112 protein-coding genes, 11 tRNA genes and 1 pseudogene (2 of these 124 running past the window's edge) are annotated in these 111333 nt (G+C 66.8%); 35 read left to right on the top strand and 89 right to left on the bottom strand.

Annotated features, from left to right (window positions below; translation table 11 throughout):
- The 5 genes in view from BCL79_RS20500 to BCL79_RS13230 are tightly spaced (at most 56 nt apart) and all read right to left on the bottom strand, a layout consistent with a single transcriptional unit that may run on beyond the window.
- Positions 1–3, bottom strand: the 5' end (the start) of a protein-coding gene (locus tag BCL79_RS20500) for a hypothetical protein (RefSeq protein WP_259462174.1). The gene continues 132 nt to the left of window position 1, outside the view; only the first 3 of its 135 coding nucleotides appear in the window; its start codon is at positions 1–3; the stop codon falls past the left edge of the window.
- A gap of 12 nt (positions 4–15) precedes the next feature.
- Positions 16–1806 carry a succinate dehydrogenase flavoprotein subunit gene (gene sdhA, locus BCL79_RS13245; RefSeq protein ID WP_121041870.1) on the bottom strand — a complete coding sequence of 597 codons (1791 nt, stop codon included), beginning with the start codon at positions 1804–1806 and terminating at the stop codon, positions 16–18.
- Between the two features lie 31 nt (positions 1807–1837).
- Positions 1838–2224: a succinate dehydrogenase, hydrophobic membrane anchor protein gene (gene sdhD, locus BCL79_RS13240; RefSeq protein WP_121041868.1), complete on the bottom strand. Its 387-nt coding sequence runs from the start codon at positions 2222–2224 to the stop codon at positions 1838–1840.
- Positions 2221–2613 carry a succinate dehydrogenase, cytochrome b556 subunit gene (gene sdhC / locus BCL79_RS13235; protein ID WP_046273608.1) on the bottom strand — a complete coding sequence of 131 codons (393 nt, stop codon included), beginning with the start codon at positions 2611–2613 and terminating at the stop codon, positions 2221–2223. The genes sdhD and sdhC overlap by 4 nt, the downstream gene beginning before the upstream one ends.
- Positions 2614–2669: 56 nt before the next feature.
- Positions 2670–2843 (bottom strand): DUF1674 domain-containing protein, encoded by a 174-nt coding sequence (locus BCL79_RS13230; RefSeq protein ID WP_102788321.1) that lies wholly within the window; start codon positions 2841–2843, stop codon positions 2670–2672.
- Positions 2844–2882: 39 nt separating this feature from the next.
- Between BCL79_RS13230 and BCL79_RS13225 the strand changes: the two genes are divergently transcribed.
- Positions 2883–3752 carry a YgfZ/GcvT domain-containing protein gene (locus BCL79_RS13225; RefSeq protein WP_121041866.1) on the top strand — a complete coding sequence of 290 codons (870 nt, stop codon included), beginning with the start codon at positions 2883–2885 and terminating at the stop codon, positions 3750–3752.
- 129 nt (positions 3753–3881) lie between these two features.
- Here BCL79_RS13225 and BCL79_RS13220 read toward each other — a convergent pair whose 3' ends face one another.
- Entirely contained in the window at positions 3882–4973 is a 1092-nt protein-coding gene (locus tag BCL79_RS13220) for an ABC transporter ATP-binding protein (RefSeq protein WP_121041864.1), read from the bottom strand.
- A gap of 354 nt (positions 4974–5327) precedes the next feature.
- Here BCL79_RS13220 and zwf point away from each other — a divergent pair, with 354 nt between their 5' ends.
- From zwf to BCL79_RS13195, 5 genes are all read left to right on the top strand, one after another.
- Positions 5328–6767: a glucose-6-phosphate dehydrogenase gene (gene zwf, locus BCL79_RS13215; protein ID WP_121041862.1), complete on the top strand. Its 1440-nt coding sequence runs from the start codon at positions 5328–5330 to the stop codon at positions 6765–6767.
- Positions 6764–7771 (top strand): glucokinase, encoded by a 1008-nt coding sequence (gene glk, locus BCL79_RS13210; protein WP_121041860.1) that lies wholly within the window; start codon positions 6764–6766, stop codon positions 7769–7771. The genes zwf and glk overlap by 4 nt, the downstream gene beginning before the upstream one ends.
- A complete protein-coding gene (gene pgl, locus BCL79_RS13205) occupies positions 7768–8490 on the top strand; it encodes a 6-phosphogluconolactonase (RefSeq protein ID WP_121041858.1) in 723 nt (240 codons plus the stop codon). The genes glk and pgl overlap by 4 nt, the downstream gene beginning before the upstream one ends.
- Before the next feature lie 45 nt (positions 8491–8535).
- Entirely contained in the window at positions 8536–10452 is a 1917-nt protein-coding gene (gene edd, locus BCL79_RS13200; protein WP_121041856.1) for a phosphogluconate dehydratase, read from the top strand.
- Between the two features lie 200 nt (positions 10453–10652).
- Positions 10653–11312, top strand: coding sequence for a bifunctional 4-hydroxy-2-oxoglutarate aldolase/2-dehydro-3-deoxy-phosphogluconate aldolase (locus BCL79_RS13195; protein ID WP_121041854.1), 660 nt, complete (start codon positions 10653–10655; stop codon positions 11310–11312).
- A gap of 54 nt (positions 11313–11366) precedes the next feature.
- On the opposite strand, the gene BCL79_RS13190 is transcribed toward BCL79_RS13195, so the two are convergent.
- From BCL79_RS13190 to ispG, 3 genes are all read right to left on the bottom strand, one after another.
- Positions 11367–12014, bottom strand: coding sequence for a response regulator (locus tag BCL79_RS13190; RefSeq protein WP_019183265.1), 648 nt, complete (start codon positions 12012–12014; stop codon positions 11367–11369).
- A gap of 222 nt (positions 12015–12236) precedes the next feature.
- Complete coding sequence (locus BCL79_RS13185) at positions 12237–12944, bottom strand: phosphatase PAP2 family protein (protein ID WP_121041851.1); 708 nt, start codon at positions 12942–12944, stop codon at positions 12237–12239.
- Positions 12925–14190: a flavodoxin-dependent (E)-4-hydroxy-3-methylbut-2-enyl-diphosphate synthase gene (ispG, locus tag BCL79_RS13180; RefSeq protein WP_121041849.1), complete on the bottom strand. Its 1266-nt coding sequence runs from the start codon at positions 14188–14190 to the stop codon at positions 12925–12927. The genes BCL79_RS13185 and ispG overlap by 20 nt, the downstream gene beginning before the upstream one ends.
- Positions 14191–14334: 144 nt before the next feature.
- On the opposite strand from ispG, the gene BCL79_RS13175 reads away from it, so the two are divergent.
- On the top strand, positions 14335–15561 hold the full coding sequence (locus BCL79_RS13175; protein ID WP_121041847.1) for an ATP-binding protein: 1227 nt from the start codon (positions 14335–14337) through the stop codon (positions 15559–15561).
- Positions 15558–16142: a response regulator transcription factor gene (locus tag BCL79_RS13170; protein WP_121041845.1), complete on the top strand. Its 585-nt coding sequence runs from the start codon at positions 15558–15560 to the stop codon at positions 16140–16142. The genes BCL79_RS13175 and BCL79_RS13170 overlap by 4 nt, the downstream gene beginning before the upstream one ends.
- Positions 16143–16207: 65 nt before the next feature.
- Here BCL79_RS13170 and pgi read toward each other — a convergent pair whose 3' ends face one another.
- The 6 genes from pgi to pcnB form a co-directional block, all read right to left on the bottom strand.
- Positions 16208–17722, bottom strand: coding sequence for a glucose-6-phosphate isomerase (pgi, locus tag BCL79_RS13165; protein WP_121041843.1), 1515 nt, complete (start codon positions 17720–17722; stop codon positions 16208–16210).
- Entirely contained in the window at positions 17719–18099 is a 381-nt protein-coding gene (panD, locus tag BCL79_RS13160; protein WP_019183273.1) for an aspartate 1-decarboxylase, read from the bottom strand. Before panD ends, pgi begins: the two co-directional genes overlap by 4 nt.
- A gap of 183 nt (positions 18100–18282) precedes the next feature.
- Positions 18283–19125 carry a pantoate--beta-alanine ligase gene (gene panC / locus BCL79_RS13155; RefSeq protein ID WP_121041841.1) on the bottom strand — a complete coding sequence of 281 codons (843 nt, stop codon included), beginning with the start codon at positions 19123–19125 and terminating at the stop codon, positions 18283–18285.
- The gene (panB, locus tag BCL79_RS13150) at positions 19122–19937 is read right to left on the bottom strand and encodes a 3-methyl-2-oxobutanoate hydroxymethyltransferase (RefSeq protein WP_121041839.1); all 816 of its coding nucleotides are present in this window, start codon (positions 19935–19937) and stop codon (positions 19122–19124) included. Before panB ends, panC begins: the two co-directional genes overlap by 4 nt.
- A 31-nt stretch (positions 19938–19968) precedes the next feature.
- On the bottom strand, positions 19969–20457 hold the full coding sequence (folK, locus tag BCL79_RS13145) for a 2-amino-4-hydroxy-6-hydroxymethyldihydropteridine diphosphokinase (protein ID WP_121041837.1): 489 nt from the start codon (positions 20455–20457) through the stop codon (positions 19969–19971).
- Positions 20458–20460: 3 nt separating this feature from the next.
- Positions 20461–21828 (bottom strand): polynucleotide adenylyltransferase PcnB, encoded by a 1368-nt coding sequence (gene pcnB, locus BCL79_RS13140; protein WP_121041835.1) that lies wholly within the window; start codon positions 21826–21828, stop codon positions 20461–20463.
- 50 nt (positions 21829–21878) lie between these two features.
- Between pcnB and BCL79_RS13135 the strand changes: the two genes are divergently transcribed.
- Positions 21879–21953 (top strand) — tRNA-Glu (locus tag BCL79_RS13135).
- Positions 21954–22103: 150 nt separating this feature from the next.
- Here BCL79_RS13135 and BCL79_RS13130 read toward each other — a convergent pair.
- On the bottom strand, positions 22104–23534 hold the full coding sequence (locus BCL79_RS13130) for a sugar porter family MFS transporter (protein WP_121041833.1): 1431 nt from the start codon (positions 23532–23534) through the stop codon (positions 22104–22106).
- Positions 23535–23782: 248 nt separating this feature from the next.
- Here BCL79_RS13130 and BCL79_RS13125 point away from each other — a divergent pair, with 248 nt between their 5' ends.
- The gene (locus tag BCL79_RS13125) at positions 23783–24712 is read left to right on the top strand and encodes an SMP-30/gluconolactonase/LRE family protein (protein WP_121041831.1); all 930 of its coding nucleotides are present in this window, start codon (positions 23783–23785) and stop codon (positions 24710–24712) included.
- 105 nt (positions 24713–24817) lie between these two features.
- The gene (fdxA, locus tag BCL79_RS13120) at positions 24818–25141 is read left to right on the top strand and encodes a ferredoxin FdxA (protein WP_121041829.1); all 324 of its coding nucleotides are present in this window, start codon (positions 24818–24820) and stop codon (positions 25139–25141) included.
- 70 nt (positions 25142–25211) lie between these two features.
- Here the strand turns inward: fdxA and BCL79_RS13115 are convergent, their stop codons facing one another.
- Positions 25212–25736, bottom strand: a complete 525-nt coding sequence (locus tag BCL79_RS13115; RefSeq protein ID WP_121041827.1) for a hypothetical protein — start codon at positions 25734–25736, stop codon at positions 25212–25214.
- A 26-nt stretch (positions 25737–25762) separates the two neighbouring features.
- Positions 25763–26656 (bottom strand): 4-hydroxy-tetrahydrodipicolinate synthase, encoded by an 894-nt coding sequence (gene dapA / locus BCL79_RS13110; RefSeq protein WP_121042213.1) that lies wholly within the window; start codon positions 26654–26656, stop codon positions 25763–25765.
- 163 nt (positions 26657–26819) lie between these two features.
- Here dapA and BCL79_RS13105 point away from each other — a divergent pair, with 163 nt between their 5' ends.
- From BCL79_RS13105 to BCL79_RS13065, 9 genes are all read left to right on the top strand, one after another.
- Complete coding sequence (locus BCL79_RS13105) at positions 26820–27380, top strand: glycine cleavage system protein R (RefSeq protein WP_019183297.1); 561 nt, start codon at positions 26820–26822, stop codon at positions 27378–27380.
- A 78-nt stretch (positions 27381–27458) separates the two neighbouring features.
- A complete protein-coding gene (locus BCL79_RS13100) occupies positions 27459–27938 on the top strand; it encodes a peroxiredoxin (RefSeq protein ID WP_121041825.1) in 480 nt (159 codons plus the stop codon).
- A gap of 81 nt (positions 27939–28019) precedes the next feature.
- Positions 28020–29417 carry a PhoH family protein gene (locus BCL79_RS13095; RefSeq protein WP_121041823.1) on the top strand — a complete coding sequence of 466 codons (1398 nt, stop codon included), beginning with the start codon at positions 28020–28022 and terminating at the stop codon, positions 29415–29417.
- A complete protein-coding gene (locus BCL79_RS13090) occupies positions 29414–29920 on the top strand; it encodes a hypothetical protein (RefSeq protein WP_121041821.1) in 507 nt (168 codons plus the stop codon). The genes BCL79_RS13095 and BCL79_RS13090 overlap by 4 nt, the downstream gene beginning before the upstream one ends.
- A gap of 30 nt (positions 29921–29950) precedes the next feature.
- Positions 29951–30622: a YoaK family protein gene (locus BCL79_RS13085; RefSeq protein ID WP_121041819.1), complete on the top strand. Its 672-nt coding sequence runs from the start codon at positions 29951–29953 to the stop codon at positions 30620–30622.
- Between the two features lie 43 nt (positions 30623–30665).
- On the top strand, positions 30666–31475 hold the full coding sequence (thiD, locus tag BCL79_RS13080) for a bifunctional hydroxymethylpyrimidine kinase/phosphomethylpyrimidine kinase (protein ID WP_121041817.1): 810 nt from the start codon (positions 30666–30668) through the stop codon (positions 31473–31475).
- Positions 31472–32311, top strand: coding sequence for an alpha/beta hydrolase family protein (locus BCL79_RS13075; RefSeq protein ID WP_121041815.1), 840 nt, complete (start codon positions 31472–31474; stop codon positions 32309–32311). The genes thiD and BCL79_RS13075 overlap by 4 nt, the downstream gene beginning before the upstream one ends.
- 62 nt (positions 32312–32373) lie before the next feature.
- Positions 32374–32450, top strand: a tRNA-Arg gene (locus BCL79_RS13070).
- 54 nt (positions 32451–32504) lie between these two features.
- Positions 32505–32581 (top strand) — tRNA-Arg (locus tag BCL79_RS13065).
- 145 nt (positions 32582–32726) lie between these two features.
- Here BCL79_RS13065 and BCL79_RS13060 read toward each other — a convergent pair.
- Together BCL79_RS13060 and BCL79_RS13055 are read right to left on the bottom strand one after the other, a co-directional pair.
- Positions 32727–33875 carry an alpha/beta hydrolase family protein gene (locus BCL79_RS13060; protein WP_121041813.1) on the bottom strand — a complete coding sequence of 383 codons (1149 nt, stop codon included), beginning with the start codon at positions 33873–33875 and terminating at the stop codon, positions 32727–32729.
- 123 nt (positions 33876–33998) lie between these two features.
- Complete coding sequence (locus BCL79_RS13055) at positions 33999–34925, bottom strand: LysR family transcriptional regulator (RefSeq protein ID WP_121041811.1); 927 nt, start codon at positions 34923–34925, stop codon at positions 33999–34001.
- A gap of 140 nt (positions 34926–35065) precedes the next feature.
- Between BCL79_RS13055 and BCL79_RS13050 the strand changes: the two genes are divergently transcribed.
- A complete protein-coding gene (locus tag BCL79_RS13050) occupies positions 35066–35767 on the top strand; it encodes a pirin family protein (protein WP_121041809.1) in 702 nt (233 codons plus the stop codon).
- Positions 35768–35822: 55 nt separating this feature from the next.
- Here BCL79_RS13050 and BCL79_RS13045 read toward each other — a convergent pair whose 3' ends face one another.
- The 3 genes from BCL79_RS13045 to BCL79_RS13035 all read right to left on the bottom strand — a co-directional run bounded on the left by BCL79_RS13045 (position 35823) and on the right by BCL79_RS13035 (position 40203).
- Complete coding sequence (locus tag BCL79_RS13045) at positions 35823–37961, bottom strand: TonB-dependent siderophore receptor (RefSeq protein ID WP_183073787.1); 2139 nt, start codon at positions 37959–37961, stop codon at positions 35823–35825.
- A gap of 295 nt (positions 37962–38256) precedes the next feature.
- The gene (locus BCL79_RS13040; RefSeq protein WP_183073777.1) at positions 38257–39405 is read right to left on the bottom strand and encodes an aldo/keto reductase; all 1149 of its coding nucleotides are present in this window, start codon (positions 39403–39405) and stop codon (positions 38257–38259) included.
- 117 nt (positions 39406–39522) lie between these two features.
- Positions 39523–40203, bottom strand: coding sequence for an ankyrin repeat domain-containing protein (locus tag BCL79_RS13035; RefSeq protein WP_121041805.1), 681 nt, complete (start codon positions 40201–40203; stop codon positions 39523–39525).
- 187 nt (positions 40204–40390) lie between these two features.
- Between BCL79_RS13035 and BCL79_RS13030 the strand changes: the two genes are divergently transcribed.
- On the top strand, positions 40391–40768 hold the full coding sequence (locus BCL79_RS13030) for a VOC family protein (protein ID WP_121041803.1): 378 nt from the start codon (positions 40391–40393) through the stop codon (positions 40766–40768).
- A 58-nt stretch (positions 40769–40826) separates the two neighbouring features.
- Here the strand turns inward: BCL79_RS13030 and BCL79_RS13025 are convergent.
- The 16 genes from BCL79_RS13025 to rlmE form a co-directional block, all read right to left on the bottom strand.
- Positions 40827–40919 (bottom strand) — tRNA-Ser (locus tag BCL79_RS13025).
- 81 nt (positions 40920–41000) lie between these two features.
- Positions 41001–41204, bottom strand: coding sequence for a carbon storage regulator CsrA (csrA, locus tag BCL79_RS13020; protein WP_019183311.1), 204 nt, complete (start codon positions 41202–41204; stop codon positions 41001–41003).
- Positions 41205–41349: 145 nt separating this feature from the next.
- Positions 41350–43998 carry an alanine--tRNA ligase gene (alaS, locus tag BCL79_RS13015; RefSeq protein ID WP_121041801.1) on the bottom strand — a complete coding sequence of 883 codons (2649 nt, stop codon included), beginning with the start codon at positions 43996–43998 and terminating at the stop codon, positions 41350–41352.
- Positions 43999–44105: 107 nt separating this feature from the next.
- The gene (gene recX / locus BCL79_RS13010; protein ID WP_121041799.1) at positions 44106–44597 is read right to left on the bottom strand and encodes a recombination regulator RecX; all 492 of its coding nucleotides are present in this window, start codon (positions 44595–44597) and stop codon (positions 44106–44108) included.
- A 110-nt stretch (positions 44598–44707) separates the two neighbouring features.
- Positions 44708–45748, bottom strand: coding sequence for a recombinase RecA (gene recA / locus BCL79_RS13005; RefSeq protein WP_121041797.1), 1041 nt, complete (start codon positions 45746–45748; stop codon positions 44708–44710).
- A gap of 204 nt (positions 45749–45952) precedes the next feature.
- Complete coding sequence (gene lexA, locus BCL79_RS13000) at positions 45953–46603, bottom strand: transcriptional repressor LexA (RefSeq protein ID WP_121041795.1); 651 nt, start codon at positions 46601–46603, stop codon at positions 45953–45955.
- A gap of 237 nt (positions 46604–46840) precedes the next feature.
- Positions 46841–48520 carry a 2-polyprenylphenol 6-hydroxylase gene (gene ubiB / locus BCL79_RS12995; protein WP_121041793.1) on the bottom strand — a complete coding sequence of 560 codons (1680 nt, stop codon included), beginning with the start codon at positions 48518–48520 and terminating at the stop codon, positions 46841–46843.
- Positions 48521–48556: 36 nt separating this feature from the next.
- Positions 48557–49051 (bottom strand): CinA family protein, encoded by a 495-nt coding sequence (locus tag BCL79_RS12990; RefSeq protein ID WP_019183317.1) that lies wholly within the window; start codon positions 49049–49051, stop codon positions 48557–48559.
- Between the two features lie 82 nt (positions 49052–49133).
- Complete coding sequence (gene hflX, locus BCL79_RS12985) at positions 49134–50444, bottom strand: ribosome rescue GTPase HflX (RefSeq protein ID WP_121041791.1); 1311 nt, start codon at positions 50442–50444, stop codon at positions 49134–49136.
- A 26-nt stretch (positions 50445–50470) separates the two neighbouring features.
- Entirely contained in the window at positions 50471–50752 is a 282-nt protein-coding gene (gene hfq / locus BCL79_RS12980) for an RNA chaperone Hfq (RefSeq protein WP_019183319.1), read from the bottom strand.
- A 107-nt stretch (positions 50753–50859) separates the two neighbouring features.
- Positions 50860–51813 (bottom strand): tRNA (adenosine(37)-N6)-dimethylallyltransferase MiaA, encoded by a 954-nt coding sequence (miaA, locus tag BCL79_RS12975; RefSeq protein ID WP_121042209.1) that lies wholly within the window; start codon positions 51811–51813, stop codon positions 50860–50862.
- Positions 51813–52712 carry a dihydropteroate synthase gene (folP, locus tag BCL79_RS12970; RefSeq protein ID WP_121041789.1) on the bottom strand — a complete coding sequence of 300 codons (900 nt, stop codon included), beginning with the start codon at positions 52710–52712 and terminating at the stop codon, positions 51813–51815. The genes miaA and folP overlap by 1 nt, the downstream gene beginning before the upstream one ends.
- Positions 52713–52769: 57 nt before the next feature.
- Positions 52770–53273, bottom strand: a complete 504-nt coding sequence (locus BCL79_RS12965) for a hypothetical protein (protein ID WP_147433899.1) — start codon at positions 53271–53273, stop codon at positions 52770–52772.
- Positions 53274–53380: 107 nt separating this feature from the next.
- Entirely contained in the window at positions 53381–53566 is a 186-nt protein-coding gene (locus tag BCL79_RS12960; RefSeq protein ID WP_121041784.1) for a hypothetical protein, read from the bottom strand.
- A 100-nt stretch (positions 53567–53666) separates the two neighbouring features.
- Entirely contained in the window at positions 53667–55613 is a 1947-nt protein-coding gene (gene ftsH / locus BCL79_RS12955; protein WP_183073776.1) for an ATP-dependent zinc metalloprotease FtsH, read from the bottom strand.
- A 53-nt stretch (positions 55614–55666) separates the two neighbouring features.
- On the bottom strand, positions 55667–56299 hold the full coding sequence (gene rlmE / locus BCL79_RS12950) for a 23S rRNA (uridine(2552)-2'-O)-methyltransferase RlmE (protein ID WP_121041780.1): 633 nt from the start codon (positions 56297–56299) through the stop codon (positions 55667–55669).
- Positions 56300–56364: 65 nt separating this feature from the next.
- Here rlmE and yhbY point away from each other — a divergent pair, with 65 nt between their 5' ends.
- Both yhbY and BCL79_RS12940 read left to right on the top strand, forming a co-directional pair.
- On the top strand, positions 56365–56670 hold the full coding sequence (gene yhbY / locus BCL79_RS12945) for a ribosome assembly RNA-binding protein YhbY (protein WP_019183325.1): 306 nt from the start codon (positions 56365–56367) through the stop codon (positions 56668–56670).
- Between the two features lie 13 nt (positions 56671–56683).
- On the top strand, positions 56684–57058 hold the full coding sequence (locus tag BCL79_RS12940) for an Mth938-like domain-containing protein (RefSeq protein WP_121041778.1): 375 nt from the start codon (positions 56684–56686) through the stop codon (positions 57056–57058).
- Between the two features lie 52 nt (positions 57059–57110).
- Here BCL79_RS12940 and BCL79_RS12935 read toward each other — a convergent pair whose 3' ends face one another.
- From BCL79_RS12935 to surE, 4 genes are read right to left on the bottom strand one after another with little or no spacing between them, the layout of a single operon-like run.
- Positions 57111–57890: a peptidoglycan DD-metalloendopeptidase family protein gene (locus tag BCL79_RS12935; RefSeq protein ID WP_121041776.1), complete on the bottom strand. Its 780-nt coding sequence runs from the start codon at positions 57888–57890 to the stop codon at positions 57111–57113.
- Positions 57887–58501: a YqaA family protein gene (locus tag BCL79_RS12930; protein WP_121041774.1), complete on the bottom strand. Its 615-nt coding sequence runs from the start codon at positions 58499–58501 to the stop codon at positions 57887–57889. Before BCL79_RS12930 ends, BCL79_RS12935 begins: the two co-directional genes overlap by 4 nt.
- A gap of 19 nt (positions 58502–58520) precedes the next feature.
- Entirely contained in the window at positions 58521–59198 is a 678-nt protein-coding gene (locus BCL79_RS12925) for a protein-L-isoaspartate(D-aspartate) O-methyltransferase (RefSeq protein WP_121041772.1), read from the bottom strand.
- A complete protein-coding gene (gene surE / locus BCL79_RS12920; protein WP_121041770.1) occupies positions 59195–59974 on the bottom strand; it encodes a 5'/3'-nucleotidase SurE in 780 nt (259 codons plus the stop codon). Before surE ends, BCL79_RS12925 begins: the two co-directional genes overlap by 4 nt.
- Positions 59975–60160: 186 nt before the next feature.
- Here surE and BCL79_RS12915 point away from each other — a divergent pair, with 186 nt between their 5' ends.
- Positions 60161–60700 carry a Smr/MutS family protein gene (locus BCL79_RS12915; RefSeq protein ID WP_121041768.1) on the top strand — a complete coding sequence of 180 codons (540 nt, stop codon included), beginning with the start codon at positions 60161–60163 and terminating at the stop codon, positions 60698–60700.
- A gap of 27 nt (positions 60701–60727) precedes the next feature.
- On the opposite strand, the gene truD is transcribed toward BCL79_RS12915, so the two are convergent.
- The 10 genes from truD to BCL79_RS12865 all read right to left on the bottom strand — a co-directional run bounded on the left by truD (position 60728) and on the right by BCL79_RS12865 (position 68481).
- Positions 60728–61771, bottom strand: coding sequence for a tRNA pseudouridine(13) synthase TruD (gene truD / locus BCL79_RS12910; RefSeq protein ID WP_121041766.1), 1044 nt, complete (start codon positions 61769–61771; stop codon positions 60728–60730).
- Positions 61768–62265, bottom strand: a complete 498-nt coding sequence (ispF, locus tag BCL79_RS12905; protein ID WP_121041764.1) for a 2-C-methyl-D-erythritol 2,4-cyclodiphosphate synthase — start codon at positions 62263–62265, stop codon at positions 61768–61770. Before ispF ends, truD begins: the two co-directional genes overlap by 4 nt.
- A 37-nt stretch (positions 62266–62302) precedes the next feature.
- Positions 62303–63001 carry a 2-C-methyl-D-erythritol 4-phosphate cytidylyltransferase gene (ispD, locus tag BCL79_RS12900; protein ID WP_121041761.1) on the bottom strand — a complete coding sequence of 233 codons (699 nt, stop codon included), beginning with the start codon at positions 62999–63001 and terminating at the stop codon, positions 62303–62305.
- Positions 62998–63348: a cell division protein FtsB gene (gene ftsB / locus BCL79_RS12895; RefSeq protein ID WP_121041759.1), complete on the bottom strand. Its 351-nt coding sequence runs from the start codon at positions 63346–63348 to the stop codon at positions 62998–63000. The genes ispD and ftsB overlap by 4 nt, the downstream gene beginning before the upstream one ends.
- 4 nt (positions 63349–63352) lie before the next feature.
- Positions 63353–64639 carry a phosphopyruvate hydratase gene (gene eno, locus BCL79_RS12890; RefSeq protein ID WP_121041757.1) on the bottom strand — a complete coding sequence of 429 codons (1287 nt, stop codon included), beginning with the start codon at positions 64637–64639 and terminating at the stop codon, positions 63353–63355.
- A gap of 70 nt (positions 64640–64709) precedes the next feature.
- Positions 64710–65126: a hypothetical protein gene (locus BCL79_RS12885; protein WP_121041755.1), complete on the bottom strand. Its 417-nt coding sequence runs from the start codon at positions 65124–65126 to the stop codon at positions 64710–64712.
- On the bottom strand, positions 65123–65953 hold the full coding sequence (gene kdsA, locus BCL79_RS12880; protein ID WP_088433181.1) for a 3-deoxy-8-phosphooctulonate synthase: 831 nt from the start codon (positions 65951–65953) through the stop codon (positions 65123–65125). Before kdsA ends, BCL79_RS12885 begins: the two co-directional genes overlap by 4 nt.
- 105 nt (positions 65954–66058) lie before the next feature.
- A complete protein-coding gene (locus tag BCL79_RS12875) occupies positions 66059–67723 on the bottom strand; it encodes a CTP synthase (RefSeq protein ID WP_121041753.1) in 1665 nt (554 codons plus the stop codon).
- Positions 67720–67980, bottom strand: coding sequence for a hypothetical protein (locus BCL79_RS12870; RefSeq protein ID WP_121041751.1), 261 nt, complete (start codon positions 67978–67980; stop codon positions 67720–67722). Before BCL79_RS12870 ends, BCL79_RS12875 begins: the two co-directional genes overlap by 4 nt.
- A gap of 261 nt (positions 67981–68241) precedes the next feature.
- The gene (locus BCL79_RS12865) at positions 68242–68481 is read right to left on the bottom strand and encodes a hypothetical protein (RefSeq protein ID WP_088433184.1); all 240 of its coding nucleotides are present in this window, start codon (positions 68479–68481) and stop codon (positions 68242–68244) included.
- 163 nt (positions 68482–68644) lie between these two features.
- Between BCL79_RS12865 and parE the strand changes: the two genes are divergently transcribed.
- Together parE and BCL79_RS12855 are read left to right on the top strand one after the other, a co-directional pair.
- Positions 68645–70534 carry a DNA topoisomerase IV subunit B gene (gene parE, locus BCL79_RS12860; RefSeq protein WP_121041749.1) on the top strand — a complete coding sequence of 630 codons (1890 nt, stop codon included), beginning with the start codon at positions 68645–68647 and terminating at the stop codon, positions 70532–70534.
- 124 nt (positions 70535–70658) lie between these two features.
- On the top strand, positions 70659–71231 hold the full coding sequence (locus BCL79_RS12855) for a GNAT family N-acetyltransferase (RefSeq protein ID WP_121041747.1): 573 nt from the start codon (positions 70659–70661) through the stop codon (positions 71229–71231).
- 104 nt (positions 71232–71335) lie between these two features.
- Here BCL79_RS12855 and BCL79_RS12850 read toward each other — a convergent pair whose 3' ends face one another.
- Together BCL79_RS12850 and BCL79_RS12845 are read right to left on the bottom strand one after the other, a co-directional pair.
- Entirely contained in the window at positions 71336–72457 is a 1122-nt protein-coding gene (locus tag BCL79_RS12850) for an inorganic phosphate transporter (RefSeq protein ID WP_121041745.1), read from the bottom strand.
- Positions 72458–72470: 13 nt separating this feature from the next.
- Positions 72471–73097 carry a DUF47 domain-containing protein gene (locus BCL79_RS12845; RefSeq protein ID WP_121041743.1) on the bottom strand — a complete coding sequence of 209 codons (627 nt, stop codon included), beginning with the start codon at positions 73095–73097 and terminating at the stop codon, positions 72471–72473.
- Positions 73098–73379: 282 nt separating this feature from the next.
- On the opposite strand from BCL79_RS12845, the gene BCL79_RS12840 reads away from it, so the two are divergent.
- Positions 73380–74690, top strand: a complete 1311-nt coding sequence (locus tag BCL79_RS12840) for a hemolysin family protein (protein WP_121041741.1) — start codon at positions 73380–73382, stop codon at positions 74688–74690.
- On the top strand, positions 74674–75333 hold the full coding sequence (locus BCL79_RS12835; RefSeq protein ID WP_121041739.1) for an exopolysaccharide biosynthesis protein: 660 nt from the start codon (positions 74674–74676) through the stop codon (positions 75331–75333). Before BCL79_RS12840 ends, BCL79_RS12835 begins: the two co-directional genes overlap by 17 nt.
- 101 nt (positions 75334–75434) lie before the next feature.
- Here the strand turns inward: BCL79_RS12835 and BCL79_RS12830 are convergent, their stop codons facing one another.
- The 4 genes from BCL79_RS12830 to BCL79_RS12815 all read right to left on the bottom strand — a co-directional run bounded on the left by BCL79_RS12830 (position 75435) and on the right by BCL79_RS12815 (position 78340).
- The gene (locus tag BCL79_RS12830; RefSeq protein ID WP_121041737.1) at positions 75435–75944 is read right to left on the bottom strand and encodes a pyridoxamine 5'-phosphate oxidase family protein; all 510 of its coding nucleotides are present in this window, start codon (positions 75942–75944) and stop codon (positions 75435–75437) included.
- Positions 75945–76041: 97 nt separating this feature from the next.
- Positions 76042–77034 carry an LLM class flavin-dependent oxidoreductase gene (locus tag BCL79_RS12825; RefSeq protein WP_121041735.1) on the bottom strand — a complete coding sequence of 331 codons (993 nt, stop codon included), beginning with the start codon at positions 77032–77034 and terminating at the stop codon, positions 76042–76044.
- A 138-nt stretch (positions 77035–77172) separates the two neighbouring features.
- Positions 77173–77925, bottom strand: a complete 753-nt coding sequence (locus BCL79_RS12820; protein ID WP_121041733.1) for a sulfurtransferase — start codon at positions 77923–77925, stop codon at positions 77173–77175.
- A 49-nt stretch (positions 77926–77974) separates the two neighbouring features.
- The gene (locus BCL79_RS12815) at positions 77975–78340 is read right to left on the bottom strand and encodes a DUF6164 family protein (protein WP_121041731.1); all 366 of its coding nucleotides are present in this window, start codon (positions 78338–78340) and stop codon (positions 77975–77977) included.
- Positions 78341–78407: 67 nt separating this feature from the next.
- On the opposite strand from BCL79_RS12815, the gene BCL79_RS12810 reads away from it, so the two are divergent.
- Both BCL79_RS12810 and BCL79_RS12805 read left to right on the top strand, forming a co-directional pair.
- The gene (locus tag BCL79_RS12810) at positions 78408–78848 is read left to right on the top strand and encodes an FKBP-type peptidyl-prolyl cis-trans isomerase (protein WP_121041729.1); all 441 of its coding nucleotides are present in this window, start codon (positions 78408–78410) and stop codon (positions 78846–78848) included.
- Positions 78849–78858: 10 nt separating this feature from the next.
- Positions 78859–80106: a TIGR03862 family flavoprotein gene (locus BCL79_RS12805; protein ID WP_121041727.1), complete on the top strand. Its 1248-nt coding sequence runs from the start codon at positions 78859–78861 to the stop codon at positions 80104–80106.
- A gap of 107 nt (positions 80107–80213) precedes the next feature.
- Here the strand turns inward: BCL79_RS12805 and BCL79_RS12800 are convergent, their stop codons facing one another.
- From BCL79_RS12800 to BCL79_RS12765, 8 genes are all read right to left on the bottom strand, one after another.
- A complete protein-coding gene (locus BCL79_RS12800) occupies positions 80214–80693 on the bottom strand; it encodes a GNAT family N-acetyltransferase (RefSeq protein ID WP_121041725.1) in 480 nt (159 codons plus the stop codon).
- Positions 80690–82312 carry an FMN-binding glutamate synthase family protein gene (locus BCL79_RS12795; RefSeq protein WP_121041723.1) on the bottom strand — a complete coding sequence of 541 codons (1623 nt, stop codon included), beginning with the start codon at positions 82310–82312 and terminating at the stop codon, positions 80690–80692. Before BCL79_RS12795 ends, BCL79_RS12800 begins: the two co-directional genes overlap by 4 nt.
- 31 nt (positions 82313–82343) lie before the next feature.
- Positions 82344–83630: a nucleotide sugar dehydrogenase gene (locus BCL79_RS12790; protein WP_121041721.1), complete on the bottom strand. Its 1287-nt coding sequence runs from the start codon at positions 83628–83630 to the stop codon at positions 82344–82346.
- Positions 83631–83933: 303 nt separating this feature from the next.
- A complete protein-coding gene (locus BCL79_RS12785; RefSeq protein ID WP_121041719.1) occupies positions 83934–84389 on the bottom strand; it encodes a BLUF domain-containing protein in 456 nt (151 codons plus the stop codon).
- 107 nt (positions 84390–84496) lie between these two features.
- The gene (locus BCL79_RS12780) at positions 84497–85528 is read right to left on the bottom strand and encodes a TraB/GumN family protein (protein ID WP_183073775.1); all 1032 of its coding nucleotides are present in this window, start codon (positions 85526–85528) and stop codon (positions 84497–84499) included.
- Positions 85529–85624: 96 nt separating this feature from the next.
- Positions 85625–85711: transfer RNA gene (locus BCL79_RS12775), tRNA-Leu, on the bottom strand.
- Positions 85712–85775: 64 nt separating this feature from the next.
- Positions 85776–87185: an oxygen-independent coproporphyrinogen III oxidase gene (gene hemN, locus BCL79_RS12770; RefSeq protein ID WP_121041714.1), complete on the bottom strand. Its 1410-nt coding sequence runs from the start codon at positions 87183–87185 to the stop codon at positions 85776–85778.
- Positions 87186–87229: 44 nt separating this feature from the next.
- Positions 87230–87667: a group III truncated hemoglobin gene (locus BCL79_RS12765; protein WP_121041712.1), complete on the bottom strand. Its 438-nt coding sequence runs from the start codon at positions 87665–87667 to the stop codon at positions 87230–87232.
- Positions 87668–87855: 188 nt separating this feature from the next.
- Between BCL79_RS12765 and BCL79_RS12760 the strand changes: the two genes are divergently transcribed.
- Both BCL79_RS12760 and BCL79_RS12755 read left to right on the top strand, forming a co-directional pair.
- Positions 87856–88149 (top strand): hypothetical protein, encoded by a 294-nt coding sequence (locus BCL79_RS12760; RefSeq protein WP_121041710.1) that lies wholly within the window; start codon positions 87856–87858, stop codon positions 88147–88149.
- A gap of 107 nt (positions 88150–88256) precedes the next feature.
- Positions 88257–89246, top strand: coding sequence for a 4Fe-4S dicluster domain-containing protein (locus tag BCL79_RS12755; RefSeq protein WP_226956594.1), 990 nt, complete (start codon positions 88257–88259; stop codon positions 89244–89246).
- A 55-nt stretch (positions 89247–89301) separates the two neighbouring features.
- Here BCL79_RS12755 and BCL79_RS12750 read toward each other — a convergent pair whose 3' ends face one another.
- The 7 genes from BCL79_RS12750 to BCL79_RS12720 all read right to left on the bottom strand — a co-directional run bounded on the left by BCL79_RS12750 (position 89302) and on the right by BCL79_RS12720 (position 94558).
- Complete coding sequence (locus BCL79_RS12750) at positions 89302–89550, bottom strand: hypothetical protein (protein WP_088433206.1); 249 nt, start codon at positions 89548–89550, stop codon at positions 89302–89304.
- Positions 89551–89821: 271 nt separating this feature from the next.
- Positions 89822–90283, bottom strand: a complete 462-nt coding sequence (locus tag BCL79_RS12745) for a BLUF domain-containing protein (RefSeq protein ID WP_121041706.1) — start codon at positions 90281–90283, stop codon at positions 89822–89824.
- A gap of 150 nt (positions 90284–90433) precedes the next feature.
- A complete protein-coding gene (locus BCL79_RS12740; RefSeq protein WP_259462172.1) occupies positions 90434–92488 on the bottom strand; it encodes a hybrid sensor histidine kinase/response regulator in 2055 nt (684 codons plus the stop codon).
- The gene (locus BCL79_RS12735; protein WP_259462171.1) at positions 92478–94067 is read right to left on the bottom strand and encodes an ATPase domain-containing protein; all 1590 of its coding nucleotides are present in this window, start codon (positions 94065–94067) and stop codon (positions 92478–92480) included. Before BCL79_RS12735 ends, BCL79_RS12740 begins: the two co-directional genes overlap by 11 nt.
- 42 nt (positions 94068–94109) lie before the next feature.
- A tRNA-Cys gene (locus BCL79_RS12730) sits at positions 94110–94183 on the bottom strand.
- 77 nt (positions 94184–94260) lie between these two features.
- Positions 94261–94336, bottom strand: a tRNA-Gly gene (locus BCL79_RS12725).
- A gap of 146 nt (positions 94337–94482) precedes the next feature.
- A tRNA-Gly gene (locus BCL79_RS12720) sits at positions 94483–94558 on the bottom strand.
- 526 nt (positions 94559–95084) lie between these two features.
- On the opposite strand from BCL79_RS12720, the gene BCL79_RS12715 reads away from it, so the two are divergent.
- The gene (locus tag BCL79_RS12715) at positions 95085–95711 is read left to right on the top strand and encodes a hypothetical protein (protein ID WP_183073774.1); all 627 of its coding nucleotides are present in this window, start codon (positions 95085–95087) and stop codon (positions 95709–95711) included.
- A 160-nt stretch (positions 95712–95871) separates the two neighbouring features.
- On the opposite strand, the gene BCL79_RS12710 is transcribed toward BCL79_RS12715, so the two are convergent.
- From BCL79_RS12710 to uvrB, 12 genes and pseudogenes are all read right to left on the bottom strand, one after another.
- Positions 95872–95947: transfer RNA gene (locus BCL79_RS12710), tRNA-Gly, on the bottom strand.
- A gap of 46 nt (positions 95948–95993) precedes the next feature.
- Complete coding sequence (gene pgsA / locus BCL79_RS12705; protein ID WP_121041698.1) at positions 95994–96617, bottom strand: CDP-diacylglycerol--glycerol-3-phosphate 3-phosphatidyltransferase; 624 nt, start codon at positions 96615–96617, stop codon at positions 95994–95996.
- 9 nt (positions 96618–96626) lie between these two features.
- On the bottom strand, positions 96627–98474 hold the full coding sequence (uvrC, locus tag BCL79_RS12700) for an excinuclease ABC subunit UvrC (protein ID WP_121041696.1): 1848 nt from the start codon (positions 98472–98474) through the stop codon (positions 96627–96629).
- The gene (locus BCL79_RS12695) at positions 98471–99886 is read right to left on the bottom strand and encodes a redoxin domain-containing protein (protein ID WP_121041694.1); all 1416 of its coding nucleotides are present in this window, start codon (positions 99884–99886) and stop codon (positions 98471–98473) included. The genes uvrC and BCL79_RS12695 overlap by 4 nt, the downstream gene beginning before the upstream one ends.
- A gap of 46 nt (positions 99887–99932) precedes the next feature.
- A complete protein-coding gene (gene kdsB / locus BCL79_RS12690) occupies positions 99933–100706 on the bottom strand; it encodes a 3-deoxy-manno-octulosonate cytidylyltransferase (RefSeq protein ID WP_121041692.1) in 774 nt (257 codons plus the stop codon).
- A gap of 66 nt (positions 100707–100772) precedes the next feature.
- On the bottom strand, positions 100773–101795 hold the full coding sequence (lpxK, locus tag BCL79_RS12685) for a tetraacyldisaccharide 4'-kinase (RefSeq protein ID WP_121041690.1): 1023 nt from the start codon (positions 101793–101795) through the stop codon (positions 100773–100775).
- Positions 101795–103543, bottom strand: a complete 1749-nt coding sequence (gene msbA / locus BCL79_RS12680) for a lipid A export permease/ATP-binding protein MsbA (RefSeq protein ID WP_121041688.1) — start codon at positions 103541–103543, stop codon at positions 101795–101797. Before msbA ends, lpxK begins: the two co-directional genes overlap by 1 nt.
- Positions 103540–103962 carry an ExbD/TolR family protein gene (locus tag BCL79_RS12675; protein ID WP_019183376.1) on the bottom strand — a complete coding sequence of 141 codons (423 nt, stop codon included), beginning with the start codon at positions 103960–103962 and terminating at the stop codon, positions 103540–103542. The genes msbA and BCL79_RS12675 overlap by 4 nt, the downstream gene beginning before the upstream one ends.
- Before the next feature lie 3 nt (positions 103963–103965).
- Positions 103966–104640 (bottom strand): MotA/TolQ/ExbB proton channel family protein, encoded by a 675-nt coding sequence (locus BCL79_RS12670; protein WP_121041686.1) that lies wholly within the window; start codon positions 104638–104640, stop codon positions 103966–103968.
- Positions 104531–107025 (bottom strand): annotated as a pseudogene (locus tag BCL79_RS12665) (DNA internalization-related competence protein ComEC/Rec2). Before BCL79_RS12665 ends, BCL79_RS12670 begins: the two are co-directional and overlap by 110 nt.
- Positions 107026–107204: 179 nt before the next feature.
- Positions 107205–107279 (bottom strand) — tRNA-Val (locus BCL79_RS12660).
- A 107-nt stretch (positions 107280–107386) separates the two neighbouring features.
- Positions 107387–109417, bottom strand: a complete 2031-nt coding sequence (uvrB, locus tag BCL79_RS12655; protein WP_121041682.1) for an excinuclease ABC subunit UvrB — start codon at positions 109415–109417, stop codon at positions 107387–107389.
- Positions 109418–109572: 155 nt separating this feature from the next.
- Here uvrB and BCL79_RS12650 point away from each other — a divergent pair, with 155 nt between their 5' ends.
- Entirely contained in the window at positions 109573–110205 is a 633-nt protein-coding gene (locus BCL79_RS12650) for a GspH/FimT family pseudopilin (protein WP_121041680.1), read from the top strand.
- Here the strand turns inward: BCL79_RS12650 and BCL79_RS12645 are convergent.
- From BCL79_RS12645 to BCL79_RS12635, 3 genes are all read right to left on the bottom strand, one after another.
- A tRNA-Asn gene (locus BCL79_RS12645) sits at positions 110168–110244 on the bottom strand. The genes BCL79_RS12650 and BCL79_RS12645 overlap by 38 nt on opposite strands.
- A gap of 70 nt (positions 110245–110314) precedes the next feature.
- Positions 110315–110731 (bottom strand): type IV pilin protein, encoded by a 417-nt coding sequence (locus BCL79_RS12640; protein WP_183073773.1) that lies wholly within the window; start codon positions 110729–110731, stop codon positions 110315–110317.
- A 23-nt stretch (positions 110732–110754) separates the two neighbouring features.
- A protein-coding gene (locus BCL79_RS12635) for a pilus assembly protein (protein WP_121041676.1) crosses the window boundary here: on the bottom strand, positions 110755–111333 show its 3' end. It continues 4005 nt past the right edge of the window; the window shows 579 of its 4584 coding nt (coding positions 4006–4584); its start codon lies beyond the right edge, outside the window; its stop codon occupies positions 110755–110757.

Below are 111333 nucleotides of genomic sequence, written 5' to 3'. Positions count from 1 at the left end.
CATGCCGCAGGTCTCTTAGTAAACGCGCGGCTTGGGCGGGACGACGTCCACGTCCTTGCTCAGCGTGTACATGTGGACCGGACGGTAGTCGAACTCGCACTTGCCGTTCTCGTCGACGTTGACCAGCGTGTGCTTCTGCCAGTTGACGTCGTCGCGGTCCGGGAAGTCCTCATGCGCATGCGCGCCGCGGCTTTCCTTGCGCTGTTCGGCCGAGTTGATCGTCGCCACCGCGTTGAGCAGCAGGTTGTTCAGCTCGTAGGTTTCGATCAGGTCCGAGTTCCACACCAGCGAACGGTCGGAGACCTTGACGTCCTGGAAGGAGTCGAAGATCTCGGCCATCTTGGTGCAGCCCTCTTCCAGCGTCTTGCTGGTACGGAACACCGCCGCGTCGTTCTGCATGGTGCGCTGCATGCGATCGCGGATGACCGAGGTCGGGGTGTCGCCGTTGGCGTAACGCAGCTTGTCGAGCAGGCCCAGGGCCTTGTCGCAGGCATCGGACGGCAGGGTCTTGTGCGGTGCGCCGGACTTGATGGTGTCGGCGCAGCGGTTGGCCACCGCACGGCCGAACACGACCAGATCCAGCAGCGAGTTCGAGCCCAGGCGGTTGGCGCCGTGCACGGACACGCAGGCCGCTTCGCCGATGGCGTACAGGCCCGGCACGACCGCATCGGGGTTGTCGCCGACCTTGCGCACGACTTCGCCGTGGTAGTTGGTCGGGATGCCGCCCATGTTGTAGTGCACGGTCGGGATGACCGGGATCGGCTGCTTGTGCACGTCCACGCCGGCGAAGATGCGGGCGCTTTCGGCGATACCCGGCAGCTTGTCGTCGATGACGCCCGGGCCGAGGTGGGTCAGGTCGAGCAGGATGTGATCCTTGTGCTCGCCGACGCCGCGGCCTTCGCGGATCTCGATGGTCATCGAACGCGACACCACGTCGCGCGAGGCCAGATCCTTATAGTGCGGTGCATAGCGCTCCATGAAGCGCTCGCCGTTGCTGTTGCGCAGGATGCCGCCTTCGCCACGCACGCCTTCGGTGATCAGGCAGCCCGCGCCGTAGATACCGGTCGGATGGAACTGCACGAACTCCATGTCCTGCATCGGCAGGCCGGCACGCATGACCAGACCGCCGCCGTCGCCGGTGCAGGTGTGGGCCGAGGTGGCGCTGAAGTAGGCGCGGCCGTAGCCGCCGGTGGCCAGCACCACGCCATGGGCGCGGAACAGGTGCAGCGAGCCGTCGGCCATGTCCAGCGCGAGCACGCCGCGGCAGACGCCTTCATCATCGAAGATCAGGTCGAGGGCGAAGTACTCGATCATGAAGCGTGCGTTGTGCGCCAGCGACTGCTGGTACAGCGTGTGCAGCATGGCGTGGCCGGTACGGTCGGCGGCGGCGCAGGTGCGCTGCGCGGACGGGCCTTCGCCGTACTTGGTGGTCATGCCACCGAACGGGCGCTGGTAGATCTTGCCTTCTTCGGTACGGCTGAACGGCACACCGTAGTGTTCCAGTTCGATGATGGCCGGGATCGCTTCGCGGCACATGTACTCGATGGCGTCCTGGTCACCCAGCCAATCCGAGCCCTTGATGGTGTCGAAGAAATGGTAGCGCCAGTCGTCTTCACCCATGTTGCCCAGCGCGGCGGAAATACCGCCCTGCGCGGCCACGGTGTGCGAACGGGTCGGGAAGACCTTGGTCAGGCAGACCGTCTGCAGGCCCTTGGCGGCAAGACCGAACGTGGCGCGCAGGCCAGCACCGCCGGCGCCGACCACGACCATGTCGTACTTGTGTTCCGTAATCTTGTAAGCGGACATCTAATCTGGATTCCTGTCTTGGTGCCTGGACTCAGGCGACGCCGAGCGTAATGCGGGCGACCGCGAAAACACTGACGATCCCGCCGAGCACGGCGATGAACTTCACCGTGGTCTGCAGCGCCAGGGCCAGCAGCGAATTGTGGATGTAGTCTTCCAGCACGACCTGCAGGCCGAGCTGGGCATGCCAGAACATCGCGACCAGGAAGCCGACCAGCAGCACCGCGTTCCACGGCTTGGACACCGCGTCGGTGGCGGTCACGTAATCGGCGCCGATCAGGCTCAGGACGAACACCAGGAACCAGATGGTCAGGCCGACCAGCGCGGTGGCGGTCAGGCGCTGCATCACGAAGTGCTCGGTGCCGGTCTTGGCAGCGCCCAGGCCACGCACGTTCTTCAGCGGGGTACGGTACTTGTTCATGCGGCCGCTCCCATGAAGACATAGGCCCAGATCAGGGCGGTGATCACCAGGCTGGCGAAGACCGAGACCCAGCTGCTGCGCACGAAGGCGGGAATGGAGAAGCCGATCGCGAAGTCCTGCACGATATGGCGGATGCCATTGCACAGGTGGTAGGCGAAGGACCAGGTCCAGGCGAACAGGAAGAGCTTGCCGTACCAGCTACCGGCGTGGCCGGTGAAGCAGTTCCAGGATTCAGGACCCATCATCAGGGCGAGCAGGCCGCCGGCAATGATCAGGGCTCCAACAGACAGAAAGATGCCGGTCGCTCGATGCAGGATCGAGGTGGCCATCTGAATCTGCCAGCGATACACCTGAAGGTGCGGGGAAAGGGGACGTTCTCTGGCGGCCATTCGCTGGGCTCGTTATCTCGGCTGGGCGGCGCAATGCCGCGTTGGCTCAATGCTGATCAAAAATCGATGCAGCGTCCGTTTTTTTCCCAATCTCCGTACCGCACCGGATCAAGTCCGCCGCGGCCGCCGATTTCCAAAGGCACTGCCGGCGTCGCGGGGAGCGGTTGCTCCTCCGGTACCAGCGTGCCTTCAGCTTCAGAATCTGGAGTGGGGGTTGTTTGGCCTATCATGGGTGTTCTCGCAACGCACAAATTTTAGACCCCGTTCACGTGCCTGACAACCTGCCCTCCGATTTCGCCGGCTTTTCGCGCCTCCCCGGTCACCAGCTGCTCAGTCTCAGCGGTGCCGATGCGGCCGCCTTCGCCCATGCCCAATTCTCCAGCGACGTCACCGCCCTGCCCCTGCGGCATTGGCAGTGGAGCGCCTGGCTGACGGCCAAGGGCCGCACCATTGCTGTGTTCCAGCTGTTGCGGCTGGACGAGGAGCGCATCGTGCTGCTGCTCGCCGACGGCGATGCCGATGCGATTGCGTCGCAGTTGCACCGTTTTGTATTCCGCCGCAAGGTGCGGATCGAGCTGCGAAACGATCTGGCGGTGGTGGCGAGCTTCACCGCGCCCGAAGCGGCCTCCGGGGCCGCGATTGCGCAACTTGCCGGCGAAAACCTCGAACTGGACCTTGGCAGCGACGCACTTCCGCGCAGCCTGCGGATCGGTGCGGCCGATGCCGTGGCCGCTGCGGCCGACAGTGCGGATATCGCGCTGGCCTGGCGCCAGTCCGACCTGCGCTATGGGCTGCCGCGGCTGGATGCCGATCAGCGTGAACACTGGACGCCACAGCAGCTCGGGCTGGACCGCCTGAACGGGTACAGCGTCAAGAAGGGCTGCTACCCGGGCCAGGAAATCGTGGCCCGCACCCATTTCCTCGGCAAGGCCAAGCGCGCCCTGCAGTTGCTGCGGGTCGTGGAGGGCACGACCAGCGGCACGCAGGTGCACCAGAACGCGGCGGCGATCGGCACGGTAGCCTCGGTGGCCGGTGAGCTGGCCCTGGCCGTGCTGCCGCTGGAGATCGCGCCGGAGCCGCTGTCGGTCGGCGGGGTTGAAGCCGCCCACCTGCCGTTGCTGGACGGTCTGGCGCGGTAATAGACATCGACCGGTGGTCGATGCGTCCGCGCCCCGCCCCGGCCGCGGTCACGACCAACGCGTGTGACCTGCCGCGCGGTAGTGCCGGCCGCTGGCCGGCAACCCGTAACCCGATAACCCGTCCGCGCCTTACGCGTCGTTCAAGCGCTCGCCGGTCTCTGCGTCGAAGAAGTGCAGGCCCTGCGGCTGGATCGCCACCCGGATCGGCTCACCGACGGACGGCAACGCCTGCGGCGCCACGCGCATCACCAACGGCTGGCCGCCACTGGTCATGTTGACGAAGATCTCGTTGCCGACCGGCTCGATGCCATCGATCATCGCCTCGAAGGCCGTTGCCTCACCGGCGGCGGCCGGCTGCAGATGCTCCGGGCGCACGCCCACGGCGATCGCCTTGCCGACCCACGCCTGATCGACCCGGGCCTGGCCCAGCGGTGCGGTCAGCCCGGTGTCCTGCACGGCGAAGCCACTGTCGGTGCGCTGCAGAGTGCCGCGCAGCACGTTCATCGCCGGGCTGCCGAGGAAGCCGGCCACGAACAGGTTGGCCGGCCGGTCGTACAGCGCCATCGGGGTATCGATCTGCTGGATCACGCCATCCTTGAGCACCACGATGCGCTGGCCCAGGGTCATCGCTTCCACCTGATCGTGAGTCACGTAGATCATGGTGGTGCCCAGCTTGCGGTGCAGCTGCGCGATTTCCGTGCGCACGCTGTGGCGCAGCTTGGCGTCCAGGTTGGAGAGCGGTTCATCCAGCAGGAACACTGCCGGCTCGCGCACCAGCGCACGACCCAGCGCGACGCGCTGACGCTGGCCACCGGACATCGCCTTGGGCAGCTTGTCGAGCATGTCGGTCAGGCCGAGCGTTTCGGCCGCCTCGCTGACCCGCTTGCTGATCGTCGCCTTGTCGTGGCCGCGCAGCTTCAGGCCGAAGGCCAGGTTCTCGGCCACGGTCATGTGCGGGTACAGCGCGTAGCTCTGGAACACCATCGCGATGTCGCGATCCTTGGGCGCCACGTCGTTGACCACGCGGTCGCCGATCGTCAGCGTGCCGCCACTGATCTCTTCCAGCCCGGCCACCATGCGCAGCAGTGTGGACTTGCCACACCCGGACGGCCCCACCAGCACCATCAATTCACCATCGGCCACTTCGAAGGTCGCGCCCTGCACGGCCACCTGACCGTTGTCGTAGACCTTGCGAACGCCCTGCAACTGCACTTTTGCCATATCACCATTCCAGTCCGCCCGGTCTCCGGGCTGTTATGCGGAACTGCCTTCGGCCCTCCCGATGGCAGGTCGATGGCGTGGTGCCGCATGACGGCGACCACTGCAATCGAATACAGTCTGCGCATTCTGCCATGTAAACGTTTTCACGTGGCACTATCCGATGGTCGGCCGTGATCGGGATGCCGGGGAGGATGCGATATCTCCCACGACACCCGGTCGGCAGGCCATCATGCCGGGCGGAATCCATGGGGCGTGCTGCACCCGCAACAAGCAGACAACGGACCCCGCCCGACCCCCGAGAACATAGACGAGAAGCGATTGACAACGATGTCACCCGGATCTGAAACTCGAGCGATGCACGACACCCTCTTCCTGTTTGGCGCCACAGGTGACCTGGCCCAGCGCTATCTGTTCCCCTCGCTGCTGCGATTGCTGGGCGACGGCCTGCTCCCCGAAGACTTCAAGGTTCGTGCGCTGGCGTTGTCGCCGCACGATACCGAGGCCTTCCGCGAGATCCTGCGCCCGCGCCTGCAGCAGGCCATGCCCATGGCCAGCCAGGACGACATCCACTCGCTGCTGCAGCGCATCGACTACCGTTCGGTGGATCTGCGCAATCCCGAGTCCGTGGCCGAATCGGTCCATGACCTGGTCGACCGCCACTGCGTGAGCTACCTGGCGATCCCGCCGGGCCTGTACATCTCCACCTGCGAAGGCCTGGCCAAGGGGGGCGCACTGGCCGCACCGCACCGGCTGATGCTGGAAAAGCCGATCGGCAGCGACAGCGCCAGCGCCGAGGAGATCATCTCCACCATCGGCCAGTGGATCGACGAAGACCGCGTGTTCCGCCTGGATCACTACCTGGGCAAGGCCGCGGTGCAGAACCTGATCGCGCTGCGCTTCGGCAACACGCTGCTCGAGGCCGTCTGGAACCGCAACTACATCGAATCGGTGCACATCCTGGTCGCCGAGAGCGAGGGCGTGGACGGCCGCGATGCGTATTACGCCCGCTCCGGTGCGCTGCGCGACATGGTCCAGAGCCACATCCTGCAGCTGCTGTGCCTGGTCGCGATGGAGCCGCCGGCCTCGCTTGAGGCCGATCGCATCCGCGATGAGAAGGTCAAAGTCCTGCGCGCCCTGCGCCCGCTGGATGCCAAGCATGCCGCGCGTGACAGCGTGCGTGGCCGCTACACGGCCGGCACCATCAACGGCCAGCCCGCGCAGGCCTACCAGCCGCCGGAAGGCAGCGATGTGGAAACCTTCGCCGGCGTCACCGCGCATATCGACAACTGGCGCTGGTCAGGCGTGCCGTTCCATCTGGTCACCGGCAAGCGCCTGGCCGAGCGCACCACCCGCGTGGTGGTCACGCTCAAGCCGGTCACGCATTGGCTGTTCGAGCGCCCGCACCGCGGTAACGCCACCCCGAACCGGATCACCTTCCAACTGCAGCCGCAGGAAAACATCGAGCTGGGCCTGATGAGCTCGCTGGCCGGCCCGGAATGGGGGGCGCTGGAACTGCACCCGCTGGAACTGGAGCTGTCCGTACCCACCGGCCTGCACCGCCGCATCGCCTACGAGCGCCTGTTCCTGGATGCCTTCAACGGCAACCACGCGCTGTTCGTGCGTGATGACGAAGTGCGCGCGGCCTGGGCCTGGATCGACAGCGTCAGCGACGCATGGAAGGAAGCCAAGCTGCCGCTGCAGCCCTACCCGGCCGGCGAATGGGGTCCGGAACAAGCTGCCGGCTTCCTGCCCGCCGATGCCGACGCCGACGCTGCCCGTGGTGGCCAGGCATGACGGTGTTGTCCCAGCCGGTCCTCGTCGCGGATATCGGCGGTACCAACGCTCGCTTCGCGCTCGCCGACACCTCGCTGGCCGCGCCGCTGCAGCAGGACAGCATCCGCGAATTCGCCGTCGCTGATTTCCCTTCGCTGGGCGAAGCGGCACGGCACTATCTCGAGCAGATCGGCGCGGAAGCCAAGCGCGGCGTGTTCGCCGTGGCCGGCCGCGTGGACGGTGACGAAGCGCGCATCACCAATCACCCGTGGGTGATCTCGCGCATGCGCACCGCGCACATGCTCGGCTTCGATGAGTTGCACCTGATCAACGACTTCGCCGCCCAGGCGATGGCCATCTCGCTGCTGCAGCCGCAGGATGTGATCCAGGTCGGCGGCGCGGCGTGGGTGCCGGGCAAGCCGGGCCAGCCGCGCAACTATGCGGTGATCGGCCCCGGCACCGGGCTGGGCGTGGGCGGGTTGATCCTGCGCCACGGCCGCTGCTATCCGCTGGAAACCGAGGGTGGCCACGTCAGCTTCCCGCCCGGGACGCCGGAAGAGATCCGCATCCTGGAGATCCTCTCCGAGCAGTTCGGCCGTGTCTCCAACGAACGCCTGATCTGCGGCCCGGGTCTGGTCAACATCCATCGCGCCGTGTGCGAGATGGCCGACATCGACCCGGGCCAGCTGCAGCCGGTGGACGTCACCGCGCGTGCGCTGCATGGCGACCCGCAGGCGATGCGGACCGTGGATGTGTTCTGCGCGGTGTTCGGCGCGATCGCCGGTGACCTGGTGCTGATGCAGGGCGCCTGGGATGGCGTGTTCCTGACCGGCGGCCTGGTGCCGAAGATGCTCGATTCGCTGCAGCATTCCGGCTTCCGCCAGCGCTTTGAACACAAGGGCCGCTTCTCTTCGATCATGTCCAAGGTGCCGTCGCTGGCCGTGATGCACCCCAGCCCGGGCCTGCTCGGCGCGGCCGCGTATGCGGCGGATGTGGAACGCGATCTGCCGGGAGGCACCGCATGAATACCCTGGATACGTCCGACCGTTTCACCCTGATCCGCCATGGCGATGCAGATGGCTGGATCGAGGCCGTGGCCGCTGAAATGGCCGCTGAGCTCAACCGCGACATCGCCGAATTCGGCCGGGCGCGCATGCTGCTCTCCGGCGGCACCACGCCGGCGCCGATCTACCAGGCACTGGCCGAGCTGGACGTTCAATGGGACCGGGTGGAAGTGAGCCTGGTCGATGAGCGCTGGCTGTCACCGCAGGATCGCGACAGCAATGCCTGGCTGGTACGCGAGAGTTTCCTCAACCGTGCCGAAGGCGCGCATTTCGATCCGCTGGTGCGGGTCGGCAAACCGCTGCCCGAATGCGTCTACAGCGCCAACCTGCAGGCCCGGCACAGCCAGCGGCCGTGCCTGAGCGTGATCGGCATGGGCAACGACGGCCACACCGCCTCGCTGTTCCCGGGTTCGAAGGATCTGACCCGCGCACTGGAAAGCACCCTGCCCTACGCGGCGCTGGATGCCACCGGCTGCCCCGGTGCCAATCAGTGGCCGCTGCGCATCACCCTCACCCCGCATGGCTTGAAGCAGAGCCGCCAGCGCCTGTTGCTGCTGCGTGGCAAGCAGAAGCTGGAAGTGCTCAAGCACGCGCTGGAAAGCAACAATCCGCAGCTGTATCCCATCCTCAATGCGATCGATCTCGACGGCGCGAAACTGCGCGTCCACTGGTGTGACTGAGTTGCTCCGGTGTTGTTCCGTTCGCCTTCTCATAGCCGGTAGCCAATGAGCCTGCATCCCAAACTCCATGCCATCACCGAGCGCATCGTCCAGCGCAGCGTCGCCTCCCGCGCCGCCTACCTGGCCGGTGTCGACGCGGCGCTGCGCGACGGTCCGTTCCGTTCGCGCCTGAGCTGCGGCAACCTCGCCCACGGGTTCGCCGCGTGCGGCCCGACCGACAAGTCGCGCCTGCGCGGCGGCGTGACGCCCAACCTGGGCATCATCACCGCGTACAACGACATGCTTTCGGCACACCAGCCGTTCGAGCATTACCCGGAGATCCTGCGCGAGACCGCGCGCGAACTCGGTGCGACCGCACAGGTCGCCGGTGGCGTGCCGGCGATGTGCGACGGCGTCACCCAGGGCCGCGGCGGCATGGAACTGTCGCTGTTCTCGCGCGATGTGATCGCCCAGTCGACCGCGATCGGCCTGAGCCATGACATGTTCGACGCCAGCGTCTACCTCGGCGTCTGCGACAAGATCGTGCCCGGCCTGCTGATCGGCGCGCTGGCCTTCGGTCACCTGCCGGCGATCTTCCTGCCGGCCGGCCCGATGACCCCGGGCATCCCGAACAAGCAGAAGGCCGAAGTGCGCGAGCGCTACGCGGCCGGCCAGGCGACCCGCGAGGAACTGCTGGAAGCCGAAGCCGCTTCGTACCATGGCGCCGGCACCTGCACCTTCTACGGCACCGCCAATTCCAACCAGACCCTGCTCGAAGCGATGGGCGTGCAGATGCCGGGCGCCTCGTTCGTCAATCCGGATACACCCCTGCGCGACGCACTGACTCGCCACGCGGCGGTGCGCGCACTGGAAATCAGCGCCCTGGGCGACGACTTCCGGCCGCTCGGCCGCTTGATCGACGAACGCGCGATCGTCAACGCGGTGGTCACCCTGATGGCCACCGGCGGCTCGACCAACCACACCATCCACTGGATCGCCGTGGCGCGTGCGGCCGGCATCGTGCTGACCTGGGACGACATGGACCAGCTCTCGCAGCTGATTCCGTTGCTGGCCCGCGTCTATCCGAACGGCGAAGCCGACGTGAACCGCTTCGCCGCGGCCGGCGGCACCGCGTTCGTGTTCCGCGAGCTGATGGAGGCCGGCCTGATGCATGCCGACCTGCAGACCGTGGCCGAAGGCGGCATGCACCAGTACGGCCAGGAGCCGGCGCTGCGCGACGGCAAGCTGACCTACATCGATGGCGTGCGCGAGAGCGCCGATCCGGATGTGGTGCGTGGCGTGGCCAATCCGTTCGAGTCGCAGGGCGGCCTGCGCCTGCTGCGCGGCAACCTCGGCCGTTCGCTGATCAAGCTGTCGGCGGTGAAGCCGGAGTTCCGCACGATCGAAGCACCGGCGGTGGTGGTCGATGCGCCGCAGGTGCTGAACAAGCTGCACGCGGCCGGTGTGCTGCCGCACGATTTCGTGGCGGTGGTCCGTTACCAGGGCCCGCGCTCCAATGGCATGCCGGAGCTGCATTCGCTGGCGCCGCTGCTGGGCCTGCTGCAGAACCAGGGCCGTCGCGTGGCGCTGGTCACCGATGGTCGTCTGTCCGGTGCCTCGGGCAAGTTCCCGGCGGCGATCCACATGACGCCGGAAGCCTCGCGTGGCGGTCCGCTGGCACGGGTGCGCGAGGGCGACATCATCCGTCTGGATGGTGAAGCCGGCACGCTGGAGCTGTTGGTGGATGCGGCGGAATTCGCGGCACGTGAGCCGGCGCCGAACACCGCACCGGCGGCGCATGATCTGGGCCGCAATCTGTTCGCGATGAGCCGCCGTCTGGTGGGCCCGGCCGATCAGGGCGCGATGTCGATTTCGTGTGGGCCGGCGGCCGATGACGGCAGCATCTGGAATTACGATGCCGAATACGAGCTTGGGCATGATGCCGCGGCGGCGAATGCGCCGCATGAGGGTAAGGACGCGTGAGCTGACGCGGCGGTGGGGTTTCCTGGTTGAGGCAGCGGGATGGCCCCAACCAGGACGCGCCGTGAACCCATCCATGGGGGCTCGTCAGCGCTATCCATGGCGCTGTAACGGTCCTGGTTGGGGCCATCCCGCTGCCTCCCGACACATTCCGGCGCGTCGTTCGCGCTGCAGACATTGATGAAAAGAAGGATTGGAAACGCATGAGCATCGCCGAACATCAGAAGCGCGCTGAAACCCTGTTGAAGGCTGCCGGCATTCTGCCGGTGGTGACCGTGCATACGCTGGATCAGGCCCGTGCGGTCAGTGCGGCGTTGTTGGAGGGCGGGCTGCCGGCGATCGAGCTGACGCTGCGTACGCCGGTGGCGATGGACGCGCTTGCCATGCTCAAGCGCGAGCTGCCGGATGTGGTGGTGGGTGCGGGCACGGTGTTGACCGTGGAGCAGATGCAGCAGTCGATCGATGCGGGTGCGGATTTCCTGGTCACGCCGGGTACGCCGGCGCACATGGCCGATGCGTTGGCGCAGGCACCGCTGCCGGTGGTGCCGGGTGCGGCCTCGCCGACGGAAATGCTGGCGCTGTATGCGCGCGGGTTCCGGGTCTGCAAGTTGTTCCCGGCCTCGGCCGTGGGCGGGCTGGCGATGATCAAGGGCCTGGCCGGTCCGATTCCGGATCTGAAGCTGTGCCCGACCGGTGGCATCACCGAAGACACGGCGGCCGAGTACCTGGAGCAGAAGAACGTGGTCTGCATCGGCGGTTCGTGGATGGTGCCGGGCGGTTGGATCGAGCGCGGCGAGTGGGACAAGGTGCGCGAGAGTGCGGCCCAGGCCGCGAAGATCGTGGCGCGGGTCCGCGCGCACTGAACGAAAACGCCCGGGCATGCCCGGGCGTTTTTTCATCCGCTACCAGAACGCGGATTACATCGGGCGTGCCGGATCCACCAGGCCGTACTGGCTGGCCATGCGCGCGAGCGCGATGTTGTCGTTGATGCCCATCTTCTCGAACAGGCGCGCCTTGTGCGTGTTGACGGTCTTCGCGCTCAGGCTCAGGCGCTTGGCGATGTCTTCCTGGCGCAGGCCCTGGGTGAGCAGCAGCGCCACTTCCAGTTCGCGCGGGGACAGGGTGTCGAACGGCGAATGGTTGCCTTCCACGTTCGACAGCGCCAGGTTCTGCGCGATGCTGTTGCCCAGGTAGCGGCGGCCGAGTGCGGCATCACGCACCGCGCGCAGCAGTTCCTGTGCATCGCAGGCCTTGCCGATGTAGCCGGAGGCACCCGCTTCGAGCAGGCGCTTGGGCATCGGGCCATCTTCAAGGACGGAGACGATCACCACGCGGGTGCCGTGATCGCCACGGACCACGCGCTCGGTGACCTCCATGCCGCTCACGCCCGGCAGGTGCAGATCGCACAGCACGACGTCGGGCCGCAGGCGGCGGATATCCGGCAGCGCATCTTCACCGCTCTCCGCCTCACCGACCACCTCGATGTCGGTCTCGTTGGAGAGGATCATCTTCATGCCCGTACGCACCAGAGCATGATCGTCCACCAGATACACTCGAATTGTCATCCGCCAACCTCGTCAAACACTGTGAACGGGGGCAAGCCTAGCTGCGCTATGTGGCGATCACAAGGAACCGGGTTCCCCATCATCGCGTTCTGGTCCGCGCATCACAGACGTGCTGTCCTGCCCCTCCCCCTGCGCCTCTCATCCTAGCCTGTTCCAAAGGGACAGCCTATCGATGCGGCCGGCCTTCATGCCGTTTTCGGCCAGTTTACCGCCGTAATGCCCTCAGTGGCGGTGCCGCCACGGATGCCGGCGGCGGAACATGACCAGGAAGCAGCCGACCACCCACACCAGGGCGGCACACCAGCCGGCCAGGATGTCGGAGGGGTAATGCACCCCCAGGTACATGCGCGAGATGCTCACCAGGACCGCAAATGTAAGTGCGGCAAGGGCCACCGGCCAGCGCCAGCGGGTGTTCCAGGCCAGCAGCACCAGCGTGACGGCCAAGGTCATCGAGCCCATGGCGTGGCCGCTGGGGAAGCTGAACGTGCTCTCCGGGGCAATGGACTCCCACAGGCTGGGCCGGTCGCGCTGGAAAAAGCGCTTGCTGCCCAGGTTCAACAGCGCCGAGCCGGCGAAGCAGATCGCGACAAAACTGGCCTCGCGCCAGCGTTTGCGCCACGCCAGCAGGCCCACGATCAGCACGTCGGCCGGAATCAGGAACCACTCGTAGCCCAGCTTGGACAGCAGCACGAAGAAGCGGTCCAGGCCCGGCGAATGCAGGGCGTGCAGCTTCCACAACAGCAGGTCGTCGAAGTAGATCGCCTCCAGGGCGTGCACTTCATCGGCCAGGGCCACGAAGCCCGCCAACGGCAGCAGCACGCCCACGAACAGCAGCACGAAGCGCCAGGCGTTGCGGCTCATCCAGTGGCGGACGCCGGCGGCCGGCTCCGGCGCGGCCAGCACCGCCGGCTTATCCAACGCGTCGGACATAGGTGCGTTCGACGTACTCATCGATCAGCATGACGAAGTCCTGGGCGATGTTCTCGCCGCGCAGGGTGACCGTCTTTTCGCCATCCACGAACACCGGCGCGGCCGGCGTTTCACCCGTGCCCGGCAGCGAGATGCCGATGTTGGCGTGGCGCGATTCGCCCGGGCCGTTCACGATGCAGCCCATGACCGCCAGGGTCATGCTCTCCGCACCCGGGTGGCTCACTTTCCAGATCGGCATTTTCTCGCGCACATGGTTCTGCACGACCTTGGCCAGTTCCTGGAAGAATTCCGAGGTGGTCCGGCCGCAGCCGGGGCAGGCCGTGACCAGCGGGGTGAAGGCGCGCTGCCCGGTGGTCTGCAGCAGTTCCTGCGCCACGATCACTTCGGCCGTGCGCGACTGGCCCGGTTCGGGGGTCAGCGAGATACGGATGGTGTCGCCGATGCCTTCCTGCAGCAGCACCGCCAGCGCCGCCGAAGAGGCGACGATGCCCTTGCTGCCGATGCCGGCTTCGGTCAGGCCCAGGTGCAGGGCGAAGTCCGAGCGCTGGGCCAGGTCGCGGTACACCGCAATCAGTTCCTGCACGCCGCTGACCTTGGCCGACAGCACGATGCGATCGCGTGGCAGGCCCAGTTCCACGGCGGTCTGCGCCGAATCCAGCGCCGAGCGGATCAGCGCTTCGCGCAGTACCCGACCGGCATCCCAGGGCTGCGCGCGCTGGCTGTTCTCGTCCATCAGGCGCGCGGCCAGGGACTGGTCCAGCGAGCCCCAGTTGGCACCGATGCGGACCGGCTTGTCGTAGCGGATCGCAAACTCGATCAGCTGCGCGAACTGGGTGTCTTTCTTCTTGCCGAAACCCACGTTGCCCGGATTGATCCGGTACTTGGCCAGCGCTTCGGCGCAGGCCGGCTCCTGGGTCAGCAGCTGATGGCCGTTGTAATGGAAGTCGCCGATGAGCGGGACATCGATCCCCATCATCTGCAGCTTCTCCACGATCCGCGGGATGGCCGCGGCCGACTCGGGATTGTTGACGGTCAACCGCACCATCTCCGAGCCCGCGCGCCACAGTTCGGCCACCTGCTTCACGCTGGAGGCGACATCGGCGGTGTCGGTATTGGTCATCGACTGCACCACCACGGGATGGCCCCCGCCCACGACCACGCCGCCGATATGAACGGGATTGGTCTGGCGGCGGGCCCACACGGCGGAGTCGGCGGGTTGGGTCGGTCGGGTCACGGCGTCATGCATCCGCCTATTTTAGCGCGCCCAGCGCACAGGTAGGTGCCCAGCGTTGGTTGGCACTCATGTTCAGCGCCCGTCGTGCGCCGCCTACCCCGGATGCGGCCTATTGTCGCAGGCAGCTCCTGGCCGGAGCGCATACGATGTGCGCACATGACCGGTCCCGACGCCCCCTTCCTCCGCACCCTGTGCAGCCTGCGCTGGCTGGCCGTGGCCGGCCAGGCCGCCACGATCCTGGTCGCTACCTGGGTACTGGGCCTGGCGCTGCCGCAGCTGCCGCTCTGGGCCGGCGTCGCTGCGCTGACCCTATTCAATCTGTATGCGCAACTGCGCGTACACGATGCCGACACGGCACCGCTGACCGCGTTCTGCCACATCCTGGTGGATGTCACCGTGTTGACCTGGATGGTGGGCTGGAGCGGCGGCATCGCCAATCCCTTCGGCTCGCTGTTCCTGATCCTGATCGCGCTGGCTGCGCTCGCCCTGCCCCTGCGCTGGACCCTCGCCGTGGCCGCGGCCTGCCTGATCGGCTATGCGGCGAGCGGCGTGTTCGGGCTGCCGCTGCCGAGCGGCTATTTCACTGGTGCGCAGATGCAGCAGTGGGGCGTGGTCTGCAACTTCCTGCTGTCGGCCACGGTGGTGCTGGTGTTCGCGACCCGGCTGGCGATCGCCCTGCGCCAGCGCGAACACGAGCTGGCCATGCTGCGCGAACGCTTCGTGCGCAACGAGGGCATCGTCGCGCTGGCCACCCACGCCGCCTCGGTCGCGCATGAGCTCAATACCCCGCTGGCGACCATGACCCTGCTCGCCGACGATATCGCCGACCAGACCGAAAGCAGCGAGGTCCGCGATGACGTGGAAACCCTGCGCGAGCTGCTGGTGCAGTGCCGGGAGCGCGTGCTGGCGCTGGCCCGCCCGGCCGCCGGCGATGCGCCCGGCCGCGATGCGGTGACGTTGCCGCAGGTGCTGGAGCAGTGGCGGCTGGTGCGCCCGACCATCGCGCTGAAGCGTAATGAGGATGCCCCGCTCACCCTGCCGCTGGACCCGGGTATCGGGCACCTGCTGATGGTGCTGCTCAACAATGCCGCCGACGCGGGTGAGAAGGCCGACCGACCGCAGGTGGATCTGTCGCTGCGCATCGAGGGCGATGATCTGATCGGCGAAGTACGCGACTACGGCCATGGCTTCGACGCCCGCCAGGCCGTGCTGCCCGGCACCTTGTTCAACAGCGGCAAGACCGACGGCATGGGCGTCGGCCTGGCCCTGTCCCACGCCACCATCGAACGCCTGGATGGCGAGCTGTGGATGCGCCCGGCCAACGGTGCCGGCACGCGCGTCGGCTTCCGCCTGCCCTTGTCCCCACGGGAGACTTCCGCATGACCGCTTTCACCCCCGCGCCCGGCCAGGCCAGCCATGGCCTGCTGGTCGACGACGACGAACTCTATCTGCGCACGCTGCAGCGCAGCCTGGCCCGTAAAGGGCTGGACACCGTCACCGCCAGCGACACCGCCTCGGCCCTGCTGCTGGCCCGGCAACAACCGCCGGCCTATGCGCTGATCGACCTCAAGCTCGGCACCGAATCCGGCCTGGCGCTGATCCAGCCGCTGCGCGCCCTGCGCGAAGACATGCGGATCCTGCTGGTCACCGGCTATGCCAGCATCGCCACCGCGGTGGAAGCGATCAAGCTCGGCGCAGACGACTACCTGCCCAAGCCGGCCACGGTGCCGATGATCCTGCGCGCACTCGGCGAGGAAGACGATGGTCCGGCCGACGATGGCGACATGGAACCGCCGGATGCGATGACCCCGATCAGCCGGCTGCAGTGGGAGCACATCCAGCAGGCGATGCATGAGACCGGCGGCAACGTGTCTGCCGCGGCGCGCCTGCTGGGCATGCACCGGCGCTCGCTGCAACGCAAGTTGGCCAAGCGGCCGAGCCCGGAGCGCGACCCAAGCCGGTAATGCCGACCGTGGGTCGCCCGCGCAAGAATCGGTAGCGCCGACCAGCGGCCGGCTCTACGTGGCCGTCAGGCGGTCAAGCGCCCCAGCAGCTCCAGCGTCACCGGATCGGTGATCGCATGCGCCTGGCCCTGCAGCGCCGGCAGCAACTGGCTGGCCAGCTGCTTGCCCAGCTCCACGCCGAACTGGTCGAATGCGTTGATGTTCCAGATCAGCGACTGCACGTACACGGCGTGTTCGTACATGGCGATCAGGGCACCCAGCGACTGCGGTGTCAACGCATCGAGCAGGATCAGGGTGCTCGGACGGCCACCGGGGTACTCGCGGTGCGGATCCTCGCTGCCCTGGCCATTGGCCAGCGCCTCGGTCTGCGCCAGCAGGTTGGCCATCAGCGCCTGGTGGTTGACCACGTAGGGATCATCGTTGTGCACGCAGCCGATGAAATCGGCCGGGATCACGCTGGTGCCCTGGTGCAGCGCCTGGAAGAAGCTGTGCTGCACATCGGTGCCGGCCCCGCCCCACCACACCGGTACGGTGTCGCTGGCGACCGGGCTGCCATCGAGCTGCACCCGCTTGCCCAGGCTCTCCATCACCAGCTGCTGCAGGTAGGCCGGCAGCAGCGCCAGGCGCTGGTCGTAGGTCATCACCGCATGCGTGGCATGGCCGAGCAGGTTGCGGTTCCAGATATCGGTCAGCGCATGCAGCACCGGCAGGTTCTGCGCCAGCGGAGCGGTCAGTGCGTGTTCGTCCATCTGCGCCGCACCCTCGAGCAACTGCTCGAAACGCGCAAAGCCGATGGCCAGTGCGATCGGGAAACCGACCGCCGACCACAGCGAATAGCGCCCGCCCACCCAATCCCACATCGGCAGGACGCGGCCGGCGGCGATCGCGAAGGCCTTGGCGGCACGCTCCGGATTGGCGCTGACCGCATACAGCCGCTCGCTGCCGCCCAGCCAGTCATGCAGGATCTGCCCGTTGAGCAGGGTTTCCTGGGTGCCGAAGGTCTTGGAAATCAGGATGCCGGCCGTGGTGGCCGGATCCAGCGTGGCGAGCGTGCGCTGCATCGCAGCGCCGTCCACGTTCGACACGAAATGCACGCGGAAACGTGCGCCGGTGACCGGGCGCAGCGCATCGGCCACCAGCCGTGGCCCAAGGTCCGAGCCGCCGATGCCGACGCTGACGATATCGGTGATGTGGGTCGCTTCCAGTGCGGCGATCAGCTCGCCCATCTGCTGGCGCACCTGGGCCGCCGTGGCGAAGGCCTCACCGGCCACCGGCGCGCCGCTGGCATCACCACGCAGCGCGGTATGCAGCGCGGCGCGGCCTTCGGTGACATTGACCGTTTCACCGCGGAACAGGCGCTGGAAGCCGCCGGCGACATCGCGCTCGGCAGCCAGCTGCAGCAGTGCGTCCAACGCCGCGCGGTCGTACTTCTGCCGCGCGAAATTGACGTACAACGGACCGACCCGCAACCCCAGCGATTGTGCGCGGCCCGGTTCGGCGGCGATCAACGAAGGGATGCTCGCGCCTCGCAGGCGCTGGGCATGGGAATGAAGCGGGTCGAATCCGTTGTGCTGTGTCATGCGGCCTGTGTCGGGATCGTGTCGTTGGTGTGGGAGATCTGGTTCTTGCCGTCCACATATACCAACTTCGGCTTGAAGCTGTCAGCTTCTTCTTCGCTCATGCTGGCGAAGGCGGCGATGATGATGATGTCGCCCACCTGCACGTGGCGCGCGGCGCCACCGTTGAGCGACACCACGCCGCTGCCGGCTTCGGCGCGGATGGCATAGGTGGAGAAACGCGCACCGTTGGTCACATCCCAGATGTGCACCTGCTCGAACTCACGGATGCCGGTCGCAGCCAGCAGGTTGTCATCGATGGCGATGGAACCTTCGTAGTTCAGCTCGGAGTGAGTGACGGTGGCGCGGTGGATCTTGGTCTTCAGCAGGGACAGATGCATGGCAACGGGGAAACGGTAAAGGAAAGGGAAATTCTAGCACCCGGGGGCCCGGCGGCAGGGGGTAGCCCGACCCCGACCCTCCGGCGCTGCCGGCCGTTCAGGCAGGCGGCCGGAAGGCTCTGCCCTGCGCAAACGCACAGGGCCACCCGAAGGTGGCCCTGTGGCGGCACCGCGTTGGCCGGCTCAGAACTCCAGGTTGTCGATCAACCGGGTATTGCCGATCCGCGCGGCGATCAGGGCCACGCGGGTGCCGTCATTGGCATCGGCCGGCTCGGACAGGTCCGGGAGGCGGACCACGGCGTAGTCGACCTGGAACCCGGCCGCCTGCAGCGCCGCCGCGGCTTCGGCTTCGATCAGGCTGCGGCTCTTGCCGGCGATGAAGCCTTCGCGCATGCCCAGCAGCACGTGGTGGATGGTGGTCGAGACCGGGCGTTGCTCGGCGTTGAGGTACTGGTTGCGCGAGCTCATCGCCAGGCCGTCGTCTTCGCGCACGATGTCGCCCCCGACGATCTGGATCGGGAAGGCCAGGTCTTCCACCATCTGGCGGATCACCGCCAGCTGCTGGTAGTCCTTCTTGCCGAAGGCTGCCACATCCGGCTGCACCTGGTTGAACAGGCGCGAGACCACGGTGCAGACGCCATCGAAATGGCCCGGGCGATGCGCGCCTTCGAGCAGCCCACTGATGCCGGGCACATTGACGCTGGCCGCCAGTTCCACACCGAACGGGTACATCGACTCAACCGTGGGCAGCCACAGCACATCGCACCCGGCCTGCTCCAGGCCGGTGGTGTCGGCTTCGGGCGTGCGCGGGTAGCGGGTGAAGTCCTCGTTCGGGCCGAACTGGGTCGGATTGACGAAGACGCTGGAGACCACGCGATCGGCGTACTGCCGGGCCAGCGTGACCAGTGAATAATGCCCTGCGTGCAGGTTGCCCATGGTCGGGACCAGCGCGACGCGCAGGCCCTCGCGCTTCCAGCCGTTGACGACGGCGCGCAGGCGGGACAGTTCGGTGACGGTTTCGATCATGAGGCGTAGGCGTGTTCTGCGTCGGGGAAGGAGCCGTCGCGCACGGCGTCGGCGTAGGCACGGACCGCACCGGCAACCGACCCGCCTTCGGCAAGGAAATCCTTGACGAACTTGGGACGGCGATGGCCGCTGTCCAGACCGAGGAAATCATGCAGCACCAGCACCTGGCCATCGCACTGCGGGCCGGCACCGATGCCGATGGTGGGCACGCTGATGTCCGCGGTGACCTGGGCAGCCACCGGCGTGGGCACGCATTCGAGCACGACCAGGCTGGCGCCGGCGGCTACCGCGGCCTTGGCGTCATCGCGCAGCTGCTGGGCGGCATCGCCACGGCCCTGCACGCGATAGCCGCCCAGCCGCAGCACCGACTGCGGGGTCAGGCCCAGGTGCGAACAGACCGGAATCTCGCGCTCGACCAGGTAACGGATGATGTCCAGCTTGAAGCCGGCACCTTCGATCTTGACCATCTCCGCACCGGCCTGCAGCAGGCGCAGCGAGGCATCCAGCGCGCGCTCGGGGGTGGCGTCGGCGCCGAACGGCAGATCCGCCACCAGCAGCGCGCGTTGCAGTACGCGGGCCACGGCGCGGGTGTGATAGACCATGTCGTCGGTGGTCACCGGCAGGGTCGAGTCATGCCCCTGCACCACCATGCCCAGCGAGTCGCCGATCAGGATCAGGTCCACGCCGTTGGCGTCGAAGCTGCGGGCGAACCCGGCATCGTAGGCGGTCAACATCACCAGCTTCTGTCCGTTGCGCTTGGCCTCGGCCAACGCGGGCACGGTCCAGGGCTTGCTGTCTGCGTGGGTACTCATGAGCTGATAACCGGTGGCGATAAGCCCCGCATTATCCTCCTATTGAAGCGATCCCGCAGGCCTGGACCCGCATCACAGCATCCCGCACGCGGCCGTGTCCGGCAATGATGGCGTCCGGCGCGATCTCGGCCAGCGGCAGCAGCGCGAACGCGCGCTCATGCAGATAGGGGTGCGGTACCTGCAGCTGCGGCAGATCGATGATCTGTTCGCCGTACAGCAGCACGTCCAGATCCAGTGCGCGCGGCCCCCAGTGCACGGCAGGATCACGGACGCGGCCGAAGCGGCGCTCGATCTCCAGCAGGGCAGCCAGCAGATCCGGTGCGGGCAACGTGGTCTCCAGCACGGCGGCGGCATTGACGAACGCCGGCTGGTCTTGGTTGCCCCAGGCCGGCGTGCTGTACAGCTGCGAGCGCGCGCGCAGTGTGGTCTGCGGCAGGGCCGCCAGCGCCGGGAACGCATCGCGCAGGGTCTGCGCGGCGTCCCCGAGATTGGCGCCCAATCCGATACAGGCCAGGGTCACGGCTTACTCGCCTGCCACTCCACCGGGCCGACGGCGGCGGCGACGACGCTTGCGCGGCGCACCGTCTTCGCCCTCGCCGTCGGCCTGGGCGGCATCCAGTGCCGAATCCAGCTCGGTGCCGGACTGCAGCTGGACTTCGCGCCAGAACGCCACATCGGCTTCGTGCTCGCTGGAGGCCACCTGGCGCAGGACCAGGAAGTCGTAGGCGGCGCGGAAGCGCGGATGGGTCAGGGTTCGGATCACGCGCTTGCGCTGACGCGAGCCGAAGCGGCCCTGCAGCAGCCAGATTTCCTGCATCGGCAGCGAGAAGCGGCGCGGCAGGGCGATCGTGGTCAGCTGGTGCAGGGTCACGCGGTCCGCCGCACGGCGCTGCGCTTCTTCCAGCGCGACGCCCTGCTTCTGCAGGCTGGCCAGGGCGCGGCAGAACGCCGGCCACAGCAGCAGCGCGAACAGGAACGACGGCGACACCGGCTCATCATTGGCCACACGCAGATCGGTGTTGTGCAGACCTTCGATGACCATCCGGCGCAGCGCGCCACTGCGGTTGCTGCGCAGCGCAGCGGCGCTTTCCGGGAACATGACGTCAAGCAGACCGTACCGCTCCAGGCCTTCGAAGCTGGCCACGCCGTGCCCGGACAGGAACAGCTTGAGTACTTCCTCGAACAGGCGTGCCGGGGCGGCCTCGGCCAACAGGTTGGCCAGGCGCGGCAGCGGTTCGGCGGTGGCCTCTTCGATCTGGAAGCCCAGCTTGGCGGCCAGGCGCACCGCGCGCAGCATGCGCACCGGGTCTTCCTGGTAGCGCTGCTCGGGATCGCCGATCAGCTTCATCAGGCGGGCCTGCACGTCTTCAAAGCCGCCGGTGTAATCGCGGACCGAGAAATCCTCGATCGCGTAGTACAGGGCGTTGCAGGTGAAGTCGCGGCGGATCGCGTCGTCTTCGATGCTGCCGTACACGTTGTCGCGCACGAGCATGCCGTTTTCCATCTCACGGTCGCCGCTGCCATCGTCGATGTTGGCGCGGAAGGTGGCGACCTCGATGATCTCGCGGCCGAACACCACGTGCGCCAGGCGGAAGCGGCGGCCGATCAGCCGGCAGTTGCGGAACAACTGCTTGACCTGCTCGGGCGTCGCGTCGGTGGCGACGTCGAAATCCTTGGGGTGGCCGTTCACCAGCAGATCGCGGACGGCGCCGCCGACCAGGTAACCGGCAAACCCGGAATCACGCAGCCGGTACAGAACGCGCAGGGCGTTGGGGCTGATGTCCTTGCGGGAGATGTTGTGCTGATCGCGCGGGATCACGCGCAGGCTGAACGGTGATGTAGCAGAGGAATTGATGTTGGCGCTTCCGGTTGAGTTTTCGGGATTGCCCAATGGCATCTAGGTCCATATACTAGCGCGCTGCGCAGTTCGCGACAAAGTCTGCTCCCTTCGTCTAATGGTTAGGACGTGGCCCTCTCAAGGCTAAAACAGGGGTTCGAGTCCCCTAGGGAGCACCAGTCGCGGTGCAGAAAGCCAAAAACCCCGCCACGGCGGGGTTTTTTGCGTTCAGGGCCCAGGGCCTGCGGCGCCTGCCCTGCCAGGCCCGGACCGGGGAGCGCACTCCCCGACCCGGCCCCTACCCTGCGCGCAGGGCCGTCCGGAGCGGCTCAGCCCTCCATCTGCTCCAGTTCCTTGCCCTTGGTCTCCTTGACGAAGCGCAGCACGAAGAACACCGAGATCACCGCCGCCACCGTATAGATGCCGTAGGCACCGGCCAGGCCGATGCTGCCCAGCAGGATCGGGAAGGACACGGTGATGGCGAAGTTGGAGGTCCACTGCGCCGCGCCGGCCACCGCCAGCCCCGAACCGCGGATCTGGTTGGGGAACATCTCGCCCAGCATCACCCACATCACCGGGCCCCAGGACATGTTGAAGAAGATCACGTAGACGTTGGCCGCCACCAGCGCCAGCACGCCCATGTTGTCCGTGAGCTGAAGCTTCCCGGCGGTATCCAGCGAACCACTGGCGAAGGCAATGGTGACCAGCGCCAGTGAGATCGCCATGCCGACCGAGCCGACCCACAGCAGCGGCTTACGGCCGATGCGGTCGATCAGGACCACGGTGATCAGGCAGGCGCCGATGCTCAGCGCACCCGAGAGCACGTTGATCAGCAGCGCGTCGTTCTCCGAGAAGCCCACCGCCTGCCACAGCACCGCGCCGTAATAGAAGACGACGTTGATGCCGACCAGCTGCTGGAACACCGCCAGGCCGATGCCGATCCAGACGATCGGGCGCAGTTTGCCGGTGGTCTTGCTGATCAGATCCGAGAAGGTCGGGCGGTGCTGGTCCTGGGACAGCGAGCCTTCGATCTCGGTGATCTTGGCCTGCGCCTCGACCGGGCCGTACAGCCGGGTCAGCACCGCCAGGGCCTGGTCACGGCGCCCTTTGACCACCAGGAAGCGCGGGCTCTCCGGGATCACCAGCAGCAGGCACAGGAACAGCAGCGAGGGAATGGCCTGCATCCAGAACATCCAGCGCCATGCCGCCTGCCCCAGCCACAGCGCCTGGGTGGAGGCACCGGCCGCCTTGGCCAATAGATAGTTGCTGAGGAAGGCGCAGAACAGGCCGCTGATGATCGCGATCTGCTGCACCGTCGCCAGCCGGCCGCGGTAGCGGGCCGAGGCCACCTCGGCGATGTAGGCCGGCGACATCACGCTGGCCGCACCCACCGCGAAGCCACCGATCACCCGGGCGATGATGAATACCGTGGAGCTGTGTGCCGCCCCTGCCCCCAAGGCGGAGAACAGGAACATCACCGCGGCGATGATCAGCACGCCGCGGCGGCCGAGCCGGTCGCCGAGGCGGCCGGCGAAGAATGCACCGATCGCGCAGCCGAGCAGCATCGAGGCGACCTCGAAGCCGATCCCGGCCGAACTGGACTGGAAGGTGTCCTTCAGACCATCGACGGTGCCGTTGATCACGCCGCTGTCAAACCCGAACAGGAAGCCACCGATGGTGGCCACGCAGCTGATCAGGACGATGAAACCGGTGTTCTCGCCGCTACCGGCGCGGGTACTGCTGAGCGAAGCACTGGACATGGGAACCCCTGGTTGAAGGGACACTGGATGCTGCGGATCAGCGCAGCAGATGGATGGTTGATCAGAACCGTCGTCTGCCGCACCCCCGCGCCTGACTGTCTACCGGTAGTCACCTCCATCTTGGACCGGGGATCGACGGCTCTGCAATCGTGCACTGCGGCATTGTCTCGGCAGTGAGGCGCAGCGCACACGGGATGGATCGACCCGGTGGCAGAATGCAACGCCCGCTGATGTTGTGAGCCTGCCGAATGCGCGACGCCGCCGCCCCGTCTACCGCTGTCGCCGATGTTCCACTGCTGGTCGACAGCCGCTGCACCCATGGCGAAGGCGCCCTGTGGTCGGCCCGCCGGCAATGCCTTTTCTGGGTGGATATCAGTGAGCGCCGCTTGTGGCAGTACCGCAGTGCCGACGGCAGTCACCGGAGCTGGTTGCTGCCGGACCGGCCCGGCTGCCTCGCCGAAGGGGACGACGGCCGCCTGCTGATCGCGCTGGCCGGCTCATTGCAGCGGCTGGATATCGACCGCGACGGCGATGCCCCGGCGCCCGCGCTGGAATGGCTGGCCGATGTGCAGCCCGATGTCGTGGACACGCGCAGCAATGACGGCCGTACCGATCGCGCCGGCAATCTGGTGTTCGGCACCATGAGCGAGGATCCTGCGCGTGCACCGCTCGGCCGCTACTACCAGTTTTCGATGCGCCATGGCCTGCGCGAACTGAACCTGCCGGACGTCGTCATTCCCAATGCGATCTGTTTCAGCGCGGACGGCGCCACGATGTACTTCTGCGATTCGGTACGGCCGGCGCTGTGGTGCTGCGATTACGACGCCGAGCGCGCGCACTGCGGGGCGCCGCGCCTGTTCGCTGCGCTGCCCGATCCGGACTGGGAACCGGATGGGGCCATTGTGGATGCCGATGGCGGCGTCTGGAACGCGCAGTGGCGCGCCTCGCGCGTGGTGCGTTATCGCCCTGACGGACAGGTTGACCGGGTGGTCCTGCTGCCGGTGCGCAACCCGACCTGCGTCGCGCTCGGCGGGCCCTCGCTGCGGCACCTGATGATCACCAGTTCCCGGCTGGACCACACCGACCAGCAACTGGCGGCCAGCCCGCGCGCCGGCGGCGTATTTGCGCTGGAGACCGGCATCCCCGGCCTGCCCGAGAGTCCCTTCCGCTGGGGCTGAGCCTTGCGCCAGCGGCATTTCGGGTTTTCAGGCACGATCCGATCCCGCGCCACGGACCAACCTGTTCTAGAATTGTGCGGCTTACTGTCGGATTCAGATCCAGCCATGCCTTTTGTCGTCACCGAAAACTGCATCAAGTGCAAACACACCGATTGCGTGGAAGTGTGCCCCGTGGATTGCTTCCACGAAGGCCCCAACTTCCTGGTGATCGACCCGGATGAGTGCATCGATTGCACCCTGTGCGAACCGGAGTGCCCGGTCAACGCGATCTTCCCCGAAGACGACGTGCCCGCCGGGCAGGAAGCATTCGTCGCCCTGAACGCCGAGCTGGCCAAGGCCTGGCCGGTGCTGACCGTGCGCAAGGACCCGCCCGCCGATGCCGGCGAATGGGATGGCAAGCCGGACAAGCTGACGCTTCTGGAACGCTGAGCCGTCGGGCGCTGGCGGCAACGAAAAAGGGCGCCGACGGCGCCCTTTTCGTTTCTCTGACCGGTTCCGGTTACGGAGCCAGCTTCGCCTTCAGCTCGCCCAGCAGCTTGGTCGGGGCCGCCGCGGTGGCCGGCAGGCCACGCGGGTCGACGGCCGACACATAAGCACCGGCATCGACGGCGACCACGCGGACCAGGAAGTCGCTGCCTTCGAAGGCCACGTCGTAGGAACCCAGCAACTGGGCCTTGCTGGCGATCTTCACGCCTTCAACGGCCTCCAGCGCGGTGCCGACCTTGGCGAACACCTCGTCCTTGGTGCCCGGCACGGTGAAGCCGGCGTTGTTGGCGGCCGCCGGGTTCGCGGCCGGGGCCGGACGCGCCGCCTGCGAGGCCAGCGAGGAGCTGGTCGCAGCGGTAGCGGCGGCCTGGCCGGCCGGGACGTTCAGATCCGGCGGCACTTCCAGCGGGCGCACTTCCGGGGCCAGGGCGTAGTCGCCCTTGGCGCCGCGCTTGAAGCAACCGGTGGTGCCGACGAGGGTGGCGGTAGCCAGGATCGCGAAGGACAGCACGCGGAAGGCGGAAACGGATTGACGCATGGGAATCTCCTGGGTGACCACTGACATCAGTGGTTGGATAGTGCTTCCAGCGCACCGATATCGGTGGCCAGGTGTTCGGCAGCGGCGTGATGGGCCGCGGACAAGGGCAGCAGCGGCAGGCGCAGGCCGTCACCAATGCCGATCCGGCGCAGCAGGTCCTTCACCGGGATCGGGTTGGACTCCACGCCGCAGAATTCATGGAACGGCTCGAGACGGGCATCCCACGACTCGGTCGCCTCGCGTTCCCCGGCCGTCGCCAGGTCGCACATCCGGCGGTAGGCGCCCGGCAGGGCGTTGGAGCCCACCGAGATCAAGCCATCCACGCCGGACAGGATGGAACGCGCGGCCGTACCGTCGTCACCGCTGAGGATGGCGAAGTCCGGCGTACGCAGGGCCAGCAGGGCATTGACGCGGCCCACATCGCCCACCGCTTCCTTGATGCCGACGATGTTCGGGTGGCGGGCCAGCTCGGCGACGGTTTCGGGCAGCATGTCGCAGCCGGTGCGGCCGGGCACGTTGTACAGGATGACCGGCAGGCCGCCCTGGTCGGCCACCGCGCGGTAATGCGCGATCAGGCCGGCCTGGGTCGGGCGCACGTACGGCGGGGTCACCACCAGCGCATGGGTCGCGCCGTTGGCGGCCGCACGACGGGTCTGCTCGATCGTTTTGGCCGTCCCCGACAGGCCGGTCCCGGCCAGTACCGGGATGCGCCCGGCGACGGTTTTGACCGCACTGCGCAGCAGCTGGTCGTATTCGTCGTCGGACAGGGCAGCGGCTTCACCGGTCGAACCGGCCACCACCACCCCGTGAACACCACCCTCCAGTTGCAGGTGCAGCAGGCGCTGCCAACCGTCGGGATCCAATGCGCCGTTCGCCTGGAAGGGCGTCGCCAGCGCGGTGATGAGACCGGAAAGGGACAAGGACATCGTGCTCGGAAGAAAGGGGGCACCGTGCCTGCGTAAGCGCCGGCCAGATGTACGTTGCATGTTACTTGCGGGTCGAAAGCGCGGGCAAGTATGCTGGACTCCGGCGAACGTGCCGTCGCCGGCCGTTCAGACTCACCTTGTATCACCCGGAACCATCTTGACCGACACCACGCCGCGGCCTGCGCCGACCGAAAACCACCTCCTGATCAACGCCTATACGACGCATCCGGAGTCCCCCCTGCTGCCTGTGACCCGGCGTATCGCCGACAGTGGCTGCAATCTGGTCGATGCCCGCCTGGCCACGGTCGGGCGCGACGTGTCCGTGACCGCCCTGGCCACCGGCTCGTGGGACTCGGTGGCCAAGCTGGAGGCGATGCTGACCCGGCTGGAGCGTGAGGAAGGCCTGAAGCTGGTCTGGTACCGCACCGGTGCCAAGCAGGCGCAGTCCAACCTGCTGCCCTACATCGTGGAAGTGATCGCCGCCGACAAGCCAGGGATCCTGTTCCAGCTGGCCGATTTCTTCGACCGCCAGGGCATCACCATCGAAAACCTGCAGAGCACGCGTTACCGCGCAATGCAGACCGGTGCGGAAATGTTCTCCGCGCAGGTCACGATCGGGGTGCCGGCGAACATGCACATTGCCGCGCTGCGCGATGATTTCCTCGAGTTCTGCGATCACCTCAACCTCGATGCGATCATGGACCCGATGAAGTTCTGATGTTTCGCGCGTTCGTCACGGGCGCGCGGGGTTTCATGCAGTTGTAGTAGATCTACCCCAGGATCCGGAAAGGAACCCATGAACGACGGCGACACCCTGGACAGCACCACCCTCGCGCTTCCGCTGGCCTTGTCCGGCGGCGACACCACCACCCTCGGCGAGCTGGCCGGCCAGTGGCTGGTGCTGTACTTCTACCCCAAGGACAGCACCCCGGGCTGCACCACCGAGGGCATCGATTTCAACGCGCTGCTCCCGCAGTTCACGAAGGCCGGCGCCCGCGTCTTCGGCGTCTCCCGTGATTCGGTCAAGTCCCACGACACCTTCTGCGCCAAGCAGGGCTTCGCCTTCCCGCTGATCAGCGATGGCGACGAAGCGCTGTGCACGGCGTTCGACGTGATCAAGCTGAAGAACATGTACGGCAAGCAGGTGCGTGGCATCGAGCGCAGCACCTTCCTCATTTCGCCGGACAGTCGTATCGTGCAGGTGTGGCGCAAGGTCAAAGTGGCCGGCCACGCAGACACCGTCCTTGAAGCCCTGAAGGCCGCGAAAACCCAGTGATCAACCCGGCACCCCCAATGGCCATCACCCTGCCCCGCAGGTCGTGATGGCTTGTCCCTGTTCTGCCACCAGGAATTGACGATGACCCGAGGCAAGCGCATCTACGTACTGGATACCAACGTGCTGATGCACGATCCGACCGCGCTGTTCAAGTTCGAGGAGCATGATGTCTACCTGCCGATGCAGGTGATCGAAGAGCTGGACAACGGCAAGAAGGGCACCACCGAGGCGAGCCGCAATGCGCGCCAGGTCAGCCGCTTCCTCAATGAGCTGGTGCAGGCCTCGGGCCTGGACAATCTGGCCGATGGCATCCCGCTGCAGCGACCCAACGGGCTGCAGCTGCGTGGCAAGCAGAGCGTGGGCCTGCTGCGCTTCCAGACCAGTCATTTCGATGCGGGCAAGAGCTTCGGCGCGGTGATTCCGGACAACGCCATCCTCGGCGCGATCCTGGCGCTGAAGGAACAGGTGCCGGAGATTCCGGTGGTGTTCGTGTCCAAGGACATCAACCTGCGGATCAAGGCGGCGATTGCCGGCATCGTCTCCGAGGATTACGAGAACGACCGCGCGCTGGACGATTTCAGCCTGCTCTATACCGGCGCCACCGAGCTGCCGGAAGACTTCTGGAAGAAGCACACCGACAACCTGCGCAGCTGGAGTGACAAGGGCCGCACCAGTTACGAAATCATCGCCAGCGAAGACGAGAACTGGCACCCGAACCAGTACGCCTACCTGCCGGGCGACGATGAAGTCGAACTGCGCGTGGCCAAGGTGGACGGCGACAGGATCACGTTGTCGCTGGTCAACGATTTCCGCCACGGCAGCCATGCGGTGTGGGGCATCAGCGCGCGCAACCGCGAGCAGAACTTCGCGCTCAATGCGTTGATGGACCCGGAGATCGATTTCGTCACCCTGCTTGGCACCGCCGGTACCGGCAAGACGCTGCTCGCGCTGGCCGCCGGCCTGGCCCAGACCATGGACCAGCAGCGCTACCGCGAGATCATCATGACCCGCGCCACGGTCAGCGTCGGCGAGGACATCGGCTTCCTGCCCGGTACCGAGGAAGAGAAGATGACGCCATGGATGGGCGCGCTGACCGACAACCTGGAAGTGCTCACGCATACCCAGGAAGGCGGCGCGTGGGGCCGAGCGGCAACCAACGACCTGATCGCCAGCCGGATCAAGATCCGCTCGCTGAACTTCATGCGCGGGCGCACGTTCCTGTCGCGCTATCTGATCCTGGATGAAGCGCAGAACCTCACCCCCAAGCAGATGAAGACCCTGATCACCCGTGCCGGCCCCGGGACCAAGATCGTCTGCCTGGGCAACGTCGAACAGATCGATACCCCCTACCTGACCGAGACCACCTCGGGCCTGACCTACGCGGTGGACCGTTTCAAGAACTGGCCGCACAGCGCGCACGTCACGCTGCGCCGTGGCGAGCGTTCGCGCTTGGCCGATTACGCTTCGGAGGTGTTGTGAGCCGTTCCCTGTCCCGTGCCCTCCTGCCGCTGGCGCTTGCTGCGCTGGCGGCGGCCTGCACGCCCGCCAACACGCGGCCGGGCGCCAGCGTCCCGACCGCAATCAAGACCGGCCAGTCCTGGGTGGTGACGCGACCGATCGTCGCCGCCCAGGTCCTCGATACCTGCTCGCGCGACAGTCCCGGCCGCGAGGCCGGACGGGTCACCGGTTACTGGGCGCCCAGCCGCAAGGATGTCGAGCAGCTCGAAGCCGCCTTGCCGACGCTGGAGGCGCAGGTGCCCAAGGCCGCCGATTTCGATCGCCAGTACGTCGGCATCGAGATGAACGCGCGCAAGCTCATCTACCTCAACGCCTTCCATCTGCCTGACGATGCCGACATCGATCCAGCGCGTGATGCGATCCGGGTCTGCGATGGGGGCGCGCAGTTCTGGGGCGCGGTGTTCGATCCGGGCAGCGGCCGTTTTTCGGATGTGCAGTTCAACGGCCCGCCCGCGGGCCGTTGATCGTGCCGTGACCACCCCCACGCACGCCGGATGAGCATCCGGCTGCCCACCTGGGTCTGGATCGGGGCGATCGCCCTGTCCTGCGTAGCCGGGATGGTCAACGTGGTCGGCTTCCTGGGGTTCGAACACCAGGCCGTCAGCCACATGACCGGCACCACCAGCCAGCTCGGCATGGCGCTGGCCCAACGCGACTGGCGCGTGGTCGGGCATCTGTGGGGGCTGTTGATCGCGTTCTGCGTGGGCGCGACGCTCAGCGGGGTGATCATCCAGGACAGCGGCCTGCAGCTGGGCCGCCGCTATGGCGTCGTGCTGGCGCTGGAATCGCTGTTGCTGCTGGTCGCGATCCCGCTGTTCAAACAGCAGCAGATCTGGGGGGCGCTGGCGGCGGCGATGGCCTGCGGACTGCAGAACGCGATGGCCACCACCTTCAGTGGCGCGGTGGTGCGCACCACCCATCTCAGCGGCATGTTCACCGATCTCGGGATCGGGCTGGGCCACCTGCTGCGCGGCCTGCCACTGCCGATCCGGCGGCTGACCCTGAGCGGGTTGATCGTCAGCGGCTTCTTGGCCGGCGGCGTGATGGGCGCCCTGTTGTTCCTGCGCTTCGGCTACGACGCCCTGCTCGCCCCCGCACTGCTCACCGGCGGCACCGGGCTGGGCTACATGCTGTACCGGCAGTGGGCACTGCTTCGGGCACGCTGAGGGCGCGGCAGCACTGCTGCGACAAACATTGCACAATTGGGGCATGACGCCTTCCAGCCCCGTTTCCGCCCTGACCATCGCCGGCTCCGATTCCGGCGGTGGCGCCGGCATCCAGGCCGATCTGAAGGCCTTCGCCGCCCATCGCGTGCATGGCCTGTCCGCGATCGCCGCACTGACCGCACAGAACACCCGCGGCGTTACCGCCGTACACGTGCCGCCGCTGGACTTCCTGCAGGCGCAGATCGATGCCTGCTTCGCCGATTTCGATATCCATGCGGTGAAGCTGGGCATGCTGGCCAACGCCGAAGTGATCGCACTGGTGGCCGACGCACTGGAAAAGCACCGCCCGCCCCATGTGGTGCTCGATCCGGTGATGGTCGCCACCAGCGGCGCCAAGCTGCTTGAAGACGGCGCACTGGCGGCGATGCGCACGCGCCTGATCCCGCTGGCCACGCTGCTGACGCCCAACACCCCCGAAGCGGAGCTGCTGCTCGGCCGGCGCATCGTCACCGCCGAGGATGCCGAAGATGCCGCCGACGCACTGTTGGATCTAGGCGCCGGCGCGGTGCTGCTCAAGGGCGGCCATCTGGACGAAGGCAGCCGCGTGATCGATCGCTACTTCGACGGTGTGACCCGCGAAGAATTCATCCATACCCGCCTGCCGGTGGATGCGCACGGCACCGGCTGCACCCTGGCCTCGGCCATCGCCGCGCAGCTGTGCCAGGGGCTCTCGTTGCCCAACGCCTGCGAAGCGGCCATCGACTACGTCGCGCGTGGCCTGCAGAGCGGTTATTACCCGGGCCGCAGCGAGGTACTGGTGATCGACCACTTCGGCGCGGCACGTCCGGCATGATCGACGCCTCGCCCCTGCCCGTGCAGACCGGCGATGGCCATCGCGTCGAGTTGCTGGCGCGTGTCCCGGCACAGCCGCGCGCACGTCTGCTGTGGCTGCCGGCGCTGGGCGTGGCCGCGCGCCATTACCTGCCGTTCGCCGAGGCGCTCGCTGCGCGTGGCATCGCGGTGTACCTGCACGAGTGGCGTGGCAACGGCAGCAGCAGCCTGCGCCCGTCGCGCACGCAGGACTGGGGCTACCGCGACATCCTTGAGCAGGACCTGCCGGCGAGCCTGGCAAACGTGCCCGCAGACGCTGAAACACCCTTGATCATCGGCGGCCACAGCCTCGGCGGCCAGCTGGCCTGCTGTTTCGCCGGGCTGCATCCGCCGCGCTTCGCCCGCGTGTGGCTGGTCGCCAGTGGCACCCCGTACTGGCGCACCTTCCCGGCCCCGCGTGGCTGGACCCTGCCGCTGGTGTATCGCTTCCTGCCCTGGTTGGCCCAGCGCCAAGGGGTCCTGCACGGCAGGAAGCTTGGCTTCGGTGGCACCGAGGCGCGCGGGTTGATCCGCGACTGGTCGCGCGTGGGCCTCAACAACCACTACGCAGCCGCTGGCATGGCGACCGATCTGGAGGCCGGGATGCGCGAACTACGCGGCCAGGCGACCGCCGTGGTGATGGACCATGACTGGTTGGCACCGACGGGCTCGATGCAAGGCCTGCTGGCCAAGATGCCGGGCATGCGTGCGCAGCTCAGCGTAGTCAGTGCGCAGATGCTGGGTGCGCGTGCCGATCACTTCGCCTGGATGAAAACGCCCGAAGCCGTGGTGGAGCAGCTTCTTCGTTCATTTGAATGAAGACCTTCACAAAAACCGTTGACGAATGCGACGCCGATCCGCATAATTCCGCTCCTGTTGACGCGCCCGTAGCTCAGTTGGATAGAGTACCTGGCTACGAACCAGGCGGTCGGGAGTTCGAATCTCTCCGGGCGCACCATCAACAGGGTATCGATTTCGCCGTCGGTATCAGCAATGTTACTTCGATGTTAATGCGCCCGTAGCTCAGTTGGATAGAGTACCTGGCTACGAACCAGGCGGTCGGGAGTTCGAATCTCTCCGGGCGCACCATTGCATCGACGAAGACAGCAACCATCGGTTGCTGTTTTTTTTTGCGTGGGTGCCAGCTGTCACCAGGTAGTGCCGGCCGCTGGCCGGCTCTCATGGATGCTGGACGATCGCGTGGAGCCGGCCAGCGGCCGGCACTACCGGGAGGTCATCCCCGCGGCTTGGCGTGCGCCTGGGCTGCCTGCATCGCCATCAGATCCGCTTCGCCCGGCAGTTCCGGCGCCGGGCAGCCACCACCGGCATGGGCGTCGTGCGCCAGCCAGTCATCCACCACGCCGCCCAGCAGATCCACGCGCAGCGGCAGGGTGATGTGGTCTTCGCCACGCATCTCGATGTAATGCACACGCGGGCTGGCGGCAGCCAGACGACGGCCCTGCCCGACCGGCACATGCTGATCATCCTGGCCATGCAGCAGCAGTACGCAGGTACGGCTGTCGGCCAGCGCGCGGGTGACGTCGACGCGATCCAGGTCCAGATCCAGACGCTGGCTGGCGGCGGCGATCACCTGGTCGATATCCTGCCCGCCGTAGCGCCAGCGCCCATAGGCGGCCATGGCCTGCGCCTTCCACGCCGTCGGCTGCAGCGACATCAGGTGCGGGATCATGCTGCGGATCGCATCGCCGGCATTGGCGAAGGATTCCATCGCCACCACGCCGGTGACCTGGTCGCCGAGCTTGTCGGCGGTGAACAGCGCGGTGGCGGCGCCGTAGGAAACGCCGAAAAGATACAGCGGCCCGACCACCTCCCCGCGCGCCCTCAGCGCAGCGATGACATCGACCACATCATCCGATTCGAATGTCCCGTAACCGGATGGGCCGGCGCCGGAATGACCGTGATTGCGCAGGTCGATGGTGACCACGCGGTAGCCCGACTGCGCCAATTGCAGCGACCACGGCAGCATCGCGTCACCGTTCATCATCCAGCCGTGCAGCAGCACCACCGTGCCGCGCGGCGCCTGCGGCTGGAACGGATGCGGCAGGTCCAGCGCCATGCCGGTGCGCAGCGGCTCGCCGTTGTCGTGCGGCTGGGGCAGGTAGTGGTAGCGCACCCCGTACTGGCCCGGGTCGAAGGCCCGCCAGAAGATCGGCACGCCCGCGCGGCCGGTCACCCGCCCATGCCGGTTGGGGACGCTGTCCACCGCGTCGGCGATGCGCGGCATGTCCAGCAGGGTGGACACACCACCGGGCGCGATCAGCCGATCGCTCAACGAGGTCGAGGCAGCCGTGGAGGTCAAGGAGGAGCAGGCCGCCAGCCACAGGCCAGCCCCGGCCAGCAGCAACAGCAGCAAGCGCTTCATGGGCAGAGTCGGAAAAACCAATCGAGTCGGGCAGGTTACCGATCCGCTCCGCGCCGCTCTATCGCATCCGTATGACCATCCGATGACAGCGAGGCCAGGATTCAGGTTGGCCCCGGCGGCTGGCTACCCCAGCCAGCCTTCCATCGTCGGCCACCACCCCGCCAACACCGCCGGCCGCTGCATGCGCTCACGCCACCATTTCAGCGCGGCCCCCTCCTCGCCGGTGCGCCAGGCCAGCCAGAACGTCTCGTCCGGCTTGGGCTCTTCAACCTGCTTGATCACCAGCCGGCCCTGCGCCACCGCCCGCTGTACATACGGCTCGGGCAGGAAACCGAAACCGAGCCCGGCACACTGCAGGCGGAACTTGCTGACCATGTCCGGCACGGTGACGGTCTCCTGCCCCATCAGCAGCCCGACCGTGCGCGGCAGCAGCCGCCGCGCCGAATCGGCCACGGCGATCGCACAGTGGGCAGCCAACGACTCACGGCCCAGCGGCTCGGACGCGGCCGCCAGCGGATGCGAGGGCGCCACCGCGAACACGAAACGCACCACGCCCATCGGCTCGACCACATAGCCCCCGCCACTGGGCCCCTCGCCCGCCGCGCCGACCAGCAGGTCCGCGCGCCGGTCCAGCAGTGCCTCCCAGGTGCCCGACAGCGATTCACTGATCAGCCGCATCCGGGTCTGTTCGGCCACCGCAGTGAACGCGCGCACGTCCTCGGCCAGCAGCGCCGGCACGAACATCGAGTCGACCGCCACGGTCAGTTCGGCCTCCCAGCCGGAGGCTACCCGCCGCACCCGCATCTCCAGCTCCCGCGCCGCCCGCAGCAGATGGCGGCCCTCCTCCAGCAACGCCTCCCCGGCCGGGGTCAGGTGCGCGCGCGGGCCCACCCGATCGAACAGCTGCACGCCCAGGTCCTCTTCCAGCTTGGAGACCGTGTAGGAAATGGTCGAAGGCACCTTGTGCAGGGCCTTGCCGGCCGCGGCGAACGAGCCGCGGCGGTCGATGGCATCCAGGATCTGCAGGGCGTCGAGGCTGAGCTTGAGCATTCGAATTTTTCGATGATGGCTTGCGAAACTATCCGTTTTTCAACGCGCCGGAGCAAGCGGATACTGGCCGCAACAGGAAAGGGAACGGCAGCTGCCGCCCCGGACCGCCATCGAAACCATCGAACACCGAGGAGATTCCCATGCTGCAGATCCGCAAGAGCAACACCCGTGGCAAGGCCGACCATGGCTGGCTGAACTCCATGCACACCTTCTCCTTCGCCAATTACTACGACCCGCGCTATACCAGCTTCGGACCGCTGCGCGTGATCAACGAAGACCGCGTGCAGGGCGGCCAGGGCTTTGGCACGCACAGCCACAGCAACATGGAGATCATCTCCTACGTGCTCGGCGGCGCGCTGGAGCACAAGGACTCGATGGGCACCGGCTCGGTGCTGCGCTACGGCGATGTGCAGCGCATGAGCGCCGGCAGCGGCGTCAGCCACAGCGAGTTCAACCACTCAGCCGACGAGCCGGTGCACTTCCTGCAGATCTGGCTGTTCCCCGATCAGGAGAACATCACCCCAAGCTACCAGGAAACGCATTTCGCGCCGGAAACCAAGCGTGGCCAGCTGCGCCTGATCGCCTCGCGCGATGGCCGTGACGGCTCGCTGCTGATCCACCAGGACGCCAACATCTACGCCACGATCCTGGACGGTGACGACCGCCTCCATCTGCCGCTGGCCCCGCGTCGCGGCGCCTATGTACAGGTGGCCCGCGGGCAGCTGCAGGTCAACGGCATCACGCTGGAGACCGGCGATGCGCTGCAGGTCAGTGACGAGGCGCAGCTGACGCTGGAAAACGCCAACGACGCGGAAGTCATCGTGTTCGAGCTGGCGCTGTAAACACCCGGCCGCAAACGCAGACACCCCGGTTGCCCGGGGTGTCGTTGGTTTTGGATCAGAACCTGTAGTTGAGGGTCAGGCGCACGTTGCGCGGCTCGCCCCAGGTGTAGGTGCTGTACCAGCTGAAGATCGTGTAGTAGTGCTTGTCCAGCAGGTTGTTGACGTTGAGCGTTGCCGAGAGCTGGTCGTTGAACTGGTAACGCGCCATGGCATCGAGCAGCCAGTAGGGCTCGGTGCGGTGGATCTGGCTACCGCCGGTGGCCGGGTTGGTGATGGTGCCGAACGTGCTGCCCTGCCAGCGCGCACCCCCACCGACGCTCCAGCCATCGGCCGCGCCGGTGAGGCGATAGCTGCTGTGCACGCTGAACTGATCTTCCGGCTCCAGCGTGGAGACCTTGGTGGACTGCTGGCGCGCGATCTTGTGCGCGTAGCCCCCCTGGATCTGCCAGCCCGGCGCGAGCTGACCGGACACTTCCAGCTCATAGCCCTTGGTGCGCACCCCCATCAGGCCTTCATAGGCGATCCCGCCGCTCGGCGTCCTGCCGCCGGTCGGCTGCGCGTAGTTGTCCTGCTCCAGCTGGAACACCGCCGCACTGGCATTGAGGCGACCGTCGTAGAACTCCGCCTTCAGGCCCGCTTCGTAGCTGCGCCCTTCCAACGGATCCAGCACCCGGCCCTGTTCGTCCTGGTTGCCCTGCGGCTTGAAGATGGTGCTGTAGCTGGCGAACACGGAGAAGTTGCGGTTGAGGTCGTACACCAGGCCGGCGTATGGCACGACCACGCCGCTCTCGTCGGTATCCGGAGATTTATAGTTGGCGATGCGGCTGCCGACGATCAGCTTGAGCGGATCGGCCAGGTCGAAGCGGCCCACCACATAGGCACCGCTTTCGCGGGTGACCTGGTTGTCACCGTAGCCCCACTGCCAGTCCGGCTCGGGCACATCGCCAGTCCAGGCGTAGTAGTTGGCGACGCTGCTCACGTAGCCCGGCTGCGGCGAGTAGCCGTTGTTGACCCAGCGCTTGCGCGACACGCTGCCACCGACGACCAGCTCATGCTGCCGGCCGAACCACTCGAACTTTCCGCTGACGTACAGATCGGCCGCGTTGCTGGTGGTCTTGCCGATGTACTGGCCCAGCCACATGCTCACGCCTTCCCCGGTGACCGGATCCGGGTTGCCACCGGCCGCCGCGCCCAGCGAGGCGTCATAGCCGTTGACCTGGTGATTGAGCTGCAGCTTGGCGACCCAGTCATTGCCGAAGGTGTGCTCCAGCGTGGCGAAGCCGGTGCGGGCGTACTGGCCCCAGCGGCTCCAGCGCGCGCCGTTGTTGAACGAGCGCGGCATGTCGTTGAAGTTGCCTGCACTGTCCAGCAACGGAATGCCGCCCCAGCTGGAGCCCTTGGGATCGCTGTCCTGGTAATCGGCACCGACGGTCAGCAGCGTGCTCTCGCCGAGGTCGGCTTCCAGGATGCCGTAGAACACCTCATTGCTGCGCTGGTAGTGGTCGACATTGGAATGCTTGTCCTGGTAGGCGCCCACGATGCGGCCGCGCACGCGGCCACTCTCAGTCAACGGCCCGCCGACATCGACTTCGGCGCGGTAGCTGTCCCACGAACCGACGCCCAGCGTGGCGCTGCCGGCCAGCTCGCGGGTAGGCTTTTTGCGCACCAGGTTGATGGTCGCGCCCGGGTCGCCCATGCCGGTCAGCAGGCCGGTGGCGCCCTTGAGCACTTCCACACGATCATAGATGGCCATATCACTGAGCGTGTTGCCCGCCGAGTAGGCCGAATCACGTGCCATCGGGATACCGTCGTACTGGAAATTCTGCACCGCAAAGCCGCGCGCGTAGTACTCGGTGCGCTCGCTGTCGTAGGTGACGATGCTCACGCCGGGCGTGACCTTCATGACGTCATCGATGCCGTTGAGGCCGAAGTCGTTCATTTCCTGCCGGGTGATCACGCTGATCGACTGCGGCGTCTGGCGCGGGCTGAGCACCAGGCGGGTAGCCGTGGCGATCGTGCCGGGCGTATAGGAATCACTGCCTTCGGTCACGGTGCCGAGCTGGTTGGCGGTGACCTGCACGGTCTGCAGGGTCTGTGCGCCGTCCTTGGCAGGTGCGTCACCCGCCGGCGCCTCTTCGGCCTGCACCGCCGAGGCGGACAGCGCAAGGCCCAGCACGCAGGCCATCGCCTGCATCAACGGGGAGAACGCGGGAACAGCACGACGGCGACCCGAATGGATCGGGGCAACACGGAACGGAACGACGGACACGGCAATGCCTCCAGGCAGGAAGGGACTCCTCTGGCGGCGGCTGGAGGGAACGAATGGGCCGCATGATGCCGTATCCGGGTCTATCGCGAAAGACTATGGCGGAAATGACACCGAGCGGGGCCGTCCTGAAGACAGGTGACGCCCCCTCTACAGGCGGGGCGCCATCAGAGCCTCAGGGGGTGCCGATCAGGCCAAGCGATTCCCTGGTCCCGGAGCCGGCTCAGCCGCGCGGCACCGGCGCATCCGAAGCGATCAGCTTTTCCTGCTTCAGCTCGGCCCAGAACGCCGCGGGCACCGCCACGGACAGGGAGGCGACGTTGGCCAACACCTGTTCTGGCGTGCGCGCGCCCGGGATCACGGCCGAGACCACCTCCGGTGCATCGGCGAACTGCAGGGCGGCCGTGCGCATATCCACCCCGTGGCGATCGCAGATGGCCTGCACCCTGGCGCGCTTTTCCGGCGCCCACGACGGCACCTTGCCGTCGTACAGATACCGGTCGCGCCCAGCCAGATAGCCGGCCAGTAGCGGCGAACCCACCACCACCGACGCACCGTGCGCGGCGATCTTCGGGAACGTGTCATGCAGCGCTTGGTCGTGATCCAGCAGCGAGTACTGGCAGGCGAGCAGGAAGATGTCCGGGTCCGCCTCGGCGACCGCACGCAGGGCGGGCTCAGGGCGGTTCACCCCGAAGCCCCAGGCCTTGATCAGCCCCTCTTCGCGCATGCGCGTCAGCGCCGGCATCGCGCCTTTTGCAGCCTCGGCGAAGCGCTGCTCCCACGGCATCCCAAGGTCCTTTTCGTTGTCCGGCGACAGGTCATGGATGAACACCACGTCCAGCTGCGAGACGCCGAGCCGGTTGAGGCTGTCCTCCACCGAGCGCCGTGTGCCGTCGGCGGAGTAGTCGTAGCGGTAATGGAACGGCGAGGGGTCCTTCCACATCACGTCCTGCAGCTCACCGGCGGTGGCCGTCAGGAGGCGGCCGACCTTGGTCGACAGCGTGTACTCACGCGCGGGATGGTTGTGCAGATGGTGGCCGTAACGGCGCTCACTCAGGCCAAGCCCGTACCACGGAGACGTATCGAAATAGCGCACGCCCGCTGCAAAGGCGGCGGCGAGGGTGGCGTCGCTCTGCGCATCGGTCGCGGCCGCAAACCCATTGCCGATCGCGACACCGCCCAGGCCCAGGCGGGTCTGCGGACGATAGCGCCTGCCCTGCTGTGCGGGGTTGCCCGGCAAGGGCTTCGCCGAGGCCTGGCCGCGGGTGGGCAGGACGCTGCCCGGGCCGGCCGACTGCGCCATCAATGGGGCGGCGGCGAACGCGGCGGTGCCGGCGGCTGCAACGGAAAGGAAGTGGCGGCGTGCGTTCACGGCGACTCCTGTTTCTGCGGGGGAAGCGCACACCCTGGCAGAGCGGCGGTGCAGAGCATGCCTGTGCGGCGTCAACGCAGTGGCAACACCCCTCCGTTCGTTCCGGTTGCGCCTCGCTCAGCCCGGGCGTGCACCCGCCGCCAGAAGCAGTGTCTCCATCTGGCGGTAACCGCGCTGGCGTGCATGCTGCAGCGGGCTCACGCCCTCGCCGTCGGGCAGGTTCACGTCGGCCCCGGCCGCGATGAGCTGACGGACGATCTCCACATGTCGCGGGCCACCATCGGCCAGGATGATCGCCTCCAGCAGCGCGGTCCACTGCAGGTTGTTGACATGATCCACATCGACGCCGGCGGCGATCAGCGTCGCCACGGTCTCCACGTGCCCGCGTTCGGCCGCCGGAATGAGTGCAGTGCCCCCGTACCGGTTGGTGCTCTTCAGGTCGGCGCCAGCGCTCAGTGTCGCGCGCAGGATCTGAAGATGCCCTCGCGCCCCGGCGTACAGGTACGGGCTGTCCTGGATCGCATCCTTGGCATTGACGTCGGCACCGGCCTGGATCAGCGCAAGCGCGGCCTCCACGTGGTTGTGGTGGGTCGCGGCCAGCAACGGGGTCGCGTTGGCCGCGCCGCGCGCATCCACCTGTGCACCCTGCCCCAGCAGCGTGCGCACGGCTGCGGCGTCGCCCTTTTCCGCCGCCCGGTGCAGCCGCTCCTCCAACGATGCGGCACCGACCGGCATGACCATGCCCATCAGCATGCTCACCACCACCCAGCCACGCAGTGACCTCCGTCCCATCGACATGCTCCTGCTCCTTTCACGGGGGGCGCCTGGTGAGGCGCCGCTGCACCAGACCGTAGCCGAGCCGCCGCGTCGGCACCAATGAAGATTGGGGATCGACTGCATGCGCCATCCGAATGTGCCGACCCGCGCGCCGTCCGTCTGTTTCATGCGACGCTGCGCGCGACATTCGACACGGACACACATCACCATGCTGCATCACATTTCCTTGGGCGTGCGCGATCTTGCGCGTGCCGCCGCCTTCCACGATGCCGCGCTCGGCGCGCTGGGCATGCGCCGTGTTTTCGAAGACGACGAGGCCATCGGCTATGGGTATGTCGAGGACGCGGATCTGCTGTGCCTGAAACTGCGCGCCGACGCCTCGCCCCCGGGCACGGGTTTCCACCTGGCCTTCGGCGCACCTTCCCGTGAGGCAGTCGATGCGTTCCACCGCGATGCACTGGCGGTTGGCGGCACCTGCAACGGGGCGCCGGGGCTGCGCGAGGACTATGGCGATCACTACTACGCCGCCTTCCTGATTGATCCGGATGGGCATCGGATCGAAGCGGTCTGCAAGTCGATCGTTTGACCCGGATCGCACAAAGAAAAAGGCCTCCGTACTTGCGTACGAAGGCCTTTTCTACAACTGGCGGAGCGGGAGGGATTCGAACCCTCGATAGAGTTTTAAGCCCTATACTCCCTTAGCAGGGGAGCCCCTTCAGCCACTCGGGCACCGCTCCAGTGTTCTTGGTCCGCCGCTGCGATGAATCATCTCAGCGGGGGCGCGAATAATAACGTTTTCCGCGCCCTCAGGTAAAGCCTTAATCCGAAGAATTTTCACTTCCGGATGCATTCGGCTCATCGCCGCGCTGGATCCGCTGGTAAATCTCTTCGCGGTGCACGGCCACGTCCTTCGGAGCGGTGATACCGATACGCACCTGGTTGCCCTTGACGCCGAGCACGGTCACGCTGACCGAGTCACCGATCATCAGGGTTTCGCCTACACGGCGAGTCAGGATCAACATTTGTTCAAGTCTCCAGGGGAACCGGTGGTGGCATTTCCCCACCGGCTTGGCGCCCCGGCAAGAGCGCCCCACGACAACGGGAAAAGATTCGCCATAGTACCGTCAGGCCTCCCGACCCATCAAGGAGCAGGAGGCTTCAGGCTGTTCAGATACGGGGGGTGACCCAGTCGACGACGGCGGCCAGTGCAGAAGCAAGGGCGGGCCCGTCCTCACCACCACCCTGGGCGAGGTCCGGGCGGCCGCCGCCCTTGCCCCCGATCTGACTGGCGATATGGGCCAACAGTTCCCCGGCCTTTACCTTGCCCATTGCGCTGCCGTTCACGCCTGCGACCAGGGCCGCTTTGCCGTCCTGGGTGCCGGCCAACACGATCACCGCATCGCCAAGCTGCTGCTTGAGCCGGTCGATCGCATCGCGCAGCGCCTTGGCATCGAAGCCTTCCAGGCGCGCGGCCAGGATCTTGATGCCGTTGACCTCGACCGCGGCGCCACCGAGATCGGCGGTCGCACCGGCAGCCTGCTTGGCCTTGAGCGCCTCGAGCTCGCGCTCCAGCTTCTTCTGCCGCTCGCCGAGCTGGCGGATCTTGTCGACCACGTCGCCGGCATTGCCGCCAAGCAGTGCCGCCGCTTCGCTCAGCTGGGCTTCTTCATGGGCCACGTAATCCAACGCGCCCTGCCCGGTGACTGCTTCGATACGACGCACGCCCGAAGACACACCGCCTTCGGCAGTGATCTTGAACAGGCCGATGTCGCCGGTGCGCGACACATGCGTACCGCCACACAGTTCGGTGGAGTAGTCGCCCATCTTCAGCACGCGCACGTGCTCGCCGTACTTCTCGCCGAACAGCGCCATCGCGCCGAAGTCGAGCGCTTCCTGCATGCCCATGGTGTGGACTTCAGCGGCGTTGTTGGCGCGCACCTGCTCGTTGACCTTGCGCTCGATGATCGCCAGGTCTTCGGCGCTGATCGGCGCGAAGTGCGAGAAATCGAAGCGCAGGCGATCAGGCGCGACCAGCGAACCCTTCTGCTGCACGTGGGTGCCCAGCACTTCGCGCAGGGCGGCATGCAGCAGGTGGGTGGCCGAGTGGTTGAGGATGGTCGCGCCACGGCGCTGGCCATCCACCTGACCGGACAGCACATCGCCGACCTTCAGGCTGCCCGCGGTGAGCTTGCCCACGTGCCCATGGAACTGGCCCGCGAACTTCTGGGTGTCGCTGACCTCTACCTGGACGCCGGCGCCGGACAGGGTGCCATTGTCGCCGACCTGGCCACCGGACTCGGCGTAGAACGGGGTCTGGTGGGTCAGCACGATGACGTCATCGCCAGCTTGGGCACTCTCCACCGGGCGGCCGTCCTTGAGAATGGCGACCACGGTGAGGTCGTCGGCCTGCAGGCGGTCATACCCGAGGAACACGGTCGGCTTGAGCGTGGCGACCAGATCGGCCGACAGGGTCACGCCGCCGCCGAACTTGCCGGCCGCGCGCGCGGTCTCGCGCTGGGTGTCCATCGCGGCGTTGAAGCCCTCGATGTCCACGGTGAGGTCGCGCTCGCGCGCGATGTCCTGGGTGAGATCAAGCGGGAAGCCATAGGTGTCGTAGAGGCGGAAAGCATCCACGCCCGGGATCACGCCGTTGCTGACCTTGGCGGCCACGTCGTCGAAGATCTTCATGCCCGAATCCAGCGTTTCCGCGAAACGCTCTTCTTCGGCCTGCAGGGCGCGCACAACCGTGTCGACCTGCGCCGGCAGTTCCGGATAGGCCACGCCCATCTGCTCGACCAGCGTCGGCACCAGCTTGCTGAAGAACGGCTGGCGCACACCGAGCATCCAGCCATGGCGCAGGGCGCGGCGGATGATCCGGCGCAGCACGTAGCCGCGGCCTTCGTTGGACGGCAGTACGCCATCCACGATCAGGAACGAGCAGGCACGGATGTGATCGGCGATCACGCGCAGCGACTTGTTCTCCAGATCGGCCATGCCGGTCAGCTCGCTGGCCTTGCGGATCAGCGCCTGGAACAGGTCGATTTCGTAATTGGTGTGGACGTGCTGCAGGATCGCGGCCAGACGCTCCAGGCCCATGCCGGTATCCACGCACGGCGCCGGCAGCGGCACCAGGGTGCCATCGGGCTGGCGGTCGAACTGCATGAAGACCAGGTTCCAGATCTCGATGAAACGGTCGCCGTCTTCATCCGGCGAGCCCGGCGGACCACCGGCGATGTGGTCGCCATGGTCATAGAAGATTTCGGTACACGGGCCGCACGGGCCGGTCTCGGCCATCTGCCAGAAATTGTCCGACGCGAACGGCGCTCCCTTGTTGTCGCCGATGCGCACGATCCGCTCTTCCGGAATACCGACCATGTCGCGCCACAGCGCGTAGGCCTCGTCATCGGTCTGGTACACGGTGACCAGCAGGCGCTCGGCCGGCAGCTTCCAGACCTGGGTCAGCAGCTCCCAGGCCCAGGCGATGGCGTCCTTCTTGAAGTAATCGCCGAACGACCAGTTGCCCAGCATTTCAAAGAAGGTGTGGTGGCGCGCGGTGTAGCCGACCTGGTCCAGATCGTTGTGCTTGCCACCGGCGCGCAGGCAGCGCTGGACGTCGGCCGCGCGCACGTAGCTGCGCTTCTCGGCGCCAAGGAACACGTCCTTGAACTGCACCATGCCGGAGTTGGTGAACAGCAGGGTCGGATCATTGCCCGGCACCAGGGGCGCCGACGGCACGATCGTGTGGCCTTTGCCCTTGAAGAACTCAAGGAAATCGCTGCGGATCTGGGAGGTAGTGAATTTGACGGATGCGTTCATGGGGGGCTGGCTTTGTGCGGGCCGGTCAGTCCCTGGCACGCAGCCCCAATGGCCGGGTGTCAACTGCAGGACCGCCGAAACCACAAAGGGTATCAGGCCCGGGCCGCTCAGTCCTCCGGGTCGTAACGGGTGGCCTGGCGGATGCTGTCGCCGGGGAACCCCCGGCGGGCCAGAAGATCGGCGGCTTTGCGCCGCGCAGGCAGTTCCTGCGGGCCGGCGTCCCCAAAACGGCGGCACACCAGGTCGCGGGCGTTCTCGGTCCAATCGCCTTCGAAGGTGTCCATGGCGGCAGCGATCTGGTCGCTGTCCAGGCCATGCGTGCCCAGTTCGGCGCGGATGTGGATCGGCCCATAGCCGGTGTTGGCCCGGATCCGGACCAGGTTCTCGGCAAAGCGCGTGTCATCCTGCCAGCCGGCCTCGGCCAGCTTGCTGACCGCGGCTTCGGCGGCCTCGTGCTCGATACCGCGGGCCTGCAGCTTGCGGGTCAGCTCTTTGCGTGAATGCTCGCGGCGCACCAGCAGCCCCAACGCCCGCTGGACCGGCGTCTGTTCCTGGACACGGCGCTTGCGCCGGGGTGCGGGGGCTTCGGAGTCTTGCATGGCAGTGGTCCATTACAGTGCGCCGTCCTTGGCGCCATCCCGTCGGGGATTCTTGAAGCTGCAGGCCAGGGCGAGCGTCACTGACGGCGCTGCCCTGCCCTGCAGGAAACTCACTCGGCGTCGTCTTCGGCCTCGTCGCCGCCTTCACGCACCGCTTCTTCCGGCTGGAACTTCTCGCGCAGTTCGGCTTCCAGGCGCTGGGCAATCTGCGGGTTGTCGCGCAGGTAGCCGCGGGCGTTGTCCTTGCCCTGGCCGATGCGTTCTTCGCCGTAGCTGTACCAGGCGCCGGCCTTCTCGACCAGCTTGGCTTCCACGCCCATGTCGATCAGTTCGCCTTCGCGGCTGATGCCTTCGCCGTACAGGATCTCGGTGATGACCTGCTTGAACGGGGGCGCCAGCTTGTTCTTGACCACCTTGATCTTGGTCTGGTTGCCGATGATCTCGTCACCCTTCTTGATCGCGCCGATACGGCGGATGTCCAGGCGGACCGAGGCGTAGAACTTCAGCGCGTTGCCGCCGGTGGTCACTTCCGGGCTCTGGCCCGGCATCATCACGCCGATCTTGTGGCGCAGCTGGTTGATGAAGACCACCAGGGTGTTGGAGCGCTTGATGTTGCCGGTCAGCTTGCGCAGCGCCTGGCTCATCAGACGGGCCTGCAGGCCCGGCAGCTGGTCGCCCATTTCGCCTTCGATTTCGGCCTTCGGGGTCAGCGCGGCGACCGAGTCGATCACCACGATGTCCACCGAGCTGGAGCGCACCAGCATGTCGGCGATTTCCAGCGCCTGCTCACCGGTATCGGGCTGCGAGAGCAGCAGGTCGTCCACGTTGACGCCCAGCTTGGCGGCGTAGATCGGATCCAGCGCGTGCTCGGCATCGATGAAGGCCGCAGTACCGCCCTTCTTCTGGCATTCGGCGATCGCCTGCAGGGTCAGGGTGGTCTTGCCCGAGGATTCCGGACCGTAGATCTCCACGACACGCCCCTTGGGCAGGCCACCGATACCGAGCGCGATATCCAGCATCAGCGACCCGGTGGGGATGACCTCGACCGCTTCGACGACGCGGTCGCCCATGCGCATCACGGCGCCCTTGCCGAACTGCTTTTCGATCTGGCTCAGCGCGGCGGTGAGGGCGCGCTTTTTGTTTTCGTCCATCGGAGTGGTCCTTGCAGAGGTCGTATCGGTGGAGGTGCTGTCTTTGGAAGTCTTCTTGGCCATGGGTTCACTTTAAGGCTGGCGTATCGCACGGGCTGAGATTCTGCCCGGCGTTCGGAAAAAAATTATCGGACATCCGTACCAACCTCAGCAAAACCAGAGATGTGCCACAAAAGACCGCGCGTGATTCAAAGGGGAACAGGGTCAGCGGTTGGGCCGCAGCAACCCGCAATAGAGGCCTTCGATGGCGAAGTCCTGGTCGGGCAGCACTTCGATCGGCTTGTAATCGGGATTGCGCGGCAGCAGGCGGATCCGGTCCTTGCCCATCTTCAGCAGCTTGACCGTGATCTCGTCATCGATGCGGGCCACCACGATCTGGCCGGAGCGGGCGTCGCGGGTGCGGTGCACACCGATCAGGTCGCCGTCGAAGATGCCTTCGTCGATCATCGAGTCGCCCTGCACTTTCAGCAGGTAGTCCGGCGCGGGCGAGAAGAACACCCGGTCGAGCACCACGAAGTCGTCCGAGCCGATATCCGCGCCGATCGGCAGACCGGCCGCGACCCGGCCCAGCACCGGCAGGCGCAGGACGTGGTCCGGCAACGCCGAGGCGGGCAGCGATTCGGGCAGGCCGTTCTGCAGCGCCGGTGCCTGGACCAGCCGGATGCCGCGGGCCTGGCCCGGGATGCGACGGATCGCCCCGGCCTGCTCCAGCGCTTCCAGATGGTATTGGGCTGCGCGGACGCCCTTGAAGCCGAACGCACGGGCGATTTCCGTCTGCGACGGCGGTGCGCCATCGGTCTCTATACGCTCGGCGATCAACTGCAGGATCGCCTGCTGGGTATCGGTCAGGTCCATGGTTAGTAGTATTACTACTAACGATGCGGGCACGCAAGTGCCCGCAGAGGAAGAACAGATAGAAGAAGGGTGGTCCACGCCCAACCGAAGCCGCCAGCAACACCTGTAGCCACCGACCGTTGGTCGGTGACCGCGCGAACGCGCGGCAATGGCGTCCGACCAACGGTCGGACCTACACGTAATCCCCCGCTTACGCGGGAGATTCCGGGGATCCTTCGGATCCCAGCGGTTAGAACCCTACGGGTTCTTACCGCTGCGCCAGATCGAGAACAGGATCCACACGCCACAGAAGCCGGCACCGATGAAGCCGGCCACGCCCAGCGCGAGCAGCCAGCGGCTGGAGATGCCGCCGACGCTGTGCATGACGATCGAGGAGCCGATGATCAGCGCGGCGGTCACGATACCCATGACCAGCCGATTGGCGGCACGGTTGACCTGGTCGCCGAAGCCCTGCAGCGCAGTGGTTTCGATCTTGAGCTGGAGCCGGCCGCGGCGCGCCATCTGCAGCAGCCTGCGCACGTCGCGCGGCAGGTCGCCGACCAGGTCCATCACCCCGACCAGGCTGCGCTTGCCGCGCTTGAGCATCGCGCCGGGCGAGTAGCGCTGCCACATCACCCGCTCCAGATACGGGCGCGCGGCGCTGGCCATGTCGAACTGCGGGTCGAGCTGGCGGCCCATGCCTTCCAGGGTGAGGAAGGTCTTGATCATCAGCGCCAGATCGGCCGGCAGGGTCAGCGCGTACTGGCGCAGCAACTGGGTGATGTTGCCCAGCATCAGGCCCATGTGCAGGTCTTTCAACGGCACCCCGCGGTACTGGTCCACGAAGGTGCTGATGTCCTGCTGCAGCCGCGACTCGTCCACCTCCACGCCACCGGCCCAGTCCAGCAGCACGTCGGCCACCTGCTCCGGCTCCTGGGTGACCAGGCCGTGCAGCAGCTGGGCGACCTGGAAACGGCGCTGCTCGGAGATCGCGCCGACCATGCCGAAATCGATCACGCCGATACGGCCGTCGCGCAGGTAGATGATGTTGCCCGGGTGCGGATCAGCGTGGAAACAGCCGTCCTCCAGCACCATCTTCAGCACGATGCGCGCACCGGTGCGGGCCAGCAGCACGCGGTCCAGACCGGCCGCATCGACACCGGCCAGATCGCGACCGGGAATGCCGTCCACGAAGTCCTGCACGTTGAGGCTCTCGCACGTCCACTGCCAGTGCACGTTGGGGATCAGGATGTCGTCGCGGCCCTGGAAGTTGCGCGCGATGCGCTCGGCATTGCGGCATTCGGCGGCAAAATCCAGCTCGCGGCGCAGCGACACCTGGAACTGCTGCACCACCTCGGCCGGGCGATACCGCTGCAGGTCGGGCAAGCGCGCTTCCACGATCTCGGCCAGCCGCGCCAGCAGGCGCAGGTCGGCTTCGATCACCTCGCGGATGCCCGGACGACGGATCTTCAGCACCACGGCGGTGCCGTCATGCAGGGTTGCGCGGTGCGCCTGCGCCAGCGAGGCCGCGGCCATGGGCGTTTCATCGAGCCACGCGAACACCTCGGTGGCCGGCGCGCCGAGATCGCGTTCGAGCTGCTCACGCACCTGCGCATATGGCAGCGCGGGCACGGCATTCTGCAGTTCGGAAAATTCCGCGATCCAGTCCGGCGGGAACAGGTCCACGCGGGTGGCCAGCACCTGGCCGAGTTTGACGAAAGTGGGTCCGAGGTCTTCCATCGCGCGGCGCACGCGCACCGGCGCGGTCATCCGCAGCATCTGCTGGGTGTCGTTCCAGTGCAGCAGGCGGCCGGCGCGCTCGAGCACATCGGCCAGGCCGATGCGGCGCACGAGGTCGCCGAAGCCATAGCGGATGAGGACCGACGCGATTTCCTGCAATCGCCCCAGGTCACGCACGGTACCCAGCGTTTCCCACATCGGCCCACTCTCCTGTCAGCACACCCGGTCAGGATGTCACAACAGCGGGAAGATTCCCGTCAGCGCCTGCTGCACGGTCTGCCGCCGTATGGCTTCGCGGTCGCCGTCGAACTGGAACAACTGCGCACGCGCGTAGCCGCCCCGGCCCTTCCAGCCGATCCACACGCTGCCGACCGGCTTGTCCTCGCTGCCTCCGCCCGGGCCGGCAATGCCGGTCACCGCCACGGCGATGCCGGCACCGGAATTGATCAGCGCACCGGAGACCATTTCCAGCACGGTCTCGCGGCTGACCGCGCCGAACTGTTCCAGCGTCTGTGCACGCACGCCGAGCAGGCGTTGTTTGGCTTCGTAGCTGTAGACCACCATGCCGCAATCGAAGAACGCCGAGGAGCCGGCGATATCCGTCATCGCCTTGGCGATCCAGCCGCCACTGCAGCTCTCGGCGGTGACCAGCTGCAGCGAGGCCTGCTGCAGGCGCTGGCCCACGTCACTGGCGAGGGCGCCCAGCTCGGCGTCGGAAGGAACGGTCATGGGGAATCCTGGATCAACGGGGGACGAACGCCCCCTGTTTTAGCCGAAATCGCGCGTGGTGTCGTGTGTTGCCGGCACCCCCTCACCACTCCGGAAGCTTCTCCGGGAGCATCGCGCGGATCGGTTCGCCGCCCTCGCCGGCCGCCAGCTTCTCGGCCTCGGCGATCGGGATCTCGACCTGCAGCAGCCAGCCGTCTTCGTCGGTGGTTTCGCTGCGCACGACTTCCAGCTGATGCAGGCGCGAACGCAGGCGGCCAGCACTCGGCGCCAACCGAAGCTCGCCACTGATGTGCTGCAGGCCCAGCCGCTTGCCCAGCACGGACTGCAACAGCGGCAGGCCAACGTTGTCGCGGGCGGAAATCCAGACCCGCTCGCGGCGCGCGTTGTCGGGGATGCCGTCCTGGCCATCGTGACGCACGTCGGCCCCGTCGATCCGGTCGATCTTGTTGAACACCAGCAACTGCGGCAGATCGCCCGCGCCGATGGCGGTCAGCACTTCATCCACCTGTGCGATGCGCTCCTCACGGTGCGGATCGGCCGCATCGACGAGGTGCAGCAGGAAGTCCGCTTCGCGGGCTTCGGACAAGGTGGACCGGAATGCGGCCACCAGATCGTGCGGCAGGTCGCGGACGAAGCCGACGGTATCGGCAAGCACCACGCTGCCGCCCGGCAGCGCGATGCGGCGCACGGTCGGGTCCAGCGTCGCGAACAACTGGTCCGCGGCATACGCCTCGGCACCGGTCAATGCGTTGAACAGGGTCGACTTGCCGGCGTTGGTGTAGCCCACCAGGGCCACCCGCGGCAGCTCGCTGCGCAGGCGGGCACGACGCATCTGGGTGCGCTGCACTTCCACCTTTTCCAGCTTCTTCTGCAGCTGCTCCACCCGCTTCTGCAGCAGGCGGCGATCGGTTTCCAGCTGGGTTTCACCCGGGCCGCGCAGACCGATGGAACCGCCGCGCTGGCGCTCCAGATGGGTCCAGCCGCGGATCAGCCGCGTGGACATGTGGCGCAGCTGCGCCAGCTCGACCTGCAGCTTGCCTTCGTGGCTGCGCGCACGCTGGGCGAAGATATCCAGGATCAGCCCGGTGCGGTCGATCACGCGCCGTTCCAGGAACCGCTCCAGGTTGCGCTCCTGCCCCGGCGACAGCGCATGGTTGACCAGGATCAGGTCGGCGCCGGTGGCATCGGCCGCGGCCTTGACCTCGTCCAGCTTGCCGCTGCCAATCAGGATCGACGGATTGGGCCGATCGATGCGCGCGGTCAACGTGGCCGCGATGCTGGCCCCGGCAGAGCGGGCCAGATCGGTGAACTCTTCAAGCACGTCATCTTCGAGCCGGCCGGCGTGCGGCTGGATCAGGAGTGCGTGTTCGCCTCGCTTGGAACGGTCAAACACGCAGTTCTCCAGAATTTTTCACGCAGTCACTCAACGTCGTCATCACCTTGGACGCCCTCGGCGCCATCATTGGATTGCACATAACCACCTCCGGGCCCGACCTTCACGTTGCGCGCCGGCACCACGGTCGAGATGGCGTGCTTGTACACCATCTGGCTCACCGTATTACGCAGCAGCACCACGAACTGGTCGAACGATTCAATCGTTCCCTGCAGCTTGATGCCATTGACCAGATACACCGACACCGGCACACGTTCGCGCCGAAGTGCATTCAGAAACGGATCCTGCAGCGATTGCCCCTTGGACATTGCACACTCCTGATTATTGTTTTTATGGTCTTCCGGCAGTTGCCACGGCCCCCGCCGCCCGCCGGAACCCTTGATGGTACACGGGGTGGGCGGGTGAAGGCGTGGACTCAGCGTGCGACGAAGGTCGACACCGCATCCGCCAGGGAAGCCCTGTCTAGATGGGGATCGAACCAGCGCGCATCAAGCTCCCCGCGCAACCAGGTCAGCTGGCGCTTGGCCAGCTGACGGGTGGCCTGGATGCCGCGTTCACGGAACGCCTCGGCCGTCCCCTGCCCGTCCAGATACGCCCAGGCCTGCCGGTAGCCCACCGCCCGCACGGCCGGCAGATCCAGCGGCGCGGCCACCTCGGCCATCGCCGGCAGGGCCCGCAGCGCGCGGACTTCGTCCAGGAAGCCGCGATCCAGCATCGTGTCGAAACGGGTTTCGATGCGCTGGTGCAGCACCGTGCGCTCGCGCGGCGCGAGGATCAGTTTGAGCGCCCGAACCGGCAGCCGGTCCACGCCGGGCAACTTCTGCCATTCGCTGATCGGGGTACCGGTCAGCCGATGGACTTCCAGCGCCCGCTGGATGCGCTGCGGGTCGGTGGCGTGAATGCGCTTTGCCGCTGCCGGATCGATGCCGGCCAGTTGGCCATGCATCGCCGCCCAGCCCTGCTCGGCCGCCTCAGCGGCAATCTGCGCGCGCACCGCCGGATCGGCTTCGGGCATCGGCGACAGGCCCTGCAGCAGGGCGCGGAAATACAGCCCGGTGCCACCGGCCAGGATCGGCATGCGGCCGCGCGCGATGATGTCGCGGACGGCTCGCGCCGCGTCGCTGGCGAACTCCGCCGCCGAATAGGTCTGCCACGGGTCGCGCACATCCAGCAGATGGTGCGGCGCCTGCGCGCGCTCGGCCGCATCGGGTTTGGCCGAGCCGATATCCAGACCGCGATAGACCAGGGCGGAATCGACGCTCACGATTTCGCCGTCCAGCTGCTGGGCCAGCGCGATCGCGGTGGCGGTCTTGCCCGACGCGGTCGGGCCCATCACCGCGATCGCCAGCGGGCGCTGATCGACGGCCATCAGTCCTCGTCCGGCCAGCGCGGCATCGCCGGTGCGGCCGACACCCGCGGCATCGGCACCGCATCGACCGCCGCCCATACCTTCAAGGCGTCCACCGTGGCGGCGACATCGTGCACGCGCAGCAGCATCGCGCCACGCTGCGCCGCGATCAGGTGTGCGGCGACGGAACCGGCCACGCGGTCACGCGGCTGCTCACGACCGGTCAGTTCACCGATGCTGCGCTTGCGCGACAGGCCGGCCAGCATCGGCACGCCCAGCTCGAGGAAACGGCCCGAGCGTGCGAGCAGGATCATGTTGTGTTCGGTGGTCTTGCCGAAACCGAAGCCCAGATCGATGATCAGGTGCTTCTTGGCGACGCCGGCCATCTCGGCCTGGAACATGCGCTCGGTCAGGAAGCGATGCACCTCGGCGACCACGTCATCGTAGTGCGGGGTGTCCTGCATGCTGCCGGGCTCGCCCTGCATGTGCATCAGCACCACCGGCACGCCGAGTTCGGCGGCGGCGTCCAGCGCACCGGGCTGGCGCAACGCATGGATGTCATTGATCAGGCCGGCACCGGCGGCGACCGCGGCGCGCATCACCTCGGGCTTGAAGGTGTCGATGCTGATCGGCACGGTGGTTTCGCGTGCCAGCCGCTCGATCACCGGGATGACCCGGCGCAGTTCTTCATCCAGCGGTACCGGCGCACTGCCGGGCCGGGTCGACTCGCCGCCGATGTCGAGCAGGTCGGCGCCCTCGGCCACCAGCTGCAGGCCGTGCGCGACCGCGGCCTCCACGCTGTCGTGGTCACCGCCGTCGGAGAACGAATCCGGGGTGACGTTGACGATGCCCATGACCCGCGAGCGATCCAGCCGCAGCAGGCGGCCGCCGCAATCGAGCTGGGGGGAGATATCGAACATGGGCAGATCCACGAAGTACGCCAGCGCGTAGTTTACGCTGGCGCACCGGACCGGCCGTCAGAGGTCGCCGAGGCGGGCCCCATCGACCGGCTTGGCCAGCCAGATCGCCAGATCGTTGCCGATCGCATTGACCGTGCGCTCGAGCACACCGCACGAGCCCTTGAAGCCGGCAAACGCGCCACCGCGCGACACGCGGCGTGCGGTGACCGTGGCCACCTGCTGGCCGTTCTCGAACAGCACGCCGCGCACGGCAGCGGACTTGAAGTGGCCGGTGAACGCATTGCCGGCGCTCTGCGCCTCCACCAGTTCCAGCTTCAACGCGTGTCCGCTGCCGGTGTTCACCGGATCACTGCCGAAGACGATGGTGTTGCCATGCGCCGGCGCATTCTTGCCCAGCGCGGTCGCCAGCTGCGCGCCCATCCGGCACTCGGCCTTGATGTTCTCGGCGATGATCGCCGCGTCGTTGAACGGCACCGGATCCTGCACGTGGATCTCGGCGGCCATGAGCGGCGTGGCACAGCACAGCAGCGCAGCAACCGCTACGCGCATCGAATGACGCATGAACATCCCCCTGGAAAGTGTGTCGGCCGATCCCCCGGCCATGCCCGACCGCGGCATGCGGCGCGGGCACGCGCATCGTGCCCACTGCCGGCGGCGCGCGCAAGCACTCAGCGCTGGCGGCGCTTGCGCTCCACGTACACGGTCTTGGCGATGCTCATCAGCACACCGACCGCGATGCCGACGCCGGCGCCGAGCAGGAAGTTGTCGCGGGTCAGGCCGATGGCCACGCCAATGATCGTGGCGATCACCATTTCAGTGGTGTGCGAGATCGGCTGCGGCGGGGGTGCGGACATGGCGACTCCAGAACGGGAACGAAAACGGACCGTCATTATGACTTGCCCGAAACGACGAAGGCCGGGTTTCCCCGGCCTTCGTCACTTACGTGGGCAACACTCAGATCTGCTCGGCAGGACCGGCGATCGGCGCGACCGGACGGGCATCGCCGCCCTTGTCGTTGTTGTTGCCGCCATCCTTGTTGCTGGGGGACTTGTCCCAGCCCATCGGCGGCGGCGGATCACGGCCTTCCATCACGGCATTGATCTGCGGCGCATCGATGGTCTCGTACTGCAGCAGCAGTTGGGACATCGTGTGCAGCTTGTCGAGGTTGGCGGTCAGCAGTTCGGTGGTACGGGCGTACGCCTTGTCCAGGATGCTGCGGACGACTTCGTCGATGCGGCGCGCGGTGTCATCCGACACGCTTTTGTGCTGCGTCACCGAACGGCCGAGGAACACTTCATCGTCCTCTTCACCGTAGGCGATCGGGCCGAGTTCGTCGGACAGGCCCCACTTGGTGACCATGTTGCGGGCCATCTTGGTGGCGCGCTCGATATCGTTGGAGGCGCCGGTGGTGACCTTGTCGGTGCCGAAGATCAGTTCTTCGGCAACGCGGCCGCCGTACAGCGAACACAGCTGCGATTCGATCGCCACCCGGTTCATCGAGTACTTGTCGCCTTCGGGAAGGTACATCGTCACACCCAGCGCGCGACCGCGGGGAATGATGGTGACCTTGTAGACCGGATCGTGCTCGGGCACCAGGCGACCGACGATGGCGTGGCCGGCTTCGTGGTAGGCGGTGAGCGTCTTTTCTTCTTCGCTCATCGCCATCGAACGGCGTTCGGCACCCATCAGGATCTTGTCGCGGGCACGGTCGAAGTGGTCCATGCGGACTTCCTTCTCACCGCCGCGCGCGGCGAACAGTGCTGCTTCGTTGGCCAGGTTGGCCAGGTCCGCACCGGAGAAGCCCGGGGTGCCGCGCGCGATCACCATCGGCTCGACATCGTCGGCCAGCGGCAGCTTGCGCATATGCACCTTGAGGATCTGCTCGCGGCCCTTGACGTCCGGCAGGCCGACCACGACCTGGCGGTCGAAACGGCCCGGGCGCAGCAGCGCCGGATCCAGCACGTCGGGACGGTTGGTGGCGGCGATGACGATCACGCCCTCGCCTCCCTCGAAGCCGTCCATTTCGACCAGCAGCTGGTTCAGGGTCTGCTCGCGCTCGTCGTGACCGCCGCCCAGACCGGCACCACGGTGACGACCGACAGCGTCGATTTCATCGATGAAGATGATGCACGGTGCCTGCTTCTTGGCCTGCTCGAACATGTCGCGCACGCGGCTGGCGCCGACGCCGACGAACATTTCCACGAAGTCCGAACCGGAGATCGAGAAGAACGGCACCTTGGCCTCGCCAGCAATGGCGCGGGCCAGCAGCGTCTTGCCGGTACCCGGCGGACCCACCATCAGCACGCCGCGCGGAATCTTGCCGCCCAGCTTGGTGAACTTGGTGGGGTCGCGCAGGAAGTCGACCAGTTCGCCGACTTCTTCCTTGGCCTCGTCGCACCCGGCAACGTCGGCGAAGGTGACCTTGATCTGGTCTTCGCCCTGCAGCTTGGCGCGCGACTTGCCGAAGGACATCGCGCCCTTGGCCCCGCCGCCACCGCCCTGCATCTGGCGCATGATGAAGATCCAGAAGCCGATGATCAGGATCACCGGGAGGAAGTTCATCAGGATCGCGCCCAGCGAGATGCCGCTGGAGGGCTCCTCCTGGACGATTTCCACGTTCTTGCCGCGCAGCACGTTGATCAGGTCGCGATCGAACGGGGCGGTGATGGTGGCCGACTGGCCGCCACGGGTGGTGTAGGAAATCTGATTGGTGCCGCCACGCATGTCCCCGCTGAAGGTCACCTTCTGGACATTGCCGCTGTCCACCTGGTCCAGGAACTGCGAGTACGTCGCGCCCTGTGCGCCGGCTCCGCTGCTCTTCGGCGAGAAGCTCTGGAAGACCACCATCAGCACGACGGCGACGACCACCCATAGCAGGAGGTTCTTGGTCAAGTCGTTCATCCTCATTGGCTCCGGTGTTCCTCTAATTCCTGACGCGATTCGTATGGTTGAGCTTACTTGATCTGCGCGCGTTTTCCCTGCCCCAAGGCGTACACCTCGGGCGAGCGCTTCCGGGAGGCTTCAGGCTTGCGGATCACTACTTTGTCGTACCGGCGGCGCATTTCGCGCACGTAGTCGTCAAAGCCCACGCCCTGGAACAGCTTGATCAGGAACGCGCCACCGGGCTTGAGATGGTTGTCGGCAAAATCCAACGCCAACTCCGCCAGGTGCATCATCCGCGGTTGGTCCACCGCATCCATTCCACTCTTATTGGGGGCCATATCCGAGAGCACAAGGTCTACCGGCTGATCCCCCAGCATGGCTTCGAACTCCGATAGGACGGCTTGTTCCCTGAAGTCACCGTGAAGGAACTCCACGCCGGCCAGCGGCGGCATCTCCAGGATGTCCAAGGCCAGCACCCGGCCGGTATCGCCGATCTGGCGGCGGACCTGCTGGGACCAGCCACCCGGGGCGGCGCCCAGATCGACGACGACCATGTGCGGCTTCAGCAGCCGATCGCGCTGCAGCAACTCCTCCAGCTTGTAGGCCGCACGCGAGCGCATGCCCTCGGCCTGGGCCTTCTTCACGAAGGGGTCGGCGAAGTGCTCTTTCAACCAGCGTTGACTGCTTTTGCTACGGGTTGCCATTGAGATGCGGGTCGGATGGGGAGGTCATGATACCCTGATCGCCCCAGTTAACCGCTTGTTCCTGAATGGCTATCGCCCTGACTTCTTCCCAAACCCGTTTCCTCCGCGGCCACGCGCATGATCTGAAAGCCCTGCTCCAGATCGGCGGCAAGGGGGTGACACCGGCCTTCCTGGCTGAACTGGAAGAGGTGCTGGAGCGCCACGAGCTGATCAAGGTCAAGGTTGCCGCCGAAGACCGCGAGGCCCGTGACGCCCTCATCGCCGAGCTGGTCAGTGCCAGCGAAAGCGCGCTGGTGCAGCGTATCGGCCACGTGGCCGTGCTGTACCGCCCGAGCAAGGAACAGCGCCAGATCGTCCTGCCGCGCGGCTGATCCCGGAACGCTTATGCAGCTGAGCCACGAAATCCCCGACTACGCCTACGCCCTGCGCGCCGCCGATGGCCGCAGTGCGAAAGTGAATGACCGGACCCTGGCCGCCAGTTTCATCCTGGCTCCGGACACGCTGATCGAAGCGTGGCCGGTGGCCGATATTGCCTTGCTGACCCCGGAAGACCTGCAGCCGGTGCTGGCGCTGAACCCCGCGCTGGTGGTACTGGGTACGGGCGATACCCAGGTGTTCCCGCCGGCGGCAGTCATGGCCGCCTGCCTGACCCGTGGGATCGGCCTGGAAGTGATGAACAACCCGGCGGCGGCGCGAACCTTCAACATCCTCGCCAGCGAGGGGCGCAAGGTGGCCGCGGCGTTCATCCTGAAGGGGTGAGACCGGGATTTCCGTTCAGAATAGGCCGCCCTTGAGGCGGCCTTTTTCGTGCTTACTTCGGCGGCAGGTACAGCAGCGGGTCGACCGGCTTGCCGTTGTAGCGGATCTCGAAGTGCAGCATGTCGCGTGCGGCGCCGGTGCGGCCCATCTCCGCGATCTGCTCGCCGGCCTTCACGCTCTGGCCTTCATTGACCAGGCGCTTGCGGTTGTGACCATACGCCGACAACCACTGGTCGCTGTGCTTGATGATGATCAGCTCACCGAAACCGACCAGGCCGGCACCGGAGTACACCACCACGCCGGCGGCCGTCGCCCGGACCGGCTGGCCACTGGTGCCGGCAATGTCCACGCCCTGCTTGGTCGCTTCACCGGCGACGAAACGCCCGACGATCGCGCCATCGGCCGGCCAGCGCCAGCTGATGTTGCTCTTGATCGCCGTGGTCGGCGCCGGCGTAGCGGCCGGCGCTGTGCCACCCGGGCGCGGCGCGGTCACCACGGTGGTCGGGGCGCGGCCCGGGCTGCCGCCGCTGCCGCCCGGGTACAGGCGCAGCGACTGCCCCGGATAGATCGTGTACGGCTCGGCCAACCCGTTCCAGGCGGCCAGATCGCGCGGGGTGATGTTGTGGATGCGCGCCAGCGCATACAGCGTGTCGCCACGGCGGACGACGGCGGTCTGGCCGGGTTTGGCCACCGAGCTCTGCGGCGTGCTGTGGGCCACACCGCCCGAGCCCGAGGGCCGCACCACGGTGGCGGTGCCACAGGCGCTCAGCGCCGACACCACCAGCAGCAGCGCGCCGCTGCGCACTCCCTTGCTCAAACGATCAGCACTCATGCGAACTTCGCTCTCCATACAAGCCAGGCCACCAGCACGACCACCAACGCGGTCGCGATCCAGCCCAGCGGTTCAATCCAACGGCGCAGCGCAGCTTCCGCGCGCGGCCCGCCAATACGAATGACCGCCGCCAGCACGTACACGCGCTTGCCACGGCCGATCAACATGCTCAGGAAATACTGCGGCAACGGCACGCCGACGATACCCGATGCCCATGTGAAGACCTTCATCGGGATCGGCATGAAGCCGCCCAGCACCAGGAAGGTGAACACCGCCCAGGGCGACTCGGCCATCTTGGCCTGCACGATGGCGATGCCACCTTCGATGCTGGTCAACATGCCCAGCGCGGCGAACACCGGCTTGAGCGCTTCGAAGGCGAAGTGGCCCAGCGCATAGCCGACCAGCGCACCGGCCATCGAACCGGCCAGGCTGAGCGTGGCGAACCACCAGCCGCGCTTGGGCTGGGCCACGCACATCGGGGCGAGCATCACCTCGGGCATCACCGGGAAGATGATCGCCTCGATGAAGCTCAACACCGTCAGATAGGTCGGGGCGCGCTCATGCGCGGCCCACTTCATTGCCCGCTCGTACAGCGGACCAAAAATCTTCATGACGCAACGCTCCTTGGAATCAGTCCAGCATGCCAGACAGCAGCGGTACGAACGTGACCGGTGCCAGTACCTGCTGTTCAACACTGCCGTCATCGCGACGGGTCAACTGGATCAGCGACTGCGCGCCCGGGCCGCCGACCGGCGCGACCAGGCGGCCACCCACGGCAAGCTGTTCGACCAGTGCGTCCACCAGCGCCGGTGCGGCCGCGGTCACCACGATCGCATCGTAAGGACCGTGTTCGGCCCAGCCGATGCGGCCATCATCATGTTTGCTGCGGATGTTCATGCCCAGCGCACGGAAGCGCTTGCGCGCCTGGCGCAGCAGATCGCCGATACGCTCGACCGTGTACACCTCCAGCCCGATCGCGCCCAGCACGGCGGCCTGGTAGCCCGAGCCGGTGCCGACTTCCAGCACTTTCTTCGGCGCTGACTGCAGCACCGCTTCGGTCATGCGCGCGACCACCCAGGGCTGGGAAATGGTCTGCCCGTGCCCGATCGGCAGCGCGGTGTCTTCGTAGGCACGCGACGCCAGCGCTTCATCGATGAACAGATGGCGCGGCACCACACGGATGGCATTGAGGGTGGCTTCGTCGGCGATGCCGGCATCGCGCAGGCGATCCACCAGGCGATCGCGGACCCGCTGCGAGGTCATGCCGATGCCGACGGCTTCGGGCTGCAGGCGCAGGCGCGGGGTCATGCCGGCCGGTCCAGCGCGTCGGTCAACCCGGCAACCCAGCTGGCCACTTTCTCCAATGCCTGGTAACGGGTGAGATCGACCTGGATCGGGGTGATCGAGATGTAGCCGTTGCGGACCGCGTGGAAATCGGTGCCGGGGCCGGAATCCTGCTCGCGCCCGGCCGGGCCGATCCAGAACACCTCATTGCCGCGCGGATCGCGCTGGGCAATGCAGCCTTCGGCGCGGTGGCGGTTGCCCAGGCGGGTCACTTCGAACCCACGGACCTCGCTCCACGGCAGATCCGGCACGTTGACGTTGAGGATGGTGTCGGCGGGCAGCGGGTCGGCCTTGAGCCGGGTAACGATCTCGACCGCGGCGCGGGCGGCGGTATCGAAGTTGCGCGGCTCGTGGTTGTGCGTGACCAGCGACATCGCCACTGCGGGCAGGCCGAGGAAGCGCCCTTCCATCGCCGCCGAGACGGTACCGGAGTAGATGACGTCGTCGCCGAGATTGGCGGCGTTGTTGATGCCCGATACCACCATGTCCGGTTCGTACTCGAGCATGCCGGTCAGGGCCAGATGCACGCAGTCGGTCGGGGTGCCGGCCACCGAGCAGGTGTAGTGGTCGATGCGCTTCATGCGGATCGGCAGGTCCAGGGTCAGCGAATTACTGGCGCCGGAGCGATCACGATCGGGGGCGACCACGGTCACTTCATGACCGGCGTCACGTAAACCCGTGGCGAGCATCTTGATGCCCGGTGCATCGACACCGTCGTCGTTGCTGACCAGAATCCGCATCTGCGATTTAACCGCTTGATTTTTCAAGACTTCGATTCCATCACTTCCCACTGTTGGCGGCGGTGGCCGTGCCCCTTCCGGAGCATGACGACCGCGCAAGTGCGTCCGCTATTGTGCCGCAAGCGGACAGATCGTCCTACCCCGATAACGGTAGGCATCGCCCTCCCCGCCCATTAGGCTGTACGCATGTCACATCCTGAAGACGAAGATCCTGCCGCGTTGTTCCGCGCCGCCATCGGCGAGGTCAAACCGCTGCGCAAGGTGGTCACGCCGCCGCCGGCCACGCCACGGCCGAAGCCGCGCGCGCGGATGGCCGAGCAGGATGAACAGGACGCCCGCGGGGAATTCGCCCGGCTGCTGCGCGACAGCAGCCCCCTGGAGGCTGGGGATACGGCCAGCTACCGGCGAGAGAACCTGCCGCCGCGGATGTTCCAGCGACTCAAGCGCGGCCAGTACTCCGTGCAGGACGAACTGGACCTGCATGGTGCAACCGTGGCCCAGGCCGAGGCGCTGGTCCGGCAGTTCCTGGTGGAGGCGCACGCGCATGAGTACGGCTGCGTGCGCATCATCCACGGCAAGGGGCTGCAGTCCGACGGGGGTGCGCCGGTGCTGAAGAATCTGGTCGATCGCCTGCTGCGCCTGCGCAACGACGTGCTGGCGTTTCATTCCGCGCCCGCCGGCCAAGGTGGGACGGGCGCGGTACTGGTGCTGCTGGCAAACCGGTAGCCACCCGCACACCCGCATGGCGTGGCTCTACGCCTCCGGTGTGGCCTGGCTGGCGTCTTCCACCGGTCCCAGCTCATGCAGCACCGCGGTGGCATAGCAGCCCGGTGGCAGCGCGAAGCTCAGTTCCAGCACATCCGCGGCCAGCCACTGGTGTTGCAGCATGGCCGGGCGCAGGCGCAGCGCACGGCGCTCCTGCTTCAGGCGAGCGCTTTCCAGGCCGGCGCGCAGCGCGAGCGATTGCTCATCCGCGACCGCGCCCAGTTCCAGTTCGGCGGCGGCGCCGGTGCTGCGCAGCTCACCTTCGCCCCACAACGGGCCGCTGGGGTGGATGTCGAAGCGGCCAAGGCGATCGGCCAGCAGATCCGTCCACGGCTCCGGGCCGAACACACTGCGGCTGCCATCGAGCATCCAGACTTCGCCCTCCAGCGGCGTGTCCCAGTTGCCCTGCTCCACGCGCGCCGCCAGCACCTGGTTGAACAGTGCCGAGCGCGCGGCCGAGAGCAGCAGCGAGCGCTGATCGGGCCGCATGCGGCGGCCGCCGAACATGGCCAGCGCGGCCGGTACGTTGCCGCCGTCGCGGCCGAAGCGCTGCTCACCGAACCAGTTCGGCAGACCGCGCGAGGCGATATGGGACAGGCGCTCTTCGATGGCCGCGGCATCGCCGCGCACATCGCGCAGCACCAGCTTGAAGCGGTTGCCAGCCAGCGCACCGCGCTGCAGCTTGCGGTTGTGCCAGGTCGACTCGACCACCTCGATCTCGTCCGAAGCCAGCAGCGCCGGATCCGGCGCCACGCGCTTGGGCAGGTGCACGCTGAAGCGCTGCGTGGTGACCGCGTGGCGATCCTTCATGCCCGCGTAGCTGACCGCCATGTCCGGCAGGCCAGCCCACCTGGCCAGCACCTTGGCCACGTGCACGGTGTTCGCCCCGCGCTTGCGGATCGTCAGCAACAGGTGCTCGCCCTCACCGCTCGGCTCGAACGCCGGCAGTTCGTCCACCTGGAAATCCTCGGGCGTGGTGCGGATCTTCGCGCTGAGCAGCGGCGCGCCGAACGCCAGCGGCAACGGGATCACAGCGCCACCAACAGCACGCTGGCCTGGGCGGCGATGCCCTCGCTGCGGCCGGTGAAGCCCAGCTTCTCCGACGTGGTGGCCTTCACGCTCACGCAGTCCAGCGCGATGCCCAGCACCGTGGCGATGCGCTCGCGCATGGCCAGCGCATGCGGACCGACCTTGGGCCGCTCGCAGATCACGGTGATATCGGTGTTGCCGACCTGCCAGCCGCGCCCGCGCAGCAGCCCGTTGCAATGATCCAGCAGGTGCGCGCTGTCCGCGCCTTTCCAGCGCATGTCGGTCGGCGGGAAATGCACGCCGATGTCGCCCAGTGCCAGCGCACCGAGCATGGCATCGCACAGGGCGTGCAGGATCACGTCGCCATCGCTGTGCGCGAGCACGCCGCAGCTGTGCGCGACGCGGATGCCGCCGAGCATGATGTGATCGCCCTCGCCAAAGGCATGGACGTCGTAGCCCTGTCCGATGCGGAAGGGAGGAAACTGGGGCGTGGTCATTGCAAGAACCTGCGGTTGGGTGTGGCGCGCGCGGACGTCAGGGTTCGCGACGCGACAACACGAATTCGAAACGGGACAGGTCAGCCGGCGTGGTGACCTTGAAGTTGTCTTCGCTGCCTTCCACCAGCAGCGGGCGCAGCCCCTGGCGCTCCATGGCCATGGCTTCGTCAGTGACGGCCACGCCGGCATCGGCCGCGTCCTGCAGCGCGCGCGCCAACTGGTAGCGGCGGAACAGCTGCGGGGTCAGCGCACGCCACAGGCGTTCACGCGGCTCGGTGGCATCGATACCACCGTCATCGCCGGCACGCTTGAGCGTATCGCGCACGGGCGCGGCCAGGATCGCGCCGACCGGGTCGGCACGGCCGACTTCCAGCAGGCGACCGAGATCGGCAGCGGCCAGGTTCGGGCGTGCGGCGTCGTGCACCAGCACGAAATCGTCCGCGCGCACGTCATCGGGCAACGCATGCAGGCCGGCCAGCACCGAGCCGGCGCGGGTGGCGCCGCCGATGCAGGTCAGAATGGGTTTGTCCGCCAGTGACTGCCAGCCCGGCCAGTCGGCGTCGTTCTCGGCGACCACCACCATCACTCCGGCCACGACCGGGTGCGAGAGCAGCGCCTCGAGGGTGTGGGCCAGCAACACGCGGTCGCCGGCCAGCAGATACTGCTTGGGCGTGGGCCCGCCGAAGCGGGTGCCACGGCCAGCAGCGGGAACCACCGCCCAGATGCCCGCCATCAGGGCACATCCTGGTGCGGCGCATCCGGATCGGTGACGGCCGTCGGCGCGCGCGGTGGCGGCACCGGCGCGTCTTCGACCACGCGGTAGAACTTCTCGCCGGGCTTGATCATGCCCAGCTCGCTGCGCGCGCGTTCTTCGATGGCGGCCTCGCCTTCCTTGAGGTCCTTGACCTCGGCAGCGAGCGCATCATTGCGCTGCTGCAGGCCGGCGTTGTCCCGCTTCTGGTTCTCGACCTGGGCCTCAAGCATCATCACTTCGCCCGAGTTGCCCGGCCCAAACCAGAAGCGGTACTGCAGCCATCCGAGCAGCAGCGCGAGCACCAGCAGCAGCCAGCGCCAGTCGCGCATGGGATCAGCGCTTCAGCGACACGAACGCGTCACGACCGGCGTAACGCGCGCCGGCACCGAGGGCTTCCTCGATACGCAGCAGCTGGTTGTACTTGGCCACGCGATCACTGCGGCACAGCGAGCCGGTCTTGATCTGGGTGGCGGTGGTGGCCACGGCGATGTCGGCGATGGTGGTGTCTTCGGTTTCGCCCGAACGGTGCGAGACGATCGAGGCGTAGTTGGCCGCGTGCGCCATGGCGATCGCTTCCAGGGTCTCGGTCAGGGTGCCGATCTGGTTGACCTTGATCAGGATCGCGTTGGCGGTGCCGGACTCGATGCCTTCCTTGAAGATCTTCGGGTTGGTGACGAACAGATCGTCGCCCACCAGCTGCACCTTGTTGCCGATGCGGTCGGTCAGCAGCTTCCAGCCGGCCCAGTCGTTCTCGGCCAGGCCGTCTTCGATGGTCACGATCGGGTACTGCGCGGCCCAGTCGGCCAGGAAGTCGACGAACTGCTCGGAGGTCAGGCGCTTGTTCTCGCCGACCAGGTTGTACTTGCCGTTCTCGTAGAACTCGCTGGAGGCCACGTCCAGGCCCAGCAGCACATCTTCACCGGCGGTGTAGCCGGCCTTGCCGATGGCTTCCAGGATGGTGTCCAGCGCTTCGACGTTGCTGCGGAAGTCCGGTGCGAAGCCGCCTTCGTCGCCCACCGCCGTGCTCAGGCCGTGGCCCTTGAGCACCGACTTGAGCGAGTGGAAGATTTCGGTACCGGCACGCAGCGACTCGGAGAACGAGGTGAAGCCGACCGGCAGCACCATGAATTCCTGGAAATCGACGTTGTTGTCGGCATGCGCGCCGCCGTTGATGATGTTCATCATCGGCACCGGCAGGGTGACGTCGCGGCCGTTGGCCAGGTGCTGCCACAGCGCCTGCTTCTTCGAGGCCGCCACGGCGTGGGCGTTGGCCAGCGAAACCCCCAGCAGCGCGTTCGCGCCCAGGCGGCCCTTGTTCTCGGTGCCGTCCAGATCGATCAGGCGGCGGTCGAGGCCTTCCTGGTCGGCGGCATCGAAGCCCTTCAGCGCCGTGGCAATCGTGGTGTTGACGTTGGACACGGCGTTGCGCACGCCCTTGCCCAGGTAACGGGTCTTGTCGCCGTCACGCAGTTCCACGGCTTCCTTGGTGCCGGTCGAGGCGCCCGACGGCACCGCGGCACGACCAAACGAGCCGTCCTCGAGGATGACTTCGGCTTCCAGCGTGGGGTTGCCACGGCTGTCGAGGATTTCACGGGCGTGGATGCTGCGGATCGTGGTCATAGCGGGCCGGTTACCAGTCAGAGAGGGGGAGGCGCCGCCAACGCAGCGCCAAAAAAAACATGCCGCGTGATTATCCCTGCACACCCGCCACTTGCCAAATCGGCAGGGTGGCGGGCAGCACCCCGGCCACGCTGGTGTGGCGCGAGGTCAGCGACGGGATCAACAACACCAGCAGCAACAAAGCCAACAGGGCCAGCGCCACGCCGCCGCCGGCCGGTTGCCGGCGCAGCCGGAACGCCAGCACGCTGGCGGTCACGCAGGCCAGCGCAACGGTGCCGGTCAGTGACAGCGTGACCAGCAGCAACGGCCGCACCGAGCGCAGCGCGTTGTCACCGTCACCGGGCGAGCCGACGCTGGCGAACACCAACAGCACCAGCACGAACACACCGCCCCAGGCCATGATCGCCGCACCCAGCGCGACCCAGCCCCAGGCCCAGCCACGCCAGCCGCGGCGCACCCCAGGTGACGCCGGAACGTCGCCTGTCATGCGAAGCGCGAGAACCCGTGCTTCTTGGTGACCGCGTCGAGTTCCATCAGGGTTTCAAGCAGCTCCTCCATGCGGTCCAGCGGCCACGCGTTGGGGCCATCGGACAGCGCCTTGGACGGATCCGGGTGGGTCTCGGCGAACAGGCCGGACACACCGACAGCGACCGCCGCACGCGCCAGCACCGGCACGAACTCGCGCTGGCCACCGGAGCTGTTGCCCTGCCCGCCCGGCAGCTGCACCGAATGGGTGGCGTCGAACACGACCGGGCACCCGGTATCGCGCATCACCGACAGCGAACGCATGTCGCTGACCAGGTTGTTGTAGCCGAAGCTGGCACCGCGCTCGCAGACCATGATGTCCTGGTTGCCGGTGGCCTTGGCCTTCTCCACGACAGGTTTCATGTCCCACGGGGACAGGAACTGACCCTTCTTGATGTTGACCGGCTTGCCGGTCGCGCACACCTTGGTGATGAAATCGGTCTGGCGGACCAGGAAGGCCGGGGTCTGCAGCACGTCCACCACCGAGGCCACTTCGTCCATCGGGGTGTATTCGTGCACGTCGGTTAGCACCGGCACGCCGATCTGCTTCTTCACTTCGGCCAGGACCTTCAGGCCCTCTTCCATGCCCGGGCCGCGGAAGGCGGTGCCCGAGGTGCGGTTGGCCTTGTCGAAGCTCGACTTGAAGATGAAGTTGATGCCGAGGCGATCGGTGATTTCCTTCAACTTGCCAGCCACGTCCAGCTGCAGCTGCATCGACTCGATCACACACGGGCCGGCGATCAGGAACAGGGGCTGGTCGAGCCCGACGTCGAATCCACACAGTTTCATGGCGTTTCCTTGTTGTCCGGCGAACACTGGCCAGGCCAGCCGCCGTGGGTGATTAGCGCTCTGCAATGGGGGCACGCGGCCCCCACTGCAAGTGCGGCGTGCCGATCAGGCGGCTGCGTCCTGCGCCAGCTTGGCACCGGCCTTGCGCTCCCGCGCAGCACGGATGAAGCCGATGAACAGCGGGTGGCCTTCGCGCGGGGTGGACAGGAACTCCGGGTGCGCCTGGCAGGCCAGGAACCACGGGTGCTGGTCGCGCGGCAGCTCGATGACTTCCACCAGGGTGTCGTCCATCGACTTGCCGGCGATCACCAGGCCCGCATCTTCCAGCTGGGTGCGGTAGCGGTTGTTGAACTCGTAACGGTGGCGATGACGCTCGGAAACCACATCCTTGCCGTACAGCTCGCGGGCCAGCGTGCCCGGCTTCAGGCGCTGTTCCTGCAGGCCCAGGCGCATGGTGCCGCCCAGATCGCTCTTGTCGTCGCGCTTTTCCACATCGCCGGTGGCGGTGCGCCATTCGGTGATCAGGCCGATCACCGGGTTCGGCGACTGGCGGTCGTTCTCGGTGCTGTTGGCACCTTCCAGGCCGGCCACATGGCGGGCGAAATCGACCACCGCGGCCTGCATGCCGTAGCAGATGCCGAAGTACGGCACGCTGTGCTCACGGGCGAACTGCGAGCTCAGCACCTTGCCTTCGAAGCCACGGTCGCCGAAGCCGCCCGGCACCAGGATGCCGTCGACATCCTTGAGTGCGGCCAGATCGCTGTCTTCCAGTTCCTGCGCTTCGAGCCACTTCAGGTTGACCTTGGTGCGCTGGCGCAGGCCGCCGTGCTTGAGCGCCTCGCCAACCGACTTGTAGGCGTCCTGATGATCGACATACTTGCCGACCACCGCGATGGTGACCTCATCCAGCGGGTGCAGCGTGGCATCCACCGCCGCTTCCCACTCGGCCAGATCGACCGGGCCGGCCTTGTCGCCGAGCTTGAGCTGGTTGACGACGATGTCGTCCAGGCCCTGGGCGTGCAGGCCCATCGGAATTCGGTACAGCACGTCCACGTCCGGCACGCTGATCACGGCGCGCTCGGAGACGTTGGTGAACTGGGCGATCTTGCGGCGCTCCGAATCCGGCACCACCTGCTCGGAACGGCACAGCAGCACGTCCGGCTGGATGCCGATCGAGCGCAGTTCCTTGACCGAGTGCTGGGTCGGCTTGGTCTTCAGCTCGCCGGCAGCGGCGATGTACGGCACCAGGGTCAGGTGCATGAACAGCGCTTTCTCCGGGCCGCGCTCGGTGCGCACCTGGCGGATCGCCTCCAGGAACGGCAGCGACTCGATATCGCCCACAGTGCCGCCGATCTCCACCAGCGCCACGTCGAAGCCTTCGGTGGCCTCGTCCATGCAACGGCGGATTTCATCGGTGATGTGCGGGATGACCTGCACGGTGGCACCCAGGTAATCGCCGCGGCGCTCCTTGCGGATCACGTTCTCGTAGATGCGGCCGGTGGTGACCGAGTTCTTGCGACTCAGGCGGGTGCGCACGAAGCGCTCGTAATGGCCCAGGTCCAGATCGGTCTCGGCGCCGTCATCGGTGACGTAGACCTCACCGTGCTGGAACGGGCTCATGGTGCCCGGGTCGACGTTGATGTACGGATCGAGCTTCATCATCGTCACCCGCAGGCCGCGGGCCTCGAGGATGGCGGCAAGCGACGCGGCGGCAATGCCTTTGCCGAGCGAGGACACTACGCCGCCGGTTACGAAGATCAAGGGAGTCATGGCTGGGGGTGTCCTGTCAGGAAGGGGGAAACGGCGCCGGCGCGCGGGGCGACGGACGACGTAAAGGGGAAAATCGGAACGATCCGGCTGGCGGCGGCGTCTTCACGCGCCAGGACCGGGATCAGGGGGGATACGGTGCGGGAGTGGGTCAGCGACGTCGGGTCAGCCGTGCCGGCCACTGTCTGGACCGTCACCTCCTGCCTACCCTGCTGGCGATCGCGCACGATCAGGCCAGTCCATTCGCTGATGGATGACACGCACTACTCCCGGAAAGCCATAGTTTACAGATTGACGGCCTCCAGCCCAAGGGGCGGATGACGGTCTTCACATAAAAAGAAGAGCCCCGGCGCGATACCGGGGCTCATGTTGACTACTTTTTCAGCTCCCCAGGTCTCTCGGGTGGAGAGCCCCCTTGGAGTTCAAGGGGGCGCGCCGACAGGCGCGGGGATGTGGAGGAGAGGGTGAGCGGGGCCCACGGTTTGCCGCGCAAACCGTGGGGAAGCGTCAGCGCGAAGCGCTTATCGCTTCTTCCGCGCTTCTTCCTCTTCTTCCTTCTGCGGGGCCTGCTCGCCCTTGGCCTTCATTTCGGCCGTGGCGGCGGCGCGGCGCTTGGCCTTGGCGTCCGCTTCCGCCTGGGCCTTGTCGGCCTGTTCGCCCTGCTGCGGCGTGGGCTGGCCCTGTCCGGCGTTCTGGGCCAGTGCCATGGGCACGGCCACCACGGCGGCGGCGATGGCAACGATGGTCAGCAACTTCTTCATGGGGTGCTCCTCGCGGTATGGCATGGAATGGGGCGCCGGAGGCTCCGGTTTCCCATCCAGCACAGTCTATCGCGCCCCGGTCGGCCGCCCCCTGAACGTGTGGCGTGCAAAAAACCCGTCCAGACCGCAAACTTCGCCGTCGCATTGCGCTTTATGAAGACAGATGAACGCCCGCTATAACGCCGCCGATATTGAAGTCCTGTCCGGCCTGGACCCGGTCAAGCGCCGCCCCGGCATGTACACCGACACCGCGCGCCCGAACCATCTGGCGCAGGAAGTCATCGACAATGCCGTCGACGAAGCCTTGGCCGGACACGCCCACACGGTCGAAGTCACGCTGTTCAAGGACGGCAGCTGCGAAGTCAGCGATGACGGCCGCGGCATGCCCGTGGACATCCACCCCGAGGAGAAGATCCCCGGCGTCGAACTGATCCTGACCCGCCTGCACGCGGGCGGCAAGTTCAACAACAAGAACTACACCTTCTCCGGCGGCCTGCATGGCGTTGGCGTCAGCGTGGTCAACGCGTTGTCCACCCTGGTGGAAGTGCACATCAAGCGCGAGGGGAGCGAACACCGCATCACCTTCCGCAACGGCGACCGCGCCACCCCGCTGGAAGTGGTCGGCAGCGTCGGCAAGAAGAACACCGGTACCCGCGTGCGCTTCTGGGCCGACCCGAAGTACTTCGATACGCCCAAGTACAACCTGCGTGCGCTGCGTCACCTGCTGCGCGCCAAGGCCGTGCTGTGCCCGGGCCTGACCGTGAAGCTTCTCGATGAAGCCACCGGCGAGCAGGACACCTGGTACTACGAAGATGGCCTGAGCGATTACCTCAAGGCCGAACTCGGCGAGCGCGAGATGCTGCCGGCCGACCTGTTCGTGGGTCACCTCAAGAAAGAAAACGAGATCGTGGACTGGGCCCTGGCCTGGATCCCCGAGGGCGAACTGGTCCAGGAAAGCTACGTCAACCTGATCCCGACCGCCCAGCACGGCACCCACGCCAACGGCCTGCGCACCGGCCTGACCGAGGCGCTGCGCGAGTTCTGCGACTTCCGCAACCTGCTGCCGCGTGGCGTCAAGCTGGCCCCGGAAGATGTCTGGGACCGCGTGTCGTTCGTGCTGTCGCTGAAGATGACCGACCCGCAGTTCAGCGGCCAGACCAAGGAACGCCTGTCCTCGCGCCAGGCCGCCGGGTTCGTCGAAGGCGCCGCGCACGATGCCTTCAGCCTGCTGCTCAACCAGAACGTCGCATTGGGCGAGCAGATCGCGCAGCTGGCGATCGAGCGCGCCAGTGCGCGTTTGAAGACCGAGAAGCTGGTGACCCGCAAGAAGGTCACCCAGGGCCCCGCCCTGCCCGGCAAGCTGGCCGACTGCATCAGCCAGGACCTGTCGCGCACCGAGCTGTTCCTGGTCGAAGGCGACTCCGCCGGTGGCAGCGCCAAGCAGGCCCGTGACAAGGACTTCCAGGCGATCCTGCCGCTGCGCGGCAAGATCCTCAACACCTGGGAAGTGTCCTCGGGCAGCGTGCTGGCCTCCGAAGAAGTCCACAACCTGGCCATCGCGATCGGCTGCGACCCGGGCAAGGACGACATCGCCGGGCTGCGTTACGGCAAGGTCGTCATCCTGGCCGACGCCGACTCGGACGGCCTGCACATCGCGACCCTGCTGACCGCGCTGTTCCTCAAGCATTTCCCGGCGCTGGTGGATGCCGGCCACGTGTTCGTGGCGATGCCGCCGCTGTTCCGTGTCGACGTGGGCAAGCAGGTGTTCTACGCCCTGGACGAGGAAGAGAAGCGCACGATGCTGGACAAGATCGAGCGCGAGAAGATCAAGGGACAGATCAGCGTGACCCGCTTCAAGGGCCTGGGTGAAATGAACCCGCAGCAGCTGCGTGAGTCCACCATCCATCCCGACACGCGCCGCCTGGTGCAGCTGACCATCGATGACGGCGAGCAGACCCATTCGCTGATGGACATGCTGCTGGCAAAGAAGCGCGCCAGCGACCGCAAGGGCTGGCTGGAAAAGAAGGGCGACCTGGCTTCACTGGAGGTCTGACCGACCGGTTGTGACACTGGAAAAACCCGCCTCCCGGCGGGTTTTTTCTTGCCTGACCGACTTGGCATGGCGATGCGTCACGGGAGCGGCTACCGTGGCGCGTGCCGCCACCGCAGGAACCCGCATGCCGTTCGACCCGACCCTGACGCTGGAAACCGCGCGCCTGGTGCTGACGCCCATCCGCGCGACAGACGCCCAGGCGTTGTTTGCGATCCAGGCCGACCGTGCGGTGATGCGCTACTGGAACCACCCGGCGTGGACCGACCTCAAACAGGCCTACGTGCAGATCCTCGACGATCTGGCCGCGATCGATGCCGGCACGCAGCTCAAACTGGCGATCCGTGAACGTGCGGACGGGCCGCTGCTGGGCATCGTAGTGGTGTTCGCGATCGACGAAACCGCCAGGCGCGCGGAGATCGGCTATCACCTTGCCCCGTCGGCACAGGGCAAGGGCTACATGCACGAGGCGTTGTCACGGTTCGTGGCGTACATGTTCGACGTGCTGCGCCTGCGGCGTCTGGAAGCGGAGATCGACCCGCGCAACGCCCCCTCGGCAAAGGTGCTGGCGCGGCTCGGCTTCCAGCGCGAGGGGCTGCTGCGGGAACGCTGGCGGGTCGCCGGCGAGGTATCCGATTCGACCATGTATGGGCTGCTGGCACGGGAGTGGCAGGGGCCAGGCAGCGCAGCGGCGGGGTGACCGTGCCCGGAAACGCCTCCGGCAAGTTCGGCCTCGGCATCCGCCTTGCCCACGAAAAAGCCCGCCTTCCGGCGGGCTTTTCGATGTTCAACCGCGTGGACCGATCAGGCCCAGCCGAACAGTTCGAACAGACGCAGGATCAGGTACGCACAGCCGCCGGCGGCCGGGATCGTCAGGATCCAGGCCCACACGATGCGCTCGATCACGCCGAAGCGCAGCGAACGCGGGTTCTTGGCGAAGCCCACGCCCATGATCGCGGTGGAGATGCTGTGGGTGGTCGAGACCGGCATGCCGAAGTGCGCTGCCACGGTCAGGATCGTGGCCGAGCTCGTTTCCGCGGCGAAGCCGTGGATCGGGTGCAGCTTGACCATCTTGTGGCCCAGCGTCTTGATGATCTTCCAGCCACCCGATGCGGTACCGGCGGCCATCACCACGGCGCAGGTCAGCACGATCCACATCGCGATGCCGTCACCGGCGGTCGCGTCCGGGTGCATGAAGGCCAGCCAGGACGGCAGGTCGTTCAGCGCACCGGTTGCCTCGGCACCGATCAGGGTCATGGCGATGATGCCCATGGTCTTCTGCGCATCGTTGTGGCCGTGGGCAAAGCCCATGTAGGCCGCCGACACGATCTGGGCCTTGCCGAAGAACGCGTTGACGATGCGCGGGCGGGCCAGACGGCCCAGGAAACCACCGATCTTCGCCATGCCCGCGATCATGCCCCACAGCAGCAGCATCACCGCGATGCCGAGCAGGAAGCCGGCGATCGGCGAGGTGATCATCGGCAGGAACACCTTCCACAGCAGGCCCTTGTTCTGGGCCCAGGTGCCGATCCGCTCGGACCAGATCAGGGCATCCCAGTTGTTGTGGGCAGCGGCCAGGCCGGCGCCGCACAGGCCGCCGATCAGGGCGTGCGAGGACGAGGACGGCAGCCCCTTCCACCACGTGATCAGGTTCCAGATGATGCCGCCCAGCAGCGCACACAGGATCACCTGCGGGGTCACATCGACCACGTTGGTGTTGAGCAGCCCCGAAGCGATGGTCAGCGCGACGGCGGTGCCGGTCAGCGCGCCGATCAAGTTCATGAACGCGGCGAGCATCACCGCCCAGCCGGGCGAGAGCACTTTGGTCGCCACCACGGTGGCGATGGAGTTGGCGGTGTCGTGGAAGCCGTTGATGAACTCGAAAACGAGCGCGGCCAGGATCACCACCAGGACAAGGGTCAGCATGCTGTGGCGTCCGTCAGCTGTTCTTCAAGACGATCTGGTACGCCACCACGCCGGCCTCGCGGCAACGATCGATGGCCTTTTCCAGGATCTCGAAGAATTCCTTGAGCAGGAACATCTGCAGGCTGTCCAGGCGGCCGGAGTAGATGTCGCGGTACAGCTCGAGCATCAGACGGTCGGCTTCGTTTTCCAGCGAACGCAGCTTCTCGTTGAGCGCGGTCATCCGGTCCAGGTTCATGTGGCGCAGGTCATTGACCATCTCCACCACCACGCTGGCAGCCTGTTCCAGCATCGCCGCGCGCGGCGCGAAATCGATGTGTTCCAGATGCTGGGTGGCCAGCGAGTAGCGATCGGCGAACTTCTCGATCTGCTTGGGAATCTTGTACAGCGCCGAGCCCAGCGCTTCGATGTCTTCGCGCTCGATCGGGGTCATGAAGCTGTCGACCAGCGCCTGGCTGATCTTGTCCGAGGCCGCGCGCTCGCGCAGGCGGGCCAGCTTGAAGGCGTCCAGCGCCGGCTGGCGGTCCGCTTCGCGCAGCATGGAGTGCAGCGCCTTGGAACTGTCCTGGGCGGCCTGGGCAGCCTCGTCCAGCAGGGTATAGAACTGTTTGCCGGAGCCAAAAATGGTCTGCAGAGAGAACATTGAGAAACCTATTCGCCGTCGAGGAAGGACGGCACCGGGCGGAATTATGACGGTTTGATGTCTGTTCCGGGTACTCCCCCCCTTCTTCACGCCGGGACGGCCCCGTCTGAACGACTCTGTTTGCACCCCTGCCCCGGCCTTTTGTTAAGATGCGCGGGCACCTTCGGGTGCACTCTATGGACGACGCCCCTTCCCCCCCGCCGCACCGCCGCGCTTACGCGCCCTCCGGTAGCCGACATCGCTTGAACACGCCCTCCCTGCCACCAACCGGGGAAGCCGCCCGTGTTTGAACTGATTATTGTCCTCGCCCTGATCCTGCTGAACGGTTTCTTCGCCATGTCCGAGATGTCGGTCATGACCTCGCGCAAGAGCCGGCTGAAGCAGATGGCAGGTTCCAGCAAGCGCGCCGAGCGTGCCCTGGCGCTCTCCGAGAAGCCCGAGAACTTCCTGTCCACGGTCCAGATCGGGATCACCCTGATCGGCATCCTGACCGGCCTGTTCGGTGGCGAGGCGATCGGCCTGACCATCGCCGAGTGGCTGCAGGGCATGTTCCCGGCGTTCGCCTATTCCGGCGTGGTCGGCAAGACCCTGGCCGTGGCCCTGATCACCTTCCTGACGCTGATCTTCGGCGAACTGGTGCCCAAGCGGCTGGCGCTGACCCGTTCGGAGGACATCGCCGGCCTGGTGGCGCTGCCCATGAGCTGGCTGGCGAGGATTGCCGCGCCCGGCGTCTGGCTGCTGTCCCACTCGACCCGGCTGGTGCTGCGCGTGCTGGGCCTGGGCAAGGACGAATCGGCCTCGGTGACGGAAGAGGAGATCCGCATGCTGGTGGCCGAGAGCCACGAGGCCGGCGTGATCGACGCCCATGAGCGCGACATGATGAACCGCGTCATGCGCCTGGGCGACCGCACCGCCGACAGCCTGATGACCCCGCGCAACCGGATCGCCTGGCTGGACACACTGGCTGAGCCGGAGAAGAACATCGGGACCATGCGCGAGAACGAATTCTCGCGTTACCCGGTGTTCCGCGGCAACGATCAGGACATCGTCGGTGTGCTGGAGGTCAAGAGCCTGGTGACGCGCCTGGTGCGCGATGACCATTCGCTGTTCCAGAACCTGCGCGAGCCACTGTACGTCTCCGAATCCACCCATGCGATGAAGCTGCTGGAGATCTTCCGCGAGGAACAGCAGTCGATGGCGCTGGTGGTGGACGAATACGGCGAAATCCAGGGCCTGGTCACCATCAGCGATCTGATGGGCGCGGTGGTCGGCCGCCTGCAGTCGGTGGAGAACGTGGACGAGGACGCGTTGGTCGTGACCCGTGAGGACGGCTCGTTCCTGGTCGATGGCTCGCTCTCCATCGAAGACCTGCGCGAACTGATGGGCAACGCCGAGCTGCCCGATGCCGATGATGGCGACTACTACACGCTGGCCGGCATGTGCATCCACTATTTCGGCCGCATCCCGCATGCGGGCGAGTACTTCGATTGGGCCGGCTGGCGCATCGAGATCGTCGATCTCGACGGTGCCCGTGTCGACAAGCTGCTGCTGCGCACCCTGAGCGAAGACGAAACCGATGACATCACCGGCTGAGCCGACGCCGCCGGACCCGACGCGGCCGCAGTACCGCAACGAGGGTATCCGTACCCTGCTGGCGATGTTCGACCACGGTGACCCGGAGCAACGGCTGCTGCTCGGCCAGATCCTGCAGGATCTGCAGCAGAGCGCGTTCGGTGTGTTCCTGTTCGTGGCGATCCTGCCGGCCTTCATCCCGATCCCCGGGCTGGGCGGTGCAGTCAGTGGACCGCTGGTGGTGCTGATCGGCGCGCAGATGCTGTGCGGCATGCGCCGCCCCTGGCTGCCCGGCTTCATCCGCAACCGCGGACCCAAGCGCGGCACCATGCATCGGTTCCTGGAGCGGATCGACCGTCCGCTGCGGCGGCTGGACCGCCTGCTCAAGCCGCGGATGCCCGGCCTGCTGGTACCGCTGCCTGCGCATGCGTTCACCGGGCTGCTGCTGATCCTGATCGGCGTGCTGCTGTCGCTGCCGATCCCGCTCACCAATTATCTGTTCGGCTTCCAGCTGCTGCTGTTCGCGTTGGCACTGCTGGAACGCGATGGCGTGCTGATGCTGCTCAACTGGATCGGCGCGGTCGCCGCCGTGCTGTTCTTCGGCGTCAGTTCGGGTCAGCTGGTGGGCTATACGGTGGATCTGTTCCAGCGCTGGTTCGGCTGACGCCGGCACACCCCGGCACGCGACGCGCCATGAAAAAAGCCGACCCCGCGGCCGGCTTCAGCACAACAATGGCCGGCGCAAGGCCGGCCCTGTGAACCCGGTTACGCGCCGGGCTTGAGATCCACCGTGCCGGTGTCGGACATCGCGCCCGGATCATCGGTCACCGCCGACAGCACGAAATACAGCGCCTTGCCCAGCAGGCCGCCCGGGCCATCCCAGTACTCGGCCGATTCGGCGCTGACATGGATCAGGCGCAGGTTCGGGTCGTCCTTGCCGCCGGGGAAGAAGATCTTCATTGCCGGCGACCAGAGTTCGTCGATCTTGGCGCGGTCATTGACCACCCGCGCGGTACCCGAGACCGAGACATAGGTATTGCCCGACGGCGACGCGTAGGCCACGTTGACGCGCGGGTTGGCGGTGATTTCCGCGATCTTCGGGCTGTCGGCCCCGGTGGCGAACCACAGGTCGCCATCGAATTCGACTTCCTGCGTGCCCAGCGGACGACTGAACAAGCGTCCGTCCGCACCGACCGTGGTGAACATCGCGATGTCCACACCGCGGATCAGCTCGGCCAGTTGTTTGATGTGTTGCTGACGATCGTGCTCGGCCATGGGGTGGCTCCTGTAAGGGGAGCCACCATCACAGCCGATCGGCAGCTACGACGACGTGAACCGCGCGGTCACGCCTTCTTCGCACGCCGCGCCAGCCTCAGATCTGCAGTGCGCGCCATGCCTGCATCGCCAGCCCGAACGAGCGCTTGCGCGCGGCGTGGTCGTAGATATTGGCGGTGACCAGCACTTCATCCGGCTTGTGTCGCGCCACGAACGCGGCGAGGCCTTCCTGCACCTGCTGCACGTCACCGACCACCGCACAGGCCAACGCGCTCTGCACCCCGGCTTTTTCGTGCGGCTGCCAGAACGCTTCGATGTCGTCGATCGGCGGCGGGATCAGGCCGGGCAGGCCACGGCGAAGATTGACGAAGCTCTGCTGCTGGGTGGTGAACAAGCGCTTGGCCTCGGCTTCGGAATCGCTGGCGACCACGTTCAAGCCCAGCACCGCGTATGGCGCCTGCAGATACTGCGAGGCACGGAATTCGCGGCGGTAGACCGCCAGCGCTTCATCCATCGCGTCCGGCGCGAAGTGCGAGGCGAACGCGAACGGCAGGCCCATCGCCGCCGACAGCCGCGCACTGAACAGACTGGAGCCCAGCAGCCACACCGGCACCGGGATGCCCGCACCGGGCACGGCGCGCACGGCCTGGCCCTTCTGGGCCGGCTCGAAGTAATGCAGCAGCTCACGCACGTCCTGCGGGAACTGGTCGGCGCTGTCGAAGTAACGGCGCAGTGCGCGGGCGGTCGGCTGGTCGGTGCCGGGCGCGCGGCCCAGGCCGAGGTCGATGCGGTCCGGGTACAGCGAGGCCAGCGTGCCGAACTGCTCGGCCACCTGCAGCGGCGAGTGATTGGGCAGCATGATGCCGCCGGCACCGACGCGGATGCGCTTCGTGCCCCCGGCCACATGACCGATCAGCACCGCAGTGGCGGCGCTGGCGATGCCGGGCATGTTGTGGTGCTCGGCCAGCCAATAGCGGTGGAAGCCCCAACCTTCGGCGTGCTGGGCCAGGTCCAGCATGTTGGCGAAGGCCTGCGTGGTGTCGCTGCCTTCGCAGACCGGCGCCAGATCAAGAATCGACAGCTGCATCATGAATGCTCGTTCCAACCAGGAGATATCCCACTGAGATGGGGCTGTCCGGCCGGTTTGCCACCGCCCACAAGGCGCAGGTGGCAAGACGCTGATTTCCGTCTCGCGACGATTCAGGACAATCAACGCCGTGAAGAGGGCTCAGGCGGCGCCGGCGTCCTGGTCGACCAGGGGCTGCAGGGCCGCATCCAGCGCCACGCGCTCGTCGAAGACGAAGCAGCGGCCGTCATACCCCTCACCGCCTACGGCCTCGAAATAGCCCAGGATGCCGCCGTCCAGCTGCAGGACGTTGTCCATGCCATCGTTGCGCATCCACAGCGCCGCCTTCTCGCAGCGGATGCCGCCGGTGCAGAAGCTGACCACGGTGCTGTCCTTGAGCGCTTCGCGGTGCGGGGCCAGGGCCTCGGGCAGATCGGTGAACTTGGTGATCGGCAGCACCAGTGCGTGCTGAAAGGTGCCGTACTCGATTTCCTGGGTATTGCGGGTGTCCAGCATCACCACCGGCTTGCCGGCGTCGTCGTGCCCCTGGCGCAGCCAGCGCTGCACCGTGGCCGGATCGATCGAGGGCGCGCGCGGGTAGGCCAGCGGCTGGCCGTCGTCGATGCGGAAACTGATGATCTCCGGCTTGACCTTGGCCTTGAGCCGGGCGAACGGCTGCATCTGGCTGTAGCTGGTCTTCACCCGCAGCCCGGCAAACCGCGCATCGGCGCGCAGGGCGGCGTAGAAGCCGTCGATCTGCGGCTCGGCGCCGGCCAGGAACAGGTTGATGCCCTCGCCCGCCACCAGGATCGTGCCGCGCAGCTGCGCGGCGGTCGCCCGTTCCAGCAGGGTCGCGCACAGCGCGTCCGGGTCGGCGACGGGGGTGAAGTGGTAGGCGGCGGTATTGGCGATCATCCCGTCATTTTAGCCGCTGGGCAGGCGCTACGCCTGACCCGCCCGGGAATCAGCCGCGCAGCAGCACGAACGGCAGCAGCACCAGCGCGGTCGCGACGGCCATGCCGAGCAGCACCGCCACCACGAACACCGGGCGCCGCCGGATCAGGCTGCCGAAGGTTTCGGCCGTGCCTTCGCGCAGCGCGGCCTCACGCTCACCGCGGACGCGCTCGCCGCGTGCCTGCTGGTACTCGGCCATCAGCGCCTTGGCCCGGGGGTGATCGGCGTCATCGCGGACCCAGATCCCGCCAAAGGAGATTCCCCAGGGGCTGGGCTCGGTGCGGTAGTGGGCGATGCCCGCCTTGTCCAGCAGGGCGGTGACATCCTGGATTTCATCGTCCGCGACATTGCGCAGGTTGAGCAGCAGTTTCGACATGCGCCCATGATAGCGCCCGGCGATGCGCTACCCTTGCGTCCCCGTTTTTTGGATCCGGAGCCCGCCCATGCGCCGTCTGCCGCGTTACCTGCTCGCCCCCCTGATGTTGTCGCTGCTGGCTGCCTGCACCCCGCCCGGCCCGCCGCCCGGTGGCAGCATCGCGCAGTTCGAGAAGATCGATACCCAGCCGGGCACCGGCGCCGAGGCTACGCCCGGCAGCAAGGTCACCGTGCATTACACCGGGTGGATCTACGACGAGCGCACCGCCGACAAGCATGGCGACAAGTTCGACAGCTCGGTCGACCGCGGCGAGCCCTTCACCTTCAACCTCGGCCAGGGCCAGGTCATCAAGGGCTGGGACGAAGGCTTTGCCGGCATGAAGGTCGGCGGCAAGCGCACCCTGATGATTCCGGCCGAGTATGGCTACGGCGCACGGGGTGCCGGCCCGATCGCGCCGAACGCCTCGCTGGTGTTCGATGTCGAACTGCTCGACGTCAAGCCGCATTGATCCTGCCTGCATGAGCATTGCCGTGAACACCCCACGCCGGGTCGCGATCATCGGCGGCGGCCCCGCCGGCCTGATGGCGGCGGAAACCGTGCGCGCTGCCGGCCACATGGTCGATCTGTACGAAGCCAAGGGGTCGCCCGGCCGCAAGTTCCTGATCGCCGGCAAAGGCGGCCTCAACCTGACCCACTCCGATGCGCGTGAGGTGTTCGTCTCGCGCTACCGCGAGCGCGCGGAGGCAGTGGGCGGCTGGTTGGCCGATTTCGATGGCGAGGCGCTGCGTGCCTGGGCGCTGGCGTTCGGCGTGGACACCTATGTGGGTAGTTCGGGACGTGTGTTCCCGGTCGACCGCAAGGCCGCCCCGCTGTTGCGCGGCTGGGTGCGCCGGCTGAAGGAACAGGGGGTGCGCTTCCACGTGCAGCACCGCTGGACTGGCTGGGATGACGCGGGCGCACCGCGCTTTGAGACCCCCGAGGGCACGACCACGATCACGGCCGATGCGGTGGTGTTCGCGCTCGGCGGTGGCAGTTGGCCGGAGCTCGGCTCGGATGGTGCGTGGGTAGCGCCGATGACCGCCAGCGGCATCGACATCGCCCCGCTGAAGCCGGCCAACTGTGGCTTCGACATCGGCTGGACGCCCTACTTCAGCGAGCGCCAGGCGGGTGCCCCGCTCAAGCCGGTGGTGGCGCACTGGACCGACCTGCAGGGTGAAGCGCGCTCGCTGCAGGGCGAATGCGTGATCACCGCGACCGGCATCGAAGGCAGCCTGATCTACGCGCTGTCGGCCGATCTGCGCGACGGCCTGGCCCGCGACGGCCAGGTGACCCTGCAGCTGGACCTGCTGCCGGGCCAGACCGAAGCGCAGGTAGCGGAGAAACTGGGCAAGCCACGCCAGGGCCGAAGTTTCGGCGAGGTCCTGCGCCGCCAGCTGGGCCTGGGCGGGGTCAAATCCGCGCTGCTGTTCGAGGTACTGGGTCGCGAGGCCGGGCAATTGCCGCTGGACCAGATCGCGCATGCGCTCAAGCGCCTGCCGCTGGCCCTGCAGCACCCGCGCCCGATCGATGAAGTGATCAGCACCGCCGGCGGCGTGCGCCTGGAAGCGCTGGATACGCAGCTGATGCTGCGCGGGCGCCCGGGCACCTTCTGTGCCGGCGAGATGCTGGACTGGGAAGCGCCGACCGGCGGCTATCTGCTGACCGCCTGCTTTGCCAGCGGGCTGCGCGCCGGGCGTGGCGTGGTGGCGTGGTTGGCGCAGGCGTGAATCGAGAGGTGCCGGCCAGCGGCCGGCACTACCGAGGTAGTGCGCACCGTGGCGTGCCGGACCGCCTGTCAGGACATGCAATCGGTAGTGCCGGCCGCTGGCCGGCATCAGCGCCCGCGCTGCATCCGCACCGAGGCGAGCGACACGCCGCTGGGGTGCGGGTAGTCCTCCTCGCGCAGCACTTCAAAACCACAGCGACGATAGAACGGGACCGCATTGAGCGAGGCCGAGAGCACCAACGGCCGCGCCGGATCCGCAAGCGCCTGCATGGCCTGCATCAAGGTCAGGCCGATGCCACGGCCGCCACAGTCGGGATCGACGAACAATGCATCGATCTCGTTGCCGGCCAGATCGATCACGCCGTAGCCCAACAGTGCGCCATCGGCATCTTCGGCAATCACGCCGCCGCCGGCGGCGAGCAGCGCGCGGTAGTGTTCCGGCGGCGGTGAGGCCGACCACGGCCCGATCACCTCCGGCGGATAGGCCGCGCTGCACAGTTCACGTACGCAGCGCGTGCGCAGCAGCCACAGTCTGTCCGCCTCCTCGGCACGGCCAACGCGCAAACGCACGTCGCGCGCATCGGTCATCGCGATTTGCTCGTCCGCAGCGCCTGGATGCGCGCCGGCGGCTGGAACGAATCGCTGCGCGCATCGGCCCAGTAATCGTGGAAGACCGCATGGTCGGGCACTTTGCGCAGCAGCTCGCCCGGGGCCAGATAGCGGTACAGCGAGGCCAGTGAGCGGATTTCCACCGGCGAGACGCGGCGCAGGATGTGCTCCGGGCCCAGCTCGGAAGGATCGTTCAAGCCGGCCGCGCACAGCAGGTCGCGCAGCGCGCGCAAGGTGTTCTCATGGTAGTTGTGCACGCGCGTGGCCTTGTCGGCCGCGTCCAGGTGACGCCAGCGATGCGGATTCTGCGTGGCGATGCCGGTCGGGCATTTATCGCTGTGGCAGCTCAGCGACTGGATGCAGCCCAGCGCGAACATGAAGCCACGCCCGGCATTGCACCAGTCCGCGCCCAACGCGATGGTGCGTGCGATCTCGAAGGCACTGGTGACCTTGCCCGCCGCACCCACACGGATGCGATCGCGCAGGTCCAGCCCGACCAGCGTGTTGTGCACCAGCAACAGCGCTTCGTGCATCGGCACCCCCACGTGATCGATGAACTCGGCCGGCGCCGCACCGGTACCGCCCTCGGCGCCATCGACCACGATGAAATCCGGCAGCAGCCCGGTTTCCTGCATCGCCTTGGCGATACCGAACCACTCCCAGGGGTGACCGATGGCCAGCTTGAACCCGACCGGCTTGCCGCCGGACAACTCCCGCAGCCGCGCAACGAACTGCAGCAGTTCCACCGGCGTATTGAACGCGCTGTGCTTGGACGGCGATACGCAATCCACGCCCATCGGCACGCCGCGGGTGATCGAAATCTCTTCGCTCACTTTCGCCGCCGGCAGCACGCCGCCATGGCCGGGCTTGGCGCCCTGCGAGAGCTTGATCTCGATCATCTTGACCTGATCATGGGTGGCGTTGGCGACGAACTTCTCTTCGCTGAAACCACCGGCATCGTCACGGCACCCGAAGTAACCCGAGCCGATTTCCCAGACCAGGTCGCCGCCCATTTCGCGGTGATACGGCGAAATCGAGCCTTCGCCGGTGTCGTGATAGAAGCTGCCACGGCGCGCGCCTTCGTTGAGGGCGCGGATCGCGTTCGCCGACAACGAGCCGAAGCTCATCGCGGAGATGTTGAACACACTGGCCGAATACGGCTTGGCGCAGTTCGGGCCGATCTGGATGCGGAAATCGTGGTGGCCGATCTCGGTCGGCGCCAGCGAATGGTTGATCCACTCGTAGTCCACCGCATAGGTGCTGCGCAGCGTGCCGAACGGCACCACGTCCATTTCATTCTTGGAGCGCTGGTAGATCAGCGCGCGCTGCTGGCGCGAGAACGGCACATCCTCCAGATCGCTCTGCACGAAGTACTGGCGGATCTCCGGCCCGATCGATTCCAGCCCGTAGCGGAAGTGGGCCATCACCGGATAGTTGCGCCGCAGCGTGCTGCGCTTCTGCAGCAGATCCCAGGTGCCCAGCAGCACCAGCAACGCCGTCACGCCGACGCCCCAGTACCAGGCGGGCCAGATCGTGGCCAACCACACGCAGACCGGGAACAACAGGATGGCGAGCAGATACGCGAGATAGCGATGCATGGCTTTCCTCAATCAATAGCTGCCCCCGAGTCTACAGGCGGTCGTCCACCACTTCCCGGGGCCACACGGATTTGACGTCGTACACCACACCGCCCGGCGTGAGCAGCGCGCGCACCTGCGCGGCGTCGAAGGCACGGAAACGATCATGCGCCACCGCCAGCACGACGGCGTCATAGCCGGCCGCATCCGGGGCATCGACCCAGCGCACGCCCGCATCGGCCAGTGCGGCCGGCCCGACCCACGGGTCCTGCACGTCCACCCGGGCGCCACAGGCCTGCAGGCGCTGCGCCAGTTCCAACGCGCGGCTGTTGCGCAGGTCCGGGCAGTTCTCCTTGAAGGTCACCCCCAGCACCAGCACGCGTGCCTGCGCGACATCGATGCTGCGCGATGCCAGCAGTGCCAGCACGCGTTGTGCGACATGCTCGCCGACCCGGTTGTTGACCTGGCGCGCGGTGTGGATCAGGTCCGGGTGATACCCCATGCTCTCGGACTTGTGCAGCAGGTAGTACGGGTCCACGCCGATGCAGTGGCCGCCGACCAGGCCGGGGCGGAACGGGAGGAAGTTCCACTTGCTGCCGGCCGCATCCAGCACGTCCTGGGTATCGATGCCGAGCCGATCGAAGATCAACGCCAGCTCGTTGACCAGCGCGATGTTGACGTCGCGCTGGATGTTCTCGATCACCTTGGCCGCTTCGGCCACGCGGATCGAGGGCGCCGGCCAGGTGCCAGCCGTGATGATGCCCTTGTACAAGGCATCGACCACGGCGGCGACTTCCGGCGTCGAGCCGGAGGTGATCTTGCGGATGTCCGGCAACCGTCGTTCGCGGTCGCCCGGATTGATCCGTTCCGGGCTGTAGCCGCAATAGAAATCGACGTTGAAGCGCAGCCCGGATCCCGCCTCCAGCAGCGGCACGCAGACTTCTTCTGTCGTGCCCGGGTAGACGGTGGATTCGTAGATCACGATGTCGCCCGGCGTGAGCAGACCGGCGATCAGGGTGCTGGCACTGCGCAGCGGCCCCAGATCGGGCTGCTCGTGCGCATCGATCGGGGTGGGCACGGTCACGATGTAGACATTGCACCCGGCCAGCTGCGAAGGATCGGCGGTGTAGCGGGCATGCACCGCGGCAGCGAGCTCGTCGGCTTCCAGCTCCAGGGTGTGATCCACGCCGCGCTGCAGTTCGGCAACCCGCGCGTTATCGATGTCGTAGCCCACCGTGGCCTGCTGCCGGCCGAAGGTCACCGTCAACGGCAGCCCAACGTAGCCGAGGCCGATGACCCCGATGCGCGCGGACACCGCGGCGGAAATGGCGTGCGTCATCGAGCGGCTCCGCACCGCGGAACCGGGCCAGCCATCAGGCGGGGCATCATCAGGGAATACGTCATGCGATACGGAGCCGGGAGACAGGTGGTGCAAGACTAACGCGCCCGACCCTGCCCCACAAAGAACAAAGCCGCCGCCCGCGGAGAGTACGGACGACGGCCAAAGGAATAATGGTCCAGCTGCGGTTACTACCCTTTCAGACAGCCTCCAAGGGTAAACCCCGCAAGACTGGTCACAGCTGGTAGAAAGAGGATAGGCGTGCAACCGTGATCATTGTGTTACGGCCAGCGTTGTTTTGCGTTACGAACCCAATGTCACTGCCGCCGGTTCCAACTCGCCGGAAACACCTGTCCATGCCTCCAGCAGACGACCAAACCCGGCGGGCATGTCGCCTTGCTCGGAACACCGATGTTGGAACCCCTGCCAGGGCGCCTCGACGATACGCGCAAGCGCATCCGGTTCGAGCGCTGCCGACGCCATCGTCCATTGGGGGAAATGGCGGGTCTCCACTGATCCGCGCGCGAGTTCGCGCAGATTCGTATGGATGCGCGCGTTGAACACGCGCTGGAACACCGAATCGACACCGTCCTCCGGGCCTTCGAAGTACTGCAGGAAACACCGGCCGTCGAACATCAGCACGCCGGTCACGCCTGCCACTTTGTTGAACCCCATCGCTGCTCGCAGGATCTGATCGATATCAGACGTTTCGATTCCGTCGATAGCGTCGCTGATATAAGCGACCGCATGCAGCGGCATGAGGGATTTCCGGAATGAACTGAAGCTGACTATGCCATGAAGTTTTCGCACTGGGTAGACATCGAATGTGCGCGCTGTCGCGTTACGAAGCGCCGGTGACTCACACCTCATTCCGGCGCCTGGACCTCATAGCCCCGGGCACGCAGCTGATCGGCGTAGCCTCCGGGCGTCAGCAGCGAGGTGACCGGGACAGTCGCGAAGGTGACCGCATTGCGCGCCAACGCCTCGCCGGCCATGGTCATCCATTTGCGGTGCGCCTGCGCATCGACATCGGTCAAGCCACGCCGCCGCCCGAAATCGCTGTTGGCCACGGCATCCACGCAGGCCAGGTACTGCCCTTTCACCGCCAGCCGCTCCAGCGCCTCGATATCACCGACCGACCAGGCATTGGCGCGCTCGGCCAGCAGCGGCAAGCCGTGTTCGACCACATCCAGGGTGCGGCGGAAGCACTCGACATCCTGCAAGGCAGTGCCGCGCACTTCCTTCAACGCCTGCCGCGGGTCGGCGATCTTGATCGCGACCTGGGTCGAGACCGGCGTGAGACCGTGCGCCTTGCTGGCCTTCTGCACGATCCTGGACACCGGTGAGGAACGGCCGAGGCCGACATCCTTCAGTGCGGCAGCATACAACTGCGTCGCAGCCACCAGCGGCCGGTCTTTCTCGATGCCTTTGTCGCGGCCGATGTGCCGCTGTTTGAGTACTTCCCAGCGCGCGTAGAGATCGGGCGGCAACACCTCGCGCAAGGTGCGTCCGTCGGGATCACGGGCAGCCTTCATCGCCGAGGGCAGCAAGGTCAGGCCGCGGAAGAAGCCCACGTCGGCATCCAATGCCCAGCCCGGCGAGCCGAGCACTTCCTGCGCACTGGCGATCACCGCCTGCACCTCGTCGGCGCGCCACTCCAGCTTGGCCGGCAGCGGCGAAACCGTCCCGAGAATCCACAGTGTGTGGCCCTGGCGGTTGCGGACCTGCCACATGCCTGGCCCGGGCTGCTCACCCGAGACCACCACCGGGGCCAGATCGATCACCTCGCCTGCGGCCTGCGCCGGCACCTGCGTCTGGGCCTGCGCATGGGCCACGCCGCCCAACAGCAGCGCAACGCTCCACACCAGTGCTTTCCCTGCACCTACTGCGATTGCCATGTGGCGTGTCCGAGGTGAGTTGCTGCGCAGCGTACGGCGGCACGCGGCCGGCTGCGTAAAGTTTGCGTTGCGCGGGCAACACGTGAAACTGACCGTTGGTGCCCGGGGCCGGAATCGAACCGGCATGGGGTTGCCCCCGGCGGATTTTAAGTCCGATGCGTCTACCAGTTTCGCCACCCGGGCAACGGCGCGCATAGGGTGCCTGATCGCGCCCGGTTTTGGAATGCACGCGCCGCTGCGGGCCCGCTCAGATCGCGCGGGAATACCGCACGGGCTGGTCTGGCTGCATCAGATAGCGGTCGAAACACATCGCCAGCAGCCGCAGCAGTGGGCGCCCGCGCTCGCTCGCGCGCACCACGCCCTGCGCGTAATCGGCCAGGCCGTCCGCCTGCAGTGCCGCCAGCGCGCGCAATCCCTCGGCGAAATACGTCTCGAAGTCCACGCCGTGCCGTGCCGCCACGGCAGCCCCGTCCACTTCTCCCTGGCACATCAACTGGCCGATCACTTCCGCGCGCAGCACATCGTCCTGGTCCAGGGTCAGGCCGCGCCAGACCGGCAACCGCCCTGCATCGACCGCCGCTTCCCAGGCTGGCAGTTCACGCGGGTTCTGGCTGTAGGTCTGGCCGATGTGGCTGATCGCGCTGGCCCCCAGGCCCACCAGATCGGTATCGGCGTGCGTGGTATAGCCCATGAAGTTGCGGTGCAGTTGCCCCGCCCGTTGTGCCCGCGACAGGTCTTCCTCCGGCAACGCGAAATGATCCATGCCGATGTACTGATAGCCCGCCTCCGAGAGGCGCTGCACCGCCAGGCCCAGCAAGGCCAGCTTCTGCTCGGGGCTGGGCAGATCCGCATCGGCGATCTGGCGCTGCGCACGGAACAGGTGCGGCAGGTGCGCGTACCCATACACCGCCAGGCGATCCGGTCGCTCGCGCAGCACGGTTTCCAGCGTCTGCGCGAAACCGGCGAGTGTCTGCTTCGGCAGGCCGTAGATCAGATCCACATTGACCGAGCGCAACCCATGCTCGCGGCAGGCACGCAGGATATCCAGTGTGTCCTCCACGCCCTGCTCGCGGTTGATGGCCTTCTGCACGTCCGGATCGAAATCCTGCACGCCGAGGCTGGCGCGGTTGAAGCCCAGCTCGGCGAGTACCGCGATATCGGCGCGTGTGACAAAGCGCGGGTCGAGCTCGATGGAGAAGTCGCGCGCGGCCGCCGTGCTGAAGTTGAACCGCTGGCGCAGCCCATCGATCAACTCGCGCATCTGTGCCGGCGCCAGGAAGTTGGGCGTGCCACCGCCGAGGTGCAGCTGGATCACTTCGCGCGCCGGATCGAACTGCGGCGCCATCAGGTCCGCCTCGCTCAGCACGCGGGCCACGTAGCTGACGCCTTTGCTGTGATCGCGGGTGATGACCCGGTTGCAGCCGCAGTAGAAGCACGGGCTGCTGCAGTACGGCACATGCACGTACAGCGACAGCGCGCGGCCCCGGCGGTTGCTGTCCACGATGGCCTCGCGCAGGGCCAGCTCACCGTAGCCGTCATGGAAATGCGGGGCGGTGGGATAGGAGGTGTAGCGCGGGCCCGGCCGGTCGTGGCGACGCAGCAGCTCGGGATCGAAGTGCCAGGCGAGCCCGGCGGCGGCAGGCGAGAAGGTATCCATGCCGCCAGCTTGCGCATGCACGGGTGCGCACGCATTGCGTCAGATCAATTCACGCCCGGGCGGCCCGCCATCGGCAGGCTCGGCCAGCGCAGCATCTGGAAGCGACGCCAGAAGGTATCGGCGATCCGCTCGGCGACATCATCGGCCAGCCGCTGCATCGGTGGATTGCCACATTCGGCGGTGGTCTGCCGGAACAGGGCCAGCCAGCGGTCGAACAGATCGCGATCCAGCTCATCCATGGCCATGTGCTTGGGCATCGGCGCCCCTTTGAAGCGCCGCGTGCCGCGCAGCATCGCCGACCAGAAATCGACCAGCTGCGCCAGATGCGCATCCCAGTCGTGGATCCGCGCCGTGAACACCGGGCCCAGGCGCGGCTCCTCGCGCACGCGCGCGTAGAAGTCATGCACCAGGCCGGTGACCTCCTCTTCGCTGCACAGGTCCAGCGCGGGATTGGGCAGCGCGTTGTCGGTGGGATCGGACATGAACACCCTCGGGCAGCAACGCCCAGCATCGGCGGCAGGGCCTGCCGCTGCCTTGATCAGGATCAATGAAGCCGGCGGCGAAGCCTTCTAGTCTGGGAGCTCGACAGGAAGCGCGCACTCGCGATCCCGGCCCCCGGTCGGCGCGAAGTATAGCCGTGCCCTGCCCCCTCCTCCTGACCGTGGCCGCAATGAACGACCTGCACGACCCGCCCGACGGCAGCCGCCGACGGCTGATCCAGCAATGGGGCGCCATCCTGTGGCCCAGCTTCGTCGCGGCTGGCCTGGCCAGCGTGGTGTTCTTCGCCTTTGTCGACCCGCTGCGCCTGCGCGACATCAGTTTCCCGCAACACGAGATCAGCCGCGAGCTGGGCTACACGCTGGGGTTCTTCATGTTCTGGGCGGTCACCGCCGCCGCCAGCGCGATCACCTGGTACCTGCTGCGGCCGATGCCCAGCGACGATGACGACCTGCCACTGGGGTGACCATGACAGACCGCCTCACCCTGCATCTGGTTGATCCCTCGCCCTCGCCCCCGCCGCCCGCCCCGGGCCGGCGCGCGCCGCTGCGCTGGCGGCCACTGCTCCCGGCGATGCTGCTGGCCGGCTTCTATCTCCTGCCGTGGCTGCGCTGGGAGGGTCGCCAGGCGCTGTTGTTCGACCTCACCGCGCGCCGCTTCGATCTGTTCGGCTGGACCCTCTGGCCGCACGACGTCGGCATCCTGCTGGGCCTGGCCGCCGTGCTGGCCACCGCACTGGTACTGCTCACCAACCTGGCCGGCCGGGTGTGGTGCGGCTACGGCTGTCCGCAGACCGTGTGGAGCCGTTTGTTCCGGTGGATGGATCAAGGCACCGCGCGCTGGCTGCCGGCCACAGGCGCAGCGCGTGCGGTCAAGCATCTGCTATGGCTGTTGGTAGCCGCGTGGACGGGCATCACCTTCGTGGGCTTTTTCAGCCCGATCCACGGCCTGGTCGGTACGCCGTGGCCACCGGTCTGGAGTGGCTGGGAAACGTTCTGGATCGTCTTCTATGCCGCAGCCACCTGGGGCAATGCCGGCTTCCTGCGCGAACACGTCTGCCGCGAGCTGTGTCCGTATGCGCGCATCCACGGCATGTTCTGCGACAACGACACGCCGCGCATGCAGTACCACGCACGCCGCGGCGAACCGCGCGGCCCACGCGTGGCTGGGCTGGGCGGTGTCCAGGCGCGGGGCCGCGGACTGCTTGATCCCACCAGCGCCAGCGACTATGCGTTCCGCGCCGCGCACGAGGATATCGCCGGCCCGATGCCGCACTTCAGCGCCGATCGACTCGGCGATTGTCTGGACTGCGGGGACTGCGTCAGCGTCTGCCCGATGGCGCTGGACGTACGCGCCGGGCCGAACGCTGATTGCATCAGTTGTGGCGACTGCCAGGATGCCTGCGATGCGCGCATGCGTGCCTGGCAGTTCCCACCGGGATTGCTTCGTTATGCGCGTCCATCGGCCATGCAGCACCGCCCGTCACGCTGGGTCCGCCCGCGCACGCTCGCCGCGGCCGGCACGCTGTTGGCGCTGCTGGCCATCGGTCTTCATCACCTGTAGTGGCGCCGCGTTGGCGGTTGTCCCCGTATCGTTTCCCCGGTCCCCCGACCCGGTTTCAGCGCGCGCGTGGGCGTACGCTGCGCGGCGGCACCAACTGGGCGCGCCGCACGATCCCCAACTGCTCAATGATCAACGCCAGCTCATTGGTGACACGGGTTCGAGCGGTGCCCTGCGCGGGTGGGACCAGGCGCTCGAGCACGCGCTGGTAGGTGGACCAGAATTCCGGGCCGCAGCCATGTTTCACGTAGCTGGCTTCCAGCTCGGTTCGCACTCCGTCAGCCAAGTCATGTTCGCCGTATTCCATACGACCTCCGTGGGACTTGCTTGCTTCAGGGACGACAAAACCCCCTCAGGGGGCGGATTCACTTCGGGTTCACCTAAAATTTGCACGGTCATCGCATTAAGTCAATTACCCGAAGGATAAAAGCCACGCCCCCGATGAACCGTTCATACAACGTCCGAACCCGTGCCTGCATCATGCAGGCCGGATACTGACAGCAATATGTCAGGGCGGCGCTCCCGATAATCCGCGCCTGGCCGCCACTCCCCGGGAAGCCGCACAGGGGCGGGCAATCTCACTCAGCCGCCGAGCGGCTCTCCTGCATACCCGCGCGCTCGGGCAGGTGCGGCGCGACGAACTGCATCAGACGCTCCATGGCACTGTCTGCCGGCGGTCCGCCCGCGGCGCGATCGGCAAACGCCTCCCACTCCCCGGCAGACAAAGTCTCGACCAAGGTCGGCTCAACGCCCAGCCAGCGCATGCTCCAGTAAGGAAAGTAGCGCGCAGGCACGCGGGCGTGACCGAGTTTGCGGATGTTCCGATGGCTGCGGGCCTGCAGTACGCGCTCGTGTACTGCCGACACCCCATCATCCGGGCCTTCGAAGTACTGCAGAAAACGACTGCCATCGCAGAGAAGCACACCGGTGACCCCGGCCAGGCTGTTGAAGCGGATGGCATCCTCGACAAGTGCATCGAGATGCTCCGCAGACAGCGGGCCTGCAACGTCGCTGACATACGCGATCGCGCAAAGGGGCATGGGTAAACTCCGACGATTTCAAAGCACTATGCTGGCACTTTCAGGTATCTAAATAAAGCCGTTGCCTGAAGCATTCAGAACATACCTGAAACGAACGCCTCCCGTCCTGCACGCGGTCGCCGGTCAGGGCACCCGCCTGGCGCCGCTGGATTACCGATGTCCCGCCATCGAGCTTCGTACCGCTTCACTGAACGCATCGAGCAGGAACGGCTTGGCGATCATCGCCATGCCGTTATCGAGGAATGCCGAGCGCTCCTGTGCTTTCTCTGCGTAGCCGGTCATGAACAGCACCGGCAACGAGGGCCGCGATTGCCTCGCGATTTCGGCCAGTTGGCGTCCGTTGAGGCCGGGCAGTCCGACGTCGGTGATCAGCAGGTCGATCTTCTTGGATGAGCCGAGGATCGGAATGGCGCCATCGGCATCACCCACGACTTCTGCGGTATACCCGAGGTCTTCCAGCACCACGGTGACCAGCATGCGCACCTGCTCGTCGTCCTCCACCACCAGGATCGATTGCCCGGCGCCGAGCGACACCGGCTGTGCGCTAGGTGCACCGTCGTCCTCAGCCGCGTCGTGCACCACCGGCATGAACAACGCTACCGTGGTGCCCTGCCCTGGCGTGGAATCGACCGTGATGTGGCCGCCGGACTGCTGCATGAAGCCGTAGATCATCGACATACCCAAGCCCGTACCCTTGCCGATCGGCTTGGTGGTGAAGAACGGCTCGAAGATCCGCTCGACCACCTCCGGTGGCATGCCGGTGCCGGAATCGGAGACAGATACCACGGCGTACTCGCCTGCCGGAATGGTCGGCACTTCGCCCTCGGCGGCGAAAACGTGCGAGGTCCGCAGGATCAGCTCACCGCCTTCAGGCATCGCGTCACGTGCATTGATCGCCAGATTCAGCAGCGCGCTTTCGAACTGGTTGCTGTCCAGGTTGGCGCGCAGCGGCGCGTCACTGGTCGCCATCTGGATGCGGATCTTCTCGCCCAGCGTGCTGCGCAGCAGGTGCTGGACCGATCCAACCAGCGCGTTGAGTTCCACCGTCTTCGAATCCAGCGACTGACGTCGCGAAAACGCCAGCAGACGCTGGGTCAAGGCCGCCGCGCGCTGGCTGGAGGCGGTGGCCGCATCCAGGAAGCGCTCCATCCCTTCCATGCGCCCCATGTCCAGGCGCATGCGCATGATGTCCAGCGAGGAGAGGATGCCGGTCAGCATGTTGTTGAAGTCGTGCGCGATGCCGCCGGTCAATTGCCCGATGGCATCCATCTTCTGCGACTGGCGCAGGGCCGCTTCGCTGGCCTCACGCGCGGCCATCTGCCGCTCCAGCTCCGCCGTGCGCTCGGCCACCATCGCCTCCAGGTCCGAGGCATGTTGCTGACTCGTTTCCAGGGCCAGCTTGGAGGCCGTGATATCGGTGACGAAGACGTGGAACCCATCCGGCGCGCCGTCTGCATCCCAGCGCGGCGAATAACGGATCTCGCTGTCGCGCCGGCGGCCGTCACTGAACGGCCAGTTGGCCTCGAACACGATGTGCTCGCCCGCCAGCGCACGTTCGATCAACGGGCGGCGGGTGCGCCAGACCTCCTGCCCGACGACCTCCGGCACGCGTTTGCCGATCACGGCCGATACCGGACGCTCGAACCAGGCCTCATACGCTTTGTTCGCGAAGCGGTAACACAGGTCACGGTCGATGAAGGCGATCAGCACCGGCATCGCATCGGCCACCAGGCGCAGTTCTGCTTCGCTGCGCTCCAGTGCGGCACGGCCATCGGCCAGCGCCCGCATCTGATCACGGACCAGGAACTGCTTGTCGCGCGCACGCAGCGCACTGCGCACGGAGCTGAGCAGCGAGCTGCTGCCCAGCGGCCGGTCCAGCTCGATGATGTTGATCGACAACTGCAGGCCAGGATCGGCCAAGGGGCGCTTCTGCGAGTGCGGCGACCGCAGCAGAATGACGGGAATATCCGACCAGGACGGTTGCTTGGCCAAGGGCTCCAGCAACGCGGCGGTGCCCTTGGCGACCGCCTCTTCGGTGACGACCACCGCACCCACGTCATCATCAAGCGCGGCGGCCAGCCGTGGCAGGCTCTCGTGGATCGCGGTGCGCAGCCCGGCGGCATTGAGTACGCCGGCAATGCTCGGCGCATCGCGCCCGAACGGCGCAAAGATATGCACCACACCGGAAACGGAGTCACTCTGCACGGGTGTGGCCGAGCAGATGCGCCGTATTGCCCACGAATTCCGGCGTGCCGGTCAGAATGCCCTTGAACTCATTGAGCGGGGCGCTCAGCGAAATTCCCTTACCATCGATCTTCAGCTCGCGGATCGTATTCTCGTGCGCACCGCCCCGATTCTTGATCACCGAGATCGCCTTGCGGATGCGCCCCTGCGATTCGAAGAAGCGGAACAACACGACCGAGTCCGCGATGTAGGAGACGTTGAGATTGCCGGTCGACATCGTGCCGACCAACCCGTGTTGCGGATTGATCAGGATGGTCGCCACGCCCTTCTGGTTGAGATAGGACAGCATCTCGTGCAGCTGAAGCATCAGCTGCTTTTCCTGGGGCATCGCGGTGACGTAGCCGTTGAGGCTGTCGATCACCAGCAGGCGGCACTGGCGCTCCTCGACTGCACGCTGCATGTTCCAGGCGAACTCGCCCGGTGAGATCTCGGCCGGATCGACCTGCAGGATTTCCAGCAGGCCCGACGCCAGGTGTTTGCTCAGATCGATGTCCAGCGACTCGGCGCGGGCCAGCAAGGTGCCGATGCGCTCATCGAATTCGAAAATGCAGCAGTGCTCACCGCGCTCGCAGGCCGCCCAGACGTACTGCAGCGCCACATTCGTCTTGCCGCTGCCCGCCGGGCCGGTCAACAGCGTGCTGGTGCCCCGCAGCGGACCGCCGCCGAGCAGACTGTCGATCTCGCCGACCCCGCTGCTGATGGGCGTGCCGTTGAATGTGGCGTGGTGGTCCGAGGCGATCAACCGCGGAAAGACCTCCAGGCCCCCTTCACGGATGGTCATGTCGTGGTAGCCGGCGGTGAAGTTCACCCCGCGCAGTTTCTGGACATGCATCCGGCGGCGCGCCGGGCCGAAATCCAGTGTCAGGCGTTCCAGCGACACCACGCCATGGCAGAGGCTGTGCAACTGGCCATCGCGCTCCTCACCGGAGGCCGTCATGTCATCGACCAGCACCACGGTCGCGCTCTTGGGCGCGAAGAACTGCTTGAGCGAGAGGATCTGGCGGCGATAACGCAGCGGATCCTGCGATAGCAATCGCAGCTCGGACAGCGAATCGAACACCACCCGATGCGGCTTGATGCGCTCCACCTCGCCGAGGATCAGCTTGACCGTCTCGTCCAGCTCGACTTCCCAGGAGTGCAGTACCGACTGCATCCGTCCGTCGCCCAGCGCTTCCTCGGCCGAGGCCAGCTCAAACAGGTCCAGGCCATCCAAGGACCAGCCGTGAGCATTGGCAACTTCGCGCAGCTCGTCAGCCGTCTCGGAGAGCGTGATGTAGAGACAGCGCTCGCCCTTGCTCAGCCCATGCAGCAGAAACTGCAGGGACAGCGTGGTCTTGCCGGAGCCTGGCGGTCCTTCCAGCAGGTACAGCCGCCCCTGCGGGAAGCCCCCGCCGAGGATGCTGTCGAGGCCTTCGATACCCGTCGCTACGCTTGCTTTTTGTGTCTGCATAAGGCTGCCAAAGTGGACGGCCGCAGCATACGAAGCGTGTTGTGTAGGCCCTGTCGGCTCTGGCCTCCGAAACTGAATGGAGGCCCACAACGCACAAAGCCCGCTTTCGCGGGCTCTGGGCTACTTTCCATTTGGAGGCCTGGGTCGGAATTGAACCGGCGTACGCGGATTTGCAGTCCGCTGCATGACCACTCTGCCACCAGGCCGGTGACCCTACGATCATCGAAGGCGTGTTGCGTGCCCCGATAAAACAAGACCCCGAGAACGGGGCCTGGTCAGGATTTGGAGCGGGAAACGAGACTCGAACTCGCGACCTCAACCTTGGCAAGGTTGCGCTCTACCAACTGAGCTATTCCCGCAAAATCAAGCGGGTATGTTACCGAAACCACTCGAAACACACCAGCTTTTTCACACTTTTTTTCACATCCCGGCCGATGCTTCCGGACTGGATGCCCGCGTGCCACCGCGGAGAAAAACAAGGCCCCAAGGGGGCCCTGTCGAAATCTGGAGCGGGAAACGAGACTCGAACTCGCGACCTCAACCTTGGCAAGGTTGCGCTCTACCAACTGAGCTATTCCCGCAGACTTTCGCTTGCCCCGACCGCACCGCACCCTGAGGCGCTGGAGGCTGTCGGCCCCTCGACCTGCGTCGAAGGAGCGCTATTCTGTCGGAATTCCTTCACGTCGTCAACATCCTTTTCGCCGCAACGTGGTGTGGTTTCCCACCGGGCGGTCACGGCGGCCTCCGACATCTTCCCCCGTTCTGCTCCCGCACAAAGTCCCCATGTCCGGCTTGCCAGACGTTGACGCGCCGAAGCGCCCCCGGACTTGCACGTCCAGTGCAGCGCAACGCCCTCGCGCAGCCGGCGCCCGTCGAATACCCCCTTCACCCTGTCCTGGGCGAAGGACGGGTGCAACTGCAGGCCCCTCCACTGGGGCGCAGCTCACCGGCGAGCCGCCACGGCAGGTTCGGCGTTTGGTTGCACGTTTCCCACAAGTTGTATTGTCAAAGGGAGTGCAACGCCGTCTGATGCATGCAATGCAGCGGACCCCACACCTGAAGACTCCGACACCCATGGCACACACCTCTGGCAGCAGCACCAGGCTGATGCTGTCTGCACTCCATTACATTCAATGTTGCCCTGCGCGCATGGCCGCCACCTGTACGGGACTGTTATTGAGCGCATCGGCGATAGCCGCCCCCGTGACGCTCGTATTCCCGCTGCCCGATGGCCACCACCTGAGCATCTCGGCCAGCGACAAGCACGTACACGCGCAGCGGATGTCGGGGAGACGTCGGGCCATTTCCGTGGATGCCGACCTGCGACGGGTGCTGATGCAGGCCGATACCGTGTTTCCGATCAACCGCAGCGCCTTCATGCTGGAGGGCGGTCCGGGCGTAACGCTGTTCGTACGCACGTCATCCAATTCCGCCCGTCCGATGGCCTACTGCGGTTCGGGGCGGGAAGACCAGGTGCTGCTGATCGAACTCCGCGCGAACCGACTGGCCTTGCTCGACCGACTGCTGCTCGACAGCTGCTTACGTTCCATTGCAGTGATCGCAGACCTGGGCGACTGGCCACAGGAAGCCGTGGAACCAATGGCACATCCGTGGGTGGCTCGATTTCAGGCGCTCGACATGGATGGCCCTTATCCCCGCTGCGTTCGCATCGCACATCAACGACTCTGGGTAGACGACTCCTGCGAGACACCCGAGCGGCCTCAGCCTGAGTAGTCGCCCGGCCCGCCATGGCCGACCGCGCTGCGGTGCTGACGGAGTGAACCCATGATGCAGATGCATGCCCGAGGCACGGCACACAAACGGAAAAAGCGACCCGGAAGGTCGCTTTTTTCGTTGCATCGCATCGGGACGGATCACGATGGAATGCGGTATCTGGAGCGGGAAACGAGACTCGAACTCGCGACCTCAACCTTGGCAAGGTTGCGCTCTACCAACTGAGCTATTCCCGCTTGGGAGGCGAAATTCTACAGCCAAATGCATCCCTGTCAACAGCCCTCACGCACTCTTTTTTGCTTTGGTGTTCTCACGCGCGAGGCGCTCGTCTTCGCGCAGGCTTGGCCACGCCGCGTGCAGGTACTGCAGGCCGGACCACAGCGTCAGGATCGAGGCGATCGCCAGGGTCCAGTCGCCGATGTGGAAGACCTCGGTGCCCATCCAGATGTCCTGCATCGGGGTGTGCGGTGCGACCGAGTACAGCAGGCACAGCAGCGCGACCATCTGCGCGGTGGTTTTCACCTTGCCGATCACGGCCACACGCACCTTGGCCCGCTGGCCGATTTCCGCCATCCATTCGCGCAGTGCCGAGACGGCGATTTCACGGCCGACGATCACTGCCGCCCAGACCGCCATCCACGCGGTGGGGTGGCCCTGCACGATCAGGAACAGCGCCACGGCCACCATCAGCTTGTCCGCGACCGGGTCGAGGAAGGCGCCGAACGCGGACTGCAGGTCGTAGCGGCGGGCGATCCAGCCGTCGAGCCAGTCGGTGAGCGCAGCCAGGCCGAAGATCGCCGCCGAGGCGAAATTGGTCCACTTGTAGGGGAGATAGAACACCAGCACCAGAACGGGGATCATCACGATCCGCAGCAGGGTCAGCCAGGTGGGGAGGGTCAACTTCATTGCGTCTCTCTACTCGCCCGCCGCGTCGGGCGTGGGCAGTCCATGAAGGTTAGCGTAGATACGCGCAGCGAGGGCGTCATTGATGCCGTCCACTTTCGCGATTTCCGCTTCGCCGGCGGCTTTCAGGCCGACCAGGCCGCCAAAATGTTTGAGCAGGCTGGCGCGCCGGCGCGGGCCGATGCCAGGAATATCTTCGAGTTTGCTGGTCATCCGGGCCTTCTGGCGGCGGCCGCGGTGGCCGGTGATGGCGAAGCGGTGGGCCTCGTCACGCACCTGCTGGATGAACTGCAGCGCCGGTGAGGCTGCGCCCGGGCGCAGTTCGCGGCCGTCCGGCATGACCAGGGCTTCATGCCCTGCCCTGCGCTCCACGCCCTTGGCCACGCCGACCAGCATCACCCCTTCCACGCCCAGATCGGCCAGCGCGGACTGCGCCTGGGCCAACTGGCCGGCACCGCCGTCGATCAGCAGCAGATCCGGCAGTACGCCGTCCTCTTCCACCGCGCGGCGGAAGCGCCGCTCGATCGCCTGGTGCATGGCCGCATAGTCATCGCCGGGCTCGATGCCGCTGATATTGAAACGGCGGTACTGGCTGCGCACCGGTCCGGCCGCATCGAACACCACGCACGAGGCCACGGTGGCTTCGCCCATGGTGTGGCTGATATCGAAACACTCCACGCGCTTGACCTGCTCGGTCAGGCCGAGCATCTGCCGCAGGTCTTCGCTGCGTGCGTGCTGCGCGGTGCGGCTGCCCAGTTCGGTGACCAGGGTGATCTGCGCGTTGCGTGCGGCCAGTTCCACGTAGCCGGCGCGCTCACCGCGCACGTTCCAGCGCAGCTGCACCTTGTGTTCGGCCGAGGCACTCAAGGCCGATTCGATCAGGCTGGCATCCGGGATTTCGCGGTCGAGCAGGATCTCGCGCGGAGGGGCGTGCTCGGCGTAGTACTGGGAGACGAACGCGCCCAGCACTTCATCGGCACTCTCCTCGCCATTGGTGCGCGGGAAGAACGGACGCGTGCCCATGTTGCGGCCATCACGGAAGGCCAGCAGCAGCACGCAGGCGCTGGCGCCCTGGGTGGCGCAGGCGAGCACGTCCAGATCCGCCGCGCGGCCATCCACGTATTGGCGGGTCTGCATGCTGCGCAGCGAGGCGATCAGATCGCGCAGGCGCGCGGCCTGCTCGAATTCCAGTGCTTCGCTGGCGGTCTGCATCTGGGTGCCGAGCTCGCGCGCGAGCTGGTCGCTCTTGCCTTCCAGGAACATCGAAGCGCGGCGTACCGACTCGGCGTAATCCTCCGGTGCCACCAGCTCCACGCAGGGCGCGCTGCAGCGGCCGATCTGGTACTGAAGGCAGGGCCGCGAGCGGTTGCGGAACACGCTGTCTTCGCAGCTGCGCAGCTTGAACAGCTTGTGCATCAGGTTGAGCGTTTCGCGCACGGCAGTGACGCCGGGGTACGGGCCGAAGTAACGCCCCGGCACCGCGCGCGGGCCACGGTGCAGTGCGATCCGCGGCCATTGCTCACGGGTCAGCAGCACGTGCGGATAGGTCTTGTCGTCGCGCAGGGAGACGTTGTAGCGCGGCGAGAGCGACTTGATCAGCTGGTTTTCCAGCAGCAGCGCCTCGGCCTCCGAGCGGGTCACGGTCACGTCCATGCGCGCGACCTGCGACAGCATCGACATGATCCGCGTGGTCTTGGGCGTGCCGTTGAAATAGCTGCCCACGCGGTTGCGCAGCGCACGCGCCTTGCCGACGTACAGCAGCGTGTCATCGGCAGCGTACATGCGGTACACGCCGGGGGCGGTGCTCAGGTGGGCCGCAAATGCCTTGCCATCGAAGGCGGGGGCGGAAGAAACAGTCATTCGTTGATCGGCACGTCGCTCAGGACACCACTGACGGGGTCGAAGCGCAGCACGGCGTGGGCATCGGTCTCGGCAATCCAGACCGCGCCACCGCCCAGCGCCAGGCCAGCCGGGCCGTGCAGGCGGCGCGGCAACGCCAGCGTACTCAGCTCACCACCGCCCAGGCGCAGCGTGCGCAGGCGGCCGTTGCCGGCATCGGCGATCCACAGCAGCGGCGCATCCGGACTCAGGGCAATTGCCTGCGGGTACTGCAGCAGTGCCGAGGTGCGCGGGCCGTCCTGTTCGCCGAAGGTCCACAGCCCCTGCCCGACCAGCGTCTGCACCAGATCACCACGCAACTGCATGGCGCGGATCGAGGAGCCCAGCGCATCGCAGACGTACAGCACCTGCTGGACCGCCGCGACCGAGCACGGCTGCGCGAACGCGGCCACGTGGCCACTGCCGTCGCGCTCGTCGATCGCCCCACTGCCGGCGCGCCACTGCAGGCTGCGCTGGCCAAGGTAATAGCTCCAGATACGGTTGTCGCCGGCCATGGCGATGTGGATCTGGTTGTCGGCGACGGCCAGGCCCTGCGGGTGGTTGAGTGCGGTGTGGCGCGGATCGGCCACCGGCCCTTCGATCGGTTCGCCGGGGCGGCCGGTGCCGCATAGCGTATCGACCTGGCCGGAGAGCAGATGGATGCGGCGCAGGGCATGGTTGCCGGTGTCGGCCACGTACAGCCATTCGCGCTCCAGCGCCAGGCCCTGGGGATGGTGGAAGGCCGCCTGGGCCTGGTCCCCATCCATGAAATCGGCGGTGCCCATGCCGAACTGGCGCAGCACGCGGCCACCATGACTGCACTCGAGCACGCGGTGATGACCGGTGTCGGCGATGTACAGGCGCTCGGTGGTCACCGCCAACCCGGTCGGGAAGCGCAGCGGCAGGCGCGGCTCGGGGCTCAGCTCACGGGCGCCGTGCAGGTCTTCATCGGACGGCCGCGAGCTGCCTTCGCACAGCGCAGCAAGGGAGCGTTCCAGTTCCCCGCCGAGACCGACCAGACGCTCGCGCTCGCGCCCTTGGGCATCGAGCAGGACCAGGGTCGGCCATGCGGTCACGCCGAAGCGGCGCCAGCCATCCCACTCCGCATCCAGCAGGGCCGGCGCGTTCAGCCCCTGGCGGCGCAGCAGCTTGAGGGATTGATCGGGATCGCGCTCGCCGTCGAAACGCGGCACCTGCAGCACCAGCAGCTGCAGCTTGCCCGGGTTGCGTGATTGCCACTGGGCCAGCTCGGCCAGCCGCTGCGCGCACCACACGGAAGCGGCATTGACGAAGGCCAGCACGACCGGCCGCCCCTGCAGCTCGGCCAGGGTGGTCGGTTTGGCGTTGAGCCAGGTGGCGAATTCGGGAAGATCCTGGACGGGCTGGACGTTCATGCCCCGATTATGCCGGACTCGGCGTCATGCAACCGTCGTGCCACGGTCACGGGTGTGCTGCCCACCAGGCCTCGGCACGCGCCAGATCGTCCGGGGTGTCGATGCCGGGCGGGAACTCGGCCGGGGTCAGCGCCACGCTGATGCGGTGCCCCGCTTCGAGCACACGCAGCTGCTCCAGCGACTCCAGCTGCTCCAAGGTGCCGGCCGGCAACGCGGCGAACTGGCGCAGGAAGCCGGCGCGGTAACCGTAGATGCCGATATGGCGCAGCCAGTGCGGGCCGGACAGCGTGTCGCGCGAGCGCGCGAAGGCATCGCGGTGCCACGGAATCGGCGCGCGGCTGAAATACAAGGCATCCAAATTCTGCTTGCGCACCACTTTGACCACGTTCGGGTCGAACAGGGTTTCAGCGTCTTCCACCGGCGTAGCCAGCGTGGACATCTCCGCACCGCTGTAGACCAGGGCTTCGGCCACCGCGCGGATGCCTTCGGCCGGGGCGAAGGGCTCATCGCCCTGCAGGTTCACCACCAGGGTGTCATCGGACCAGCCGGCCTGTGCGGCGCACTCGGCCAGCCGATCGGTGCCGGAGGCGTGCTCGGTGGAGGTCATCGCCACGCGCACTTCGGCCAGGCCCTGCAGGGCCTCGGCGATGCGCTGATCGTCGGTGGCGACCCACACCTCGCGCGCGCCGGCGAGCAGCGCGCGTTGCGCCACGCGCAGCACCAGCGGCTCGCCGCCGAGCAGGCGCAGCGGCTTGCCCGGCAGCCGCGAAGCGGCATAACGGGCGGGAATGGCGACGACGAACTCGACGGAAGCGCTCATGGGGGATGACCTGTACGAAAGGAATGCAGTCCGGGCGTCAGTGTGCCGCAACCGGCACCGGGCCCGTCAACGCTTGCCGAGTTTCTCGACGCGGTCCAGCAGGCTGATCCAGAACGCCGCCGGCAACTCGGCCGACAGCGGCACGGCGAAGTGCCATTCGGTCGCGAAGGCCTTGCACTTGACCGCGTCCTTCTCGGTCATCAGCACCGGCAGTTCGCTGCCGAAGCGCAGATCGGACGGCTGGTAGGCATGGTGATCAGCGAAGGCATGCGGCACCACGCCGATGCGATGCGCGCGCAGCATGTCAAAGAAGCGCTGCGGATTGGCGATACCGGCCACCGCATGCACGCGCTGGCCCTGGAAATGCGAGAGGCGCCGCGCGCGGCCGCCCTGCAGCGGCTGTGCGCTGTCGATGCGCAGCTGCATCGGCCATTCGCCGAAGCCGCAGGCGGTCTGCGCTTCGGTGCCGTCGCTGGCCTGGCCCATGTTGACCACGCGGAAATCGCAGTCGCGCGCACGGCTGGCCGGCTCGCGCAGTGGGCCGGCGGGAATCAGCCGACCGTTGCCGTAGCGGCGCTGTGCGTCGACCACTTCAATTTCGATGTCGCGCGCCAGCCGGTAGTGCTGCAGGCCGTCGTCGCAGACGATGATGTCGCAGCCCGCCTCGACCAGCGCCTTGCCGGCCGCCACACGGTCCGCATCCACCCGCACCGGCACGCCGGTTTTCCAGGCGATCAGCACCGGCTCGTCGCCGCCGACGGCGGTATCGGTACTGGCCAGCACCCAGCGCGGGGTGCCCGCATCGTCGCGACCATAGCCACGGCTGGCGACCCCCGGCTTCCAGCCCGCTTCGCGCAGGCGGTTGACCAACGCGATCGTCAGCGGGGTCTTCCCAGTGCCACCGGCGGTGACATTGCCGACCACCACCACCGGCACCGGCAGCGAATGCCGTTTCAGCCAGCGACGCCGATACGCCATCCGGCGCAGCGCGACCGCCGCACCGTACAGCGGTGACGCCAGGCGTGCCAGGAACGGAATGGCGCTGCCGTCATACCAGTACGACGGCGTGTGCGTGCCCTTGCCTGCCATCAAGGCTGCCTTTCGCGGAACTGCATCTTGTGCAGGTGCTCGTACAGGCCGCCCAGCGCCAGCAGTTCGTTGTGCGTGCCGCGCTCGACGATGCGGCCATGGTCCATCACCAGTACCTGGTCGGCATGTTCGATGGTGGACAGACGGTGCGCGATCACCAGCGTCGTGCGCTCGGGCATCAGGCGCTGCAACGCATCCTGCACCAGGCGCTCGGACTCGTTGTCGAGCGCGGCGGTGGCTTCATCCAGGATCAGGATCGGCGCGTCGCGCAGGATCGCGCGGGCGATCGCCAGGCGCTGACGCTGGCCGCCGGAGAGCAGCGCACCGTTCTCGCCGACCGGCGTCTGCAGCTGCTGCGGCATGCGCGCGATGAACTCCCACGCGTTGGCCGCTTCGGCCGCGGCGCGGATCTGCGCTTCGGTCGCGTCCATGCCGTAGGCGATGTTGGCGCCCACGGTGTCATCGAACAGCATGACCTTCTGCCCAACCATGGCTACCTGGCGACGCAGGTCCGCCAGCGGGTAATCGTCCAGCGCCACCCCATCCAGCGTGATGCGGCCACCGCTGGGTTCGTAGAAGCGCGGCACCAACCGGATCAGGCTGGTCTTGCCGCTGCCGGAACGGCCGACAATTGCCGTCACCGTGCCCGGCTTGGCCACGAAACTGATGTCGTCCAGCGCGATGCCGGTATCCTCGCGATAGCGCAGCATCACGTGCTCGAAGGCGAGCTCGCCCCGTGCGCGGCCGATCCTCTGGATGCCTTCGTCGCGCTCGACGGGCATATCGAGAATCCCGAACAGGCGCTCGGCCGCGGCCACACCGCGCGAGATCGAGGTCTGCACGCTGGTCAGGCGACGCAGCGACGGAATGATCGCCATCATCGAGGTCATCAGGCCCATGAACTGGCCCGCGTTGAGCTTGCCGGCCAGTGCCTCGCGGGTCGACACCCACACGATCACCGCCAGCGCCAGGGCCGCCAGGAACTGCACCGTGCTGGAGGCCAGCGCGCGCGTGGTTTCGACCTTCATGTTCAGGCCGAGCATGCGGTTGGCCAGACGGGAATAGCGCGAGATCTCGTGCGCCTGGGTGCCATGCACCTTCACTTCCTGCTGCGCGGCCAGGGACTGCTCGGCGGTCTGCGCCATGCCGCCCATGCCGTCCTGGATGCCACGGCTGATCCGGCGGTAGCGCTTGCCCACGATCGAGACGATCACACCGATGAGTGGCACCACCACCAGCATCGCCATCGTGACCTTGATGCTCATCTGCAGCATCACCACCAGCATGGCGATGATGGTGAGCGTATCGGCCACCAGGGTCTTGAGCGCATCGGCGCTGGCCTGGGTGACCTGCTCGGTATCGAAGTTCAGGCGGCTGACCATCACCGGCGTGGCTTCAGCATCGAAATGCGAAGACGGCAGATGCAGGTACTTTTCCAGCACCTGCTCACGCAGGTCGCGCACCACGCTGCGCCCGGTGCGGGCCAGCGCGTAATCGCTGACCAGGGTGGCCAGGCTGCGCATCATGAACAACCCGAGGATGGTCAGCGGCAGGATCACCGCCATCCGCGGCTCCGGGTTGACGAACCCCCGGTTGACCAGCGGCTCCATCAGCTTGGTGAAGCTGTAACCGGCCAGGGCCTCGACCACCATCGCGACCACGGCGGCGACCATGAACACCCAATAGGCACCGGTATACCCGAGCAGGCGCTTGTAGATCGGCCAGACGGGGGAATGTTTCTTGCTCATGGACGCACCTCCGGCGCGGTAGCGATGGCGATGCGGCGGAAGCCCAGCTGGCCCAGAGCATCCTGGGCCGTGACGACAGCCTGGTAAGGCGTGCGCGCGTCGGCGCGCAACAGCACGGTCTGTTCCCGATCGCTGCCGGCGACGGCGGCAATCGTCTGCTTGACCGACTCGACGTCGGTGCGCAGCACTTCCTGGTCGTTGATGAAGTAACGCCCCTCGGCATTGACCAGCACGCTCAGCGAGCGCGGCGGCTCGGTGGTGTCCTGCTGGCTGGCGGTCGGCAACTGCAGCTGCAACGTCGAGCGCGCATCGAAGGTGGTGGTGACCACGAAGAAGATGATCAGGACAAGGATCACATCGATCAGGGGAACCAGATCGATATGCGGCTCGTCCTGGATCCGGTCATTGCGGATGCGCATCCGTCAGCCCTTGACCGTGACCGGTGCGGCGCCGGCCGAACCAGCGGCGGCACGCGGCCCGTTGTTCATCACGCCCGGGCGACCATCAAGCGCATCCAGCAGCGCCGACGCCTCCTGCTCCATCTCGATCACGTAGCCGGCGATGCGGCCTTTGAAATAGCGATGGAACATCAGCGCCGGAATCGCCACGATCATGCCCGTGGCGGTGCAGACCAGCGCCTTGCCGATACCGCCGGCCAGCTGGTTCACATCGCCCACGCCGTGGTCGAGGATGCCCATGAACATCTGGATCATGCCGACCACCGTGCCGAGCAGGCCCAGCAGCGGACCGGCCGAGGCGATCGTGCCAAGGGCATTCAGGAACCGCTCCATGCGGTGAACCAGATGCCGGCCGGCATCTTCGATGCGTTCGCGGATCTGGTCGCGCGGGCGGTTGCGTGCTTCCAGCGCGGTCGCCAGCAGCGCGCCCAGCGGCGAGTTGCCGCGCAGCGACTGGATATGACTCGGGTCGAGCTTGCCGCGCGCGGCCCAGTTGCGCACTTCCTGGCCCAGCCCGGGGGGCAGGACTTCATTGCGCCGCAGGGTCCAGAAACGCTCCAGGACGATTGCCAAAGCCAGTACGCCCAACAGCAGCAGCGGCAGCATCGGCCAGCCACCGGCCTTGACCAGTTCCCACACGTTTCAATCCTCCGGCCCAGCGGCCGCCTGTTTGATCGCCGATAGGATAGCAGCCGGCCGGCTCCGCTCCGCGGCATCCCACCAACGCCGCTCGAAAACCCGTTGTTCACGCACCTGCAGGCCGTCACGCCCGAGCCAGACCCGCACCGCGCCGCTCTCGGAGGTGTTGAGCACCTCGGCGCCCACGGCCTGCCAGCGCTCCACCACCTCGGCACGCGGATGGCCAAACCGGTTGCGGTGACCGGTCGAGACGATCGCCAGCCGCGGCGCGACGGCCGCCACCCAGGCCGGCGTGGACGAACTGGCACTGCCATGGTGCGGAACCACTACTGCCTGGGCCGCCAGCAGCGCGCCTGCGTGCTGGACCAGCAGGGCCTCGCTGCGCTTCTCGATGTCCCCGGCCAGCAGAATCGCCCCCCGGCTGGTTTCCAGCCGCAGCACGCAGCTGCTGTCGTTGGTCGGCTGCGGTTCGTCACGCGGGGGATGCAGCACCCGGAACGTCACGCCATCCCACTGCCAGGATTGCCCGGCATGGCAGGCCGATGCGCGGCCGCGCAGGGCGCCGGGCGGCGCCTGCAGCGTCGCGCCGGGAAAGCTGCGACGCACCCCGCGCAGGCCACCGGTGTGGTCGCGATGGTCGTGGCTGATCATGATCCGATCCAGCCGCCCCTGCCCCAGCGCACGCAGGGTCGGCACCACGATCCGCTCACCGGCATCGAAGCCGTCCTCGGCCCCCGGCCCGGTGTCGTACAGCAGCGTGTGCCGACGCGTGCGCACTGCTACGGCCAGGCCCTGCCCCACGTCCATCACCAGCAGTTCCACCTCGCCCTCGGCCGGCCCATGCCGCGCCGGCCACAGCAACGGCAGGCACAGCAGCAGTGCGGGGACCCGGCCACCACTGCCACGCGGCAGCAGCAGCCAGAACACGCCGAACACGGCCGAGATCAGCGCCCAGCGGTTGGATTGCGGCAGCCACCACAGCGACAGCTCGCTGCGCGCGGCATACCCGAACAGCCACCAGCTCGCCTCGAAGCACCACGCCGCCAGCTGCCACGGCCAGCGCCCCGCCCCGTCGATCAGCGCCTCCAGCGCGGTGCCCAGCAGGGCCAGCGGCACCACCACCATCGTCCACCAGGGAATCGCCACCAGATTCACCAGCGGCCCCGCACGCGAGGCCTGCCCGAACAGCGCCACGGTCAACGGCAGCAGCGCCACGCTCGCCACGCCCTGCGCGCCCAGGAACCCCCGAAGCCAGCTCTCCTCGCGCCCGGGCAGGCACCAGATCAGCCACAGAACACCGGCAAAGCTCAGCCAGAAGCCGGGCGCAAGGACGGCGAGCGGATCGACCAGCAGCATCGCCAGCGCCGCCAGGGAGAGCGACTGCGCCACGGTTGCCCACCGCCGGCTGCAGCGCGCCGCTGCCACCACCGCGATCATCAGCACGGTACGCACCGTGGGCAGCGCGAAACCGGCCGCTGCGGCGTACAGCGCCGCGCCTGCGACGGCCGCCGCCGCAGCGCCCATCGGGCGTGGTACGTACAGGCCGAGCATCGGCAGGCACCGCCAGAGCCCGCCTGCCAACAGTGCAGCGACACCAGCCACCACGCCGACATGGAAGCCGGAGATCGCCACCAGGTGGGTCACCCCCAGCGCGCGCAGGTCATCCCAGTCGGCCTGGCTCAGGCCGCGGGTATCGCCCAGTGCCAGCGCCTGGACGAAACGACGGCCATCGCCCTGGACCGCCCTGGCGATCGCACTGGCCATCCGCTCGCGCCACGCGGGCAATCCGGTTGGCTCACCCAGCGGATGCGCCTGGGCAGGTTCCCGCACGTACCCGCTGCCAGCCACCCGTTGCCGCAACGCAAAACCCTCGGCGTCGAACCCGCCCGGGTTTACCCGCCCGCGTGGCGCCCGGACACGGACCGTGACCGACCAGCGTTCGCCGGCTCGGAGCGTGCGCCGGCGATCATCGGCTGCACCACGGAATCCGTCATACCAGCCCAGGGCGAGGTCCCGGCCGCGGAGTTCGCGTGGCATCGCCGGATCATCATCGACCCGGAACCGGAAGCGGGTGCCCCCGGGACCGTGGTCGGGGAGACTGATCACGCGGCCGTGCAGCGCATGGTCCACCGGCGGCCCACCGGGGGGCAGCTGCTGCGCCAGCCCGGCGTGAGCGTGCATGGCGGCCCAGCCGAGACCGGAAAGAGCAGCACCGAGCAGGCGGAGGCGGGAGGGCAGGATCCAGAGCAGGATGCCGGCAACTGCGGCGGCGACGCCCCACCCCAGCGGCAGCAGCCGGGGCGAGAAGACGATCGCGCAGATGCCGGCCAGCAAAGCGACCACACACGCCTTGCCGAAAATGGGAAGAGACGCGTGTGCCCCCATGCCGCCGGTGTGTAGCACTCGCCGCATGTGCAGCACCCAGGAAACCCTGAGTGTCGACCGTGGGCGCAGTGCGGGGTATCAGTGCAGCATGCAGGGCGTTGTCAGGAAATGCACATAGCAAAAAAGCCAACCCGAGGGCTGGCTTTTCTGTTGTGCCACGACAGTCTCCGGGACTGAAGTGGTGGGCGGTACAGGGTTCGAACCTGTGACCCCTACCATGTCAAGGTAGTGCTCTACCGCTGAGCTAACCGCCCGTTTTGCTTTCCTGCCCCGCTGCGAATGCGTCGGTGCAGGCCGCGTATATTACGGACGCCCCCCGGAAAGCGCAACACTTTTGTGAAGATATTTCACAACGTGGTGTTCAGCCCAGACTGGCCTCCTTCAACTGGCGGATCTGATCGCGTACGCGGGCCGCATCTTCGAACTCCAGATCGCGGGCGTGCTGGTACATCTGCTGCTCCAGGGCCTGCAGGCGCTTGGCGATCTGAGCCGGCTCCATCGTGCGGTAATCGGTGGACTCTTCGGCCACGCGCCCGCCCTTGCCTTTGCCCTTCCCTTTGCCGCGCGACTCTTTCTCGGCCGCTTCCGAACGCGCGCCTTCGAGCACATCGGTGATCGGACGCAGCACCGATTTGGGCACGATGCCGTGCAGTTCGTTGTATTCGACCTGCTTGGCGCGGCGGCGGTCGGTCTCGTCGATCGCGGCCTGCATCGAGCGGGTCATCTTGTCCGCATAGAGGATCGCCTTGCCGCGCAGGTTGCGCGCGGCGCGGCCGATGGTCTGGATCAGCGACCCGGTCGAACGCAGGAACCCTTCCTTGTCGGCATCCAGGATCGCCACCAGCGACACTTCCGGCATGTCCAGGCCTTCGCGCAGCAGGTTGATGCCGACCAGCACATCGAACTTGCCCAAGCGCAGATCGCGGATGATCTCCACACGCTCGACAGTATCGATATCCGAGTGCAGGTAACGCACGCGGATGCCGTGTTCGGTCAGGTACTCGGTCAGGTTCTCGGCCATGCGCTTGGTCAGCGTGGTGACCAGCACGCGGTCGCCCAGCTTGATGCGTTCGTTGACTTCGGACATCAGGTCATCGACCTGGGTGCCAACCGGGCGGATTTCGACCACCGGATCGATCAGGCCGGTCGGGCGCACCACCAGCTCGGTGATCTCGCCTTCGGTCTCGCGCAGCTCGTACGGCCCCGGCGTGGCCGAGACATAGATGCTGCGCGGGCAACGCTCTTCCCACTCTTCGAAACGCAGCGGACGGTTGTCCAGTGCCGACGGCAGGCGGAAACCGAACTCGACCAGGGTTTCCTTGCGCGAGCGGTCGCCTTTGAACATGGCGCCGATCTGAGGAATGGTCACGTGCGATTCGTCGATCACCAGCAGCGCATCCGGCGGCAGGTAATCGAACAGCGTCGGCGGCGGATCGCCGGCGTTCTTGCCGGTGAGATGCCGCGAGTAGTTCTCGATGCCGTTGCAGTAGCCGACCTCGGCCATCATTTCCAGATCGAACTGGGTACGCTGCGCCAGGCGCTGCGCTTCCACCAGCTTGTTCTGTTCGTACAGCTGTTCCAGGCGGACCTTCAACTCTGCCTTGATCGTGTCCACCGCCGACAGCACGCGCTCGCGGGTGGTCGCGTAGTGGGTCTTGGGATAGATCGTGTAGCGCATCATCTTGCGCAGGCTTTCGCCGGTCAGCGGATCGAACATGCTGATCTGCTCGACCTCGCCTTCAAACAACTCGATGCGCACCGCTTCGCTGTCCGATTCGGCCGGGAACACATCGATCACCTCGCCGCGCACGCGGAAGGTGCCGCGGTGAAGCTCGAACTCGTTGCGGGTGTACTGCAGCTGGGTCAGGTGCTTGATCAGGTCGCGCTGGTCGATCCGCTCACCGGTGGAGAGGATCAGGCGCATCGACAGATAGTCCTCGGGCGCGCCGAGGCCGTAGATCGCCGACACCGTCGCCACCACGATCGCATCCGGGCGCGACAGCAGGGTCTTGGTCGCCGCCAGCCGCATCTGCTCGATGTGCTCGTTGATCGAACTGTCCTTCTCGATGAAGGTGTCCGACGAGGGCACGTAAGCCTCCGGCTGGTAATAGTCGTAGTAGCTGACGAAATACTCGACCGCGTTGTGCGGGAAGAACGACTTGAACTCGCCGTACAACTGCGCCGCCAGGGTCTTGTTCGGCGCCATCACCAGCGTGGGTTTCTGCACCCGCTGGATCACATTGGCGACCGTGTAGGTCTTGCCGGAACCGGTGACGCCGAGCAGGGTCTGCTTGGCGATGCCCGCCTCGAAGTTGGCGGTCAGTTTCTCGATGGCCGCCGGTTGGTCGCCCGCCGGCGAATACGGGGATACAAGTTGGAAACGATCGCTCATGGTGCCGCCACTGCCGGGAAGCCTTCAGTATAACGGCCGGGTTGGTGACGGCCTGTTGAGGGGAGTGCCGACAGCAAAACGCGGCATGAACCGGCGGCGGCGGGGCCTTCGGGCCGCCAGAGTGAAGGTTGCCTGCCCCCTCCTGGACGGTCACCGTGAAACACTCCCGCCCAGCCACCTGCGCCGGCGTGACGCTGATCCAGTCGCTGATCGCGATGGCGGTCATGGCCGTGCTCACGGGCATGGCCCTGCCGGCCATCAAGCAGACCCGGGAACGCCTGCAGGCCGACAGCCTGCGCATGCAGCTGGCCTCGGCGTTGGCGACCGCGCGCAACACGGCGATCACCGAACGGCGCCCGATCGCGGTCTGCCCCACTGACGATGGCGTGACGTGCGGCCGGAACTGGAGCCGGGGCTGGGTGCTCTATGCCCCCGCAACGCCCTCCTCGGCCGAGGCTCCCTCCGCAGGTCACCTGCTGGTGCAGCAGCACGCCCGCTCGCGGCTGAGCGCCGGGGGGGAGTCAGTCCAAGCCCCGCATCCAATTCCGGCCGGATGGGCGGCTGAATGGCAGCAATCAGTCAGTCACCTTCTGCCTGGACGGCGCCTCCCAAGGGAAGGTGGTGGTCAGCCTTGCAGGCCGGATACGCAGCGAGCGGCCGCGTGGTCCCGTGGCCTGCTGAGGCACGCGTTGCCCGCCGCGCGGAAACACAAAAAGCAAAAGCCGCGATTGCTCGCGGCTTTTGCAGATCTGGCGCCCGAAGTTGGACTCGAACCAACGACCCCCTGATTAACAGTCAAGTGCTCTAACCGGCTGAGCTATTCGGGCGGGGTGCGCATTCTAGCCAGCATCGGCAGTGTGATGCAAGCACTCCCACACAACCCGCGATATGCCAGCGTCACCAGCACCCGGAGACGGTCTTTTCAGTGGGCTTCTTGCGCCCCGCCTGATCCAGCGCCAACGTGCCGCACTTGTCCTTCGCCTGGGTTCCGCCGGCCACCGGGACGGCCTGGATACCGAACGTACTCGCCGTCGGGTCCTTGTCGAAAGACAGGGTGTAATGTGCGGTGCCATCGCGCGGTGACTGGGTGAACTGCAGCGTGGCGGTGGCGTACGTGTTCTGGACCGTGTGGTAACGCTCCAGGTTCTGGGCCAGTTCCACCAGATCGGCCTTGGCCTGGGCGCGCCGGGATTTCCGCACGGAGTCCTGGTAGGCCGGCATGGCGATGGTGGCAAGGATGGCCACCACGGCCACCGTAATCATCAGCTCGATCAGGGTGAAACCGGCGACCCGGCGGCGCAAAGCGGTCTGCATGGGGGCTCTCGTCATGAAGGTCATCAGCGCACCTGCCGCCAGGACTGGCGTCCGCAGGGGCGCGGCATGTACAGCGGATCCGCACCCGGTGCACGCAGCACGAAGGTGCACTGGTTGGCCTTGATCAACTCATCCACCGTGCAGGTGGCCTTGGTCGGGTCGCACGGGGTCAACTTGGGCACGAAGATGTTGCTGTCCTTCACTGGTGGGCCGCTATTGGTGGCCCCGCCCTTGGTCAGCGCGATGCCGCCGCAGTTGCCTGTGCACAGCGAATCGCCCCCGATGTCCAGACTGAGGCCTGTCATCGATCCAGCGCCGGTGAGCAGATCAAGCGAGTACATCCAGTTGGTGCCGCCACCGCCGCCGCAGACTGCCTGCCCCGGCTCGTAGGTGGTGAATACCACCTTGCGGTCCTGGATGGTCGGATAGCCAACGAAGCGCTCACCGGCCACCACGTCGCCGACGATCAGGTCGGTATACCAGCCGCGCTGGCTCACATAATTGACGGCGTTGCTGCTGACATCCCGCAGCGAGTACCCCCCGCTTCCGGCACGCGAGGTGATCTGCTGCGAGATCAGGTCACCGCGCCCGCCAATCGTCGA

The sequence above is a fragment of the Stenotrophomonas rhizophila genome, from assembly GCF_003651185.1.
GTDB classification, from domain to species: Bacteria; Pseudomonadota; Gammaproteobacteria; order Xanthomonadales; family Xanthomonadaceae; genus Stenotrophomonas; species Stenotrophomonas maltophilia_Z.
The sequence above is the reverse complement of the archived record's forward strand: the minus strand, read 5'-3'. Positions and strand labels throughout refer to the sequence as shown.

What these genes read in the sequence shown, in the direction of transcription:
- sdhA (WP_121041870.1), bottom strand. Translation starts at nt 1,806, where the DNA reads ATGTCCGCTTACAAGATTACGGAACACAAGTACGACATGGTCGTGGTC.
- sdhD (WP_121041868.1), bottom strand. Translation starts at nt 2,224, where the DNA reads ATGAACAAGTACCGTACCCCGCTGAAGAACGTGCGTGGCCTGGGCGCT.
- sdhC (WP_046273608.1), bottom strand. Translation starts at nt 2,613, where the DNA reads ATGGCCGCCAGAGAACGTCCCCTTTCCCCGCACCTTCAGGTGTATCGC.
- BCL79_RS13230 (WP_102788321.1), bottom strand. Translation starts at nt 2,843, where the DNA reads ATGATAGGCCAAACAACCCCCACTCCAGATTCTGAAGCTGAAGGCACG.
- BCL79_RS13220 (WP_121041864.1), bottom strand. Translation starts at nt 4,973, where the DNA reads ATGGCAAAAGTGCAGTTGCAGGGCGTTCGCAAGGTCTACGACAACGGT.
- zwf (WP_121041862.1), top strand. Translation starts at nt 5,328, where the DNA reads ATGCACGACACCCTCTTCCTGTTTGGCGCCACAGGTGACCTGGCCCAG.
- glk (WP_121041860.1), top strand. Translation starts at nt 6,764, where the DNA reads ATGACGGTGTTGTCCCAGCCGGTCCTCGTCGCGGATATCGGCGGTACC.
- pgl (WP_121041858.1), top strand. Translation starts at nt 7,768, where the DNA reads ATGAATACCCTGGATACGTCCGACCGTTTCACCCTGATCCGCCATGGC.
- edd (WP_121041856.1), top strand. Translation starts at nt 8,536, where the DNA reads ATGAGCCTGCATCCCAAACTCCATGCCATCACCGAGCGCATCGTCCAG.
- BCL79_RS13195 (WP_121041854.1), top strand. Translation starts at nt 10,653, where the DNA reads ATGAGCATCGCCGAACATCAGAAGCGCGCTGAAACCCTGTTGAAGGCT.
- BCL79_RS13190 (WP_019183265.1), bottom strand. Translation starts at nt 12,014, where the DNA reads ATGACAATTCGAGTGTATCTGGTGGACGATCATGCTCTGGTGCGTACG.
- BCL79_RS13185 (WP_121041851.1), bottom strand. Translation starts at nt 12,944, where the DNA reads ATGTCCGACGCGTTGGATAAGCCGGCGGTGCTGGCCGCGCCGGAGCCG.
- ispG (WP_121041849.1), bottom strand. Translation starts at nt 14,190, where the DNA reads ATGCATGACGCCGTGACCCGACCGACCCAACCCGCCGACTCCGCCGTG.
- BCL79_RS13175 (WP_121041847.1), top strand. Translation starts at nt 14,335, where the DNA reads ATGACCGGTCCCGACGCCCCCTTCCTCCGCACCCTGTGCAGCCTGCGC.
- BCL79_RS13170 (WP_121041845.1), top strand. Translation starts at nt 15,558, where the DNA reads ATGACCGCTTTCACCCCCGCGCCCGGCCAGGCCAGCCATGGCCTGCTG.
- pgi (WP_121041843.1), bottom strand. Translation starts at nt 17,722, where the DNA reads ATGACACAGCACAACGGATTCGACCCGCTTCATTCCCATGCCCAGCGC.
- panD (WP_019183273.1), bottom strand. Translation starts at nt 18,099, where the DNA reads ATGCATCTGTCCCTGCTGAAGACCAAGATCCACCGCGCCACCGTCACT.
- panC (WP_121041841.1), bottom strand. Translation starts at nt 19,125, where the DNA reads ATGATCGAAACCGTCACCGAACTGTCCCGCCTGCGCGCCGTCGTCAAC.
- panB (WP_121041839.1), bottom strand. Translation starts at nt 19,937, where the DNA reads ATGAGTACCCACGCAGACAGCAAGCCCTGGACCGTGCCCGCGTTGGCC.
- BCL79_RS13130 (WP_121041833.1), bottom strand. Translation starts at nt 23,534, where the DNA reads ATGTCCAGTGCTTCGCTCAGCAGTACCCGCGCCGGTAGCGGCGAGAAC.
- BCL79_RS13125 (WP_121041831.1), top strand. Translation starts at nt 23,783, where the DNA reads ATGCGCGACGCCGCCGCCCCGTCTACCGCTGTCGCCGATGTTCCACTG.
- fdxA (WP_121041829.1), top strand. Translation starts at nt 24,818, where the DNA reads ATGCCTTTTGTCGTCACCGAAAACTGCATCAAGTGCAAACACACCGAT.
- BCL79_RS13115 (WP_121041827.1), bottom strand. Translation starts at nt 25,736, where the DNA reads ATGCGTCAATCCGTTTCCGCCTTCCGCGTGCTGTCCTTCGCGATCCTG.
- BCL79_RS13100 (WP_121041825.1), top strand. Translation starts at nt 27,459, where the DNA reads ATGAACGACGGCGACACCCTGGACAGCACCACCCTCGCGCTTCCGCTG.
- BCL79_RS13095 (WP_121041823.1), top strand. Translation starts at nt 28,020, where the DNA reads ATGACCCGAGGCAAGCGCATCTACGTACTGGATACCAACGTGCTGATG.
- BCL79_RS13085 (WP_121041819.1), top strand. Translation starts at nt 29,951, where the DNA reads ATGAGCATCCGGCTGCCCACCTGGGTCTGGATCGGGGCGATCGCCCTG.
- thiD (WP_121041817.1), top strand. Translation starts at nt 30,666, where the DNA reads ATGACGCCTTCCAGCCCCGTTTCCGCCCTGACCATCGCCGGCTCCGAT.
- BCL79_RS13075 (WP_121041815.1), top strand. Translation starts at nt 31,472, where the DNA reads ATGATCGACGCCTCGCCCCTGCCCGTGCAGACCGGCGATGGCCATCGC.
- BCL79_RS13060 (WP_121041813.1), bottom strand. Translation starts at nt 33,875, where the DNA reads ATGAAGCGCTTGCTGCTGTTGCTGCTGGCCGGGGCTGGCCTGTGGCTG.
- BCL79_RS13055 (WP_121041811.1), bottom strand. Translation starts at nt 34,925, where the DNA reads ATGCTCAAGCTCAGCCTCGACGCCCTGCAGATCCTGGATGCCATCGAC.
- BCL79_RS13050 (WP_121041809.1), top strand. Translation starts at nt 35,066, where the DNA reads ATGCTGCAGATCCGCAAGAGCAACACCCGTGGCAAGGCCGACCATGGC.
- BCL79_RS13045 (WP_183073787.1), bottom strand. Translation starts at nt 37,961, where the DNA reads ATGCAGGCGATGGCCTGCGTGCTGGGCCTTGCGCTGTCCGCCTCGGCG.
- BCL79_RS13035 (WP_121041805.1), bottom strand. Translation starts at nt 40,203, where the DNA reads ATGTCGATGGGACGGAGGTCACTGCGTGGCTGGGTGGTGGTGAGCATG.
- BCL79_RS13030 (WP_121041803.1), top strand. Translation starts at nt 40,391, where the DNA reads ATGCTGCATCACATTTCCTTGGGCGTGCGCGATCTTGCGCGTGCCGCC.
- csrA (WP_019183311.1), bottom strand. Translation starts at nt 41,204, where the DNA reads ATGTTGATCCTGACTCGCCGTGTAGGCGAAACCCTGATGATCGGTGAC.
- alaS (WP_121041801.1), bottom strand. Translation starts at nt 43,998, where the DNA reads ATGAACGCATCCGTCAAATTCACTACCTCCCAGATCCGCAGCGATTTC.
- recX (WP_121041799.1), bottom strand. Translation starts at nt 44,597, where the DNA reads ATGCAAGACTCCGAAGCCCCCGCACCCCGGCGCAAGCGCCGTGTCCAG.
- recA (WP_121041797.1), bottom strand. Translation starts at nt 45,748, where the DNA reads ATGGACGAAAACAAAAAGCGCGCCCTCACCGCCGCGCTGAGCCAGATC.
- lexA (WP_121041795.1), bottom strand. Translation starts at nt 46,603, where the DNA reads ATGGACCTGACCGATACCCAGCAGGCGATCCTGCAGTTGATCGCCGAG.
- ubiB (WP_121041793.1), bottom strand. Translation starts at nt 48,520, where the DNA reads ATGTGGGAAACGCTGGGTACCGTGCGTGACCTGGGGCGATTGCAGGAA.
- BCL79_RS12990 (WP_019183317.1), bottom strand. Translation starts at nt 49,051, where the DNA reads ATGACCGTTCCTTCCGACGCCGAGCTGGGCGCCCTCGCCAGTGACGTG.
- hfq (WP_019183319.1), bottom strand. Translation starts at nt 50,752, where the DNA reads ATGTCCAAGGGGCAATCGCTGCAGGATCCGTTTCTGAATGCACTTCGG.
- miaA (WP_121042209.1), bottom strand. Translation starts at nt 51,813, where the DNA reads ATGGCCGTCGATCAGCGCCCGCTGGCGATCGCGGTGATGGGCCCGACC.
- folP (WP_121041789.1), bottom strand. Translation starts at nt 52,712, where the DNA reads ATGTTCGATATCTCCCCCCAGCTCGATTGCGGCGGCCGCCTGCTGCGG.
- BCL79_RS12965 (WP_147433899.1), bottom strand. Translation starts at nt 53,273, where the DNA reads ATGCGTCATTCGATGCGCGTAGCGGTTGCTGCGCTGCTGTGCTGTGCC.
- BCL79_RS12960 (WP_121041784.1), bottom strand. Translation starts at nt 53,566, where the DNA reads ATGTCCGCACCCCCGCCGCAGCCGATCTCGCACACCACTGAAATGGTG.
- ftsH (WP_183073776.1), bottom strand. Translation starts at nt 55,613, where the DNA reads ATGAACGACTTGACCAAGAACCTCCTGCTATGGGTGGTCGTCGCCGTC.
- rlmE (WP_121041780.1), bottom strand. Translation starts at nt 56,299, where the DNA reads ATGGCAACCCGTAGCAAAAGCAGTCAACGCTGGTTGAAAGAGCACTTC.
- yhbY (WP_019183325.1), top strand. Translation starts at nt 56,365, where the DNA reads ATGGCTATCGCCCTGACTTCTTCCCAAACCCGTTTCCTCCGCGGCCAC.
- BCL79_RS12940 (WP_121041778.1), top strand. Translation starts at nt 56,684, where the DNA reads ATGCAGCTGAGCCACGAAATCCCCGACTACGCCTACGCCCTGCGCGCC.
- BCL79_RS12935 (WP_121041776.1), bottom strand. Translation starts at nt 57,890, where the DNA reads ATGAGTGCTGATCGTTTGAGCAAGGGAGTGCGCAGCGGCGCGCTGCTG.
- BCL79_RS12930 (WP_121041774.1), bottom strand. Translation starts at nt 58,501, where the DNA reads ATGAAGATTTTTGGTCCGCTGTACGAGCGGGCAATGAAGTGGGCCGCG.
- BCL79_RS12925 (WP_121041772.1), bottom strand. Translation starts at nt 59,198, where the DNA reads ATGACCCCGCGCCTGCGCCTGCAGCCCGAAGCCGTCGGCATCGGCATG.
- surE (WP_121041770.1), bottom strand. Translation starts at nt 59,974, where the DNA reads ATGCGGATTCTGGTCAGCAACGACGACGGTGTCGATGCACCGGGCATC.
- BCL79_RS12915 (WP_121041768.1), top strand. Translation starts at nt 60,161, where the DNA reads ATGTCACATCCTGAAGACGAAGATCCTGCCGCGTTGTTCCGCGCCGCC.
- ispF (WP_121041764.1), bottom strand. Translation starts at nt 62,265, where the DNA reads ATGACCACGCCCCAGTTTCCTCCCTTCCGCATCGGACAGGGCTACGAC.
- ftsB (WP_121041759.1), bottom strand. Translation starts at nt 63,348, where the DNA reads ATGCGCGACTGGCGCTGGCTGCTGCTGGTGCTCGCGCTGCTGCTCGGA.
- eno (WP_121041757.1), bottom strand. Translation starts at nt 64,639, where the DNA reads ATGACCACGATCCGCAGCATCCACGCCCGTGAAATCCTCGACAGCCGT.
- BCL79_RS12885 (WP_121041755.1), bottom strand. Translation starts at nt 65,126, where the DNA reads ATGACAGGCGACGTTCCGGCGTCACCTGGGGTGCGCCGCGGCTGGCGT.
- kdsA (WP_088433181.1), bottom strand. Translation starts at nt 65,953, where the DNA reads ATGAAACTGTGTGGATTCGACGTCGGGCTCGACCAGCCCCTGTTCCTG.
- BCL79_RS12875 (WP_121041753.1), bottom strand. Translation starts at nt 67,723, where the DNA reads ATGACTCCCTTGATCTTCGTAACCGGCGGCGTAGTGTCCTCGCTCGGC.
- BCL79_RS12865 (WP_088433184.1), bottom strand. Translation starts at nt 68,481, where the DNA reads ATGAAGAAGTTGCTGACCATCGTTGCCATCGCCGCCGCCGTGGTGGCC.
- parE (WP_121041749.1), top strand. Translation starts at nt 68,645, where the DNA reads ATGAACGCCCGCTATAACGCCGCCGATATTGAAGTCCTGTCCGGCCTG.
- BCL79_RS12855 (WP_121041747.1), top strand. Translation starts at nt 70,659, where the DNA reads ATGCCGTTCGACCCGACCCTGACGCTGGAAACCGCGCGCCTGGTGCTG.
- BCL79_RS12850 (WP_121041745.1), bottom strand. Translation starts at nt 72,457, where the DNA reads ATGCTGACCCTTGTCCTGGTGGTGATCCTGGCCGCGCTCGTTTTCGAG.
- BCL79_RS12845 (WP_121041743.1), bottom strand. Translation starts at nt 73,097, where the DNA reads ATGTTCTCTCTGCAGACCATTTTTGGCTCCGGCAAACAGTTCTATACC.
- BCL79_RS12835 (WP_121041739.1), top strand. Translation starts at nt 74,674, where the DNA reads ATGACATCACCGGCTGAGCCGACGCCGCCGGACCCGACGCGGCCGCAG.
- BCL79_RS12830 (WP_121041737.1), bottom strand. Translation starts at nt 75,944, where the DNA reads ATGGCCGAGCACGATCGTCAGCAACACATCAAACAACTGGCCGAGCTG.
- BCL79_RS12825 (WP_121041735.1), bottom strand. Translation starts at nt 77,034, where the DNA reads ATGATGCAGCTGTCGATTCTTGATCTGGCGCCGGTCTGCGAAGGCAGC.
- BCL79_RS12820 (WP_121041733.1), bottom strand. Translation starts at nt 77,925, where the DNA reads ATGATCGCCAATACCGCCGCCTACCACTTCACCCCCGTCGCCGACCCG.
- BCL79_RS12815 (WP_121041731.1), bottom strand. Translation starts at nt 78,340, where the DNA reads ATGTCGAAACTGCTGCTCAACCTGCGCAATGTCGCGGACGATGAAATC.
- BCL79_RS12810 (WP_121041729.1), top strand. Translation starts at nt 78,408, where the DNA reads ATGCGCCGTCTGCCGCGTTACCTGCTCGCCCCCCTGATGTTGTCGCTG.
- BCL79_RS12805 (WP_121041727.1), top strand. Translation starts at nt 78,859, where the DNA reads ATGAGCATTGCCGTGAACACCCCACGCCGGGTCGCGATCATCGGCGGC.
- BCL79_RS12800 (WP_121041725.1), bottom strand. Translation starts at nt 80,693, where the DNA reads ATGACCGATGCGCGCGACGTGCGTTTGCGCGTTGGCCGTGCCGAGGAG.
- BCL79_RS12795 (WP_121041723.1), bottom strand. Translation starts at nt 82,312, where the DNA reads ATGCATCGCTATCTCGCGTATCTGCTCGCCATCCTGTTGTTCCCGGTC.
- BCL79_RS12790 (WP_121041721.1), bottom strand. Translation starts at nt 83,630, where the DNA reads ATGACGCACGCCATTTCCGCCGCGGTGTCCGCGCGCATCGGGGTCATC.
- BCL79_RS12785 (WP_121041719.1), bottom strand. Translation starts at nt 84,389, where the DNA reads ATGCCGCTGCATGCGGTCGCTTATATCAGCGACGCTATCGACGGAATC.
- BCL79_RS12780 (WP_183073775.1), bottom strand. Translation starts at nt 85,528, where the DNA reads ATGGCAATCGCAGTAGGTGCAGGGAAAGCACTGGTGTGGAGCGTTGCG.
- hemN (WP_121041714.1), bottom strand. Translation starts at nt 87,185, where the DNA reads ATGGATACCTTCTCGCCTGCCGCCGCCGGGCTCGCCTGGCACTTCGAT.
- BCL79_RS12765 (WP_121041712.1), bottom strand. Translation starts at nt 87,667, where the DNA reads ATGTCCGATCCCACCGACAACGCGCTGCCCAATCCCGCGCTGGACCTG.
- BCL79_RS12760 (WP_121041710.1), top strand. Translation starts at nt 87,856, where the DNA reads ATGAACGACCTGCACGACCCGCCCGACGGCAGCCGCCGACGGCTGATC.
- BCL79_RS12755 (WP_226956594.1), top strand. Translation starts at nt 88,257, where the DNA reads ATGCTGCTGGCCGGCTTCTATCTCCTGCCGTGGCTGCGCTGGGAGGGT.
- BCL79_RS12750 (WP_088433206.1), bottom strand. Translation starts at nt 89,550, where the DNA reads ATGGAATACGGCGAACATGACTTGGCTGACGGAGTGCGAACCGAGCTG.
- BCL79_RS12745 (WP_121041706.1), bottom strand. Translation starts at nt 90,283, where the DNA reads ATGCCCCTTTGCGCGATCGCGTATGTCAGCGACGTTGCAGGCCCGCTG.
- BCL79_RS12715 (WP_183073774.1), top strand. Translation starts at nt 95,085, where the DNA reads ATGCTGTCTGCACTCCATTACATTCAATGTTGCCCTGCGCGCATGGCC.
- pgsA (WP_121041698.1), bottom strand. Translation starts at nt 96,617, where the DNA reads ATGAAGTTGACCCTCCCCACCTGGCTGACCCTGCTGCGGATCGTGATG.
- uvrC (WP_121041696.1), bottom strand. Translation starts at nt 98,474, where the DNA reads ATGACTGTTTCTTCCGCCCCCGCCTTCGATGGCAAGGCATTTGCGGCC.
- BCL79_RS12695 (WP_121041694.1), bottom strand. Translation starts at nt 99,886, where the DNA reads ATGAACGTCCAGCCCGTCCAGGATCTTCCCGAATTCGCCACCTGGCTC.
- kdsB (WP_121041692.1), bottom strand. Translation starts at nt 100,706, where the DNA reads ATGAGCGCTTCCGTCGAGTTCGTCGTCGCCATTCCCGCCCGTTATGCC.
- lpxK (WP_121041690.1), bottom strand. Translation starts at nt 101,795, where the DNA reads ATGGCAGGCAAGGGCACGCACACGCCGTCGTACTGGTATGACGGCAGC.
- msbA (WP_121041688.1), bottom strand. Translation starts at nt 103,543, where the DNA reads ATGAGCAAGAAACATTCCCCCGTCTGGCCGATCTACAAGCGCCTGCTC.
- BCL79_RS12675 (WP_019183376.1), bottom strand. Translation starts at nt 103,962, where the DNA reads ATGCGCATCCGCAATGACCGGATCCAGGACGAGCCGCATATCGATCTG.
- uvrB (WP_121041682.1), bottom strand. Translation starts at nt 109,417, where the DNA reads ATGAGCGATCGTTTCCAACTTGTATCCCCGTATTCGCCGGCGGGCGAC.
- BCL79_RS12640 (WP_183073773.1), bottom strand. Translation starts at nt 110,731, where the DNA reads ATGCAGACCGCTTTGCGCCGCCGGGTCGCCGGTTTCACCCTGATCGAG.